This window comes from Flagellimonas spongiicola (genome assembly GCF_023502425.1).
In the GTDB taxonomy this organism is placed as follows: Bacteria; Bacteroidota; Bacteroidia; order Flavobacteriales; family Flavobacteriaceae; genus Flagellimonas; species Flagellimonas spongiicola.
This window is the reverse complement of sequence record NZ_JAMFMA010000003.1, coordinates 461,371-576,713: the sequence shown is the minus strand read 5'-3', so window position 1 is coordinate 576,713 and position 115,343 is coordinate 461,371. Positions and strand designations below refer to the sequence as shown.

The window sequence follows — 115,343 nt, the reverse complement described above, 5'->3', positions numbered from 1 at the left end:
CAAAAGAAAAAGTGAATAGGTACAGATTGGCCAATGGGGAAATACTTCCATTGGTTAGAAAGTAAATCCCCATAACCCAGAATCAATTAAAGGATTCCAATTTTTCTTTAAGCTCTAAGGCTGTGATGTTTTTGGCAATTATGGTGCCCTCCTTATCCAATAAAAAGTTAGCTGGCAAAGAAGACAGCATGTATTGCTTATAAAGGGTGTGGTCGGTATCCAAAATTTGTGGCCATTTGATTCCATCTTTTTCGATAGCTTTTTCCCACGCAGCCATGTCTTCATCAATACTGACTCCGATTATCTGAAATTCCATGTTTTCATCTTCTTCGAGGATTTGCATTAGCTTTGGATTTTCCACCCGGCAAGGTCTGCACCACGAAGCCCAAAAATCTACAAGAAGGTAAGAACCTCGGTAATCTGAGAGACTGATATCCGCATTTTGCCTGGTTTTCATTTTAAAGTCAGATAATTTACCACCCACGGCCAATTCATCGGCTTTGGTAATTTTTTTCTTTAGGGAAAGCGTCATAGCTGTATTTGGATGATTAGCCTCATATTTCCCAAGCATCTCTTTAAAAAAAGCATTGTTTTTATATAAATCGAGATAGGTCATTGCATCATAAGCCTTAGCCGTTGGACCAAGATCGCGAACCGCACCTTCCAACGCTACTATGAATTTTAATAATGCCGCATCCTTTTCTTTCTCCAATTCCGCAAGGCGTTCCATATCCTTATCTGCCATGGCTTCATCAAATTCCGCGATCATTCCTGCAAAAAATTGTTGATTCAAAACTTCGATGTCCTTACCAAAATTGAGTACTGAGGCAATCTCGGATTCCACTTTGATATCGTCATCTAGTTTCACGTTTATGATACCGGCTTGCTCTACGGCAATTTGAATTCCATTCCCGGAACCCAATTTTATGCCGTACAAACCTGGTTCCAAAAATGGCTCAGAAACTTCCCAACTTGTTTGGACCGTTAAATCGTTAGCAGTTTTCCATTCCTTCATCTTTTCTTGCTCAAAATCAAATTTTGAAATGGTAATACTTGTAATTTCCTTGGATTCAATTGAAAAATTGAACACGTTTTCCGGTTCTTGTGAAGTGTTGCAACCCATCATTAAAATACCAATGAGTGCATAAATCTTAATCGTTTTCATGATTGATGTATTTAAAGTTTGCAGTAAAACTAGGCTAGCAAATAATTCTGGTCGTCTGAAAACGCGTATCCGAACGGATTTTAATGTGGATTCTTAGGGCTTAAATTTTGATTTGAATTCTGAAGGTGTAATTCCAGTTTTCTTTTTAAAAGCAGAATTGAATGAAGATTTCGAATTGAATCCCACTTCATATAAAATCTCCAATATGGTTTCGCTGTGATCTTTTGGATTCATAAAACGATCTTTTGCCTTGTTGATTCTAAAGGTGTTTATGAAGTCAACAAAATTCTGATCATAATGATCGTTTATGAGTTCTGAGAGTTTTCGCTTGGGAATATCTATTTCATCTGCCAATGTTGCGATTGTGAGATTGAAATTCTTATATGGTTCCTCATTCTTGATATGATTTTCAAGCTTTTCAATCAGCTTTTGGTTTTCGTCAAGTGTGGTATTTATTCTTTTCCTTGAAGATAATGCAGCGCTAAAATCCAAATCATCTTGACTATATCCGAATGGTTTACGTGAAGCGGTAAATCCGTAGAAATATAGGAGGTTAATGGCAATCAGCATTAAAATGAAAACTGAATTTTCCAGTAAAAATGAATCGTAACCTATAAAAAATGTTACCAGTTGTGCTATATCCACCAAAACAATCAAACAGAATACAACAAAAACCCAATACAACCAGCCCAAATTAAGCCATTCCAAACGGGAATAATTATCCCTGACAACCCGCTTGTATCGATTCACTTCCAAGAAACATAGTAAGACATAACTTAGAATATGAAAAACATAAACCAAATAAATCTCTGATTGACATACGGATCCTTGGGTGGCAAAAATTCCAATACACATTCCCAAAAAAGGCAAAAAATGCAACAGTTGCTTGCTAGTAAACTCATAATGTCTTTGGGTGAGATGTTTTATATAAAACAACAATAAAGGGCCATATAAAAATCCATAGGCACAATTAGCGCTTTGGAAAAAATTTTGTCCAATTCCTCGATTGACAAGGAACAGTCCAAGAATTTGCAAGGCCATCGTACCAATAATCAAGGCCAAAAAATAATCTGCCTTTTTTTTCTTGGGATTTGACACTAAAATATACAATGCCAACAAAACTCCTTGAAAAATAATAATGATATGGATTACGTTGGTAAAAGTAAACATGTAGTAAAGACCTTTTCAGGTGATTGATGCTTGTTAAAGATACAAATGGGTTGTTAAACAACTGGTATTTCCTTAGCCATTGATTGATTCAACTACTATACTACGACTTAATGATCATATGTTCAAAACCATCAGTCATAAACTCTTTGGTTGCCCCGGATTCGTCTAAATAAATAATATAGGCATCCAATTCCTTATTTTGGGATAACACAGCTTTGGAGTCCTCTAAATCCATGGCCATAAAAGCGGTGGCGTAAGCATCTGCCTCTGCACAGTTATCTGCAACAACACTTGTTGCCAATACAAATGCGTTCTTCGTATACCCTGTTTTTGGATCAATGGTATGTACGTACTTTTGTCCTGTTTCAGGATCAATTCGGAATTTTCTATAATTTCCAGAAGATGCCATGGCCTTATTCTTTAGACCAACAATCAACTTTAACTGACGACCTATTTCCACCTGTGGATCATCAATACCTACAGACCAAGTCTTCGCCGTTATTACATTTGTGCCTTTTGTCACAACCTCCCCTCCTACTTCAACCAAGTAATTTTCAATACCCTTATTGTCCAACATTACGGCGAGACGATCAATGGCGTATCCTTTGGCCACCGCATTAAAATCAAATCTAATAGATGGATTTTGCTTTGAAATTGTTCCATCAGCATTTAAATTTACCTTATCCCAACCTACATAGGCAAGAAGACTGTCCACTCTTAAACTATCCAACGAAAGCTGCGCTCCAGGTCCAAATCCCCAAGCATTAGCCAAAACACCTATTGTTGGGTCAAAATAACCGTTAGAAGCTTTATAAACTTCAGAGGAGGTTTTATACACATCTTTGAACATATGATCTACGGAAATCGAAACATCACCGTTGTTAATTCTTGATATATCCGAAGTTGGTATATAGGTGGACATAGATTGATTCAAAACTTGGAACAGCGAATCAATCTCCTGTTGATAATCCAAAGTTTCATCTGCAATATAAATGATGGAATAGGTTGTTCCCAATGCATTGCCAACGGTCTGGTTTTTAATCAAAGGATTGGAACTGCAACCAACCATTAGAACCAATAATATTGCCCTTAAACTATTTTTCATTTATCTATTTCTATTAATCCTTGATAATCCACTATGTATTCTTCATTTAGATATACAGGAAGCATTTGATCTTGTGCATTGGATAGTCCAACACCGGCAAAATAAGTTTTGGCTTCAAACTTGTCCGCATGATCCTTGACCTTTTGCATTAATTCCAAATCATAATCCAATGGATTCTTTGGATAGGATACATCACGAACGACAATAAAGTGAAGGATTTTATTCTTGAGGCAAACGTATTGTGGATTTTTCATCAGCTTGCTATTGATGGCCATAAATTCAAAACCATCTGCCTCCAATTCCTTCCCCACAATATTCATTGCGAGGTTATGTAATTCCTGTTCTGTAAGTTGTCTACGTTCGCTCATAAAAAAACCGACGCTTGCACGTCGGTTAGGTTTATTTTGTACCTCTCGACCTTGCTCGAGGTTGCACTATAAATTCGATTATCCACCAAAGTCATCAAATCTGATATTCTCATCTGGAATACCAAAATCTTCACCCATTTTCTGCACTGCCTTGTTCATTAAAGGTGGTCCACAGAAATAAAGTTCAATATCTTCTGGTGCATCATGATGATTCAAATAATTGTCAATTACACAATTATGAATAAATCCAACAAATCCATCACCTGCTTCATCGTTGATATCCTTTTTCACTTTCCAATTATCTTCTTCCAATGGTTCTGAAAGTGCCATATAGAATTTGAAATTTGGGAAATTTCGTTCCAAGTCACGGAAATGCTCTAAATAAAACAACTCTCTTTTGGAACGACCTCCGTACCAGTACGTAACCTTTCTGTTGGTTTTCAATGTTTTGAACAAGTGGTACAAATGCGAACGCATTGGTGCCATACCAGCACCTCCACCAACATACAACATTTCCGCATCGGATTCATTGATGAAGAATTCCCCAAATGGACCAGAAATGGTTACTGGGTCACCAGGTTTCAATCCAAAAATATAGGAAGAGGCAACACCAGGGTTGACATCCATCCATCCATTCTTTGAGCGATCCCACGGTGGAGTAGCAATACGTACATTCAACATGATTTCCCTACCTTCTGCAGGATAGGAAGCCATGGAATAAGCACGTTCCACAGTTTCGGGATTCTTCATAACCAATGGCCATAAATTGAATTTATCCCATTCTTCTTGGAATTTATCCGGAGTTTCATGTTCCTCTGGGTGTGCGGTTATGTCAATATCAGCATATTTAACCTCACATGGGGGTATTTCAATTTGGATATAACCCCCTGCTTTGTAGTTCATTTCCTCAGGGATTTCTACCACAAACTCTTTGATAAAGGAAGCCACATTGTAATTTCTTACCACTTTGGCCGCCCATTTCTTGATACCGAAAACTTCTTCAGGAATGGAAATGTCCATATCCTGCTTTACTTTCACCTGACAAGCCAAACGGGCTCCGGCGTTCAATTCCTTCTTGGAAAAATGAGGCGTCTCTGTAGGCAATGCTTCTCCTCCACCAGCATGTACATGACATTCACATTGGATACAAGTTCCACCTCCACCACAGGCAGAAGGTAAAAACACTTTCTGATTTCCTAGAGTGGAAAGTAGTGAGCTACCAGATGGTACTTCGATTTTTTTCTCTCCATTAATGGTAATGGTAACCGGCCCTGATGGGGACAGTTTTTCTTTGGTGAACAGTAATAAGGCCACCAATAGTAACAACAAAACCAAAAACGCTACAACTGTAATTAGAATAGTACCTCCAGTACTTGTGGCTAAAATCATGCTTATTTGTTTACAACTTCGTTATAGGAAACTGCTTTCTCTTTGTCTTCAATCTCCTTATTAATTTCTTTCTCATCAATGGTTTCCACGGTTGCACTTTGTACTTCCTCTGGTGGTTCATTATCACCTGTCAACATACCCCCAAAACTTTGGAAACCAATGCCCATCAATCCCGTTATGATGAACGTAATACCCAAACCACGAAGTGGTGCAGGTACATTGGAATATCTTATTTTCTCGCGAATAGCGGCTATGGCCAAAATTGCCAAGAACCAGCCAATACCGGAACTGACCCCGTAATTGAACGCTAATCCCAAACTTGGAATCTCACGCGCTTGCATGAACAATGACCCTCCTAAAATGGCACAGTTTACCGCAATCAATGGTAAGAATATACCCAAGGAGTTATATAAGGATGGTGAGAATTTTTCAACAACAATCTCTACCAATTGTACCATGGTCGCAATAGTTGCAATAAATAGGATAAACGATAGAAAACTCAAGTTGTAATCCGCATACTCTGGGCCTAACCACACCAATGCGCCATCCCTAAGTAAATATTGATCTAACAACCAGTTTAATGGTACTGTAACCGCCAAAACGAAAATTACAGCTGCACCTAATCCTACTGCGGTTGAAACTTTTTTAGATACGGCCAAATAGGAACACATTCCCAAAAAGACCGCAAACACCATATTATCGATGAAGATGGACTTAAAAAATAATTCTAAATGCTCTAACATAATCTCCTATTTACGCTTCTTCAATTAATGCCTTGTTTCTAGAACGTTGAACCCAGATAATTATACCCACTACAATTAGCGCTGCAGGTGGAATAATCATAAATCCATTGTTCTCGTAACCCGTAGAATACAACCCAGTTTTTCTGATTGGATCACCTAAAACTGGAATTCCAAATAAGGTTCCAGAACCCAATAGCTCTCTGAAAAAGCCAACAATGATCAATATAACACCGTAACCCAAGGCGTTTCCAATACCATCCAAAAAGGATTTCCAAGGTCCGTTACCTAAAGCAAAAGCTTCAAAACGTCCCATGATAATACAGTTGGTAATAATCAAGCCTACAAAAACCGCTAGGGTTTTACTTAACTCATAAGCAAAGGCTTTTAGAACTTGATCCACTACAATAACCAGTGTGGCTACAACAATCAATTGAACTATAATCCTGATTTTGGAGGGAATTACGTTTCTCAATAATGAAATGACCACATTACCCACACCCAAAACAAATAGTACAGACAATGCCATAACCACAGAAGCCTTTAACTCGGCGGTAATTGCCAATGCGGAACAGATTCCCAAAACCTGTATGGTAATTGGGTTGTTATCCGCTAATGGGTCTAAAATTAGATTTGCATCTTTTTTTGATAATAGCGCCATATTACTTGGTTCTAATGGTTTCTAAATAAGGTTTGTATAATTTCAAGGTCTCCTTGATCATTGCGGTTACCCCGTTACCGGTAATGGTTGCTCCAGCAAGGGCATCCACTTGGTTATCTTCTTTATCGTTGTTCAAAGGATCATTGTTTCCTTTTACCACGCTAATACCAGATATTCTATTCCCATCCAAAACGGATTCACCCGTAAAATCATCCATAAAAAAGCGAAGCTTGATATTGGCTCCCAAACCTGGTGTTTCCCCTTTATGGTCAAATACCACGCCTTGTACAACCATATTCTTATCCAAGGAAATAAAACCCCAAATGGCATCCCAAAGTCCTTTACCGTACATAGGGATGATATAGAATTCCTTCCCGTCTTTTTCTCCAATGAACAAAGGAAGTTCCGCCTCATCACCATTTTTGATGATGTTCAATTGCTTCTTCATATCAATTAGATATGCTTCTTCCCTTTCTTTAGTATCAGTTCCTAGAACCACCAATTGCTTTTTGATATACTTGGCAAATTCTTCTTCAACAATATCTGTTGGAATAAAACTAACACTTCCTTCACCTTCATTCTGATTTACACCCATGGCGTAAAGAATGTTTTGTTGCTTCTCAAAACGTTCGTTCTCATCGATTCTTGGTCGTAACCCGGAAGCCAAAAAGGCCAATAGGGAACCTACAATAATCACCATCACGGCTGCAAAAATTACAGTATATGAGTTTTTCTCCGTATTAATTGCCATAACTAAACTGTTTCCGTTTTTAATGCCTCTGCCCCTTCAGATACCTTTGGGTAGATAGTGGCGTTTTTCAAGCGTTTCAATCTTCTCTTTACATTGCCTCTTACCACGTAGTGGTCAATTGTTGGAGCAAATACATTCATTAATAGAATGGCCAAGAATACACCTTCTGGATATCCTGGGTTAAAGACTCGAATCATAACGGACATGAATCCAATCAAGAAACCATAAACCCATTTACCACGATTGGTCTGCGCTCCCGTAACAGGGTCGGTAGCCATAAAGACGATACCGAAAGCAAGACCACCCACCAGTAAGTGTTGCCAGTATTCAAAACTCATTAAACTATAGAACTTGCTGTACTCCGGAATCCATTCTGCGGCAACAATTCCATTAAAGATCAATCCCATTGCCAATGAACCAATTACGGCACTCACCATGATTCTCCAAGAAGCGATTTTTGAAAAGATCAAGAACAGACCACCCAATAAAATCAATAAGGTAGATGTCTCTCCAACTGAACCCGGAATAAATCCGTAGAACATATCTGCCAAGTCATATTTATCTGCAATTCCAGAAGTATTTCCTTGTGCTAGATATCCCAAAACAGTTTCACCTGAAATTGCATCCGCGGTTCCTGATTGGGTTACTCCATCAACAGCTCCATGTACCCATACTTTGTCCCCACTCATCCAGGTTGGATACGCAAAGAACAAAAAGGCACGAATGGTCAATGCAGGGTTTAGGATGTTCATACCTGTACCTCCAAAAACCTCTTTTCCAATAACTACCCCGAATACTACGGCTACTGCCAACATCCAAAGTGGCAAATCCACAGGAACAATCAAAGGCACCAACATACCTGTAACCAAGTACCCTTCTTCAACTTCGTGTCCTTTAATAACCGCAAAAACGAATTCAACAGCCAGACCAACTCCGTAGGATACAATTACCAGAGGCAAAATGGTAATAAGTCCCATCCAGAAATTATCCCACGTCAAGAAATGGTCAAATAGCGAGAATGTCTCAGGGAAGCCATTTATAGCTCCAAAATGCTGATAACCGGTATTGAACATTCCGAATATCAAACAAGGTACCAATGCCATGATCACAGTGTTCATGGTACGCTTTAAATCGTCTGCACCCCTTACATGTGCTCCTGAATGTGTAGTCTCATTGGGGGCATACAAAAAAGTGTGTATCGCGTTGAAGGCCGGGGCCATTTTCTTGCCCTGGAACTTCAGTTTGGTTTCATGTAACTTTTCTTTCAATCCCATTTTTATCCAATTTCTTGATGTAGTAAGTCTAATCCTTCTCTAATGATCTGCTGATGTGGCTGTTTGGAGATGCAAATGAACTCTGTTAATGCAAAATCCTCAGGCGCAACCTCATATAGGCCCAATTGCTCCATTTCATCCAAATCCTTGACCATACAAGCTTTTAAAAGTTGCAACGGATAGATATCCATTGGAAAAACCTGCTCATATTGTCCTGTTACAACAAAGGCTCTATGCTCACCATTTGTATTGGTGGTTAAATCGTATTTCTTCTTTGGCTGCATCCAAGAGAAGGTCAAAGCCCTGGTTGTAGAAATTTTATTGAAAATCGGTTTGTTCCATCCGAAGAATTCATAATCGTCTCCTTCTGGAATCGCCGTAACTGTATTGTTATAGAACCCTAAATATCCTTCGGGATGTGTTCGAGAGCCTGTCAATACATCCCCATTGATCAAGCGATATTTATCTTCATTAACTCCACTAGCATATAGAAAAGTGGAAATCTCCGCACCGATCTTTGTTGTGTAATATTTTGGCGCCTTAACAATAGAACCAGCTAAGGCAACTGTTCGCTCTGCATTGAATTTACCCGTCAATAATAACTCTCCAATGATGATCAGATCTTGTGGAGCCAGCGTCCATACCACCTCACCCTTGTTAATTGGATCTATTTTATTGATCTGGGTACCAATCAAACCTGCAGGGTGTGGTCCTGAAACCGAATGCAATTGAACACCGTTTAGTTTAGACAAGACCGAGTTTCCTCCTTTACCAACAGAAACATGAATCTTTCCTGGTGTTAATTTGGATAAAGCATCAATCGCCGCCTGCAATTCAGCCTCTTTACCTTGTAGGACATAATCGGCATCTGCAGCTAAAGGAGCCGTGGTATATCCGGAAACGAAAACTGCCTTAGGCGTTTCGTCTGGATTGGCAATAATGTCGTACGGGCGTTGCTTGATAAACGGCCAAGCGCCTGATTTCAAGAAAAACTCTCGAATTGAATCGCCATCTGCAGCGGAAACATCAAGAGGCTTGTGCGCTACATATTCCTGGGTTTTGTCAGCCAAGATTTTTAGCGTCAATATTTTTCTTCTTGCACCTCTTACGATTTCAACCAATTCGCCACTAACTGGGGAAACAAACTGCATGTCTTCCCTGCTCTTGTTGTAGAAAAGTGGTTCCCCAGCCTTGACCTCAGCACCTTGCTTGACCAACATTTTTGGGGTAATTCCATGAAAATCGTCTAGGTTTAGGGCATATACGTTACTTAAAACGGCTTTGGAAGTAGTCTGTTCTGCTGCCCCGACAAGGTTGATGTCCAACCCTTTCTTAATCCGGATGTCTTTAGACATATTATTATAGACCTTATGGTTAAATAAATTCGCTGCAAATTTAAAGTTTATCACGCAATTTACCCTCGTTAAAACATGGGCTGTCTTTTATTTATAATTATTCTAAATAATGGATTAAACCCAACAATACCAACTATTCCAATTCGGAATGCTTTTTGTTTACCTTTACCCAAATTTAAGTCCCAATATGCGCTTATTGATCAAACAATTCTGTCTTTTGCTCTTCATAACTGGTGTGCATGCCCAGGTGCAGGAAGAAGTCAACCCACCAGAAAACATAAAGACAATTGTATTCCGCGGACCTACTGAAGATCAATTTCCAGTAATTCAGCTTGGTGAGACAATGACCTTGGAATTTGACGACCTAACTGCAAGCGAACAGGACTATTATTACAAAATTATTCACTGTGATTATGATTGGACACCTTCCCAATTATTGAAATCACAATACCTTATTGGAGCAGACAACCAACGCATCATTGATTACGAAAACAGTTACACCACTTTACAACCATACTCCAACTATCGCTTGACCATTCCTAACCAAAATGTGAAACTGAAAGTAAGTGGCAACTATCTCATCGAGATTTATAATATGTATGGTGAGTTGCAATTCTCACGAAGATTTGTGGTCTACAAGGACTTGGTGCGGGTTGGAGGCACCGTTAAGCGCTCCAGGGACTTTAACTATTTGAATGAAAAACAAGTAGTTCAGTTCCGAATAAATACGGCTGGATTTCCAGTTGTAAATCCTAAAAAGGAAGTAAAAGTGGCCCTAATCCAAAATCACTTTTGGCCCACCACTTTGTACAATATCCAACCACAATTCACTATTGGCACAGAACTCGTATACAAGTATGACCAAGAGACCAGTTTTTATGGGGGAAATGAGTTTCTCAACTTTGACACCAAGGATCTTCGTTCCCCTACATTCGCTATCTCCAACATTGAATTCAAAGACTTATACCATCATTACCTGTTCACCAACGATTTCAGAACCAATCAGCCCTACACCTATTTTCCAGATATCAATGGTGATTTTGTGGTTCGCACTTTGCAAGGTGAGGACGTCTCTCGTGAAGCCGAATATTCCAAGGTGCATTTTAGCCTTCCCTATACCAATGAAATTGGCCTGGACAAGGTTTACGTCGTGGGTAAGTTCAACAACTATGCACTTGAAGAAGAAAACCTCATGGAATTTAACCCTGATAATGCCAAAATGGAGCTTTCATTACCCATAAAACAAGGTTTTTACAATTACAAATATGTGGTGGAAAGAGCAGATGGAACCATTGAGCCCAATTTCGTTTCTGGAAACTATCACTTCACCGAAAACAATTACCTCATATTGGTCTACTACAGGGATTTTGGTAACATCTACGATAGCATAATAGGAATAGGTAGCGTAAATTCCAGAACAATCAGCAATTAATTATCTTAGCCTAAACCAGCTAAGGAATGGGAAATAAACCAACCATCGTTTCCAAGGGACGGTACGAACTGAAATTCAGGGGAACCGAATGCCTAAATTGTGGCCATATATTGGACATCAGTGATAAGTACTGCCCAAACTGCGGCCAAGCCAATAGCATCAAAAAATTGGTCCTAAAAGATTTTTGGGATGAATTTTTCTCCAGTCTCATCAACTACGATTCCAAGTTACTTAAAACACTCGCTGCCCTTCTATTGCGGCCTGGTTCCATCACCAAGGATTACATTCAAGGTAAGCGTGTAACATACACCAACCCCTTTCGGTTTTTATTGAGTTTGGCGTTTCTGTATTTCCTGCTCTTCGCTTACAACAACAGTTTTTCAGAATTGGATAAGGCAGCAGAGAATCTCAATGGCAATATCAATAGTTCAGTTCCAGTTTCATTTGATTTGAGTTCTGGTCAATTAACGGCAGATAGCACCTTGATAAAAGAACAAGTCACCAAAAGCCTCCAAGAAATGGATTCCATGGGGTTAAGTGATGCTCCTGCCACACAACAAATTCAGTATCTGGACTCTTTAGGTGTTTTTTCCGGTCGCTACCTCGAAAATGAAGCCAATAAGGATTCTATTATGTTGGCTGATCCCAAAAAATATTACGAAGGGATTCGTGGGAATAGTGGGTTTGGCGGATATGCCGAAAAAATGGAGTTCTTTTCCAATATGATCCGATTTGACTCCCTGACCAGTTTTGAAGAAGCAAAGACAAAATATGAAATCGGAGGTGGGCTTTCCACCAGAATGGCCTACAATTCAACCAGTAGTTTATTGCGTGTAATCAAAGAGCCTGGTACTTTTCTAAATGCCACCTTGTCCAAGTTGCCATTTGTCATTTTCTTCTTCCTTCCATTGTTCACCGTTTTCATTTGGATGGTGTACATCAGAAAAAAATACACCTACACCGATCATCTTATCTTTAGTTTCCACAACCAGTCATTATTATTTATCTTGCTCATCCTTAGCCTGATAATAGATTTGCTTTTTAGCACTTCTACCATGTGGATATTTTTGCTGATTTTCAGTGTATATCTGTACAAATCGATGCGAAATTTTTACGGTCAGGGAAGGATAAAGACAATTTTGAAATATTTCTTCCTGAATTCGATTTTTGCCTTTTTGGCATTCTTTGTGTTATTAGGTTTATTGACAGGAAGCGTTTTTACATATTAAGCTATGTTTACACAAATCACCAAAGGAATAAAAGTATCCGTTAAAACCACTTTTGAAGGTACATTTTTCAAAAACTACAAGATGCATTATGCATTTGGGTATACCATCACCATTGAGAACCAAAGCAGAGATGCCGTACAATTAGTGGCAAGACACTGGGATATTTTTGATGCGCTAAAAGAAATGGAAACCGTAGACGGTGAAGGCGTAGTTGGCAAGAAGCCAGTACTAAAACCAGGTAAGTCACATACCTACAGTTCCGGATGCCTTTTAGCTTCTCCAATTGGCGCCATGAGGGGCTATTACCATATGGTGAACTTCTCAAATACCGAAGAATTTGAAGTGGATATTCCAACCTTTAAATTCTCGGCTCCTTTTGCCATCAACTGATGCCATAATTTATTCCTAGGCTTCAAATTATTCGCATTTAAATCCTTTTTTCTTTACTACCTTTGGTGGAATTTTAAAAACATAAAATCACCACTATGGGAAAAGGTTTTTTTCAGGTTCCAACCGCTTACAACGAACCTATAAAAAGTTATGCTCCTGGCACTCCGGAGAGAGAAGAAGTGCTTCAACAGTATGATGCCTACTACAACGGAAATGTAGACGTCCCTTTGTACATTGGTTCTGAAGAAATCAGAACTGGAAACACACAGACCATGTCGCCTCCACACGAGCACGCACATGTTGTGGGCACCTACCATGTGGCTGAAAAAAAGCATGTGGAAAAAGCCATTGCCGCAGGACTTGAAGCTCGTGAAAAATGGGCAAATCTTACTTGGGAGCAACGTGCTGCAATCTTCTTGAAAGCAGCGGAATTGGTTGCAGGTCCATATCGCGCAAAAATCAATGCCGCAACGATGATGGCCCAGTCAAAAACCATACACCAAGCAGAGATAGATGCCGCCTGTGAATACATTGATTTTTTACGTTTCAATGTGGAGTACATGTCCCAGATATATGCAGAACAACCAGAATCTGCAGACGGTATTTGGAACAGAGTTGAGTATAGGCCATTGGAAGGTTTTGTTTATGCCATTACCCCATTCAACTTTACAGCCATTGCAGGAAACCTTCCCGCCAGTGCTGCTATGATGGGTAATGTTGTTTTATGGAAACCAAGTGACAGTCAAGTTTTTTCAGCAAAAGTTGTCATGGATGTATTTAAAGAAGCCGGTCTTCCTGATGGTGTCATCAACATGGTTATGGGTGACCCAATTATGGTTACGGAAACTGTACTTTCCCATCCTGATTTTTCTGGCTTGCACTTTACTGGTTCCACCTTTGTTTTCAAAGAATTATGGAAACAAATCGGAAACAATATCCACACCTATAAAACTTACCCAAGAATAGTTGGTGAAACTGGTGGAAAAGACTTTATTCTTGCCCATCCTTCAGCAAAGCCAGCACAGGTTGCTACCGCTATTACAAGAGGTGCATTCGAATTCCAAGGACAAAAATGTAGTGCCGCCTCAAGAGTCTATCTACCAAAATCCATTGCGGATGAGGTATTGGATTTGGTAAAAGCGGACATTGCTTCATTCAATAAGCCAGGTTCTCCTGCAGACATGAGCAATTTCATCACTGCTGTGATCCATGAAGGGTCCTTTGATAAATTGGCCAAGTTCATTGATCAGGCCAAAGCGGACAAAGATGCTGAAATCATAGCAGGAGGCGGGTATGACAAATCCGTGGGCTATTTTGTGGAACCAACGGTTATTTTAACCAAAGATCCAAAATATACTACGATGTGTACCGAGCTATTTGGCCCTGTTGTTACCGTTTATATCTATGAAGATGCAGATTGGGGCAAAACATTGGAGCTTGTAGACAGCACCTCCGAATATGCGCTAACAGGAGCAGTTATTTCTACAGATAGGTACGCAATAGACGAGGCTACCAAAGCACTTCAAAATTGCGCAGGTAACTTCTATATCAATGACAAACCAACTGGGGCCGTAGTAGGTCAACAGCCATTTGGCGGAGCAAGAGCTTCCGGTACAAATGATAAGGCTGGTTCTGCACAGAATTTACTTCGCTGGGTTTCTCCGCGTTTAATCAAAGAGACTTTTGTAACCCCAGAAGATTACCGTTACCCTTTCTTAGGATAACAGTCCAAAACAAATTCTCAAATAGCCGTTATTCCTTTGTATTGGAATAACGGCTATTTTTATACCTCACAATGCAATCCAACGCCATAGCATACAGAGCATTTTTTGTGGTTCCGCCAGAAGTCCAACTTCTCGACTTGGCTGGTCCAGCTCATTTATTATACGAGGCCAATCTGTACGGCGCCAACATTGAAGCCCACTACCTAAGTATGAACACTTCCAATGCTGAAGTGTCCTGCACAGGCCTTTCTTTAGGGAATTTAAGTCCCTACAATTCCTTTCAATTAAACGCCAACGACCTGCTCTTTATCCCAGGTTTAGAAGGACATCTATTTGCAGAAGTAGGATATGCGGCCAAAAACCAAGATTTCCTCAACTGGTTGAAAAATCAAAAAGAAAATGGAGCACGTATTTGTGCGGTTTGCACCGGAGCATATATTTTAGGTTTTGCAGGTTTGTTTGACGATAAAAAGTGTACAACGCATTGGAAATACATGGACGATTTCCAAAATAGATTTCCAAAATCAAAACTGTTAACTGACCGATTGATCGTAAAAGACGGTACTATTTATTCAAGCGCTGGAGTTTCTTCAGGTATTGACCTGGCCTTGTTTGTTTTGGAAGAATTATACGGACCCGTGTTTGCTACAAAGATTGCCAAAGCAGTAGTAATCTACTTTCGCAGAACGGAGAGTGATCCTCAGCTGAGTGTTTTTCTGCAATATCGGAACCATTTGGATAACCGAATCCATCAAGTTCAAGACTATCTGGCACATCATTTGGCCAAAAAAGTTAAAATGGAAACTTTGGCAGATTTGGTTCACATGAGTCCCAGGAATCTTACAAGACTGTTTAAAAAAGTTACAGGACTCACGGTAGGCGCTTACCTTGAAAAGCTACGGGTTGAGCGTGCATTACAACTTCTTTCAGATGGCTCAAAAGTGAGCGCAGCTGCTAATGCATGCGGGTTAAAAAGCAGCAATCAACTTAGGTATTTACTAAGAAAACATACAGACACGCTTCCTTCGGAGCTATAATTAAAGATGTCCTAATACTGCGTAGCATTGTCCTTTAACCCACTTAGTTAAAGTGATAAGTTTGTCTTCAATTTCAATCAGAAAAACATGAGACAGTCAATTCTAACACTTATCCTTTCCCTTATGATCTCAAGCACTATGGCGCAAACAGCACAAGTTCCAGGCTCAAAATACGTATGCCCACCTTGCAATAGTGATTGTGACGAAATTGTTCATGATTCCCCGGGAGTCTGCGAGCATTGCAACATGGCATTGGTAGAACAAGACATGACCAAAACCATTGCCTTTTACCTTCAAGACGGAGTGGAGGTCCTTGATTTTGCCGGACCGCTGGAAGTTTTCGTTTATTCCGGATATCGTGTGTTTACCGTTTCGGAAAAACAAGAGCCTATTGTATCCCAAGGCGTTTTGGACGTAGTTCCTGATTATAGCATTGACAATGCCCCTGAAGCAGATATCCTCGCCTTTTTTGGAGGAAATGCAAACGCACCAGCCCAAAACAAAAAAGTCATAGATTGGATAAAAGCGCAAGAAGATATTGAATACCATTTCTCAGTATGCACAGGCGCATTTGTTTTGGCAGAAGCTGGGATATTAGACGGAAAAACCGCAACAACATTCCATAGTGCCCTAAACAATTTTGAAAAGAATTACCCTAAAATTGATGTTAGAAAAGATGTCCGATACGTGGACAATGGCGAAGTAATCACCACTGCTGGTATTTCTGCGGGAATTGATGGCGCATTGCACTTGGTTGCTAAATTGCAAGGTTTGAACGCTGCTAAAAGAACAGCATATTACATGGAATATGATAATTGGCAAATTGGTAACGGTCTTATTCTTTCAGACGACAATCCATACCTAGCGCAAACTGCAAACAACTTTTTAGAAGAGTTTGAAGGTCAATATGAATATGAAAACAATACCCAACTGGCTATTCGATTAAACAAGAACAGGGGTTATCTGGAAGCCGTGATCAACGAGATTGCCTATCCCGTATATCATGAATCAGGAGATTTATTCTCAGATGTGGGGAATGATGCCATTCAGTTTGAAAGAAATTCAAACGGGAAAGTAACGGGGTATTATTTGGCCGACAACAAAACCAAATATTTAAAATTATAATGAAATTAAGGCTCACCATCATTCTATTTGCAGCCTTCGTTTTCTATCAATCTTGTCAGGGCCAGACAAACCAATATAGATGTCCACCGTGTGGGTTCAATTGCCATCATACCCTATATGATGCACCTGGCACTTGCCCCACCTGTCAAATGACTTTGATTCCGATCAGTGATAGTAAAATTAAAGGTTACCATAAGTCGGAAGTACAATTTAAAAATGATGACATTGTATTAAATGGTGTTTACTACACTCCATATGCAACCGAAGCCATTAAAGGTGCAGTTGTAATTGTTCATGGTTCTGCACCATCAACACACGAAGATGTTTTCTTTTACACCAAAATGGCGTCAGATTTGGGGTTTTCGGTTTTGGCATATGATAAAAGAGGTGTTGGAAAATCACAAGGCACCTATGAGTATTTCAGTGTATCAAGAAGCACTGATTGGTTCAACCTATTGGCAGACGACCTAGTTGCTGCTATCGATTGGCTGAAACGACAACCAGAATTAGTTGATTCAAAAGTCGGGTTGATTGGCGGAAGTCAAGCTGGTTGGATCATGCCGTTAGCTACGCATAAATCCAATCAAGTTGATTTTATGATCATTGGTGAAGGCGTTTCCATTTCCGCTGGAGAAGAGGCTTATTTCAGCAATTTAACTGGTGATGGGGTAACTGATGGAATTCCAATTTCAGAAGCAGACCAAAAACTTAAGGATTTTGATGGTTTCACAGGATTTGACCCTAGGAAAATACTCGAAGATCAGAAAGTTAAGACCTTATGGTTTTTCGGAACAAATGATCCCGTGATACCCGTAAATGCATCCATACAGGCATTGGAAAACTTCAATAATCCGAACCACACAATTCAAATCCTACCTCATGGTGACCATAATTTTCTAAATACCAAAACTGGAGAACGTTATGACTTGACAACGTTTATTCGGCCTTGGCTGATGAGTATTGGTGTGTACCATTAAGAACGAGCTTCCCAGACCTTCAAAACAATACGATTTTTACATGTATTATGCTTGGTATTTTGAACCGTTTAGTTGATACAACTATAGTTCAAATTGGGTGTCAAGAACAATTTATTTGTAAATTTAACGTTAATTAATTGTAAATTATTTGTAATTTACTGATGTATATTAACTCGGTTTACATGGAAATACCCATTAAATATCAAATTTTGCTGATGAAACTAAGGGTCCGTCGGGATAGATTTTGGTGTTATCTAAAGTCCTATGCTAAAAAATGCAGATTATTGTATTACGATACATTAAGCATCTAACCTTTGAACTTTTGCGGTAAGTAAACCACCTTCTTTGTTTCGAAGAAACTTTCAGTGAAATACGCTGCTAATTCATAAATCTGGACATTTGTGTAACCTTGCAATTCTTCCGTAAGATCGCCGCCTTTTAAATAGAGTATTCCATTTTTTCGGTCATGCGAGGAATCCTTTTTTATTTTTCCTTTGGTCCATCGCACAAAAGTCGGCATTGCCGCTACTGCCCTACTTACAATGAAATCATATTGCCCATCTATATCCTCAACCCGGGAATGCAAGGCATTCACATTTTCCAATTGAAGTCCTTCTACCACCTCTTGGACCACTCTTATTTTTTTTCCAATGGCATCAACTAGTGTAAATTGAACTTCAGGAAATAATATTGCCAAAGGAATCCCTGGAAATCCACCACCAGTACCGACATCCAATATTGCGGCATTGTCATTGAATTCCTGAATCTTGGCTATCCCCAAGGAATGCAGTACATGGCGCAAATACAATTCATCAATGTCCTTTCTGGAAACTACATTGATTTTCTTGTTCCAATCCTGGTAAAGTTCCTCTAATGCAGCAAAATGTTCTTTTTGCTTGTCGGTGAGTGTCGTAAAATAGTTAAAGATCAGTTCTACACCCATAAGTTATCGCTTATTTTCGGCAAAATTAATACTTTTGGGCTGCGATTTATCGTTTTAAAAAAAGACACTCCAAGGGCGCCATAATGGCTACCTTTGTAAAAAACATATTTATGGATAAAGAGACCATTCGGTTTTCAAGAAAAGATTCCGCACAATTCTTTAGGACATTGAACAAAAGGGTAAACCACTACTTCAGTGAAAACAAGATCAAGAAAACTGGTAATTGGAAGTTACATTTCAAGACCATAGTAATGTTTTCTGTCTTCTTGATGCCGTATTTCTTAATGTTAACCTTGGATTTACCATTCTGGGGCTATGTTTTGCTTTCTATTACAATGGGCGTAGGTATGGCAGGTGTTGGAATGAATGTAATGCATGATGGAAATCATGGATCATATTCCACCAAAAAATGGGTAAACAAGCTTATGGGTGGTAGTATTTACATTTTGGCTGGAAACGTTTATAACTGGCAAGTACAACATAATGTGCTGCATCACACCTTTACAAATATCCATGAACATGACGAAGATATGGAGGCTGGAAGAGTACTTCGTTTCTCGGAGCATGCTGAATGGAAGAAACATCATAAATTTCAACATTTCTACTCAATTTTCCTTTACGGATTACTAACCTTCAATTGGGCAATAACCACGGATTTTCAACAAATGTACCGCTACATGAAGCGCAAATTGTCCTATGGGAAATTACCCAATCCAGTAATTAATTGGAGCACATTGGTAATCACCAAATTGATATATGTTACCGTTTGGATCGTATTGCCTCTAATTTTTGTGGAAATTCCTTGGTGGCAGGTATTGTTGGGCTTCTTTATCATGCACTATGTTGCAGGCGTGATATTAAGCGTAGTATTCCAATTGGCGCATATTGTTGATCATGCGGAAACACCGCTACCTGATGAAAATGGAACCATGGAAAACACATGGGCGATTCACCAGCTATCCACCACAGTGAATTTTGGCACAAAAAATAGAATCGTCAACTGGTTCACTGGAGGATTGAACCACCAAGTAGAGCATCATATTTTTCCGAATATCAGTCACATTCACTACACAAAAATTTCCAAAATTGTGAAACAGACAGCTAAGGAGTTTAATTTGCCTTACCACGAATATAAAACTACCAGAAAAGCTATAATTTCGCACTTCAAACATTTGAAAGAGTTGGGAAAAAACCCAGCCTTACAGTACCAGTAAAAGAGCTATTCCAATGAGCAACCAACTTTCTGAAAGGATCAAAAACCTAGTTCCTTCAGCTACCCTTGAAATGGCTGCAAAAGCAAGGGAATTAAGAGCAGCAGGAAAAGATATTATTGGCCTAAGTTTAGGTGAACCCGACTTTAATACTCCAGATTATATTAAGGCTGCGGCTATTCAAGCTGTAAACGACGGGTACAATTCCTACACGCCAGTAGATGGATACGTAGAACTCAAGGATGCTATAATCACAAAATTCAAGAGAGATAACAATTTGGATTACGGTAGATCACAAATTGTTGTCTCCACCGGTGCAAAGCAGGCTTTGTACAATATTGCGCAGTCGTGTTTGGACGAGGGTGATGAAGTTATCCTACCCTGCCCCTACTGGGTAAGTTATAGTGATATTGTGAAATTGGCGGGTGGCGTGCCTGTTGAAGTTGCAACTTCGATAGAAAACGACTTTAAAATGACCCCAGCTCAGTTGGAGGCCGCAATTACACCCAAAACCAAAATGCTTTGGTATTCCTCTCCTTGCAACCCAAGCGGATCCATATATAGCAAAGCAGAGTTAAGAGGTTTGGCTGATGTATTGCAGAAACATCCACAGGTTATTGTGGTTAGTGATGAAATTTATGAACATATCAATTACGGGGTAACTGAACATGCGTCTATGGCGTCTTTTGACGATATGTACGACCGCACTGTCACCGTAAATGGTGTTGCCAAGGCCTTTGCTATGACCGGATGGCGAATTGGCTATATAGGAGCCCCTGAATATATTGCCAGAGCTTGTAACAAGCTTCAAGGACAGGTTACCAGTGGTGCCAACTGTATTGCACAACGTGCAGTTATCACCGCTTTGTTGGAACCGCCTTCAAGAGTGCAGTACATGGTGGATGAATTCAAAAACAGGAGAAAATTAATCTTGGAACTCTTAAACGGCATTCCTGGGTTTAAGTGTAACGAACCCCAAGGTGCCTTCTATGTATATCCAGACATTTCAGCCTATTTTGGAAAAACTTTAAACGGAAAGAAAATCAACAACGCGTCTGATTTTGCGCTGTATATTTTGGAAGAAGCAAATGTAGCAACCGTTACTGGGGATGCGTTTGGAAACGGAAATTCCATTCGTATTTCTTATGCAGCAAGTGTTGAAGAAATAAAAGAGGCCATTGCGCGAATTGCAGCGGTGGTTTAAGCAAAATAACTCTTGATTTATAAAGGGTTTATCTTAAGATAAACCCTTTTTTCATGGGATCTTTTGGATCAATGACAAAGGTATGCATACCTGTAATATGAGCTGTGCCTTCCACTTCTGGAATTACTGCCCTAAACGGACCATAATCCAATTCTTTGACCACACTGCCTTTGAATTTGGATCCGGTTATACTTTCTATGGTCATATACGCGTCAACCTTAATTTGGTTTCTTGCCCAATGAATTGCCATCCTACCAGAAACCCCTGAACCTGTAGGACAACGGTCCACCTCGCCTTCAGCAAAAATGCAGACATTTTTACTATCTACTTCCGGTGTAAGCGAATCACCAATAAAAATAGTACCATACAAAAAGCTCAAATCCTTCTCAAAGGGATGATTAATATTGGCATTTTGTTGCATCACCTCATTTTTGATTCGCATGCCTTTGGTTATTAGATCGCGATAGTTATCTGTTGTCAATTTTAGACCCAAATTGTTTTTTGCCAGATCCACATAGGCGTAAAATGCCCCGCCATAAGCTAAATCATAGGTAATAGTTCCCAATCCTTCAATTTCCACCTGCTGATCAAGACCTACCACAAAACTTGGCACACAATGAAATCGCACGCCTTTGACCGTATTATCTTCAATTTGTATAAAGGAATGTATGCGACCACAAGGCGCATCTATTTTCAACTCCACTTCACCATCTGAAGCCTCTACCCAATTCATTTCAATTGCCAGAGTAGAAATGGCAATGATCGCATGACCGCACATAGTACTATAGCCCTCATTGTGCAAAAACAAAACTCCAAAATCCCCATCATCATCGTTGGGAGGTACCAAAAGACAACCGTACATGTCTGCATGACCTCTTGGTTCAAACATTAAAGCTGTTCTTAAATCGTCATAATGCTCTTTACAATACCTACGGTACTCCAGAACATTGTCCCCTTGTAATTCTGGAAATCCACTAATTATCACACGAAGTGGTTCACCTCCAGTATGCATATCGATGGTTTTGATTTGCAACCAATCTTTTGGCACATCAAAGGATGTGTTTTGAAGTATCCTATCAAAAACTTTTCCCATTAGTTGTATTTGGAATAGTAATATTTTGCTGCTATCAAATCCTCAAGGGCATGTCCCACAGATTTGAATAGCGTGATTTCAGTACTATCAGTTCTACCTGAATGCTTGTTTGCGCATAGATCGAATAAATCCGCTTTTATGTCTTCTTTGGTAATCAATCCTTCTTGTAATGGAATCGCAATGTCACCGCTTTCTTTTAGGCCACCTTCCATAACATCCAAAAAAATGGAAGCCCGCCGCAACAAACCATCATCAGATTCCCGCATATTGGGTTTATAGGCCCCAACCAAATCTATATGCTGTCCCGGCACAACGTCAGCTCCTAAAACCAATGGCTGCTCCGAGAGTGTTGCGCAGCTTACCAAATCAACTTTAGAAATAACCTCTTTAATGGTATTTACAGGTAATGTCTTAAACTTTTCGGTTTTAAGTTGATCACAAATTATTGTTGCTTTTGCTGGATTCCGGCCCCAAACAAATACCTCTTCAATCGGTCTGACGGAAGCATGTGCTTTAATCAAATTAATTGACAATGCACCTGTCCCAATCATCAACATGGACTTGGTTTCTGGCCTGGAAAGCATAGATGAAGCAAGTGCCGAAGCAGCAGCGGTACGTTTTGCCGTTAGGTTTTTAGCTTCCATTATCGCTTTTAACACACCGGTTTTTGCATCCATATACAGATAGCTACCTTGAATAGCAGGCAATTCAAATTGATTGTTACCAGGGTTAACCGTTACTACCTTGACACCGGCTTCAAATCCTGGGTTCCAAGCTGGCATCAATAATAGTGTGGTATCCTTTGTTGTTGCCGGATTCGGAAAATCATGATGATGCCGTTGAGGCACAATAACGCTATTTGCAGCGAATGCTTCCTGCAATAGCCTTATCAACTCATTAAAATCAGTATGGTTTTCTATGAAGGTTGAATCAATTTGAACAGGTTGGTGCATACGTTCTTGGGTTGATGAAGTTTAGCAAGACATGTCCGCTACTATTTTCCATTCGCCATTGATTCTTCGAAATATGATCAGAAAAACCCCATTTGCATCTCCAACATTCCTTTTCAAGTGATATTGGCCCATAACATGGTATGCGTCATCACTAATTCTCGTGATATCATCAATGGTAAAGTTGAGCGTACCCGTTTCATTCTTTGTAGGATATCTTTTTTTGTAACCTTCCAAGGTGTTTTTCCAGCCAAGGGTAAGACCGTTTGCACCATAAAATTTCAAGGAATCACTTTCCCAATAGGTTTCCATAAACCCGACCAAATCGTGGTTAGACCAAGCTTTTTCTTGCTTCTTCAATAATTGAAGTATAGCAGCTTTGTCTTCCTTTTCAGAGGATGTGCAATTAATGAATGCTAGTGTAAAGCACAAAAGCATAGCGATTGAATACTTCATATTCGCAGCCTTTTTGATTAGGGAAGGAAAGCTACGTTTTTTTCCAGAAATATGGAGTCAATACAATAAGAACTGTAAATAATTCCAATCGCCCAAGTAACATTAGAAATCCACACCACCACTTACCAGCATTGGGTAAACTGGCATAATTACTTACAGGATTCAATTCTCCCAAAGCAGGTCCCACATTTCCCAAGGATGAGGCCGAGCCTCCAATTGCTGAAACAAAATCAAGTCCAAGAAAACCGAGTACCAAAGATCCTATAATGAACAGCAACATGTACAGCACAAAAAAGGCGATGATATTGTAAACTATATGCTCAGTTACTGTTTTTTCATTGTATCGCACAGGTATTACAGCATTGGTATGCAAGGTGCGTTTAAATTCCAAAATTCCATTCTTGATGATAAGCAAATGTCGCATCACTTTGATACCACCTGCCGTAGAACCAGCGGATCCACCCAAAAACATAAGGCCAAAGAAAAATACAGTTAAAAAAGGGGTCCAACTCGTGAAATCTGCTGTTACAAATCCCGTTGTGGTCACAATTGCCACAACTTGAAACAACGCATGTCTAAAAGCGCTTTCGGCCGCACCCCATACCATGGGATGAAAATCGGAAACAGGAACATCAACCTTGAAGTTAACTACCAAAAAAGCAGCAATAGTAAACAAGATGATGAACGAAGTGTAATATTTAAACTCTTCATCTTTGATGATACGTTGCACTTTTCCTGTAAAAGCAAAATAACTCAATACAAAATTGCTCCCTGCCAAAAACATGAATACAATGGTAATATATTGGATTATGGGTTGATGATTCCAATAGGCCAAACTGGCATTTTTCGTAGAGAAACCACCTGTGGACAAGGTTGCCAAAGAGTGATTCATAGCATCGAACAAAGACATCCCTGCCAACTTCAATAACACCGTTTCCGCTACTGTATACCCAAAATAAATCAACCATAGGCGTTTGGCCGTGTCAGTAATCCTAGGATGCAATTTATCACCTGCAGGGCCAGGAGCTTCAGCCGCAAAGAGCTGCATTCCCCCAATACCCAATAATGGTAGAATTGCAATGGCCAAAACTATGATACCCATACCACCGATCCAATGGGTAAGACTACGCCAGAACAAAATTCCTTTGGGAAGGGCTTCAATATCGTTTAGAATGGACGCGCCAGTTGTGGTATATCCTGAAATGGTCTCAAAAAACGCATCAGTTATACTTGGTATTGCACCTGAAAACAAATAGGGTAAAGTTCCAGAAATGGACATAATAATCCATCCAAAGGTGACCACAATGTATCCTTCTTTGCGCTTTACTTCCTTTTTATGGCCTCTGGTATAAAACATGGCCATTACCCCAAACAGCATGGTTACAATTGCCGCCAATGTGATATCCAAAGTGACACCGTCTTTATAAAGCCCACTGATAAAAGCCGCCACCAACATAAAGGAGCCATTGCATAAAAGCAATAGTCCCATGATATGAACAATTATTCGTGCATTCAAGCCCATTAGAGGAATAGCTTTTCAATTCGCGGGATAGCCTTTGGCAAACAGCAAACCACTACACGGTCGCCTTCCAAAATTTTGAAATCCCCAAGAGCAATGATTCCTTTACCGTCCCGAATCACTCCTCCAATACTTGCTTCACGAGGAAAATTCAATTCCCTGATTATCTCACCATTCACTAAGGAGGTGGCCTTCACTTCAAATTCAAGGATTTCAGCATTTAAATTATTGAGTCGGGTTAATGCCAATACTTCTCCCCTACGGATATATCTAAAAATATTATTGGCAGCCAATAGTTTTTTATTGATCAAAGTATCTACACCAATGGATTGAGACAATTGGAAATAATCCATATTCTCCACCATAGCGATAGTTTTCTTGATTTTTTTTGATTTCGCTACCAAACAAGACATGATATTGGTTTCCGAATTTCCGGTAACCGCGATAAACGCATCCATGGAATCTAAACTCTCTTCATCCAACAACTCTACATTTCTACCGTCTCCATTAATAACTAAAGCATGGGGTAAATCATCTGCAATATCGAAAGCCTTCTCCTTGTCCTTTTCAATCAATTTCACATTGAATTTTTTGGTACAGAGGTCACGAGCAGTCTTAAACCCTACCTTACTTCCGCCCAATATCATCACATTTTTGATTTCCTTCTTTTGCATCCCTGTCAATTTGTAGAGCTCCTCTACACCTTCACTGGTCGTAATAAAATACACTTGATCTCCTTCTTTGAAGATGGTATCACCCCTAGGGATCAATGTGAATTGCGTGCCCATACGTTGTAAAGCAATGGGCATAAAATGCAATTCTGGAAATATTTTGGCAGCCTCTTTTACCATTTTACCCACAAATGGTGCAGATTTTGGTAGGAATACACCGATCATGGTCAAGAGACCGTCCTCAAATTCATAGGTATCGTTAAATGCAGATTGATTGAGCAACAATTGAATTTCTGTTGCGGCCAATTCCTCTGGGGATATCAATTCATCGATTCCCAACTCATCAAATTTGATAAGTTCCCGATTGTCCATGAATTCTGTATTGGAAATCCGAGCAATGGTACGTTTGCATCCCAGTTGCTTGGCCAACATACAAAGTGTTAGATTCGTAGTTTCAGAGGCGGTTACCCCAATAACAAGTTCCGAACTATCCACTTTAGCATCCTTTAGGACTTCAATGGAAGTTGCATCTCCCCGTAATACACGAATATCCAAATGGTTATCCGCATAAGTAAGGCTTTCCTTATCCGTATCAATCAAAGTAATATCCTGTGCTTCATATGACAATAGTTTTGCCAAATGAAAACCTACTTCACCAGCTCCGGCAATAATGATCTTCATCGATTAAAATAAGATGTTCTTAAATAAATTCAATCTGTGCGATACAAATGGTAAAAAAAGAAAAGACCGCTTGGCCCAAAAAACGCATAGGTAACATGTTACGGAAAAGAATTCCTTAGTTGCGAGGCAAAATTACATAAATATTTTTGTACGACTTCCATAGGGCTAAGTTGTATATTTGCGGGCAAATTCAAACCATGTCCAAAAAAGTTACGCCTTACAAAGATTCGGAACTCGGAAAAAAAGAGCAAGTAACCCAGATGTTCGATACTATTTCCAAGGATTATGACGGACTTAATCGCGTAATTTCATTTGGGATTGATGTAAAATGGCGTAAAAGGGTGGTGCAAATCCTAAAAGACAAAAAGCCAAAATCCATACTGGATATTGCCACTGGAACTGGTGATTTGGCAATTGCATTGACCACAACAGGCGCTGAACGAATTGTTGGTTTGGATATTTCACCTGGTATGTTGGAAGTGGGTCGTGACAAAATCAAAGACCGAAAACTGGACCAAACCATTGACATGGTGGTTGGCGATAGTGAAAATCTTGAATTTGAAGATAACTCCTTTGATGCGGCTACTGTAGCATTTGGTGTTCGTAACTTTGAAAATCTGGAAAAAGGCTTGCAAGAAATCCATCGTGTGCTAAAACCTGGCGGTGGTTTGGTGATTTTGGAAACTTCGGTTCCAACTAAAACGCCATACAAACAAGGTTACCATCTTTATTGTAGATACCTACTGCCGACCATTGGTAAAATCTTTTCTAAAGATCGTTCCGCTTACGCCTACCTTAGCGAATCCGCATCCAAGTTTCCACACGGTCAAGCATTCAACAATATTTTGGGCAAAATTGGGTTTATAGGTATAGAGAACATGCCCCAGACATTTGGGGTGGCATCTATATATGTCGCTACAAAATAAATTGATGAAAAACCTCTTATCGTTACTTGGCCTGTTATTGGTATGCCAAGGCGCTTTGTCCCAATTCAAAAAAGACCCTGTGCTTAATCTTCAAACAGAGGATTTAAAGCTACTCAATTGGGGGTATTACCTCGGTTTAAATCAGTACGATTTCCAATTTGAATACAAGAATAATGTTGGTCAGGACATATTGGTGGATAAAAGCTATGGTTTCAATGTTGGATTGATTGGAGAACTACGTATCAATGAATTTTTAGATGCTAGATTTGAACCTGGATTACTTTACAGTCAAAGAATTCTTGGATTTCCTGGATTTACGAACGAAGCCGATGCAATTCGGGAGGTTCGCTCTACCTACATCCGATTTCCGTTGTTGATGAAAGCCAGTGCAAGACGGTTTGGCAACTGGAAACCTTTTATTACCGGAGGTGTTTACGCCTCTATGAACTTAGGTAGCAAAGAAGATAGTTTGGACGACAATAGTAGCGGTGAATTCCGGATGAAGAAAAATGTATATGGTTATGAACTTGGTTTCGGTATAGACATTTACACCGAATACTTTAAGTTTTCACCTTCAATACGGGGTGTATTTGCACTTTCGGATGAATTAGTACCGGACAACGACCCAAACAGTCCCTGGACCGGGAATATTGAAGGAATGCGTACCCGTGGATTTTTCATCAACTTCACTTTTGAGTAATATTCCACTTGAAATGTTACTTACTTTAGACTAATCCCGTCTAATTTCATTCAATAAAATTGCAGTGGCAGTGGCCACATTAAGACTTTCCGTTGATTGCGAACCAAATTGTGGAATTGCAATTTTGTTCTTAATCAATCTTGCCACAGCATCGGAAATTCCATTAGCTTCATTTCCCATCACCAAAATTCCACCTTCCGGCAAATCGGCATCATAAACTTTCCTGCCATCCATATAAGCCCCATAAACTGGAAGTTCACTTCTTCCCAAGAATTCAATCAAGTCCACGTACTTGATATGTACGCGACTAATTGAGCCCATAGTGGCTTGAAGTACTTTTGGATTATAACAATCCACCGTGTCCGAGGAGCATATTAATTGATCAATGCCAAACCAATCACATAGTCTGATGATTGTGCCAAGATTTCCAGGATCACGAACGGCATCCAAGGCGAGAATCCAATCCTTAAATATAATATCAGGGGCCATAGGAATATGAAACACACCAAGGATACCACTTGGAGTGGATTGTGTGCTCAGCTGTTTCATTTCCTGTTCTGTTACGATTTCCAAATCGACGGTTGGCAATTTTTTGGATTCTGCAGTCACAAACAGCTTAAACACCTTTAATCCGGCGTCTACCAGCTCATTTACTGTTTTTTTCCCTTCTGCCACAAAGAGTCCATGTTGACTTCGGTACTTTTTTTGATGTAAGCTAACAACTAGTTTAATTTGGTTTTTGGTAACCATCTAAATCGTGTATTTTTGGCGTCTATGAGGGGTTCTTATGGTCTATTGCGTTATTGGGCAAAAATAGGATTATTGTTGCTTATGCTGACCATGGTGGGTTGCAATACCCTAAAAAAGGTAGAAGACGACGAACTACTCCTTATAAAAAACTCCATATACGCTGATGACGAAAAGATTTCCAACGAAGATATACGAGGTTTAATTGCCCAAAAACCGAATAGCACGGTTCTCGGTTATCCACTACGTCTTAATTTATACAATCTTGCCAAGGAAAATCCAGATTCTTCATTTACGGATTGGCTTCATCGGAAAGAGAAAAGAGAACAACGTTTGAACAATTTTCTGTCCAAAAAACAAGTGGATCGTTTGAGGGAGTCATTTGTGGTCAAAGGTGCAAGTGATTTTTTCAAAAGGATAGGAGAACCACCAGCCATAATTGACACAGCACTTACGCAAAAATCCATCGAAAGATTGGAAGCCTATTACAATAGCAAAGGTTATTTCAACAATTCAGGCGCGTATACAATTGTTAACAGCAAGCGCAAAAAACGGGCAGAAATTGAGTATAACATCAATCTGGAGAAGCCTTTCCATATCGATACGATCACTACGAACATTGCTTCCAAGGACCTTGATTCCATTTACAATACCACTGTAGAAGCTTCATTTGTAAAACAAGGAGAGCAATTTGATCTTGCCAATTTCAACAATGAACGTGAACGACTAACAGCATTGTTTCGTAATTCCGGGGTTTACAATTTTCAAGAAAGCTCTATTAACTATGACATTCTGAGAGATACAACTATTGCCGCAGATGATCAACTAATGGATGTGCAATTGAACATTCAGAATCCGCGTAGCGTAAATGATAGTACCAATACTAATGATTACCGAATCCATCGATTCAAAAAAATCAATATTTACGCTGATTATCAAATAACCGCAACCGGGGATTCCTTAAAATCCATAGATTATGACAACTATACCATCTTCTATAACAACGAGTTAAAATATAGGCCAAAGGCCTTAGCCGATGCAATTTTCTTTTTGAAGGATAGTATTTATCGTGATTTGGACAGAATTCGAACCTATCGACAAATTACAAACCTAAATACCTTTAAGTACCCTAACATTGAATTTATTCCAGATAGTACGAGAACACAACTGACATCCAATATCTACCTGGCTCCTAGACCCAAATTTTCCCTGAATTTGGATTTTGATGTCACTCATTCGAACATTCAACAAGTTGGAACCGTTTTTGGAGCTACAGTAATTACACGTAATGTTTTTGGCGGAGCGGAAACACTTAATATTTCTGCTAGAGGCTCTGTCGGACTTCTGACCAATCCATCTCTTTCCAACGAAACCTTTACATCTGAACTGGGAGGCGATATCAACATTACATTTCCACGAATATGGTTTCCCTTTAATACGGAGAAAATCATACCCTATTATATGTTGCCGCAGAGTAGATTCCTTATTGGTACCAATTTTCAGCAAAATTTAGGTTTGGACAGGCAATCCTTTAATACGATTTTATCATATAACTGGAGTCCGTCTACTTCGTTAAAAAACAATATAGAATTACTCAATGTCGAGTTTGTTCGTAATGTTAACACTGACAATTTTTTCAATGTCTACCAAAATACCTACAGTACTTTGGATGGGATAGCAGATGATTTTGAAAGTGAACCAGGATTCGAAGACTTTTATGATGAAAACGTGGATCCCATGCTGGACGACAACGATGAATTGAATTTATTAATTCCCGAAGGGGCCAATTCTTTTATTGACGCCATTTTGGCTCCCGGATCATCTGCAGATTCTGAGACCGTGGCTTCAGTTCAAAGCATAGATGAACGTCAGCAACGTTTGACTGAAAACAATCTGATTTTCGCCAGTAACTACACCTTCACCAAAGACAGTAGGACAGATATTAACGATAATAATTTCTATCAACTACGGATAAAATTGGAAAGCGCGGGAAATCTGCTCTCAATATTGGACGGTATCGTACCGTACAACAAAAACGATGATGATCAGTTATTGGTTTTCAGTGTCCCCTTTTCACAATATGTAAAAACTGAATTTGACTTTATTAGGCATTGGGAGCTCTCTAGTAGCGAGGTTTTGGCATTCAGGAGTTTTCTTGGGATGGCCGTTCCTTACGGGAATTCAGAAAGCATCCCATTTGTACGAAGTTATTTTGCAGGCGGTTCCAACGACAATCGCGCATGGAATGCGTACGAACTTGGTCCAGGTAGCACTAACAACCTTAACGATTTTAATGAGGCCAATCTTAAAATCGCCCTTAACTTGGAGTATCGTTTTCCAATTGCAGGTGATGTTAAAGGTGCTTTGTTTGCCGATGCCGGAAACATATGGAACGTTTTTGACAATGAAGAAAATCCTGATGCGGTTTTCAGTGATTTAGGTTCGTTAGCGGATATTGCCCTCGGAACTGGATTGGGTCTGAGATACGATTTCACCTATTTTGTTTTCCGACTCGATATGGGCCTCAAAACTTACAATCCGGCCGAAGAAGCTTCAAGACGCTGGTTCAGTGATTACAACCTCAGAAATGCAGTATTCAATATCGGAATCAATTATCCTTTCTAGACTAAATATTTTATTACTTTTGTTCCTTGATTCAACCCATAACTAACTAAAATTATGTCCCACAATATCAAGCCCGGTGTCGCTACTGGTGATGAAGTCCAGGCTATATTCAACCACGCAAAAGAAAATGGTTACGCCCTACCAGCAGTTAACGTAATCGGTTCCAATACAATCAATTCCGTTTTGGAAACCGCTGCGGCACTGAATTCTCCGGTTATTATTCAATTTTCCAATGGAGGCGCACAATTCAATGCTGGAAAAGGATTGCCCAATGAAAATCAAAGAGCAGCTGTTTTAGGTGCTGTTGCCGGTGCCAAGCATGTTCATGAAATGGCTGAGGCCTATGGTGCCACAGTAATTCTTCACACAGACCACTGCGCTAAAAAACTATTGCCTTGGATAGACGGTATGTTGGAGGCAAGTGAAGAACATTACGCTGCTACAGGAAAATCGTTGTTTAGCTCACACATGATTGATTTATCTGAAGAGCCCATTGAAGAGAACATCGAAATCTGCAAGAAGTATCTAGAACGCATGAGCAAGATGGATATGACATTGGAAATTGAACTAGGTGTTACCGGAGGAGAAGAAGATGGTGTTGACAATACCGATGTGGACAGTTCAAAATTATACACCCAACCGGAAGAAGTGGCCTACGCCTATGAAGAACTTTCAAAAGTGAGTCCTAAATTCACGGTTGCAGCAGCATTTGGTAATGTACATGGTGTTTACAAACCTGGAAACGTCACTTTAACACCAAAAATCCTTAAAAATTCACAAGAATTCGTTTCAGAAAAGTATGGTGTTGAGCACAACCATATAGATTTTGTATTCCACGGTGGTTCTGGTTCCTCTGTGGAGGAAATCAGGGAGTCCATTGGTTATGGCGTAATTAAAATGAACATCGATACCGACCTTCAATACGCATTCCTTTCGGGAGTTCGTGATTACGTTCAGGATAAGTCTGGTTACCTTCAATCGCAAATTGGCAATCCAGATGGTGACGACCAACCAAACAAAAAGTTCTATGACCCAAGGGTATGGTTGCGTGAAGGTGAAAAGTCCTTTGTAGAGCGATTGAAAAAAGCATTTGAAGATTTGAACAACATCAACACGTTGTAGCTTACCACTAATAGCCGTTTAATTTAATATTGATTGCATGTCGTCTTGGTTTAAGAGAAAGGAAAAAGGGATTCAAACCGCTACGGAGGAAAAAAAAGACACTCCCAAAGGCCTGTGGTACAAATCACCAACAGGTAAAATAGTAGAGTCTGAAGATTTAGCTAAGAATTTTTACGTGAGTCCGGAAGATGATTATCATGTTCGGATAGGAAGTAAAGAATATTTTGAAATTCTTTTTGACAATAATGAATTCAAGGAATTGGATGAAAAACTTTCAGCCAAAGACCCCTTGAAATTCGTGGATACCAAAAAATATTCAGAGCGTTTAAAAGCTGCCCAGCAAAAGACAGGATTGAAAGATGCGGTTCGTACCGCCATTGGCAAATCCATGGGGAAAGAATTGGTGATAGCCTGTATGGATTTCAGCTTTATCGGTGGATCTATGGGTAGTGTTGTTGGGGAGAAAATAGCTCGGGCCATTGATGTTGCAAAAAAGAAAAAAGTTCCATTTTTGATGATTTCAAAATCGGGTGGTGCCCGTATGATGGAAGCTGCACTTTCTTTGATGCAATTGGCTAAAACTTCTGCGAAATTGGCACAATTGGCTGAAGCGAAAATACCATACATCTCACTTTGTACGGATCCTACCACTGGTGGAACCACTGCTTCCTATGCAATGTTAGGTGATATTAATATTGCTGAACCTGGAGCATTAATCGGGTTTGCAGGTCCAAGGGTAGTTAAAGATACCGTGGGTAAAGATTTACCAGAAGGTTTTCAAACTTCGGAATTCTTGAAAGAACATGGCTTCTTGGATTTCATTTCCCATAGAAAGGAATTGAAAAGGAAAATTAATCTTTATATCGACTTGATTTCAAATCAACCGGTACGTTCATAATAAAAGCCCCGATTATCGGGGCTTTTATTTTTTCAAACCTTATTAACGCTTCCAAAACCTTCTTAGGAAAATTTCGGTTTCAGTGCCATCTGGTTGGGTTAGAACACCTTTAGCATCACAACTACCATCCCCAAAATCAAGACTGGCGGTGTTGTCATTTCTGGATATTTCCAAAACCCCGCTAACAATAAACCTACACGACATTTCTCTCCGCAAAGGACTTATCACCTCTTTTATAAAGACATTTCCTTCTCGCCCAACATAGGTACGTTTACCAGTAATCAGAAATACATTATCGCCCCAAAATCCAGAGCCATACCCTTCAATCCATTCGCGGGTACGTGTTCCTTCAAAAGAAGCGGTATCACCTTCTGGCCATGTAGCCTTAAAGGTAGCATTGGCAGTACCTTGTGGATTGCCATTGTCATTGGAACGTACTCTTAAGATATCAGCAGAACCCTCTACTGAAACCCCATTGAAGGTAAAATTCTCCAAAGAGAGCGCAATGGTCTTCGAAGCCAACTCCATATCCTTGGCATAACTTAAATGGATGATTCCCGAAAGCAAATTGCCGTTGGGCAACTCACAGCCTTCGCCAAAATCTATGGTTTTTTCGCGGGTAGTATCCGTTACCACCGTTGTAATTGTAACGCAATCCGGCAAATGATCAGATTGATAATCAGCCTTGGAAGTCATGGAGATTTCATCCGTGGCATAAACATCTTCCGCAATGGTAGTTACTTCTTCTGAAATCATTTCTGATTCATCACTGAATTGTAGTTCCGTGGCGGAAATCACCTCGTCACCAGTATTGGTTAATTCATCTGACGCAGTTTCTTCATTTGTACAGGAAACCACCGTTAAAGCTGTTGCCAACATAAGCGACATAATTCCTTTCAAGTTCAATTGTTTGAGACTCTTTTTCATAATGATTGTATTTAATGGTTTGTTTCTTTGACCTTTCGGCGTTTAAAAGGTTTAATTCAAACATGCATTTTTCATTACAAAAAAAGGTTTATCTTTGCACGCTGATTGATAGACGATCGGGTACATAAAAATCATTTAAATAAATATTGGAATGTATTTAACTAAAGAAGTAAAAGCCGAGATTTTTAAAAAACACGGCGGCTCTGAGAGCAACACTGGTTCTACGGAAGGACAAATCGCTTTGTTCACACACCGTATCAACCATTTAACACAACACCTTAAAAAGAACCACAAGGATTACAACACCGAGCGTTCTTTGGTGAAATTGGTAGGTAAAAGACGTAGTCTTTTGGATTACCTAAAGAAAAAAGATATTGAAAAGTACCGTATCCTAATTAAGGATCTTGGTATTAGAAAATAAAAATAGTGGGAGCCTAGGTAAGCTCCCATTATTTTTATACGCTATTATTTAGCGTGTAAGTATTCACAAAAAGCTACCTATAGTTTTTCATTGGTCCGTGCTATCGAGCACACAACACAACACAACCCGACCGTCCGGATGGCGGTAGACCAAATGTTTAACGACCCACACTCCCTTAGTGTTGGGTAAGACTAATTTTATGATTCCAAAAACTTTTAAAGAGGTCATAGACCTTGGTGACGGTAGGGAAATCTCTATCGAAACCGGAAAATTGGCTAAACAGGCTCACGGTTCTGTTGTTGTCCAATCTGGCAAGTGTATGTTATTATGTACAGTTGTTTCAAATTACAAACAAAGCGATGTCGATTTTTTACCGTTAACGGTAGATTATCGCGAAAAATTTGCTGCTGCCGGACGTTACCCCGGTGGATTCTTCAAACGTGAAGCAAGACCTAGCGATGGTGAAGTATTGACCATGCGTTTGGTGGATAGGGTTTTGCGCCCATTGTTCCCAAAAGACTATCATGCCGAGACACAGGTAATGATTCAGTTGATGTCCCACGATGAAAACGTAATGCCTGATGCCATGGCCGGTTTGGCAGCTTCTGCTGCAATCCAGCTTTCAGATTTCCCATTTGAATGCGCAATTTCCGAAGTTCGTGTAGGAAGGATAAATGGTGAATTGATCATCAATCCTACTCGTGAGCAATTGAAGGATTCAGATATTGATATGGTAATCGGTGCTTCTGCTGATTCCGTAATGATGGTGGAAGGGGAAATGGATGAAATTTCCGAAGAAGAAATGGTAGAAGCCATTAAGTTTGCGCACGAAGCCATTAAAGTACAATGCGAGGCACAACTTAAATTGGCCGAAGCTTTTGGCAAAAAAGAAACTCGTGAATATGAGCCTGAACAAGAAGATGAAGAATTAGCAAAGAAAGTACATGACCTTACTTATGATAAGGTTTACGCTATTGCTAAAGCAGGTTCTGCCAAACATGAACGAAGCGAAGCATTTCAAGCTATCAAGGAAGAAGTTGAGGCCACTTTTAGCGAAGAAGAACTTGAAGAAATCGGAGGATTGGTTTCCAAATACTTCTATAAAGCAGAAAAAGCCGCGGTTAGAGACCTTACCCTAAACGAAGGTTTACGATTGGATGGACGTAAAACCGATGAAATCAGACCTATCTGGTGTGAAATCGATTACTTGCCATCTGTTCATGGTTCTTCCATCTTTACAAGAGGGGAAACCCAAGCCTTGGCAACTGTAACTCTAGGTACGTCCAGAGAAGCAAATCAAATAGACATGCCATCTTACGAAGGTGAAGAAACATTCTATTTGCATTATAACTTCCCTCCTTTCTCAACTGGTGAGGCAAGACCAATTCGTGGTACCTCACGAAGAGAAGTAGGACACGGAAATTTGGCACAACGTGCACTTAAAGGAATGATTCCGGATGATTGCCCTTACACTGTAAGAGTTGTATCTGAAGTATTGGAATCCAATGGATCTTCCTCTATGGCTACCGTTTGTTCCGGTACAATGGCGTTGATGGATGCTGGTGTACAATTGAAAAAGCCTGTTTCCGGTATAGCAATGGGATTGATATCCGATGCAGATTCAGGTAATTACGCAGTACTTTCAGATATCTTGGGTGATGAAGATCACTTAGGTGATATGGATTTTAAAGTAACTGGTACCTCAGACGGTATTACTGCCTGTCAAATGGACATTAAGGTAAAAGGACTTTCTTATGAAATCTTGGTAAAAGCCTTAATGCAAGCCAAAGATGGTAGATTGCACATTTTGGGCAAGCTTACGGATACTATTGCAGATCCAAAACCAGACGTGAAATCCTACGCACCAAAAATTGTTACCAAAATTATTCCTGGTGAATATATTGGAGCCGTAATAGGTTCTGGCGGTAAGGTGATCCAAGAACTTCAGAAAGAAACCAATACTACTATAGTTATCAACGAAGATCCAGATACTGAAGAAGGTATCGTAGAGATTTTAGGTACAGATCAAGCCGGTATTGATGCAGTTATTGCAAAAATAGATGCAGTGATGTTCAAACCAGAAGTAGGTAGCGTTTATGAGGTTAAAGTCATCAAGATGCTTGACTTTGGAGCTGTTGTGGAATACATGGAAGCCCCAGGTAATGAAGTACTATTGCACGTTTCCGAACTAGCTTGGGAACGTACCGAAAATGTATCCGATGTAGTTAACATGGGCGATGTTTTTGATGTAAAGTACTTTGGATTGGATCCAAGGACCCGTAAAGAAAAAGTTTCTAGAAAGGCACTTCTTCCCAAACCTGAAGGTTACAAGGAGCGTCCACCAAGAAATGACCGAGGCGGGGATCGAAGAGGCGGAGATCGCAGAGGTAACAATCGTGACAGAAAGCCTAGAAGGGATTAATCAATACCCTTTTTTAGCCCACAGTAAAAGCCCTGTATTTATGATACGGGGCTTTTTATTTACTAAAAAAAATCGAAATAAATTTTACCAAATTGTAACTTTTTCAAAATTCCTACGTATAACTTAATGAGCTCCGGTTCGAAAAATAAAAAAAGAAGGGAAATTTAGATGAGACAGTTAAAGATTACAAAACAGGTTACCAATAGGGAAACCGCATCGTTGGACAAGTATTTACAGGAAATCGGTAAAGTGGATTTGATCACTGCCGATGAGGAGGTGGAATTGGCACAGCGAATTAAAGCGGGAGACCAGATAGCCTTGGAAAAATTAACTAAAGCCAACCTCAGGTTCGTGGTTTCGGTTGCAAAACAGTACCAAAACCAAGGATTGACCCTTCCTGATTTGATCAATGAAGGAAATTTAGGCCTAATCAAAGCAGCACAACGTTTTGATGAAACCCGTGGATTTAAATTTATATCCTACGCCGTTTGGTGGATTCGTCAATCTATTCTTCAGGCATTGGCAGAGCAATCGCGTATTGTACGTTTACCATTGAACAAGATTGGTTCCATCAACAAAATCAACAAGACTTTTGCATTTTTGGAGCAAGCACATGAACGTATACCTTCTGCAGAGGAAATTGCCAAAGAATTGGACATGACCGTTGAGGATGTAAAGCAATCCTTGAAAAATTCAGGTCGTCACGTATCTATGGACGCACCTTTGATTGATGGTGAGGATTCTAATTTGTATGACGTTCTGCGAAGTGGTGAATCACCCAATCCTGATAAAGAATTATTGCACGAATCATTGCGTACAGAAATTGAAAGAGCATTAGAGACTTTGACACCTCGAGAAGCTGATGTTATCCGTCTTTACTTCGGTTTGGCAGGACAACACTCAATGACGCTAGAAGAAATTGGTGAAACTTTTGATTTGACCAGAGAGCGTGTACGTCAGATTAAGGAAAAAGCAATTAGAAGGTTGAAACATACCTCCAGAAGTAAAATTTTGAAGACATATTTGGGTTAATTGTAAGATTACCCACACGAATTACACGTTAAACTATCCTTAAATTTGTTTTTTGGCAGGAAAGTTGTAATTTGTAAACCTACAACAGTTTATCATGACTGTTCGTTTTTTGATTGATGAATAAACTCCGGCTGATTACCGGAGTTTTTTCATTTTAGGAAGTTCCGTAAAAGCAGGCCGATTTCCCGTCTAAATCCGTATTACTTCAACCCTTATTCACTTTGTTTTATGCATTTAACTTTGAAAAACGGTTGTCTACGGGGCTTAGGCTTTAACTAAGACCGTATTTCGTATTTTCATCATCCAAAACTATGTTTTGGGCTTTTTTTCTAAAGAAAAAGCATTACGGACATGATAGAACAAAAACAATACGCCAAATACCGAGTTTATTATCACATTCTATTTTGGTTGGCGTATATTCTTTTCTACACTGTATTCTGGGGTAGTTACAAAAACAACAACTACTGGGATGAATTTTTACAACTCTTGTTCCTTTTACCTTGGAAAATTATCCCAACCTACATCACGCTTTATTATTTAATGCCAAAGTACTTGTACTCCAAGAAATTTACGAAGTACATCATACTTTTGTTGATTTTGGGAATCTCTATGGCGTTAATTGATCGTTACTTAAACTGGCGATACCTTTACCGATGGTTTAAGTATGAAACAGGCAATTGGAAAGACCCAGTCTGGTACGCACCAAAAGTATTTAATTCGTTATTAGTAGTGTACATTCCGGTATTTGTGGCAATGGCCATCAAATTACAACGTTTCATTTTCCAAAAAGACCAAATAAACAAAGCTTTGGAAAAGGAAAAAGTAGAAACCGAGCTTAAATTTCTAAAGGCACAAATACATCCGCATTTTCTATTCAATACATTGAATAGCATTTACTCCCTATCACTAAATAAATCAGCAAAAACACCAGATGCGGTTTTGGGTTTATCGAAATTCTTGGATTACATGCTTTATGAATGCAATGACAAGTTGATCACTGTGGAAAAAGAGTGGGAACAACTCATGAATTTGGTGGCATTGGAACGCTTACGCTACGGTGAAAATCTCACAATATCAGCAAACATAAGGGATGACAATAAGGAAAGTCTAATTCCACCATTGCTTTTATTGCCATTTGTGGAAAACGCATTCAAACATGGTGCGGACAGTCTAATTGAAGACTCGTGGATCACTATTGATCTTAAGCTTCATGAGCAACAATTACAGTTTATGGTCGAAAACAGCAAGGCCCCATCTGAAATCTCGGAAAATTTGGATAGTGATAAGAACATAGGCCTTAAAAATGTTCGCAGGCGTTTAGACTTGTTCTTTCCCGACAAACATGAACTAAAAATCTTGGAAGAACCTGATAGTTTCTTGGTGAAACTTGAAATTGACCTTAGCGATATAAGTTCTTAATTTCGCACAGTTATGGCCCAAAAAATGAAATGCATAATCGTAGATGACGAACCTTTGGCGCGTGACGTTTTGGAGGGTTATGCCAAGCAAATGGACCAACTGGAAGTAATCGCGGTATGTGCCAATGCAGTAGAAGCTTTTGGCTATTTGCAAAAACATAAAATAGACCTGATGTTTTTGGATATTAAAATGCCCAAAATCAACGGTATGGAGTTGCTAGAATCCCTAAACCCTATTCCTCTAGTGGTCTTCACAACTGCCTATCGCGAATATGCCATCAAAGCTTTTGAATTGGATGCCATTGATTACCTATTGAAACCCATCTCTTTGGGAAGGTTCATGAAATCCGTAGCGAAAGCTAACAAATTTCTAAATGGCAATTTAGACCCTGATAGATTAGCGTCTCCAACAGAAACGATTAGTAAACCAACACTATCGGATGAACCTGAGTTGTTGTACATAAAATCACAACGAAAAATTGTTAAGTTGGATTTATCAGAAATCAGTTATTTGGAAAGTCTGAATGACAAAGTTATCATCCACTCTGGCACAAATAAAATCAACACCACACAACGCATAGGATACCTGGCAGAAAAACTACCTAAAAAACAATTTATACGAATCCACAGGTCTTTTATTGTTTCTGCTGACAAGGTAACTGCTTTCAACAGCATCATGGTGGAGGTAAATGGTAAAGAACTGCCGGTAGGTAGAAATTATCGTTCCCAAGCCATGGAAGTACTTCAAGACCGAGCAAAATAAAAGCGCGTTTTACTACAATAACGTTAAGCATTCCTTAAATCAGGGCTCAATACCTTTACCATCACAGTTACGACAGTGAAAAGTACGTTTTCGGCACCAAACCGACCTTAAGTGTCATCTACCTCGATTTAGCCAGCATAGCCAAACAACACTTGAAATTGGGGTATAAGCAATAGTTCTTTGATACATCATCAAAAAACTACAGTCACATGAAATCCTTTTGGCCGACTATACTATTTCTATTACCTATCCTTACATTTTCCCAATACGATGGCGGTGATACCAGGGCCAATTTCAAGTATAATATCCAAAGGGCTACTACTGAAATCACCTTGGACGCTGTCATTGGAGAAGATGAATGGACAGAATACCAACCTTTTAGTCCTTTTTACAATCATTGGCCAACCGATACCGGTTTTGCGGAAAATCAAACAGAGGTCAAGCTCACATATGACCATCAAAACCTTTATGTTATGGCCAAGTGCTACGATAAAGGAAAACGGATCGTTCAATCCCTTATGCGTGACAATCGCCAAGATTATTGGGATAGTGACAACTTTTCAATTGTTTTAGATCCTGTTAACAATAAACAAAGTGGTTTTCTTTTTGGTGTTACCGCAGGTGGTTCAGAAATAGAAGGCGATTTAACCATTAGAGGGTCACAAACAGATTTCTCGGAAAATTGGGACAATAAATGGGCTTCTAGAACAGCGCAATATGATGGATATTGGATTGTGGAAATGGCGATTCCTTTCAAAACCCTTCGTTACAATCCAAACCAAAGTAATTGGGGAATTAATTTTATTCGCGGGGACAAACAAAACAATGCGTATACCACTTGGACCCTATACCCATTGAACTTTAGCACCGCAAGCATGAATTTCATGGGCACGCTAAACTGGGACAAAAGCCCAGAAAAGGCAAAAGGAGCTTTTATTCTCAATCCGTATGTAACTTCATCAACATTAAGGGATTTTGAAGACAGCGAGCAACTTGAAGCCGATTTCAATAGTGATATTGGTGGGGAAGTGAAAATAGCGTTGACAAGTAATCTTAATTTGGATTTAACCTTGTTTCCGGACTTCTCCAATGCAGATGTGGACCAACAGGTAACTAACATTACCCGCTTTAGTATCTTTCTCCCGGAACAGCGTAATTTCTTTCTCGAAAACAGTGATATCTTTTCAAGTTTTGGAAGCTATGATGTTCGACCATTTTTCTCAAGACGTATCGGGATTATTGATGGTACACCCACACCCATAGATTTTGGTGGCCGATTGACGGGAAATGTTACCCCAAACCTTAGGATTGGCGTAATGAACTTACAAACCCAACAAACCGACGATTTAGCTGCGCAGAATTATAGTGTTGGAGCATTTCAACATAAAATTTTGAAACGCTCTGTGATCAAGGGTATTTTCATGAACAGACAGGCTACCAGCACAACACAGGATTTGGAATTTTCCAGAAATGCAGGTTTGGAATTCAGTTATGTGTCAGAAAGTGGTAAGTTAAACACCACCTTTTTATATCATACGTCCATAACACCCGAAAACTATGACAACACCCACTTTTATGGATTTGTAGGTTCATTTACTTCAAAACGTTTCCGCTCAGGTTGGACTTTTAATGTGGTTGGTGACAATTACATTACCGAGTTGGGGGTCAATCCGCGACTGGAAAACTACAATGCAATAACCGAGGAAACCACAAGGGTTGGATATACTTTGATCAATCCTTGGGTTCGTTATCTAACATTTATTGATGATGAAACCAAAAAATTAAACTCACATGGGCTACGCACATGGCACAACTTATACTTGAATCCCGATGGTTCTTTTAATGAAAGCCAAAACAACTTTGGATGGGATTTTTATTATCGAAATACGGCCAGATTAACGTTGTTATCAAGGTATCGTAAGGTAAACCTCATGTTCCCAACGGGTCTTTTGGGTGATGATTATACGCCAATCCCTGTTGGTGATTATTCGTTCCCTTGGGCTGAACTACGTTATGATTCCGATGTCAGGAAAGCTTTTGTATGGAACACACGACTTGCCTATGGGCAATTTTTCAACGGAACTAGAATGGGGGCAATGGTGCAAGGTTCATACAGACTCAGACCTTGGGGAAGCTTTGGAATCACATATGACTATAATGATATTCGATTGGCCGAAGGTTTTGGAGAAGACCAATTACACCTGATTCGGTTCAATGGGGATATTAGCTTTTCCAATAAGCTGTTCCTTAGGAACGTACTGCAATACAACACCCAAGGGGATAATTTTAGTGTGTTTTCCAGATTCCAATGGAGATACAGTCCAATGTCTGATATATTCCTAATCTTCAATGAAAATCACGACACCCAAGGATTGGGCATCAAAAACAGGTCGGTTGTTCTTAAAGTCACCTATTGGCTTTAGCAATCTCAGGGTAAGGAGCACAATGCCGGATCATTTCGTTATTTTTGTGCAAGCTATAGAATGAAATGAGTGAAAAGATAGTTGCTCCTTCCCTTTTGGCAGCAGATTTTGCCAATTTACAACGTGATATTGAAATGGTGAACCAAAGTGAAGCCGGTTGGTTTCATTTGGATGTTATGGACGGTGTATTCGTACCAAATATTTCCTTTGGAATGCCTATAATCAAGGCTATCGCCTTACATGCCCAAAAAACTTTGGATGTACACCTTATGATCGTGGATCCCGACAGGTACATTAAGACATTTGCCAATTTGGGCGCCAATAATCTTACTGTGCATTACGAAGCCTGCAACCACCTACATCGTACACTACAATCCATAAAAAGTGAAGGTATGCTTGCAGGGGTTGCACTAAATCCACATACTTCGGTAAACCTGCTTGAAGATACCATCCAAGATATTGATTTGGTTTGTTTAATGAGTGTGAATCCTGGTTTTGGAGGACAATCGTTTATTGAGAACACCTATCAAAAAGTAAGAGATTTGAAAGCGCTTATCCAAAAGAAAAATACTAAAACCTTAATCGAAATTGATGGAGGTGTTAATTCCGGGAATGCCGCTAAACTAATAGAAGCAGGGGCTGATGTATTAGTTGCCGGAAGCTTTGTCTTCAAAAGTGATGATCCAACAGCAACAATTCAAGATCTTAAGCAAAGGATAAACTAATGCAGGACAATTTTGATATTGTTATTGTTGGCGGTGGCCCTATTGGTATTGCTTGTGGATTGGAGGCCAAAAAAAATGGTCTTTCCTATGTCATTATTGAGAAAGGACCTATTGTAAATTCCCTATTCAATTATCCCATCAACATGCAGTTTTTTTCTTCCTCCGAAAAACTGGAAATTGATGACATTCCATTTATAAGCAAAGAAGCTAAACCCAAGCGAAATGAGGCATTGGAGTACTATAGAAGAATTGTGACATCCAACAACCTCAACATCAATCTCTTTGAGAAAGTGGGTACGGTAACCAAAAAAAATGATTTTTTTGAAATCGAAACGGACAAAGCCAATTACTTAGCCAAAAATGTAATTGTTGCCACCGGTTTTTATGATCTCCCCAATAAAATCAACGTTCAAGGTGAAGAGCTACCCAAAGTTTCGCATTATTACAAGGATCCACATTTTTATGCAAGCCAAAAATTGGCCATAGTAGGGGCATCCAACTCAGCAATAGATGCAGCATTGGAATGCTGGAGGAAAGGGGCTGAAGTCACCTTGATCATAAGAGGTCCAGAGGTCGGAAAGCGCGTAAAGTATTGGGTGCGTCCAGATATCATTAATCGAATTGAGGAAGGAAGTATAAAAGCCTATTACAATGCAAACGTTACTTCTATTTCTCCAACAACATTGACCATTAACACGCCAAAAGGCGCCATTGTGTTGGAAAATGATTTTGTTCTTGCATTAACTGGTTATCGGCCAAATTTCAAATTTCTGCAAGATTTGGGAATCGAACTATCCCAAGATAATAAAAAATTACCCTCTTACAATCCCGAAACCATGGAATCCAATGTAAAGGGTCTTTTTCTGGCTGGGGTTATTTGCGGTGGTATGGAAACCCATAAATGGTTTATTGAAAACTCTAGGATTCATGCCCCAATAATCATCAATAGCATCAAAGAGAAGTTAAAGCAAGTTTAATTTGCCGCTAAAAGTCATCTCTTACCCTCTGCCTTCCCTTTCCTTATAAAATTCCGTAAATTTAAGTGATGACCTATTAGAAATCACTATGGAAATGTTGCGACATATGCATTTGGCTGCCCAATATCTTGCCATGGGAGGAAAGAGCTTTTTGGAGGCCAAAGCTGATGATAGCCATACCAATCTGAGCTTTGCAAAAGACGAAAACCAACTTCAAACTAGAGAATTGGACAATTCTGGCAATAGATTATGCTTGGATTATGAACGGTATGGACTATTGTGGAGCAATTCAGAAGACTTTATAGGACTTGAAGGCAATAGCCATGCATCCATTCTGCAATGGCTTCAGGAAACCTCCAGCAAGATGGAATTAAAACCTTATTCCTATCAATTGCACTATAAATTACCTTACACAACAGACTCAGGTTTTGTTTTTGGCCCACCAGACAAGGAACAGATTAATACACTGATTGAATTTAGAAGTTTGGCCCAGGACGCCATTCAGTCTTTTTTGAACGCCCAACACTTAAAATCTGAAATTCGCGTATGGCCCCATCATTTTGACACCGGAGCATTTTCTGCTTTGAATAATGGCTCAGGGAAATCCATTGGACTTGGTATGGCAACACCAGATGCCATTGTCGATGACTTTTATTTTTATCTCAGTGGATATCGAGGTCACAACAACCTGAATACTTGGGCATTTAATAGATTATCCCATGGCAACTGGGTAAATGACAATTTTAAAGGTGCTGTTTTAGCGGCTTCGGGAGTGACTAAAAACCAAGTAACTCAATTTTTTTCAGAAGCATTGGATGGTTATATGCGCTAAAGCATAATCAGATAGTGTAACAAAGCACTACCTATAAAACCTTGTTCCACTTCTTCCCCGCTTGTTATGGCATTAAATTCCCTACCCAATCCCAATGTGAGGCCTAATTTGGTTTTACCATTTCCTAGAGGAAGAAAATAGCCACCTTCCAACCATGGTTGTACAATCAAAACATAAGTACTTCCGGTAATAGGAGCATCGGCTGGTCCAATGTCAATCCAATCTATATTCATACTCCATACATCCAAATTCAATCCTGCGATAAATTCTCCTTTACCAGATGGAAAGTGCTTTCTAATGCCCAATGAACCACCAAAACCTTCCCCTTCTTCACTAATATTTACGTCACTAAAATCCTTACGATCTGTAAAATTGGCTCCTACCCTAAGCAACATCGTGGTATTTTCATTGATTCCATGCTGTAAATTCAAAGTAGGGATAACGCCGGCAGGATAGGCTTGAAAAGAGACCCCAAATCCAGTGTTTTGTCCATTAGCGATGCTGAACGTTCCAAAAATGAATAGGTATAGCAGGTACTTTTTCACTAAATCATCTTTAATTGTGCTTCGAGGGCGCCATTGGCTTTCAACATTGCCCTACCATCACTAAAACTAAGATAGGAATGCCCTTCCCTATGATTCAGAATACTAATCTGATTAAGATAGGACCAATGCCTCGTAATTTCTTTCCAGGCAAAAAACAGGGAATGTTTAGGGTCGTAAATATGCGTTGCTTCCCCGCCTGCACCGTTAATCTCTATAACACTAAAGTTTTTACCCGCTGCCAAGTCTTCCAGCGAATGGTACAATATATCCAGACGTCCATAATGGAAACCATTCATTCTAGAACAAACGCTATTTATGGTATTCAATATCCCATCGTTCAATTTATGTGAAATGTCCACAAACTTTGCTCCACGAGTATGGCTACCAAATGGCACCAATATGAATTCTTCACCCTTGGGCAATACTTGATTCAATATTGCGCCAAATTTCTTTTGAAGGGGTTTAAGTTGAAAATGACTTCGTGGGTCTTTCTTAATCAGTTGTAAAATATTGCTGTTTCCATCTCCAATTACAGACAAAAACTCCTTTGACACAATTCCTGTGACTTTGCCCTTGGATTCGCCTGGCATTCGAACATAGAACACCCCTACCTCCTTAGTAAAGGGTATCAATTCCTGAACCAAGAAATTTTCTGGTGTTTTCTTGCAATAGGCCTGAAATTCTTGTGCATTCCAGATTTTCTCAACTCCGAATGCTTTCATTCCAATATCTGGTTTTGCAATAAATGGAAACTTGATTCCAGCTTCCAAGATTCGCTCCAACATCTGTTTTGGATTGGAATTCTTGGCAACAAAAATGGTCTCTGGAATGTGCTCATTGGGAATGAGGTTGTAAATATCCATTTTCGACTCCATGGCCATTCCACCATTCTTCATAGATGGGTTGGCAGCATTGAAAAAGAAAAATGACCTTGCCTTGATTGAAAAATACACCCAAACTGGAAATAGAGGGTAATATATGGCCCATAGCGGCCAATATTCCCAATGTGTCAATTTATGCCATTTTAAGCGCCAGTTCATAAGGCCGTTGTTAAATTTTCATTTATAAATCTAGCGTTGAATTCCTTCTGGTTGCGCAGATCAAGATGTTTCATATGTGTACCTAACTGCGAGCTTATAACTTGGGTAACACTAAAAGTTTTCAACCCGGTTTCCCGATCAATAATAAATCCGTTCTCATAATCTTGTTGGTTGGATGAATGAAAGTCTAGAATACTCTTCCCTTCCAATTCACTGCCTGAATTGATAAAAGATTGGAAAAGTGTTGCTCTTTTGGCCCTAGCCTGTTGGTCATAAAGCGTCGACGAAGACCATATGTAATCTGCATTGGCATCCAACATCTTGTGATGTTTCTCTTCTCCATCCCATCTGAACTCAAATAAGACATTACCTTGATTAACAACGATTGTAAAAGGTTCTATTTTCGTCAAATCCATCTGGAAAAGTAGCTCCTGAGGTTGCTCATGACATACTACTTCCAAAAGTAAAACACCTCTGCTCTTTTCATATGGAAGTTTTCTTTTATGGTTTTCGAAGGCGCCATTCAATAGTACAACTACCAAACCATTTTCGTTAAAAGCGAACCAGCTACCACCTGCCTGAGGATCTTTTGGAAAGATTACACGAACTCCATTGATTACCTCCTCTTTCGGTTCCAATGCTGAAGGACGTGCTATGTGTTCATCTCTATTAGAAGTAATGAATGTCTTGGAATTTCTTCTTATGTAGCTTACTGTGCACATGCTTGTCTATGTTGAAGTGTAGATGGCGCTACGCCAAATGACTCGGGAACATTTAAATCCGTGAAGTGTTGAATACCAATTTTGATCAGGGCATGATGATGTATGGTATGTTCAAGGTTGTACATGACTTCGCGGAAATAGTTGGAATCCAGGTAATTTTCAATGCCATTTAAATCGTAACTAACCGTAACAGGTTTATTTGGTTTTTCCAAGTTATCCTGTATCCAAGAAATTTGTTGGATGGCATACAATGGATCTTGCTCAATTTTCCGATTTCGTTCCCTTCGGTCATAGGAAACATCAGCACACTCATAGCCATTGAGCAAACAGAGATACAACTCGATGATATGGCGCGTATGTTGACCAATACTAGCATTGGAAAGGACTTCACATGATTTTGAATAACATGATTCTGGTAAGGCTTCAAGAATATCCTTGAATTGTTCCAACGTTCCTAATGAAGATTTGAACATGTTCTTTATGAGGTTTTTAAGTTGAGATGTCTTTTTATGAATACATACAGGAGATAGATTGCAAATCCTAAATACAATACTCCCATTAAAATACTTGTAATGAAACTGTAATCTGAGTAATTGTTGAAAATATATTTCCCAACAAAAATGAAAATAGCCAGTCCGATAAAACTTCCTATACCAATTCCCATGAGGTAAAAATTATAGAACCCTTTGCTTTTCTTTAGAATACCCTTAGCCGTTAACACCTTGCTCCAAGTTAACCAAAAAGGTATCTGTAATGGATTTAAGGCACTTAACAGTAATCCCAGAACAAAAGCCGAACTTATTTTTGGAAAAAACGCTGAATTAGAGCTTAACTCTTGCGTGTGCTGTGCAGAAAGAAAACTGGAAGTTGACAGATATAATAATAACAAAACGCCCAATGGAAGAAGGTAATTGGTCACACGTCCGCTAATATCAAGGTATTCGCTGCCATACAATGCTATTCTTACCATAATCAATTCCACCAAAATAACAGCAAAGGCAAACCACAATGCTGCGACTAACCCTTCTGATGCAGCAATATCAAATGCCGTTAGATTTAAGGTTCCTAACGGTAGAGCCCCCAAAAAGCTTACTAGCATTCCATAAAATCCAACTTTTAAAAATCTATACATCTGTGATATTAGGCTGCAACAAATTAATCAATTTACTGTCTCTAAAATAGGCATACCCTACAGTATCCAGAAATATTAAACTGTAGATTATCGACTTTAACCTAAGCTTAAGATTATCGTTCTACAATGGTTTGCCAGTTTTTATCTGCTTTGGAACGCAGTTCATCCGGTGATTCTTGGAGCCAGAGTTCCAAGGTATTGGTATTGCCGGAATTATAGAACAAATAAAGTTTGCCTTCCCTGATTTCAAAGGTTTCTGGATTTATGTTCACTTTTTTACCCGATACTGCTACTGCATATGCACAGTAACCTCCATATGCCGGTAAGAATTTAGTAGGTTCTTTTTCAAACCTTTCCTTGTTACCTAGTGTGGAAAAACGATATTCAACACCCTCATAGTTGGTTGAAAACACCTTGTTACCTTCCGCTGCATTACCATCAAAATAGGCAACAACATCATAACCTTTAGCGGCCAATCCCTTTTTTGTGTTCACATGTTTGGATTGCCCTAAGGCCGCAATTGCCGATAAAATCAGTAGGATAAAAACAATCTTTTTCATTTTAGTGACTTTCCCTCATAGGTCGCATGGATAGGTGTTCCATTACAATGAACCCCAAATCATTGCCCATAATTGCCAATTTAAAAGCCCATGAGAAGCATCTCATGGGCCTTTCTAACCAAAAAATCTATTCATCAATCATTAGGACCGACTCCTATGTTATTAGATGTCAATTTTTCTAAAAACTTGTATGGAACTGCGGGTTTAAGTGAAAATTAACATATGCGAACTAGTTAGTGAGGGGGTGGACCTTTTGGATGACCACCAGGTGGGCCTCCCCTACCTGGACCATGTCGCATTGCCCTTTGCATAATTTCTTCAAGCTGCTCCCGCTGTTCAGGATTACAAATGGAGGCAATATTCTGGAAGTGACTGTAAATCTCATTGTTTTTTGCCACAAACAACACACCCATTCTTTCTGATAAGGAATCTTTTTGAGAAGTCTTTATAGCTACGTCCTCATCAATAGTAAAAAAGGATCTTCTCAAAAATATCAACTCATCATCAAGTGCACGCATCCTACTCCGGTGCTGTCTTTCCAACCTCATAAATTCAGTAGTTTGCTCCACACTGAAATTGAGTTCTTGTGTCATAAAATCACGTGATGGCCTAGGAGGCTTTTCGTTCTGATTCAAAAGCATAAATAGCAGTACACCATTCATTACCATTAGGAAAATCAATAAAGCTGAGAAAAGTAGATTCTTCTTCATGCCAAATTAATTTAGGATTGAATTTCCGTCAGTAGGTGAAAGTTGGTAATACTCCACTAAAGTCTGAAGTTCATCAACTTGACTTTCCTTATTGTAGTAATAGAGCGCAACTAAGTTCAACAATACCATTATCAATAAAGTAGCCCATTGGTATTTGGGAACAAACCAGGGTAATAATGCACCTGTACTCCTTGTTTCACTGTCCCTGGAGAGACGCTGTAACACCTTATCCTTAAAAAAAGGTGGAGTTTTCACTGATTCAATCGTAACACCAGCGTCGAGGATCTCAGTTATTTTTTGAGATGTAGTCTTTTCCGCATCCATATCTTTTTGAGTTATCTATTTAGATGTTTTTTTGTTTTTTTTCTTGCGCTTCAATGGTCATTTTTATAATAATTTTCCAAAATTTTCTGCAGGTTCCTTCTTGCTCTAAAAAGCAATGACTCAATTGAAGAAACACTTTTCCCTGTTATCCCACTAACTTCCTTATAGCTTAAACCATCAATTTTGTTCAATGTAAAAACCACCCGTTGTGCCTCAGGTAATTTGTTGATTGCCAGGAATAGCATTTCACTGCGTTCCTTGTTTTCCAGAACAATTCCAGGATGATCAAATACCGTGAAGTAAGAAGACCTATCCATCGGAATTAAGTTCCCGGTAATCGATTGCATAAATCCAAATCGCTTTTTCGTGTTTTTTTTACGAATAAATTCCAAGCACTTATTCACCGAAATCCGATATATCCAAGTGCTCAATTTGGAATCTCCCTTAAATTTTGAAATGGAATGAAAAACTTCTACAAAAACTTCTTGGGCAATGTCCTCAGCATCTTCTTGATTGGGAACAAAAGAAAGACAGGTATTAAAGACTTTTTCCTGAAATTCTGCCATCAACCTTGCATAAGCAGCGTGTTTTTGCGCCTTTAGTTCAGTTAAAAATTCCTTGTCATCCAAGAGGTTAGTGCGTTGTTTTCCATGCAAGTTAAGAAGGTCTTTTCAAAAAAATTATCAGGCTTGCACAAGTTTTTTCATTCGTTCACATCTAAAACAACATACAAAATAGATACGAATGAATAGAAAAAGAATGAAGTCAGGTGTAACAGTTGCTACAGTATTGCTGATTGGTATCTCTACCCTTTATGCCCAAAGGCAAGACCAAAATAGAGCGCACAAAGGACCGCCAAGTTTTGAACAACTCTTGAAGGATTTAGATAGTAATGAAGATGGAAAACTATCTTCAAATGAAGTGAAGGGTCCATTAAAACGTGACTTTGATAAAGTAGACCTAAATGAAGATGGTTTCATAACTGAAGAGGAGTTCAACAAAGCCCCAAAACCCAAGAGAAGGGAAAGAAATCAGTAAACCCCATAAAAATCTTTTACATATGAAAAAGGAAAAGTTATTTAATCGGATTATGACTTCCGCTACTAGTTTTACAATTGTATTGGCTGGTTTTCTGGCCTGTAGTGCTGATACAGAAGATGATTTGTCAATTGGCGCAGATGATGATGAAATCATAAACTCAGGGGAACTTCATCCCGCGTTTCTAGAATTTGACGAAGACAATACCGATATCTACCTAGAGGGTAGTAATGTTGTTATTGAAACCAATGGCTTACCCAATCATACAACGGTGTATTGGGGCGCAGGACATGAATTGTACATTGATGAGCCCGGAGTGGAACTGACCCCAAGCAGGATACCAAATTTTAACGGAGAAGCTACTTTAAGGGTACCCCAAAATCCAGAATTAGCTTCAAGTAGCACCTCTACCAATATGGGTGCCATTGGTATTGCAGTTAGCGGTGCGGCAATTTTCAATGATCAAGAGGGAAATGGAGCGCTAAATGATGCTGCAGCTAGTTTAGATTATACTGGTGGACATATTGGTCCAGCGGAGTATCATTACCATCTGGAACCCACGGCTTGGTCAGAGGATGACGACAATCTCATTGGAATATTATCTGATGGTTTTTTTATCTACGGAAGAAAATGCCATGCTACAGGTGATTACCCTACGGACTTGGACGCGTCAGGAGGGCATTTTGGTATAACACAACATAGTTCCGAGCCTGAGTATCATTACCATATGGAGAATGAGCTTTATCTAAATCAATACTATGTGATTTTCCCAGGTGATTATCAAGGTACTCCTAATGCAATCAATTAAAATCATATACATAGGATTGTTGGCGTTTCTGGTGACGGATAACGACCCAGCGCACAACATATTGGAATCTTTTAGAATCCACGCACAAGAAGCTTATAAACACGAATTGGAGTTGCATCCATTGGAAGGTAAATGGTATTATAATGACACTCCATTTACTGGCTATGCGCTTTCTTACCATGCCAATGGCACCTTAGCAGAACAAATTGCTTTTAAAAATGGAAAAAAGCATGGCGTATTTCGTAAATGGTATCCAACCGGACAACTTAGAACGGAAGGACAATACGCGCATAACAGGCTGAATAAAGAACTTAAAAGCTGGTGGTCCAATGGCAACTTGAGCACAACTTCTTTTTATGTAATGGGTGAACGCCATGGAAAACAATGTAAATGGTACCCAAACGGACAATTAGCACGTTTAATCCATTTAAACTTTGGAAAAGAGGACGGATTGCAGCAGGCATGGTTGCAAAGCGGAAAACTATATGCCAACTACGAAGCCAAAAATGGTCGATTTTTTGGACTTAAAAGATCTAACCTTTGTTATGAACTTAAGGATGAAGTGGTACAACAATAAAGCAGGTTTTTACTTATTCGCTCTACTTACCACAGTGCTGATGGCATGTGGTGAGAAAAGAAATACCGAAAAAGAAAGTCGAGTTGCGGTTTTACCGTATTATGACGAACCCTCATTTACCCCCCTTTGGTTATCAAAGCAAAGTGATTCAATTACTGGAATCCATAGGATTCCCAATTTTACATTGATTAATCAGATGGGGGATACATTGACGGAAAAAACCTTTGAAAACAAAATTTACATCACTGATTTCTTTTTTACTTCCTGCCCAGGGATATGTCCTAAAATGACACAAAACATGACATTGTTACAAGATGCATTCCTTAACGATGCTGACATATTATTGCTATCCCATTCTGTAACTCCAGAATTGGATTCTGTGCCTATACTAAGGCATTATGCAGACGCCAAGGGTGTCGTTGACAATAAATGGCATTTGGTAACCGGGAAACGCAAAGACATTTACAACTTAGGACGTTTTGCCTATTTTATAGAAGAAGACTTAGGGTTTCAGAAAACCGAAGATGAATTTCTTCATACCGAAAACTTTGTCTTAATCGACAAAAACAGGCATATCCGCGGCATTTACAACGGATTGAACAAAACAGCCATAAATCAACTTATTGCAGACGTAAAAACCTTGCAAAAAGAGCGTTGATTTCCTCTATTACTTTGGCATCACATAGGTACCATCCTCCAATCGAAGGATATTCAATGGGTTTGCTTCTTTAAGTGCTTCTGGCAATAAGGAATCTGGAAATCCTTGATAACAAATTGGTCTCGTAAATCTTGTTATTGCAGCCGTGCCAACAGAAGTCATCCTGGCATCCGATGTTGCAGGAAAGGGGCCACCGTGTACCATGGAGTGACAAACTTCCACTCCAGTTGGAAATGCATTGATAAGAAGTCGACCTACCTTTCGTTCCAACAATTTCAATAAGTCCGCATAATCTTCCAAATCTTTAGGTGTACCGTGCACTGTTGCTGTAAGGTGCCCATTTAAGTTCCTGGCTATTTGTAGCATTTCGTCTTTATTATTGGATTTAACCAAAAGTGTAGTAGGCCCAAAAACCTCTTCTTCCATTTCCTTATCAGCTATAAAATCGGAAGCAGTGGTAGAAAGTACTTCTGCGATTCCTTGCGCGCCACCTTCTGATTGATTGCCTTTACCAACGGAGGTCACCTTGTTTTTCGATTTTAAGGATTCCAATCCAGAAGCAAAATTATTCTGAATGGCTTCGGTCAGCATAGTTGCAGATTCCGATGCGGTTATTTGCTTTTCAAGCTCTTTTTCAAACTTGTTGGCATGCTCAGAATTTTGAATTATGGTAATCCCAGGATTGGTACAAAATTGTCCCACACCTAGTTGTACAGAACCAGCAAGACCTGTTGCTAAGGTTTCGGAATTTTGTGCGATAACACCAGGCAACATAAATACCGGATTAGAGCTTCCCATTTCTGCATAAACGGGAATCGGTTCATCCCTTCGCGCCGCTTCATCAAAAAGTGCTTTTCCTCCTCGAAAAGAACCTGTGAATCCTATTGCCTTGATCAAAGGATGTCTTACAATAGCTTGACCCACTGCTATTGCCGCACCTTGCACCAAAGAAAACACACCGTTGGGCATATTACAATCTTCTGCTGCCTTGGCGATGGCCTTTCCTACCAATTCGGAAGTTCCAGGGTGTGCAGGATGCGCTTTAACCACCACAGGGCATCCAGCCGCGAGTGCCGAAGCGGTATCTCCTCCTGCTACAGAGAAGGCCAACGGAAAATTACTTGCTCCAAAGACTCCTACAGGTCCAAGAGCAATTTGCATTTGACGGGTGTCTGGTTTTGGAACCGGTGTTCTATCAGGATTTGCACGATCAATTCTGGCATCAACCCAAGAACCTTCTCGCAACAAATTGGCGAACAATCGCAATTGACCCGTGGTTCTTCCCAATTCACCCTTTAATCTACCTTCAGGAAGTCCAGTCTCTAAAGTACATCGTGCTACAAGTGTTGATTCCAATTGGGCAAGTTCCTCGGCAATCGTGTCCAAGAATTCGGCACGTTCCACACCCGATTTTTGTCGGTAAAGTTCAAAAGCAGCTTCAGCCAAAACAACCGCTTTGTCAACTTCAGCTTGTGTAGCCTCAATAAATGCGACTTCCAAAGCTTCTCCAGTTGCCGGATTGTTGGCATAAAAGGTTGTTTTGCCTTCGGCAGATTCTATGTTTCCGAGGATATTTTTCCCACTCAATTGCATAATTGTCCAGATTATAATTAGTGGCTAAAGGTAGTAGGATTCTAATAAAGGAAAAAGGAATTGATAGGGTTAAAATAAAGCATTCAAAAGTTGCAGAAAACAATCATTTAGAGGTTTACACCAAAATGTATTGGTCTTATACCAAAATGTTTAAGTGTCAAAGTAGGCGCACTTCTGAAATTTGCATCAGTTAATCATTAAAAACAGAATCAACATGAAAAAAGTTCTCGGTGTAGTAAGTATTGCAATACTCTTTGTAAGCTGCCAAAAGAATCAAAAAAACGGTGTTGAGGCAAATGCTGAATCAGTACAAAATTCAATAAACATTAAAAAAGAAAATACAATGGAAAATCTAAAATCAGGAAAAAACACAGTGACCTTTAAATCATTTGGAGTTGACTTAGTAGGAGATCTATATCTACCCGAAGGTTTTGATCCAAACAAGAAATACAAGGCAATCGTAGGTGCTAGTCCATTTCCACAAGTTAAAGAGCAAATTCCGGCTACCTATGGCCCAGAAATGGCCAATAGAGGGTTCATCTATTTGGGCTTTGACTACCTTGGTATGGGTGATTCGCCAGCATTACCAGGAGAGTTCAAACAATCTAGATATATGTTTAGGTTAATCGAAAATACGTGGGATGCTGTTTCTTATTTGGGAACCCTTCCTTTTGTTGAGGAAATTTATGGGCTTGGTGTATGTCAAGGTGGTTCCATAATTGCGTCCGCAGCCGTAACTGATCACAGAATCAAGAAAATAGCAACGGTTTCCGGAATGATGGCCGCAGATGCTTTTCAATGGACGGATAAGAACGTTGCAAATCAAACAATTGCAGCAGCAAATGCCTCCATGCAAAAACAATACGAAACCGGCGAACCTGATTATGTTGCTCCATTTGGACTTACCGATGAACAGTCGAGAGAGGAATTTGTAGGTACCGCCGCTGTCCCAGAAATGGCTGGCGAGTCCTATGATTACTATGGACGAGATGGATTTAGAGGGCCAAAAGCTGTCGAAAATTATACCAATATGCATATTGGTGATCAAGCCATGCAATCCCTAATCTCAATCGGAGAAGCTTATGCTGATAAAATAGCACAACCTACTTTAGTAGTTTACGGTAAAAATGCTCCTACGGCAATTTGCTCTACTGCATTTATTGATAAACTTACCAATGAGCATGAAGTAGTGGCGTTAGAGGAATTTAGCCATGTTGATTTCTACTATAAACCAGATGCCGTAAAGGTATCAACGGATGCTGTTGCAGACTTCTTCAATAAATAAGAAAGAAAGGTTTAGAAGAGGTTACGTTGTAACCTCTTCTCCTATTAATTGGTTTAAAACAATACTTTATTCCCATGACAACTCAAGAAATATCCAAATTGGTCAAAAAAAGTTGGGTACATCAGATAAGATGCGGAGCGCATCGCTTTATCGACATTACGATTGTAGAGGTAAAGGGTAGGTACTTTGTGCGTCAATATAAATTTGGGAAACGAAGTTGGTATGATGCTTTTCTTGAAAATCCGGATGGAGCCATAAAATTTGGCGATATCATCATCCCCATTGATGGGGTTGTTCCTACCGACTTGAACACTATTAACCCCTTGGTCAACAAGGCCTATTTTAGAAAGATGAGTATTCTTTACCCATTAATGCGTCTGACTTATGACCGTAAAAAACACGAGGCTTCGACCTTGGAGCTAATTCCGAAGATCTAGTCAAGTGAAAACCCTCAATTTTAGCCAAGTCAACAAGGACAACTACTAAGATTGAAATACAAAAATCATTGCGTTAAGATTTTGAGTGTTTAAATCGCTCAAAAACGTAACTTTAATACGAATTGATTACATGAAGATGCCAAGTTACCAGTTTAAATCCATTACGGACTTTCATAAACATTTCGATATTCCAGCGCCGGAGAATCCACTTTTTAGTATTATCCATACAGCACTGAAAGCTGATGAATTTGCAAATTGTGAAAGCGAAAATTATGACGAGCCGATACAAATTACCAGTAATTTTTACGCCATAAGCTTTAAGAAAATACTTTCGGGAGAATTGGTTTACGGTCGTACAAAATACGATTGCACCAATGGAACACTACTATTTACGGCTCCCAACCAAAGTCTATCATTTAAAGGAATGGTATACAGTTCCGAAAGCTATCATATTGCATTTCATAAAGATTATTTGAACGGAAGTCCTCTTTTTGAAAAAATAAAAAAGTACAACTACTTCAATTACCACGCCAACGAGGCATTACATCTATCTCCTAGGGAAGAAGAACTCATGAAATCCATATTCAACAGCATTAAGATTGAATACCACAACAATCAAGATGAGTTTAGTAAGGAGATTATCCTTTCCCATATGGAAACTCTACTTAAATACGCAGATCGGTTTTACAAGCGTCAATTTTTGAATAGAAAAGACATCAATCAAGAATTGTTTACGCGATTTCGGAATGTTCTCAACGTCTATTTTGAGACCCAACAACTTGAAGTGAGAGGAATTCCAACTGTGGATTGGATGGCGCAACAATTGGGTATTAGTCATCGCTATATGAGCGATACCATAAAAGCGGAAACCGGAAAAACAGCAGTTGATCAAATCAATCTTTACCTAATCGATGAGGCGAAGAACATGTTATTAAATCCTAATAATTCCATTAGCGATACAGCCTATAAATTAGGTTTTGAGTATCCGCAATACTTCTCCCGTTTATTTAAAAAGAAAGTAGGCATGAGTCCTAAGGCCTATATTGAGATGCAATTGAATTAATCCAGACGATTACTACCAAAGAAAACTTCCGGGGCTTTTGATTCATTCTTTATGTAAAATGGAATACAAAATCCGTAAAACGGCATACGTTTGTGTGAAATATCAATTGGAACTTTGTACCAAGTAAATTCAAAATAATAATCATGGCACAAATATCCAATGAACAATTAACTACGATTAAGGGTTTGGCGTATAGCTTGGTAAAAGTGGATCATCCAACCCCTTTTCTTAAAACACCCGCGGATTATAATTTACAGTACGAAGACGTGACTTTTAAATCCATGGATGGAGTTGAATTGAAAGCATGGTATATTCCATTTCAAGATTCCAACAAATTGATTATCTGTAACCATCCTATGACGTTCAATCGCTATGGATTTCCTGGGCATTTGGATCCATGGAATCAATTTCAAGATGTTGAAGTAAATTTTTTAAATATATACAAAGCCTTAAATAAAGCAGGCTATAATGTGTTTACCTATGATTTAAGAAACCACGGGGAAAGTGCTTCTGCAAACGACAATGTCTCTGGGGTAGGTTTGTTGGAATACCAAGATGTTGTTGGTGCAATGCAGTATGTTCAAAATCATGATGGATTAAAACATATGCAAGTTGGTCTATTTAATCCCTGTGCTGGAGGGAATGCCGCAATGGTCGCAAAGACAAAACATCCAGAATATTTTGAGGATGTAAAGGCATTTGTATGCCCGCAACCTGCATCCATGCATATTATGACGCAAATTACGCTCAACAATATGGGTTTAGGTGAGTACATGGAAGTTTTGGATGAGGAACAACTAAAATTGGGAGGATTTAAGAGTAGTGATATGTCTCCTCATCACTATGCGCATAATGTTAAGGTTCCAACGTTTATCATCCAAACAAAGGAAGACGCATGGACTATTCCAGACGATGTACAAAAAACCTATGATAGTCTTGGTGCAGCTAACAAAAAATTATATTGGGTTGAAGGGACCACAAAGCGTTTTGATGGATACAATTACTTTGGTGAAAATCCTGAGCAAATGATTGCCTGGTTCGATACTTATGTAAATTAATAATGGTTAACTTGATGGTACTATAACCTTAATACAATGAATAGAAAGCAAGTAGCAAGTTCATATCTAAATCATTTGGAAAAAGGGGATATTGAGAATTTATTAAGCTTGTTTACAGCAAATGCGCTTGTGGATTCTCCTTTATATGGTATGCTGCCTGCCAGTGAGTTTTACATCAAACTGAATAACGATACAGAGAATTCCGAATTGCATTTAAACGGAATTTTTCAAGATGCCAACTCCAATCAATTAGCGTTGTATTTTACCTACAAATGGTCATTAAAAAACGATATGTTCGTGGAGTTTGATGTAGTTGACATCATTGAGTTTGATGCGAAAAACAAAATAAGCAAACTCAAAATCATATATGATACCGTGGTGGCTAGAAAGCTAAAGGCAAAATTAATGGAATAGAAATCGTTCAAATCTAACCTTCCTATGAAGCATTTTAGCAGTTTATCGGAATACTTAGGGTATCTCAATTTTCCTAGGCCAGAGCATCCTTTATTAAGTGTAGTTCCCATTGATTCCACACTTATGCATGGTTTTAGGGATAGTTCCCCACCTATTACGAATGATTTTTATTCCATTTCCTTAAAGAAACTTGTTTCAGGTAATCTATCCTATGGGCGAACCAAATATGATTTTGCAAATGGAGCTATGGTATTTATGGCTCCACGCCAAATTGCACAATGGGATGATTTTATTGAAATTGAGGACCAAGGCTTTTTTATCACCTTTCATGAAGATTTTATTAGAGGGACAGGCTTATCTGATAAAATCAAGGCCTATGGTTATTTTTCATACACAATTAATGAAGCATTGCACTTATCTCCTAAGGAAGAGAATATAATGCAGTCCATTTTCGATACTATTAAATCTGAGTATCGTAACAACCAAGATGAGTTTAGCAAGGACATCATCATTTCCCAACTTGAAACGTTGCTCAAGTTTGCAGATCGCTTTTACAAACGTCAATTTATAAATCGTCAAGAATCGTCAAGTAAGCTATTAGATAAATTCAATACTGAATTGAGACGTTATTATGAAGACGACCACTTAAACGGGCTCCCCAATCTCAATACCATCGCAGAGCTATTAACGGTTTCACAACGTTATCTAAGTGATACACTAAAAACAGAAACAGGGAAGAGTGGTAAGGAACATATCAATCAGTTCATCCTTGAAAAAGCTAAGGATGAACTACTTGGAAGTTTAAAATCCATCAGTGAAATTGCCTATGAACTAGGGTTTGATTACCCTCAAAACTTTAGCAAAATGTTCAAAAGAGAAACGGGTATGAGTCCAAAATCTTTTCTTAAACAGCAATTAAATTAATCCAAAACAAAATTGAATTCTTATTCCACTTCCACTATCATCTCTATTTCTACAGCTATGTTGGTTGGTAATGATCCCATACCTACGGCAGCACGTGCGTGCTTCCCTTTTTCTCCAAATACTTCGACCATTAAATCCGAAAACCCGTTAACCACCTTTGGATGATCCGTGAACTCTGGATCGGCATTTACCATTCCCAAAACTTTTACAATTCGTTTTACCTTACTTAAATCACCCAATTCGGCTTTCAACACCGCAAGTTGATTAATCCCGGTAAGTCTAGCAGCTTTGTATCCGTCTTCAATGGTAAGGTCTTGACCAATTTTACCTGTGATGTATTCACCATTGGCCTGCTTTGGTCCTTTTCCAGCCAAGAATATTAAATTTCCGGTGCGTACCGCATTAACATAATTGGCTACTGGAGCCGAAGGTTCACTTAGCACGATACCCAATTCCTCCAATTTAGCTTCCGGATTGTAGTTAGGGTCCTTCTGCACTATTGGCGTTTCTTCAGTAGAGACTTCAGCTTTTTCAGGAGCTGTTCCACATCCTGCCAAGAAAAGCATAGCTAGCATCGTACGCAATACGGTCTTCATATCTAAAATTTATTGGTTTGGTATAAATTTAAGCGTTTTCGAGTACTTCCTTCACCCGTTGTGCCACAATTCGCTCTTGACCTGGAACCATCATCCACGTTGTAATACCGATATTGTCCTTGCCGCCTACAGTAGCAATGGACGGGTGACCTTCCTTGAGTTTTTTTCGAGCTTCATCCCCAGTAATTTTGACCACTGTATCATCCCAAGTTATTCGAAGAGATGGTACATGATTTGCATGAGGCGGCACGTGTATTTCCGTTTTAACGCCATTGACCGAGGAGGCACTGTCGCTGATCAATTGTATTTGTCGTTCCCAAAGTTGCCATTCTGCTTTGTGGTCCTTCTGTAAATAGGTTTCCAGCGCAACCAACATTCCCAGTACTTCTTCTTTGTTCACTTTCATACCGCGTCCTATAGTGGTTCCTCTAGGCGGTGTATGCAATCTGGCAGCCTTAATATATTTGCGCTTTCCAAGCAATAAACCGGCACTTTGCGGTCCTCGAATTCCTTTTCCGCCAGAAAAAGCGACTAAATCAAATCCCATTTTGGTAAACTTAAATAAGTTATCCACTGGTGGAACATCCGCAGCGCAATCGATAAAAGTGGGTATTCCATGCTTTTTACCAAGGGCTACAAACTCTTCTCTTTTAATTTCACCTTGTTCCGTATTGGCATTCAAGAACCAGAGCATAGCCGTATTTTTAGTAATGGCTTTTTCTAATTCCTTGGCGGTTTTGACCCAAACCAATTTTGCGCCAACATTGGTCAAAGCTTTAGAATAACCAATATTGTGTGATTCTTGAAGAATCACTTCATTTTTCATACCCGTTGAATCTGGTAATTGGGCCACCTTTTTTTCATCCATTCCTGCCAAGACTCCAGCTGTACCTATTGACATGGCCCCAAATGCCCCAGATGTGACCGTAGCATATTCACATTGCAATAATTCCGCAATTCGCTCTCCAACCTTGTCTTGGAGTTCGTCTAAATTCACATATTCAGTAGCCCCAAACGAAATGGCTTCCAAAACTTCATTAGACATCAAGGAGCCTGTCATTGAGGTATAGGTCCCCGCAGCATTGATAAAGGTGCGTATTCCCAATTCCTTGAAAAAATTACGCGATGCCGGTGTTTCCACGGCCGCATGCATCATTTGTGGGCTTAATAAGCCAGTTCCAACCAAACCACCTACAACAGGTAGACTGGAAAGGGTTTTCAATATTTTTCTTCTCGAAAGTTTATCCTGTGATTTTTTCATTTCATCAAATTTTAATCCACTGCTGCTATACAATCTATCTCCACCAAGGAATCCCCTGGCACTCCGCCATACACGGCCACCGTGGTTCTTACCGGTGGATTATCCCCGAATCGTCCACGATACACTTCATTCATGCCGTGATAATCGTTTAAATCATGCAAATACACATTCACCTTGAGTACCTTATCCATGGAAGAACCGTTTTTAACCAATTCCTTTTCAATTTCCTTAAGAACATGGTCGGTATGTGATTTGATATCGCCTTCAAAATGCGCGCCCTTACCGGCCACATAAAGGGTGTTTCCGTGTTTTACTGCCCCAGAAAACAATGGAACCTTTTTGTCCTGCACTATAGCCCCAACTACTTCTTTTTTAGGGTTGGGAGATTTCCCCATTGCTTTAACGGACCCTGCACCCAAAAGGGCTGCAACTCCCATTCCTAATTTTTTAAATGCTGATCTTCTATCTGTTCTTTCCATTATTATATTGTTTTGTTTGTTGTTCTGATTCTTACCACATTCGTTTTTTCAATAGCTCCCGTACTTGTTCCTTTGGAACAGGCAGCTCATCGATATGACTTCGTAGCCAGTCTGAGAAATCCTTTTCAATTTCCTCGGTCCATTTATTATCGATTTGTCCAGGTGTGTATTTTCCTTCCTTTAATCGCGTTATTGCAAAAAGGTCTCTTAATCTTACTACTTCTGATGTAACAACTACCTTTTCAGCCAGATGTGCTGGAATAAACATGATACCTTCGCGTTTTGCCAAAACGATATCCCCTGGAAGCACAGTGGCAGCTCCAATCCGAATTGGCGAATTGATGCTAAGTAACATCACCTCAGTTAAAAACGATGGATCCCAACCACGTACAAAAGCATTGAATCCTTGTATTTCAGAAAGCCCTTCCATATCCCTGCTAGATGCATTGAACACTACACCATTCTTAGATTTGGCGTAGATGGAATTCCCGAGGTTATCACCAATTAGTGTTCCGTTTACGATTTTACCAAAGGCATCTGCAACATAGACATCGCCTTCAACCAGCATATCTATAGGCCATGAATTGGTGTTTCCAATCCTCCCATCTGATTTGCCCTTGCTTTTAATCTGATCTGACACATCTGGTCGATTGGGCATGTATTGTACGGTCAGTGCTCTTCCAACAATGGGAACATCATCATGCAATGGCTGCCAACCACTTTCAAATTGATTGTGATAACCTTCATTTCGGAGTACACCCCAGGCTTCCTCGATGGTAACTTGTTTCATGCGTTCTAAAACATCATCCGCTACTTTAGGACGACCATCCTCAAAACGTTCTCCTGTCCATTGTGGCGTCAAGAATAGCATTTGCTCCTTGGTCATTGTTTGGGCGAGCCCGATATTCAACAGGAACAAAAACAGTCCTGTAAAAAGAACTCTTCCTCGCCAAATCATCATTGAATATGTTTGTTTTTTCATTTGAATTATGTTTTATCAGTATTTTCCACTTCCTTGTTCGGGTCTCGATCTCGCCACCAGGTTGCTAATGATGAACCAGAAATATTCATCCATGGCCCAAACACAGCTGGTGCAAGGCCAATGGTGGCCACTTTACCCATTTCCAATGCAATACCTGATGCCAATCCGCCATTTTGCATACCCACCTCTAGCGCAATGGTCCTACAATCCTGTTCTTTCATTTTAAGAGCCCTACAAGACCAATAGCCAAGGAAATAACCCGCTATATTATGAATGATAGCCGCTAAAATCAGAAAGAGTCCAATGGTCAAAAGACTGTCCCTACCAGCTGCAGTTATGATAGCAATGATCAACGCGATACCAGCCATGGAAACTATTGGCATAGCCTTATCCAACCATTTTGCTTTACCATGGAAAAAGTAATTGAACAACAAACCTGCTATAATGGGTAAAATCACAATCTTAACGATGCTGAGCATCATTCCTACGAAATCAATCGGTACAAATTGTCCTGCAAAAGACTCCATAAGAAGGGGCGTCATCAAAGGCGCCAAAACCGTGGAGACAGCGGTTAATGTAACCGACAATGCAAGATTCGCTTTTGCCAAATAGGCCATTACATTTGAGGCCAAACCGCTTGGTGAAGAACCAACTAGCACTACTCCGGCTGCAATCTCGGCTGGGAAACCAAATAAGGTAGCAATAGCAAAACCCAAAACAGGCATTATAGTAAACTGACATAGCAATCCTACCAAAACACCCTTTGGCATACGAACTACTCCTGCAAAGTCCTTGATGCTCATTGCCGTACCCATACCGAACATAATCAACTGCAAAAGGGGCACTATCAGTGATTTCAATTGAAAACTGCCAATACTGGTAAAATATGCCGGATAAAACATGGAAACGCTAACGGCAGCAAATACCAACACCGTAAAGGAGAATCCTTTGAATTTTTTATGCCCTCGTATGGCCAAAGCCAATAACAAGAAAAAGAACACTATAGCAGGTCCACTTTGCGCACCATAACCCAAAATGAGCATTACAATAGCTGCTATTAGAAATACCAGAGCGGCAATTAAAAGTAGTTTGTATGGTTTTTTCATTAGTTGGTCAATTGATTTTACGTTAGTTTTTGTTCCAAGGGTTACTTGCAATACCGTTAAGGTCCCAAACTACCTCACCTTCTCGCAAGGTAAGTTCACATTCCAGTTTTTTATCCCCGTTGATCTTTTTTCTTCTGACATCAATAAAGCCAAATTCTCCCATTCTGAGATTCAAGATTGCTACATCTGCCACAGCGCCTTCAGATAAATGTCCCAAATCTTCCCGTTGAATGATTTTGGCGGGTTCCCAAGTGGATGCTGCAATAACTTCGGTCAAAGGCATATTCATATTGAGAAACTTTGACATGACGTTGATTTGACTTTTCATGCCCCCATTCATACTACCTGTATGCAAATCCGTGCTGATTGAGTTGGGTTTTAATCCCTGCTGCATGGCTGGGACCGCTTGTTCAAACAAAAAACTACCTCCACCATGACCTACGTCAAAAATAATCCCGCGTTGTTGGGCTTTAAAAACATAATCCCGAACTTTTCCATTTTCATCAACAATTGGGGTTCTGCCGTTTACATGTGCATAAGCATGGGTAAAAATATCCCCAGGTCTCAATTTTTCCAAAAACAAGGTTTCAATGGGAAGTTCAGGTTCACTGCCGCCAAAATCTATCATTACCGGAATATTGGCCATTTCACCAGCTTCTACAGCACGTTCTGTTGGCGTCCAATTGTATCCACTGTAATGTGCCAGTTTTATCCCTATAACAATATCCGGGAATTGTTTGGCAATCATTGCGGTTAACTTTGGATCCATATCCAAAACATCTTGTTCAATGGCTCCACCTTTCATTCCCAATCCCACAATATTTAGAAAGGCCAACACCCTAGTTTTTGAGCGATCTACCACCTGTTCTTTGAATTTCCTAAAATCCTTCCATCCAGAACTACCAGCATCTGCCACAGTAGTCACACCACTTCTAAAAGTAAATCCATCTGGTGGTAATGCCGCAAAACTATTGTTCAGGTAACCAAATGGAACCGTTCCATGGAAGTTATGGGTATGGATGTCCAACAAGCCTGGCACAACATAAAAACCTTTAGCTTCTATTGTCTTTTTTGCTTGATTAGAAGGTATCCTATTGGAAACTTTAGCGATTTTTCCATCCAAAATGGCCACATCCATTTCTTGGTCTATCCCATTTTTGACATCTATAACATGCCCGTCATTAATCAATAGATCATACTCCTGGGCAATCATTGCATTCACCGTAATCAATGCGAGTAGAATACATCCCAAATTTCTAATATGTGTTCTCATTTTTCAGTAATTGTAGTCCTATTTGCAGGCCATCGACCCCAATTGCAGTATAACCTAAAGGTTATCCCTAATTGATTTTACCTCATCTGTGCTTATGGCACTGGCTTTATTCCCAAAATTCGTGCGGATGTATGTCAGTACCTCAGCAATGTCTTTATCGGATAAAAAACTATGCTGTGGCATAACTCCATTATAGGTTTCCCCATGCACTTGGATACTGCCTTCCATGCCTTCCAGCATAATTTTAATGAGTCGTTCTTTATCACCATTTACCCAATCTGTATTGGCTATTGGTGGAAATCTTCCCGTTGCTCCGCCACCATCATTTTGATGACATGCACTGCAATAGGTATAGTAGGTTTTCTCTCCACCGGATACATTTTCACGCATCAGATTATCCGCTATCCTATCTGGTGTTCTTATGTGGGATAACTCTTTGCGAAGTTCCATTTGCGCCAATTGCTCCGACCCAAAATTTTCTCTATCCCCTGTAAACGTGATTTTCCAAATTTTGCCTTTTACAGAATCTGAAACATACATCCCGCCATCCGGACCAAATGCAATACCCATAGGACGATAAACCGCGTCATTGACACTTTCCAAAGGGTCAACCCCTGCAAAACCATCAATAAAAACCTCATACCCACCGGAGGGCTTTCCATTTTCAAAGGGAACGAAGCCTACAAAATATCCTGATTGGGGATAAGGAGCTCTATTGGTTGAACCATGAAATGCGATGAAGGCCCCATTTTTATAGCGTTCTGGAAAGGTATCCCCTTGATAAAACACCAAATCATTAGGTGCCCAATGACCCGGGAACCCAATAATAGGATCATCATATTGATCGCAACGCCCTATTATTAGTCCATCACCACCATACTCTGGCGCCAAAACTTTCTTTTCTTGAATTTGGTCATAGTAACAATAAGGCCATCCAAAATCCGAACCTTCTGTAACTCTTATGAATTCTTCCGAAGGCAATAATGCACTTTGCCACGGGTCGTATTTATCCGGGAAAAGTCGCAATAAATCATCCCGACCATGAACCACCACATAAAGATTCTTATCGGCAGGATTCCAATCCATGGCTACAACACTGCGAATTCCAGAAGCATACTTAACACCGTCCTTTTGGGTCTGGTTCAATTTATTGGCATCAAATCGCCAAATACCTGCATGATCTTCCAACTGTGGACAGGGATCCAACCCTGGTGCACCAGGTGTTCTCTTTGGGCTTTGACATGCATTTGAAGGTGCTCCAAATGGAATATACATATGGCCTTCATCATCAAAAGCCAAAGGTTTACCAATATGTTCATGCTTACCATGTGGATGGTCATCTGTAAAGACGATTTCCATATCGCCTTCGGGAACCAAAGTACCAGGCTTTAACTTATAGCGATAAACAACCAATTCTGAACTAAAATAGAGGTACCCATTGTACACATGCATTCCTGTGGCATAACTCCATTTTTGACTTGTGCGATAGGACCCAAAACTTTCTATAGTATTGGCTTCTCCATCACCGTCTGTATCCTCAAATACGGTAATTGAACCTTTTGCACTGGAATTTCGGAGTTTGGCATAAAGAAAACCATCCTCTGTAACGGCCATATGCCGAACCTTCCCTTCCGTGCTGTCGACAACCGTAACGACTTCAAATCCATCAGGCACAAACAAGCCAGCATTCTTGGGTCCATTTTCTTTTTTTGTGCATTGAACAAGAAGGATTGGTGTAGCAAGAAGAACCAAAAGTAATTTGATACAAATGGTGTGTTTTTTGGTTGATGGTTGATTGTTCATAAGGTGTTGCTCAAGGTCAGTTATAATACTATTAATATGACATCAAAGGATACGAAATGACATCATATTGAAGCATTATAATCTATAAGACCATGGATACTCCCTTTAAAACTACTTTCTTAACTTACTTAAAACAAAAGATTTAGACCAAACTACAATCAAAACAAGGCGTTCAACACGTTTTCAACCATGACCGTCAAATTATGGGTTATTCCCTGTTAAAAAATGAAGATAAGTCGACTGAATCAACTGTTGTTTTCCTAGAAAAACCAAAAGACGAACAACTACTCAAACACTAATTCCCCAAAATACTCGGGCCTATGAAAATCTGGTTTTTTGGTTTGAATTGGATTCCAACTCAAATAGTGCTTTTTGGAGGTGCCATCTGCACATTTGTAAAAATTAGCGCGAGATTTTAAGCCTTTCAATTGAATATCCGGGTTTTGGGTCAAAGTTTCTGCTGGTATAACAATTGTAATCTCCCAGGAATGTCCTCCGTCCTTCTCACTAAAAGGCTGAGTACCCAAGGAAGAAGCACGTTTCAAAGTGTTTTGAATCACATCATCAGAAGCATATTGCCTTGGCCTTCGTCCCGGCCCATGCGCAAGTAGCGTTGTTCCAATACAATTGATTTCAAAGTTGTAATAGTTACCATCCGAAAGCGGGTCAAAGAAAAATTCTACGCAACTATCTCGGAAAACAAAACTATTGGGCTCGGTTTTTTCACCAAGGATGTATTCTTCTTCCACTTCGTACTTTAGCCAAATCTGATTATTACTATGGGCAATTTTAAAGCCTACCTTTGGTTGATATGGAAAAGCTTCCCAATTTACTTCATTTAGATAATGTGTTTGAGAATGCTCGTCCAACAACCTTGCAACCGTATCTAAAGTAATGGCACCTTCAAATGCTATTTCCTGTACAATCATTTTTTTAACCTCCTTTGGATTAGTATCATCGCAGGCCCAAAATAACATGAAAAGAACAAAACAAAGAAACGGCTTGATCCGCATTTATGAGGTTTGACTTATGATTTTCAACAGCAAAAGATAGAGCTTTTACATAAAACTTAGGTTTATATTGTTGAAAACGAGGCCACAACATCTTTCCTGCGCTTAAGAAAGATGGATGGAAAATATGGACTTCGATGGAATATTTAAGCTCCTTTTTCTACCCTAGCCGGTAGCGTTCCTTTAATTTTTCTGACAACTTCTCACAAATTTCCTCCACCATATCCGGACCAAATGGTACTTTAACGCGTGACGCTGCAATTTTCCTGGATTTACGTATTCCAACCGATAGCAAGAAGCAGCGTTCTTGATAAAGTGTTTGTATATAGTAATGATGTTCTCCCTTTACTCTAGGGCTAAAAAACTTTCGCAAAGCCTCAAGGACTTCCTTTTCTACTCCATTTATTGTCATATCCATGTCCTTAACCTCCTTGGACAAATATTTTACAAGATTCGGTGTCGTCGCCATACTTCAATTACATTTATCTATTGTTGAGTTGAATTGGGTTAATCCCTTGTCTATTCAAGGAAACCCAATGTTCTTACTGGCTTAATTTTTTTTTAGGAGGTTGAAAAATCGCCAATATGGGTACTATTATTTCATTTTTAATTTAATTTCATTTTGTAATGCTAGGACTGATATGGATTCATGTGTACCCTATTTAATATGAGCCAGTTGACCATATACCATCATAAACAAAAAGCTAGGGGTTAACCTAGCTCATTGCCGACAGGATTAACTCCGGTCCTTTGTACCTATTGGGGGCAATATACAAAACATGAAACGCACAAGTGGTTGATTTTAAAGTGAATGTATTACTGAAAACACTTAAAATTTTTAAGGATTTCGTGTAATCTGGTTTTAAATTTATTCCCTATTTTTCCGACGTATTATATAGAAATATATTATACTATAATTCAGGAACAATTCAATCTCCAACAATCTATTCCTGCTCAGATAGCGTAAAGGAAAAACCGAAATCTATTTCCTGTTGGTTCCCGAGCACAGGTTCAATAATTATTATTTGCCAATCGGGGTTTTATCATGTGGGATTTTGCAAGAACCGTTTTCCCTATCATTTTTGATTGATAAAAAGTGTGTACAAGGCTCCGATGGCTGTATTAAACTTTTTATTATGAAAAATGTAATTAAAACTTTGACTTTGGTATTTGGTATCGCAATCATGTCGATATCCTGTGAAAAATCTTCAATCTCAGAACAAGAACAAGTATACAATGAGATTAATGACAAAACTTTTTTCGAAACTATCAAACCAACGGGTGAAGTTACACCCAAAAATATCAGAAGACCCGGAAACAATAGTAACTAGGGCTTTTGGAACATTTCTAGTTCTACTCTCAGGTATTTTAATATACACTGATAAGTTTGTAGAGTATTTTGACATCCAAGTTGCGTATCAATTTGAATATTATACCAGCTTGGATGTTTTTTTATGGACCATTTGCCAAACATTAACGATTTTGATTTTGGCAACGGCCTTTTTCTTCAATCCGTATAAATGGTCCCTTTCAGTTCCCATTATAATATTCTCGCTTCAATTGTCATACGTGTTTCGGGACGAGAAATGGATTCAAGAGCAATACTATCTACTCTACTCTTTGATTTTTGTTGCAACCATATTTGGCTTCATCTACTTTTCCAAGTATGTGAATTCGATAATGGCCAAATTCTTGAACATTAAGCAAAAGGAAGTGGATACCTTGGTAAATTTTGTGGTTGAAGTACGCAATGAACACTACGCGAAAATTTTGGCAAGTGCAGATTTATTGGATGTCTTGGATGAATTTGAATACGATGAAACCGAGAAGCAACTTTTAAAACACTTTTTAAAAAAAGATAGAAACAAGCTCACCCGTAATTTTGAGATTCGTATTGTACAAACCTTGAAGGATGTTGACTGATTGTCCTGACAAAGTTTCGCTGTGAAAACAGTCCAAAAAAAAACGCTCAAGTAAACTTGAAGTTGAATTTAGGGTTAGGAGGGATTCCTCCCTTTTCTCGGCATCCCTTAAAAGCTCCGCTTTGAAAATAAAAAAGCCCCACTTACAAATTCAAGTAAACTTGATTTGACGTGAAGCTTTTTTATTTATTCGTGACCACGGAGGGATTCAAACCCCCGACCGCTGGAGCCGAAATCCAGTGCTCTATTCAGCTGAGCTACGTGGCCATTTAATTAAGAGCTTAATTTCTCTTTTACAATTGTTGAAATGGTTTTGCCATCTGCTTGACCGGCCAATTCCTTGGACACGATTCCCATGACCTTACCCATATCTTTCATTCCTTCTGCGCCTACTGCATCTATGGTTTGCACCACGACTTTCTCAATTTCCTCTGCCGTCAATTGCTCCGGTAAGAACTTTTCGATTATTGCTGCTTGAGCTAACTCAGGTTCAGCCAAATCCGCTCTTCCTTGTTCTTGAAAGATGGTTGCACTATCTTTTCGTTGCTTTACCAACTTCTGCACCAATTTAATCTCATCTGCCTCAGACAATTCACCAGCAGCTCCCTTCTCAGTTCCTGCTAGCAATAGGGCCGATTTAATAGCTCGCAATGCCTCCAAAGCCAAAGTATCCTTCGCTTTCATTGCGGCCTTCATCTCTGTCATAACCTGTGCTTGCAAACTCATAATCCAATTTATTTTGGGCTGCGAAGATAAAAAATAAACCCGAAAGTCTCTTAACCATCGGGCTTATCATTTCCATTTAAAATGGATACAATTTAAACACTACTAATCAACATTATCGTGCAGGAACGAGTTGTTGGACCGCAATTGCATTTCGTCATTGCTGTCTTCACTCAAAGTGGTGCGTGACACTTTTTGTTCCTTTGGTGTTTCAGAAAGATCTACACCTTGTCTTTTATAAGCTGGTTGCTTCTCAATTTCATCAATACTGTTCCTGTTGTTCTGAAACTTATAATTGAAATTCTTAAGCTTTTTTCTACGTTCATCGGCCCTGTCCTTAAGCATATCACTTATGGAACTATTCATAGGATCCATGTCCCCTGATGGTTTGCCCTCGCCTTGTGAGGCTTCTGGTGTAATGGTCTTCTTCTCAAATACCAACTCGTTTTCCACTAGTTTGGGTTCATGGGTCTCAGCCACTGATCTAGCTCCGGTTAACTGGGTTTCCAGTTCCATGTATTCTTCCAGATTGTAGCGGGTCTCACTTTCTTTGTTGTATTCCAATACTGGCTTTACCTCTACGTATTCCTTTACATCTATATCCTTGATTGTGTCGTTGTCTAAATCAAAGGTGATGGTATGCTGTTCTTCATCCTCTTCTTGTTCAACGGCATTTAAAGGCATATCGAAAGTCAATGCAAATTGATCCTCTTCGGCCTTTGGAGCTACAACCTCTGGCTCAACAACATCAATGTTATTTAAAATGCTCTTGGCTTCTACGATAACAAAATCATCTTCCACATTTTCAGGAACTACTTCTTCGTAGAAAACATTGAAGTTTCGGATATAATTTGTGGTTGGAATCAAATCAGACTCCAATTCTTTTTTTGGCGGTTCAGGCGTAATGGTTTCTTCCTCCATTTCCAAGGTGTGCTTTACAACCTTGGGTTCCTCTATTACCGGCGTTTTTTCAACCTTGATTTCTTGGACGGATGTTGCCTCAGGTGTTAGATCCTGTTCTGCGGTTTGTTCATCTTCCAAAGTGTAGAATACTTTCTTGCTCTCAGTGTTTACAATATGATCTTGCTGATCAACATTGAAACCCGTAGCGATAACAGTAACAGCGATAGCATCACCGAGGTTTTCATCTTCCCCAACACCCATGATGATATTTGCGCCATGACCAGCTTCAATTTGAATGAAATCATTGATTTCCCCTATTTCATCAATTGTAATTTCCTGTGTTCCTGAAACGATGAGCAACAATACGTTTTTGGCACCATTGATTTTGTTGTCATTCAACAATGGCGAATCCAGCGCTTTCATGATTGCTTCGCTAGCTCTAGCGGAACCAGAAGCTGTGGAAGACCCCATAATGGCGGTTCCACTTTTGGACAATACGGTCTTAGCGTCCCTAAGGTCAATATTCTGTGTGTAGTGGTGCGTAATTACCTCTGCTATCCCCCTAGCAGCAGTAGCTAATACTTCGTCCGCTTTTGAAAAACCTGCTTTGAACCCCAAATTACCATATACCTCACGTAACTTGTTATTATTGATAACAATCAGTGAATCCACATTAGCTCGCAGTTTCTCAATCCCGGTTTGGGCCTGTTTGTTACGCATTGCTCCTTCAAATTGAAAAGGAATGGTCACAATTCCGACGGTAAGCACATCCATCTCTCTGGCGACCTTTGCAATGATTGGGGCAGCACCTGTTCCAGTTCCCCCACCCATACCGGCTGTAATAAATGCCATTTTGGTATTACCTTCCAGCATGGCCTTAACTTCCTCCATACTTTCTAAAGCTGCTTGCTCACCAACCTCCGGATTGGCGCCAGCTCCTAATCCTTCTGTAAGCGATACGCCCAGTTGGATTTTATTTGGAATCGGACTGTTTTGAAGCGCTTGGGCGTCTGTATTACAGATGACGAAGTCCACTCCGTTTATTCCGGCTTGGAACATGTGATTGATGGCATTGCCACCACCACCTCCGACGCCGATTACTTTAATCACGTTGCTTTTGTTTTTGGGGAGATCAAAAGCGATATTGTCAAATTCGGTGCTCTTACTCATGACAGTTTTGTTTCGTTTAATGGGGTTATTATTCTGCGTTATCCAAAAAGTCTTTTAATTTTTCAGACCATTTGTCAAATATCGATTTACGTTCTTTACTAGATGGGCTTCCAACATGCTCTTGCCCTACCAATACCTTCTCCTCTTCCAATACCGCCTCTTCCTCAGTGGCATTTTGATTGGCTGTGGTTTCCAAAGCATTCATTAGCAACCCAACGGCCGTTGCATATAATGGACTGGCTATTTCCTCATCGGAATCCCCAGCCAAATGTTCGTTAGGATAACCAATACGGGTATCCATCCCAGTGATATATTCTACCAATTGCTTCAAATGATTCAATTGGCTTCCTCCACCGGTAAGTACGATACCGGCAATTAGTTTCTTTTTTTGCTCTTCGTGGCCGTAGTTTTTAATTTCCACATACACTTGTTCCACAATCTCCACAACCCTAGCATGAATAATCTTGGACAAGTTTTTCAACGTGATTTCCTTGGGTTCGCGACCACGTAATCCAGGAATTGAAACAATTTCATTATCCTTGTTTTCACCAGGCCATGCGGAACCAAATTTCATTTTTAGGAGTTCTGCTTGTTTTTCAATAATTGAACAGCCCTCCTTAATGTCTTCTGTAATTACATTTCCGCCAAAAGGTATTACGGAAGTATGGCGGATAATACCATCTTTAAAAATTGCCAAGTCCGTGGTACCACCTCCTATATCAATCAATGCGACTCCTGCTTCTTTTTCCTCTTGACTTAACACTGCCTCTGCAGATGCCAGTGGTTCCAAAGTAATGTTACCTAAATCCAGTCCGGCGCTTTTTATACAGCGACCTATGTTCTTTATTGATGAAACCTGACCTACAACAACGTGGAAGTTGGCTTCCAATCGACCGCCATACATTCCTTTAGGCTCCTTTATTTCAGATTGCCCATCTACCTTGTACTCTTGCGGCAATACATGGATGATTTCTTCGCCTGGAAGCATTACCAGCTTGTACACTTGATTACAAAGCTTTTCCAGGTCGTCATCATTGATTACTTCTTCCGAATTGGGTCTTGTGATGTAATCGCTGTGCTGGAGACTGCGAATATGCTGTCCTGCAATACCTACTACCACAGAACCAATCTTCAATCCTGAATTCAATTCGGCTTGTTCCACCGCTTGTTGAATTGATGAGATGGTTTGGGTGATATTGTTCACAACGCCTCGATGCACGCCCAAACTTTTAGATCTTCCTGTTCCCAGGATCTCAATCTTACCGTATTCGTTTTCCCTTCCAATAATCGCTACGATCTTGGTAGTTCCAATGTCCAAGCCAACTGAATATTTACCCTGTTCCATACTTTAAATTTTGGTACAAACCACTTGATTGCTGAATTCTAAACTTACTATTGCATATTTCTCCAAGGATTTATCCTTGGCAGCTTTAGCATAAAAGGCCATAAAATTTTTGAACTTTTCATTAAGGTTGTCCACACCGCCCAAATTCACGACAAAATTTTCCAGTCGGAATTTTAGTTGGTACTTTCCTTCTTCCTCAATATGTATTCCGATGACATTTTTCCTTAGAAAATCGTCTTCGTTGATATAATTCAAAATAACATAGGCATCCTCCAGGGATTTACCTGTAATCTTACCTGTGATTATAGGTACCCGAGCGGAATGATTCTGGGACATGGGCATACGTTTACCCATATCATCCAAATAAAATTTGGAGACTCCCTCTACCCTTCCAATTGGCTTTCTCTGAACAATCTTGGATATAAGTTCTCCGTTTACAGTAAGATAGACTTGGGCGTTTTTAACCATATCGTTGGACAGTAATACCTCCTCTATGGTATTCAAAACTAATTCTTCTTTGGGCCTATTTTTTACCGTGCCGTAATTTTGTATTAACAATTTATTAACTGAGGCTTCCGTGAGATATAAGTCGTTGTCTCCCAAAAATTTAACAACAATATCATCCACATTTTTCTGACTACTCCGGTAATCCGCAAAACTGTATAATGCAATAACCGTTAGAAACAGAAAAACAAGCTTTAAGTGGTTCCAATTAACTTGCATACGCCAATTCTTTTTTGATTTTTGGCACCTCAAGACCAATATCACCGGCCCCCATGGTCACCAAAACTCCTGTTTCATTTTTCTTTAACTCATCAATCAAATTTGATTTATCGACCAGTTGCTTTCTTGGATTGTCTATTTTCTCCAAAAGCCAACTGGAAGTAACTCCTGTTATAGGTTTTTCCCTTGCAGGATATATCTCTAAAAGCAATACTTCATCAAACTGGGAAAGACTTTGTGCAAAATCATCCACAAAATCCTGCGTCCTTGAGTATAAATGGGGTTGAAAAACTGCAGTGATCAATTGATCTGGATGCATTTCCCGGATCGCATCGTGTACTGCATTTATTTCTGTGGGATGATGCGCATAGTCATCAATAAAAACAAAATCCTTTTCCTTTATTTGATATGAAAACCGCCTTTGCACCCCCTTAAATGTTCCCAATGCTTCAGCTAGGCGGTACGGAGGGGAACCAGCCTGTACCGCCATTGCAAAAGCCGCTAATCCATTAAGCAGATTATGTCTGCCTGGTTTGTTGAACTTGACTTGACCCAAAACCGCTTTCGGTGTTATCAAATCAAATATGTAGGTACCCTGTTCAATGGTTATGTTCCTAATACTGTAATCAGAATCATCTTCTATTCCAAAAGTGATTCCTTCCAATGGTAGTCCATTGCGGACCAATAGTTTTCCATTGGGCTTAATTCGCTTTACGAATTCCCGAAAGGAGTATTCCAATTCGGACGAATTTCCGTAAATATCCAAATGGTCTGCATCCATTGAGGTAACGCATGCGACATTAGGTGAAAGTTGTAAAAACGAACGATCGAATTCATCAGCTTCCACCACAGAATTTTCAATCCCCTCCAATACGAAGTTGCTGTTAAAATCTTCCGAGATACCTCCAAGAAATGCGGTAAATGGAGTTTGTGTCTCCTTAAGTAAATGCGCCAAAATACAAGAGGTAGTAGTTTTACCATGCGTTCCTGCAACGGCAAAGCAAAACGTATCCCTTGTTATCATCCCCAATACCTCAGAACGTTTTTTCACCTCAAATCCCAAATCTTGAAAATGCAATAGTTGGGTATGTGTTTGAGGGACCGCCGGCGTGTAGACGACCAAAGTGTCATTTATATTCTTATAATTCTCCGGGATCAGTGCTACCGCATCTTCAAAATGCACATCAATCCCTGATAGATTTAAATCTTTGGTGATTGGGGAAGGTGTTTTGTCATAACCCATCACTTCTTTGCCCAAATGCTTAAAATACCGTGCCAAGGCCGACATCCCTATGCCGCCTATACCGATAAAAAAGACCCTATGTATGTCTTTCAAATTCATTTGAGTAGTTTTTCTATTTCATCCACAATGTGCTGGGTAGCCTTGGGCAATGCCAGCTTCTTTATGTTTTGGGATAATTCGTCTTGTGTGTTTTCAGAGGTCAATAATTCCGCAAAAACCGATTGGAATTTTGCATCCAACTCTGTTTCCTTCAGTAAGAGGGCCGCTCCTTTGGAAGATAATGCCAAAGCATTCTTTGTTTGATGGTCTTCTGCCACATTAGGTGATGGAATAAATAGCACAGGTTTGCCAACTAAACACAATTCCGAAACTGAACTTGCACCGGACCGTGAAATAATGAAATCGGCCGCGGCATATGCTTGCGCCATATCATTTAGGAACGCATGGACTTTTACCGTCTTGGATTCGTACTGCTTATAGTCTTCATAATATAGCTTACCACATTGCCATAAAAGCTGAATCCCTTTAGCTTTAAAAAACTCCAACTCTTTTTCAATCAATTGATTGATTCGTCTCGCACCTAAACTTCCACCAAGAACAAGTACAGTTTTATTTTTAGGGACTAACCCAAAGTGCGCTGAAGCTTCATCCTTACCCACCTCTAAATCCACCAAATCCTGACGTACTGGATTCCCTGTTTTCACAATTTTGTTAGCTGGAAAAAATCGTTCCATGTCATCGTAAGCAACACAAATACTTTTGGCTTTGGACGCTAATAACTTATTGGTAATGCCTGCGTAGGAATTTTGTTCTTGAAGGACACATGGCACCTTGGCACCTGCCGCCATACGCAGTAATGGCCCACTGGCAAATCCTCCAGTACCTATAGCTACATTTGGTCTAAAGCTTCTTACTATGTTGCGTGCTCTCAACAAACTACTTATCAGTTTAAATGGAAACATGAGATTCTTGAATGTCAGTTTCCTTTGTATTCCACTAATCCACAGACCTTCTATTTGATATCCTGCCTGTGGCACCTTTTCCATTTCCATTTTATCCTTGGCTCCAACAAATAAAAATTCAGCCGTTGGATACCTCTTTTTTAGCTCATTTGCTATGGCAATGGCCGGATAAATATGACCACCTGTTCCCCCACCAGAAAGTATGAACCTATAATTGCCCACTCAATACTTCTAAAGGGTTTGTTTCATCTATTTCTAAGGATTCCTCCTCTAAATTTTCCTTCTTGTTACTAGCACTTAAGACAATCCCAATTGCCATGCATGTCATCCAAATGGATGTTCCCCCCATACTAATCAATGGCAAGGGCTGACCGGTTACTGGAAATAACTGCACCACTACCGCCATATTGATAAACGCCTGGAAAACTATGGGTAGACCAACACCAATAACCAATAATTTTGAAAATATGGTTTTGGATGAATTTGCCACTACCACAATTCTGAACAACAGCAACAAATAGAAAAACAACAAGGCTCCTCCCCCTAGAAGACCATATTCTTCAATTATTATGGCAAAAATGAAATCCGAAGTACTTTGGGACAACATATTCTTTATCACACTTTTTCCTGCTCCCTTACCTACTACACCGCCTTCTGCTATTGCGATTTTTGCCAACGTTAATTGATGCAAATCATCTTTGTCCGCTTTTTCTGGGCTCCAAAATGTCTCAATTCTTGATTTCCAAGTTGTAGCACGTTGTCCTGGAATCACTTCTGGTGTCTTAAATACTACAAACAAAAACATTGCTCCAAGAACAAGACCAGCACCAACAATACTGAACAAATATTTTAAGGGATAACCTCCTAGAAAACACAACACCAAAACCATAAATGATATAATGGCGGCCGTTGAAAAGTTCTCTGGAAGTATTAGTAAAACCACTAGGACTGTAGGCAGCCACAAGGGCAGTATACTTTCCTTGAATGTAATTACTGTATCCTTTATTTTAGTGAGATAGCGTGCAATCCAAATCATCAATACCACCGAAGCCAATGTAGAAGTCTGAAAATTGACCCCTACAAATGGAATTTTAATCCATCTATTAGCTGTAACTCCACCTATACGCGTTTCCACAGTCAAGGTATACGCCAACAAAATCAAAACAATAGGCAACGCAATTATGGAAAGACCCTTGAAATAGTGGGTTGGTATTCTGTGGACTGCGTAAATTATCCCAAATCCGAGAAAAAGAAGTACGGCATGCTTCACCAAGTGACCAACAGTGGTTCCATCGTCATTAACGTAAACCAGATTGGTACTCGCGCTGTAAACTGGCAAAAATGAGAAAAGGGCCAATAGGGCCACGAGTCCCCATATAGCTTTATCCCCTTTCAAATTTCTTAGTACCGAAAGCATGTTTTACAAATTTTTTACGGCTGATTTAAATTGATTACCCCGATCTTCATAGTTTTCGAACAAATCAAAACTTGCGCAAGCTGGAGATAACAAAACAGCATCACCGCGTTCGGATATTTTATAGGCCACTTTTACCGCTTCCTCCATGGAATAGGTCTCGACCATTAAATCAATCACATTCCCAAAAGCTTCTTTAAGTTTTGAATTGTCCATTCCAAGACAAATTATTGCCTTTACCTTTTCACGAACCAATGGCATCAATTCGGAATAATCATTCCCCTTATCCACACCACCTACAATCCAAACCAATGGCTTTTTAATACCATCCAAAGCATAATAGGTTGCATTCACATTTGTTGCCTTAGAATCGTTTACGTACTCTACATGATTGATTTTCAAAACTTTTTCCAATCGATGAGGCACCCCTTGAAACGACTGGATACTTTGACGGATAGTCTCCTTTCTTACGTTCACCAATAATGCCGCTAAACTTGCAGCCATGGTGTTCTTTACGTTGTGCTGACCTTCAAGGGCCAAAATATCTGTACTCATTTCCAAGGTTTTATGTTCTACATTCATTCTAATCGTATTGTTATCAAGCCAAGCTCCAATTTGTTGCTTCTCCTTTAAGGAAAAGGGTATTAATTTGGATTGAACTGGGTTTTTATTCAGCCAACTACTTATAATCGGATCATCTGCATCGTATATCAAGTAATCCGATGCTTCTTGATTCATTGCTATCCTAAATTTGGATGCGATATAATTTTCAAATTTGTACTCATACCGATCCAAATGGTCTGGGGTGATATTGGTCAAAATCGCGATATGCGGTTTAAAATCAACTATTCCATCCAACTGAAAACTGCTGATTTCCAACACATAATGGTCATAATTCTGCTCGGCCACCATTTTAGCATAGCTATCACCAATATTACCTGCCATACCAGCATTTAACGCTCCTCCTAACAGCAGATGATGCGTAAGCATTGTAGTGGTGGTCTTTCCATTGCTTCCTGTGATTCCAATCAAGTTGGCATCAGTATATTTTGAGGCAAACTCAATCTCAGAAATCACTGGAACGCCATTTTCAACCAGTTTTTGTACCAACGGCACCTTATCAGGAATACCAGGGCTTTTCATCACCAAATCAGCATTTAGAATCTTTGTTTCTGTATGCTGTCCAGATTCCCATTCAATCTCAAAATGTTCAAGAACTTTGCTGTATTTATCTTTTATTTCGCCTTTGTCCGAGACAAAAACTTCAAATCCCACTTTTTGTCCTAAAATGGCGGTACCAACTCCGCTTTCTCCACCACCAAGCACCACTAATAAAGCCATCTACCTAATTTTTAGGGTGACGATACTTATTACTGCTAGCAAAATCCCGATAATCCAGAATCGTGTGACTATTTTGCTTTCGTGATATAATTTCTTTTGATAGTGGTGATGCAAGGGTGCCATAAGGAAAAGTCGCTTTCCTTCACCGTATTTCTTTTTTGTTCGTTTGAAGTAGCTTACCTGCAACATTACTGACAGCGTCTCGGCGAAAAATATGCCACACAAGATTGGTATCAACAATTCCTTACGAACAATAATTGCAATTACGGCTATAACCCCGCCAATGGTCAAACTTCCTGTATCCCCCATAAAAACTTGAGCTGGATACGCATTGTACCACAAGAATCCAATCAATGCCCCAACAAATGCTGCAATGAAAATCAACAATTCCCCTACTCGTGGTATGTAAAAAATATCTAGATAATCTGAAAACTGGATGTTCCCGGAGACCCATGCAAAAATTCCCAGGGTCAAAACCATGATTGCCGACGATCCAGCAGCCAAACCATCTATTCCATCTGTTAGATTAGCGCCATTGGATACAGCGGTTACAATGATGATCACAACTGGGATAAAAATTAGCCAGGCATAACTTTCCATACCCTCACCCATCCAAGAAATCCAATCGGCATAGTTAAGTTCATTATCCTTGAAAAAAGGAACATTGGTCATTACACCCTTGGTTTCTTGACCAAATACTTTTTCAACAGCAAAGCTTTCCGTGATTCGCGTACCATCCTTTTCTTTAATAGTGACTTCCGGATGAAAGTACATGACGGAACCTACGATCAAACCAAGCACCACTTGGCCCATTACCTTGAAGCGACCTTTAAGTCCTTTCTTGTCTTTTTTGAAAATTTTGATGTAATCGTCGATAAAGCCTATAATCCCCATCCAAATTGTGGTGACGATAAGCAGGATCACATAGATGTTTTTCAAGTCTGCGAAAAGTAGAACCGGAATCAACGTGGACATGATAATAATGATTCCACCCATGGTAGGAGTTCCCGCTTTTTGCTTTTGTCCTTCAAGTCCCAAATCACGAATACTCTCACCAATTTGTTGTTTTTGCAAAAAGAGGATAATACGTTTACCGTAAACCATTGCAATCAACAAGGATAACAACACGGACATTGCCGCCCTAAAGGTCAAGAACCCAAAAAGTCCCGCTCCAGGCAACTGGTATTGTTTTTCCAAGTATTCAAACAAATAATACAACATAGGTCCTCGTTTCGCTATTTATTGAGGCTCTCCAAAGCCTCTTTAACTTCCTTGAAATCATCAAAATCCACTCGCACCCCATTGGTTTCCTGATAGGTTTCATGCCCTTTTCCCGTAACCAAAATGATATCATTGGCCAAAGCCAGTTTACAAGCCGTTTTAATGGCTTGTTTGCGGTTCTCAATAGACAACACCTTCCTTGTATTTTGAGGTTCAACACCCGCTTCCATTTCCTCGATAATGGTTTCAGGGTCTTCAGTTCTAGGGTTATCCGATGTGAAAATTGCTTGATTGCTCATTTCTGAGGCGATATGACCCATAACCGGACGCTTAGACTTGTCACGATCACCACCACACCCCACTACGGTGATGACGTTTTCATTTCCAGTCCTCAATGCATTGATGGTAACCAATACATTTTTTAGTGCATCCGGCGTATGGGCATAATCAACAATAGCCGTAATTCTCTCTTTCGATATAAAATATTGGAACCTACCGTCAACTGTTTCCAGCTCACTGATAAGTTTTAATGTTTCCATTTTTTCAAGACCCAGTAGGTCTGCAGTTGCATAAATTGCCAATAGGTTATATGCATTGAAATCACCTATCAACCTTGTCCAAATCTCGTTCTCATCAATTTTCAGCAATTGACCGTTGAACTGCCTTTCCAAAATTTGGGCTCGGAAATCCGCATAAGACTTCAAGGCATAGGTTTGCTTTTTTGCCTTGGTATTCTGCAACATGATTTTACCATTCTTATCATCAATATTGGTTAAGGCAAAAGCTGATTTAGGAAGGTTATCAAACAACCTTTTTTTGGTATCACGATACTCCGCAAAAGTTTTATGGTAATCCAAATGATCATGTGACAGATTGGTGAAAATTGCACCTGTAAAATGTAAGCCCTCTGTCCGTTTCTGATGGATGCCGTGTGAACTGACTTCCATAAAACAATACTCTATACCTTCATCATTCATCTCCGATAGATGTTGGTTGATGGTCAATACATCTGGCGTAGTATGACTTGTCTTATATGTTTTATCATCCACCATGACCTTGATGGTTGAAATTAGCCCGACTTTGTAACCCGCTTTTTTGAAAAGATTGTACAAAAGGGTACTTACCGTAGTTTTCCCATTGGTCCCGGTAATACCCACCAGCTTTAAATTCTTGGATGGATTATCAAAATAGTTTGAAGCCAAGATGGCCAATGCACTATTGCTATCAGCAACCTTGATGTAGGTCACACCGTTCACCATCAACTCTGGCAATTCTTCACAAACAATAGCCCGCGCTCCAGATTCAACTGCCTTTTGAATGTATTGATGCCCATCAGTTATCGTACCTCTAACCGCTACGAACAAATCATCCATTTCAACTTTTCTGGAATCAAAATGGATTTGATTTACCATAACGTTGGTATCCCCACTCACCGCAGATAAGCGCACTCCAAATAGTATGTCCTTTAACAATTTCACGAAAGTTCCAGTACAATTTTTGTTACCTGGTTAATAGCTGTTCCTTGATTGACTGATTGTTTTTTCACCTTTCCATTTCCAATCACCTCCACTTGCATCCCAAGGTTTTCCAATATGGCAACTGCATCCATACCACACATACCTTTTACGTTAGGTACCTGGCTGTACTTTTTCTGCACTTGCGCATAATACGATTGATATTCTGCATCCAATTCATCCTCTACAAATGCCTTTCCCTTTACCTCATCTATGATCGGGGATGTAGCATATATTTTCTGAGCCATGGATTTGAACACAGGTCCTGAAACATCAGCGCCATAATAACCTACACTCTTATCTGGCTCATGAATTACCACAATGCAGGAGTATTTTGGGTTATCAGCAGGAAAGTATCCCGCAAAAGACGAGATATATGCCAATCTATCTGGATCCTTGGCCACATAGTTCTTTTGTGTGGTTCCTGTCTTCCCAGCCATGGAAAAACTTTTGGAATACAATCGATGTCCTGTTCCATAATCCTTCTCAACCACGTCTTTCATTAGTTGCTTTACCTTGGACACTGTCTCATTAGAACAAATTGACGGTATCAATACGTCTTTATCAAAGTACTCGATAACCTTGCTACCATCCTTTACAGCCTTTATCAATCGTGGCTTTACCAGCTCCCCGTCATTTGCGATAGCATTATAAAATGCCAATGTTTGGATTGGCGTTAAGGATACTTCATAGCCATGGGACATCCACCCTAATGAAATACCGGACCAACCCGGGTCACCAGGATATCGAATCACAGGTTTACCTTCTCCAATGATTGGCAGTTCCAATTTTTTATGAAGCCCCATATTCATTAAGCGGTTGACAAATTTGCCTGGAGTTTCTTTATAATTTTCATGGATTATTTTGGCAAATGCGGTGTTTGACGAAACCGCAAAAGCTTCAGATACCGGGATTTTGCCATACCCACCCCATTTGGAATCCTTGACAACCCGATCATATATGCGGTAGCGTCCTTTTTCGGTATCGATGACGGTGCTGGTATCAATAACCTTGTCTTCCAAAGCCGCCACCAAGGACATTAACTTAAATGTAGATCCTGGCTCATGGGATTCTCCAATAGCATAGTTTAGCTTCTCATAATATTTCCCTTCAGAAGTCCGCCCAAGGTTGGAAATAGCCTTTACTTCGCCTGTATTTGTTTCCATCACAACCACACATCCATGATCGGCCTGATATTTTTCAAGTTGCGCCAATAGTTCGTGATGTGCTATGTCTTGTATATTGATGTCTATTGTGGAAATTACATCCAACCCATCCCGTGGCTCTACGATATTATCCAATCCCACGGGTTTCCATTGCCCTTTTGCTATCTTCTGCTTGAGTCGCTTTCCTTCCTTGCCACGCAAGTATTGTTCACCAAAAGCGCCATCCAATCCAACTCTAGTATAGTAGCCGTTTTCATCTACGCGTTCATAACCTATGCTCCTCGCAGCCATTTTCCCCAATGGATATTCCCGAACCACCCGATGGGTTTCAATAAAGCCCCCTTTGTATGGCCCCTTATTGAACAATGGGAACTGCTTGATTCGCACATAATCCAAATAGTCTACATTTCGTGCTACCAATTTATACCTGTTGCCATTGGCCCTTGCTTTTCTAAATAGCTGTCGATAGTATGATGAAGGGCGATTGAACAGCACACCCAACGAATCAGATAGCGCACCTACATTTTCTTGAAAATTCTCCTCTGATACTGTCTTTGCGTCAAATCGGATTTCATATTTCGGCACGGACGCCGCCAAAAGACTCCCATCATCCGAATACAAATTCCCTCGATTTGGCTCAATGGTGAACATTTTTTCGGTCTTACTCAAAGCCAATTCCTTATAATCGTCACCTTTCACCATTTGGATATCCACCAAACGCGCTACAACAGCAATGGCAAAAACCAAGAGACAGCCTGCCACCAGATACAAGCGATTCATGATATTTTTTTCGGTGATAGCCATTAATCTTCGGACTTTACTTTGATTTTCTGAGGTGGATTACTTGAAGGTGCTAGACCCGCATCGGCAACTGTTTCCCGAAGGGTAGATTCCAACTTTAATTGTTGTACGGTGGAACGGTACTCAAAAAATTCACTTTTGAGTTTTCTGACCTCCTCATTCAAGGCAGCGATCTCATGTACTTTTTTATCCGCATTATGACTGCTGGAAATCATCATAGCAGCCAAAAAGGAAGCAAACAGCAAAAACATCCAATTCTTGGGAGCGTCTCCGCTTACCAAAAATTTTCCTTTTAGTATGTCCAGTAGTCCTTTTTTCATTACGTGTTCTTAAATACGTTCCGCTATGCGGAGTTTCGCACTTCGTGCCCTATTGTTCAATGCTATTTCTTCTTTTGATGGAACTATTAGTCCTCCTACCTTTTTAAAGGGAACATCTATGTTTCCATAAAAATCCTTTTCTGGCTCTCCTTCAAATTTGCCCGCGCGGATAAAGCGTTTTACCAATCTATCTTCCAATGAGTGATAACTGATCAAACTCAATCTCCCTCCTTTATCCAATAACTCTGGTGTCTGCAGTAAAAATGCTTTTAAAACTGCTATCTCTTGGTTTACCTCAATCCTAATCGCCTGATAGATTTGCGCCAAAATCTTGTTCTCTTTCATTTTGGGCAAATGCTTGGATAAAACCGATTTTAAATCATCCGTGGTTTTAATTTGACCCTCAGCTCTTGCCTCAACGATTGTTTTAGCTAGGGCTCTTGCGTTTCTAAGCTCGCCATATTGATAAAGCACAGACCCCAAATCTTCTTGGGAATAGGTGTTTACCACATCAAAGGCAGATAAACTCCCACTCCTATCCATGCGCATGTCCAATGCCGCATTAAAGCGAATTGAAAACCCCCGTTCACCCTCATCAAACTGATGTGAGGAAACTCCAAAATCCGCTAGGATTCCATCAACTTTCCGAATGCCATAGAACTTCAAATATTGTTTTAGGAATTGAAAGTTTTGGTTGATCAATTGAAATCGTTCATCTTCGATAGCATTTGCCAGCGCATCTTCATCTTGATCAAAGGCAAACAACTTACCTTCCGACCCCAACCTTTTCAATATTTCCTTGGAATGTCCTCCGCCACCAAAAGTGACATCCACATACACTCCATTTTCTTTTATATCAAGCCCGCTTACCGTTTCATGCAGTAAAACAGGATTGTGATATGCACTATTCATCGTCTGCAAAAATCTCCTCCGCCAAATCCGCGTAGTCCTTTTCACCTTCTGCCAAGACTTTCTCGTACATTTCTTTGTTCCAGATTTCTATCTTGTCAAAAACCGCATTGAGCACTACTTCCTTACCTATTTCGGCATAACCCACCAAGTTTTTGGGTATTTGGAGTCTTCCCGTATCACCATCAATGGCAACTTCCTTCATCCCGGCCACAAAATTCCTTACGAATGCATCATACTTGCGATTGATCTTACTTTTCTTAAGCACTTTTTGCATTAGAAGATCAAATTCATGTTTTGGATACAACTCTAAGCATTGCTGGAAAACCGAGCGTTTTATTACGAACCCATCCTTTAAAACAGGCAACAACTGATTCTTCAGGGAAATGGGTAAGATTACCCTCCCTTTGGCATCAGCTTTACAGTCATGTTGTCCTATGATGTGGGTCACGAATGTTCAATTGGTTATTAACTATAACTCAAATATATAGATTTTATTTCCACATTTCTCCACTTAAAAACACATTTGTTAATAAAAACTCCACTTTTTAGTTGAAATACATGAAATTCACCACAAAATTGTTCGCAAGTTGTTTTTTGAGGTTTTTGGACATCAATTCCATTGATGGAATTGACCGCAATTTTGATCTGTCAAAACTCAATTTTTGTGTAGTTTGAATTGTCTATATTTGCCTACCAAGACCAACGTGCTATAGATGGAAGACCAAATCATAGAGGAAGGTAAATTCAGATACATAGAAATAGGTGAAGGAACGCCAATGATCATTCTACATGGATTAATGGGCGGTTTGAGCAACTTCCAAGGCGTTACTGAGTATTTTCCAGCCAAAGGTTATCAAGTACTTATTCCAGAGCTTCCCATCTATGACATGCCGATGTTAAAGACAACGGTTAAAAACTTTGCCAAATTCTTAAAAGAGTTTATAGAATTCAAAGGATTGAACGATGTTATCCTTTTGGGAAATTCCTTGGGCGGCCATATTGGTTTGTTGCACACCAAAATGTATCCTGAAATAGTTAAGGCATTGGTAATCACTGGCAGTTCTGGACTGTATGAGAGTGCCATGGGTGATGGATATCCTAAACGCGGGGATTACGAATTCATAAAAAAGAAAGCTCAAGATGTTTTTTATGACCCTGCTGTTGCCACAAAAGAAATAGTGGACGAAGTTTTTGCCACTGTGAACGACCGCATGAAATTGGTAAAGACCTTGGCGATAGCTAAAAGTGCCATTAGACATAATATGTCCAAGGACTTACCACATATGAATACGCCTACCTGCATTATTTGGGGAGAAAATGATTCTGTAACTCCACCCAATGTTGCCACGGAATTTCACGAACTACTACCTGATTCTGATTTATTCTGGATAGAGAAATGTGGTCATGCCCCAATGATGGAGCATCCTGATGAATTCAACAAGATATTGGAAGCTTGGTTGGTCCAAAGAAATTTCTAAACTAACCTGACTCATTTGCACACAGCAATGGAAGATGCAACTTGTATGTATCTTTGTTTCTGATTATTAAATCCCATTTGCGTGAAGATTACCTCGGCTGAATTTGTAATGAGCAATTCCAATGTGGCTAAATGCCCTAACGAACCGTTACCGGAATATGCCTTCATTGGACGATCCAATGTTGGAAAGTCCTCATTGATCAACATGCTAATGGAACGCAAGCATTTGGCCAAGACCTCTGGCAGACCAGGGAAAACCCAGCTTATCAATCATTTCAAAATCAATAAGAATTGGTTCCTGGTGGATTTACCTGGCTATGGCTATGCACGTGTTTCCAAAAAAGACAAAAAAGTATTTCAGAAGTATATCACGGAGTATTTTGTTAAGCGTAAGCAATTGGTTTGCGCATTTGTTTTGGTAGATATAAGACATGAACCCCAACCTATAGATGTGGAATTCATGGAATGGTTAGGTACCAATGGGATTCCTTTTGCAATTATATTCACAAAGGCAGATAAATTAAAGCCAGGTGCCATAGTCAATCATGTGAACACCTATTTAAGGATACTATTAGAAGGTGCTTGGGCAGAAGCACCTCCACACTTTGTGACCTCATCTTCCAAACACATGGGCAGAGATGCGTTGTTAAGTTATATTGGAGAAATCAATAACGGATTCTACACCAACTGATTCGAAATTTTTTCCATTATCAAATCTATCAGTTGACTTGGATTACTCAAATACGCCAATTCCTCTGAAGATATGAGTTCTTGCAATCCGTTCTTATCAGCGCGAATAATAGCTGGATAGCCAAAATTATGACCATACTTCATAAAGAATTCATCTTTATGAAGAAATTCCATTTGAATGCCACTGGTTTTCCTAAAATTTTTCCATTCTTTTTTCTCAGTCATCAACCCATATGTAATGTCACATAACCTGCATTGGTATGTAGACGGACTAAAAACCTTATGCACAGTATCCAACAGTGCATTTCTTTTGCCAGAGTTGGCATTATAAACAAACAACAATTTGAATTCTTCCAATTTTCTTTTTTCCTTTTTTAGTTAAACCAAATGAAGATGTAAACAAAGATTTGCTTCTTAATGGTCTACAATTACGGTAGTAACTAACACGTTATCCAAATCCCAACCTAAAAGTATAAATTCTCCAAACATCAATTTATTGGATTAGGTATTACTCAAGCGAAATACTATCTTGACCCTATGCAGTTTGCGGTGATTTTAATAGCACATTGGATTGGGGATTATGTCTTACAAAGCTCAAAAATGGCTTTGAACAAAGGAGTCAGTATTAAATGGTTAGGAATCCATGTAGCTACGTACAGTCTTATACTGGGTATTTTTGCATTTTTCATATTTGCAATCAATGAAGCCATTTTATTCGTTGTGATCAATGGCTTGCTGCACCTAATCACCGACTTTTTTACAAGTAAACTTGCATTGAAATACCAGGACAATGCAAGATTATTTTATCCTGTATTAGGTTTTGATCAATTGGTCCACGGACTCTGTCTATACCTAACATATTTAAACATCGACAACTTAATCTGAACAAATGCAGAACCAAACCGCACTTACTCCACGCCATTTTATAAAAACCATAACCATTATACATTTAGGCTTGTTATCAGCACCAACGCTTTTTGGTTTTGTTGCATATGCTCAGGCGAAAGATACTTTTCTGGACTACTCCAATACCGATGATACTTTTATGCTGGTAGTTCCTATAATTGCGCTCTCGGGAATATTCATGGGAAACTTATTATTCAAACAAAGCTTGATTGCAGCAAGGAAAGCTGATTCGCTTCAAAACAAATTGGCCAAGTTTCAAACCGCTTCCCTTATAAAATATGCCTTGATTGAAGGTCCGGCTTTTCTTGCAGCCGTTGCCTTTTTTCAAACCAACAATCTTACCTATTTATATATAGCAGCTATACTGATACTTTATCTGTATATACTAAGGCCCACTAAGGATAAGATTGAAAAGGGATTACAATTACGTGGGGATGATCGGGATAAATTCAATCGTTTAGACCATCCTATAGCGTAATCACTTCTTTTGGATTTCCAGCTTTTCAGCAAAATATTCGCAAAAATCCCGCATGGTAGCGGTCATTTTTTCATCTTGGGTAGCTTTCATAAATGTATCTGCCATGGTCACCAAAGTTTGATGGAAAAACACTTTCATTTCATCCACAGGCATATCCTTGGTCCATAAATCAATTTTTAAGGACTCTTGATTTTTACTATCCCAAACAGAAAGCATCATAGCTTTTGCTTCTTCATTTACCACTCCCCCATCTTGTGCTGACCAATTGAGTTTTTCAGGGATACGATTTTCATCAAGTCCAACGGTCAACTTTATCTCTGATGTATGTGCTACTGCCATTTATTTTCTTGGTTTGTAATTCGATTTTCTAAAAATTTCATCTCCTGATACGGACAGCATCTGCTGTAGGCTCAAATCATTGTTCTTCATAAATGCCCGTACTATTTGCCATCCCATATACCTACCTAAGCGTCCAGGGGATTCATTATCCAGTTCCAATTGGAATTTTGAAAAAGGAGCTGGATCAAGGAATCTTCGGTCCAATTTGGAATCCGTGCTATATAATAGTTCTCTTTCCACAAAATGACGCCAGATTTGTTCTTCATTTGCCAACGCCCATTCCATTTCTTCGTCGGTATAACCAATTTTATCCGCATCCTTGGCTTCTGGTAACAAGCGGTCTTTCAAATACAATTCTTTCCCGTAATGCACCATCCGAGCAAGAAAGGTTCTATTTCGTGGGTAACGTATCACTTTTTTGGCAAAAGCACTTGCAACATCTGAATCGATGTATCTTTTATCCAACCCCGTGGCCACATATCTCTGGATACTTTGATAAAAACGGTGATCTTGCCCTAAATAACAATCAAGTCCCAATAACAACAAGGTATCGGTCAAAATTACCCTGTCATTGTAGCGTACGTCCGAAGTTATGGTGACAACTTCTGGCACCGAGGTTTGTGGAAAATAATACTTGATATGTTTGAAAAGTTGGGTCAATGCATCGGCTTCAGCTTTAAAATCGCCAAATTCCATTTCAACTTCTTCCGATAATTCTATTTGAATCGTATCTGATAGTTTTGCCAACCAGATGCTGTCCGGGAATTGTGCAGGAAATAGATAAGGATACTGTTGCTTTAATTCTCCCAAGTTTTCTGCTGAAGCCTGTGAAAATTCCCTGTCAAACCTAGAGATATTAAGATTTACAGGAATTTTTTCAATTTCCAATTTGGTTTTATCCTCTTGCTTACATGAAAATCCCAAGAATAGACAACCGACTAAAAACCGTAATCCAAAGTATTTTGTTAAGCTCTTTACTTTTAGCACCGCAGCATTTAAATTTACAGGGCACAAAGGTAATTTATTGAATCTAAAAAGAAAGAAATGCAAACTGAAAAGGTGATTGATCATATTGTGAATTGGTTAAAGGACTACGCAACCAATGCAAATTGCAAAGGTTTTGTGATTGGTGTTTCCGGGGGAATCGACTCAGCGGTAACCTCAACCCTATGCGCAAAAACGGGACTAGAATTACTTTGCGTGGAAATGCCAATTCATCAAGGTGCCAATCAGGTGACCCGTGCCGATAAACATATCAATTGGCTCATGGAGCATTTCCCAAATGTAAATAGGCAGCCGGTAAACCTTACTCCAGTATTTGATAATCTTGTGGCTGCATTGCCTTCAGTTGATAACGAAGAAGAGCGTTTTATGTCTTTGGCAAATTCCAGAGCGCGCCTGCGCATGACTACCTTATACTATTTTGCAGCTTTGGAGGGCTATTTGGTCGCGGGAACAGGCAACAAAGTGGAAGACTTTGGAATTGGATTTTACACCAAATATGGGGATGGCGGGGTAGATTTAAGCCCCATTGCGGATTTAATGAAAACCGAAGTCTATGCCATTGGCGATAGCTTAGGGGTAAATCAAGATATTATGGAAGCTGCGCCAACAGATGGTCTATGGGGAGACAGTAGAACCGATGAAGACCAGATTGGTGCCTCATACCCAGAATTGGAGTGGGCTATGGAAATGGACGATCAAGGAAAGACTTCTGACGATTTTTCTGACAGACAAAAAGAAGTTTTCTTAATTTACAAAAAGTTTAATACTGCGAATAGGCATAAGATGATTCCGATACCAATTTGTGAAATTCCTGCTAGCCTAAAGTAGCATTTTGACCGAAAAAACCCAGCTTAAGACGAAAAAAACCCCAGAAATTCTAAGGTTTTAAGAAAAAAATTACAGTTTTACGTTCCCAATTTGTTAACTTGCCTGCTACGCCACGTAAGTAATTAAGTACTAAACAAAGTAAAACTCAAACCAAATGATTAAAGTATTAATAGCTGACAACCATCCCATTGTTCGCTTGGGCCTAAAGCAGGTCCTCGAGCATAGTTCAGATATTGAGGTCATTGCTGATGTTTCCACTACCACAGATTTATTTGAAACATTGGACAAAATTTCCCCCGACGTAGTTATGTTGGAAATGGACATTCCTGAAATCAATGGAATTGCCACCTTAAGAAAACTGAAACAAGAGTATCCTTCCGTTAAAACCCTAATGTATAGTGGACAATCCGAAGATGTTTATGCCTTAAGTACCATTCGCGCCGGTGCCTTTGGTTATCTTTCAAAAAGTGCAGACTTGGATTACATTGTAACCGCTGTACGAAAAGTTAGCCAAGGAAACATGTTCATCACAAATGAACTTGCGCAAAGATTGGCATTTGATGAAGGAACCCAAAAACCACGTAGATTCTTTAGAAAACTATCCTCTAGAGAAGTGGAAGTTCTTAAATTATTGGCAAGCGGAAAACGAAACAAAGAAGTTGCCGAAGGACTCAATTTAAACGAAAAAACGGTAAGCACCTACAAAGCTCGTTTAATGAAGAAGCTAAACGTAGATAACTTAGTGGACCTGTTACAGCAGGCCAAAGCATTGGAACTTTACTAAACCAATATTTAATACGTACTATTTAATTGAATCCCGTGCTTAAAGTGCGGGATTTTTTGTTAAGAGAGCACTCGATTCAGTTTTGCATTGAGGAGCTTGTTCAGTTGAAGGTAATTTACAATCTCTTCGAGCACTTCAGAATTATCACCGTTGTTCCCCTCTGTATTTTTTTGGAGTTGTTTGATTCTGTTTTTAATCAAATTACATCGTAACGTAAGTATGGTTTCACCAACTAATTGGGCAATCCCAAGTCCCTTATCCTTTGGATAGATGTCTTTACGCTCCCAATCGTGCAATACATAGCGTTCTTCTTCCATCAAAATGGAAGATACCTCACTAACCATTTCCTGGTCCAAGTTAGAAAGAAAGCTGTTCACGGTAAATTCTTCTTTCTCATTTAAATCTTCGATCAATTTATAGTAGATAGATCTAAACTGATCGTTGGTCAACTCTATTTCGTCCTCCTGTAAATCCAGGTATACCTTTTCATAGACTTTGGCTTCCACAATTTCTGGCTCAAGTACCAAATCCCCTTCTTCGTTCTCCTTTAATACCAAGTCTTCAAACTCTTGCTTTTGACTACCGTAAAGTAATAACAGTTCAATAATCTGTTTCTCCAGCTCGTATTGCACATCTACTTTCTCAGTTGGCTTTTCAGATTTAACAACTTCAAAAGGTTTTTGCTCTTGTTTTGCTTTTTTGGTAGCATCAGCAATATCCTTCTTTGTGATTTGTGCGAGCGTGTTGTAGAGGACTTCTTCAGAAATGCTCATGAGTTTGGCACATTCCTGAATATAGATTTCCCTTTTAATTTGATCGGGTATCTTACTGATGCTATTGACAATATCCCTTACTGTATCCGCACGTCTAATGGGATCGTTGGCAGCTTCTTGGACCAACAGTGATGTCTTGAACTGGATAAAGTCCTTGGCATTTTCTTCCAGGTACAACACCATATCTTCATAGGTATTGTTTTTGGCAAAACTATCAGGGTCTTCCCCTTCTGGGAATGTACAGACCTTGACATTCATTCCTTGCTCCAAAATCAAATCAATACCGCGCAGAGACGCACGTAAACCAGCAGCATCACCATCAAATAACACCGTAATGTTCTTGGTAAGTCGATTGATGAGTCGGATTTGTTCCGGAGTCAATGCAGTACCACTTGAAGAAACAACATTATGCACCCCCTTTTGGTACATTTGGATGACATCCGTATAACCTTCTACCAAATAGCAATTGTCTTCTTTCGCTATGGATTGCTTTGCATAGTATATGCCGTAAAGCACTTTGCTTTTATGGTAGATATCACTTTCCGGTGAGTTAAGATATTTGGCGGCTTTTTTGTCATTTGTAAGTATCCGACCTCCAAAGCCCAAAACACGCCCACTCATGGAGTGAATAGGAAACATGACCCTCCCTTTGAAACGATCAAACTTTTTGGATTCACCTGAAGCTTGTTCCTTAACTATCGTAAGGCCGGTTTTCTCTAAAAACTCCAGCTGGTAACCTTGTTCTATGGCCGAATTGGTAAATGCCTCCCATTCATCAAGGCTATAGCCCAATCCAAACTTTTTAATGGTTTCATCAGTAAAGCCCCGTTCTTTAAAATAGGTCAACCCTATGGCCTTGCCTGGTTCCGATTCCCAAAGTGTTTCCTCAAAGTACTTTTGTGCATGTTCAGACACCAAATACAAACTTTCCCTTTCATTGGCTTGCTCCTTTTGTTCATCGGTTTGCTCGGTTTCCTCAATTTCTATATTGTATTTCTTGGCCAAGTATTTTATGGCCTCTGGATACGAAAAGTGTTCGTGTTCCATTAAAAAGGCCACAACGTTACCACCTTTCCCACTACTAAAATCCTTCCATATCTGTTTTACCGGAGATACCATGAAACTCGGAGTACGCTCATCGGTAAAAGGGCTTAGTCCCTTAAAATTGGACCCGGATTTCTTCAATTGCACATAATCCCCGATCACCTCTTCTACGCGAGCGGTTTCATAAACTTGATCTATGGTTGTTTTGGAAATCAATATCTGGAATTATTGAGCCTCTAAAGGTAATTAAAAAACGGATTTCCAAAATTAGATATCATTCGTCAGATCATAGCGGTCATTGATCAATTTATCCTCCACATTTTTCAAAAACAATTCCACCTTTCTGCACTAAACCAATCTTCTACAACTATGAAGCCAAGGACATTAAAGTTTTGGTCAGGAAGCGTAAAAGAGCATTCCAAATCAGCAATTACATTGAATTCAAAGGGTGTTTTATGTCCAATCTGCAGTTCAAGATTTTCTAATTTCATGAATTTCGGTAAGCCCAAGCGTTTAAATGCAAGATGCAAAAATTGCGGATCTCTTGAGCGGCATCGTCTATTGCATTTGTTTTTCCAAAACGAATTAGGAAGTTTTACGGACAATGCATCTAATTACAAAATATTGCACTTTGCACCTGAGAAGTTTTTTTACAATTACTTTTCTTCAATAAAAGGGATAAACTATAAGCCATGTGATTTAACACCCAACAAATACAAATGGAAAGGTCCCGTGAACGTGTCAAAAGTAGATATTACAAACATTCCGTTTGAATCTGGGTACTTTGATTTTATCCTCTGTAATCACGTATTAGAACATGTCCTGGATGATGCTCTGGCGATGAAAGAACTGCATCGCGTATTGAACAAAAAAGGTTTCGCAATTATTCAGGTACCAATCCACCCCACTTTAGAAAACACGTATGAGGACCGGAGAATCACCAAACCGAGTGAAAGGAAAATAGCATTTGGACAAAAAGACCATGTGCGGTGGTATGGGAAGGATTTTAAATGGCGTCTAGAACATGTAGGTTTTCAGGTAGATGTGATTGATTATTCATCTCAATTTACTCCAGAAGAAAAATACAAATATGGATTATTGGATTCAGAGTCAATTTACTTATGCAAAAAAAGCAGTTAACCTTTAGCTCATAAAATGGCCAACAAATTCCGAGGGTAACCTATTCAAGATTATTCTTTTTTAGGTTAACATGACTTCAAAATACCCTATCCATCAACTCAAATTGGTCATTCGTCAAATCACTTCAATTTTTTTTGCACAACTACATTACTTTCTAAAATAAATCTGGAGACCAGAAACCACAAACGGGGCGGAACCGAAAAGCCATACGAGTAGGATAACCAACTAGTTTAATTATGAAATGGTATTTAAAAGTACTGAAACAGTACGCAGATTTTAATGGAAGAGCAAGACGAAAGGAATATTGGATGTTCTTGTTATTTAATATGCTTTTCGCAGGAATTGCCATGACCTTGGATATTGTAACCGGCCTTGCAGATAGCGGAATGGGTATTCTTTATCCGCTTTACGCCCTCGGCACATTGGTTCCCGGGGTAGCTGTCTGCGTCCGAAGATTGCATGATATTGGAAAAAACTGGACCTGGATATTCATTGGACTAGTGCCTGTTATAGGTGGTATTTGGTTGCTTATACTAATGATCAAGGATAGTGATCCAATTGACAATGAGTTTGGTCCCAACCCTAAGGCCGCAACAACTTAATCCAATGCATATCAACCTCATATTTGTACCTTAAAAATTTAAGATTTAATACATGCTCTGAGTTCCTAGTATTTTTTGAATATCGTAATTTCATTCTAAAAAAGAATGATTTTCTTCTTCGGAACAAGAACTGGGAAAAAAGTGACGAAACAATTGGTAGGTGTAAATTGCCCACATTGCCATCAAACAGGGTCATTAACGGCAATTTCACAAACAAATTTCATCCATTTATTTTGGATACCCATCATCCCAATTGGCACGTCCCAATTTGCGGAATGTGGTCATTGTAAAAGGGGGTTTTACAAAGAGGAGTTTTCCCAAGAAATGAAAAAGGCCCTACAGGACTATAAGAGCGCAGCTAGTTGAATTGATAAACACAGTCCATACCAGCTACGCTTTTCTTACGTAATGGTTATAAATCGAACCGAAGGCCTAAAGAAATATTGTTTTGATTGGGTTGATCAAAGCTTTCAAAAAACAAATCGTTAATCTCGTACTTAAAATATAACGTCATTTCACCTACACCGGCATAAGCTGAGATTCCTCCTATATCTCCAGTATCTACAGAGTTGGACAATGGATACAACGATTGCAAATACTCGAAATCTTCAACTACCGCATCTCCTTCTTTAATTTTTTGGATGGTTTTGTAATTGTATCCATAGAATACTCCTAAACCAATTTTGAATTGATCCCTTGTAGAGTAACGAAAATAGTTTCCATGATCTTTCCTAACTGATGGGCCAAATTCAAGGAATAAAGGTATGATGAAACTGTCTTTCCTAAGTTTCACTTTTTTAAAACTACCGGAAGAGGTGAAACTTCTTACATCAGTTAACACCACTGATGAGCTATTCAATATATCGGGATTTTGTACTACCGAAAAGACTTGATTATTCGTTTTTAGTCCATTGAATTGAAATGAAATACCATATCTGAACCTAAGCCAATTAGTGTTTTTAAACACTCTAGTAGTCCAAGAATATCCAATTTCAAAAAATTTACTCCCAAACAAAGTATATGGACTATCATTAAACGACTCCCCTTCTATAATTGCATTATTTAAACCAAAAGCAACAACTAAATCAGAATGTGTTCGCCTATCATATTTAACTTCCCGTTCCCATCGCCTATGGTTTCCAATAAATATGGGCTCCCCATCAATACGTATTGAAAATCCATCTTCTTCAAAAAACTGGGTATCACCATCCAAGATACTTATACCTCGTCCTTTGTTCCTTTCCAAAATTGCTATTTGATTGTCAATAATTGCAACACGGTTCTCAATATTCAAAGCACGTTTTTTGGCTACTTCTGCTTTGAGTAATTTGGCCTCATCCTCGCTTAAATCGCCGTTGTCCATGCGATCATTGATATCGCGGACTTCTTCCTTTAAGGCTTCCTTTTCTTCGTGGGCTATTTGTTCCTTTTTATCTTTTAATTTTTCAATTTGACGTTTATAATCCTCTTGACCGGTCATTTGTTGCGTAATAAGCAGTAGTAAAAATGCCGATAAATAAATGGTAATAATTCTCATGTTTGATTAAGATTAACCCTCCTTGAGTCCCCTCAAAACGAAAGTTCCGAGGGGGAAGCAAAAAGGTATGATTGATTGATGAATAAATTCTAATTGTTCCGGTCAGCAACTGCAGTTCGCAGTTTGAAATAACCATCTTTCAACGTATCGAATAGTTGATCACGTAGCGAAGCATCCAATTCGTCTTCTACCTCTGTTAATAGGGCCATGGCATCTATACTCCCGTTGTCTTGAAATACTTTTTCCTTAATGATTTCCGCTTGAGCAGCTCGCAAAAGGGAATCTACTTCTGCATCACTGACATTTTCATTGATTTGCTCCAACAATGCCACTTGAGCGAAAACTTCATTTATTTTTTCCGAAATCAACGGGTTCGCATCATCCAGGGTCAATTGATCCACTTCCTGTTTGGAGGCAATTTCATTGGCATTTAAAACTTTTGGTGCAATATTGATTGGTTGTTTTGAAGTCGATTCTTTTGGCTCATCTTCAACGACTTCCACAATAGCTTCCGTAGTAATTTCTTTAGCTAGATCCACATTTTTCTTGTCAGTGGATAAAACCGGAACCTCTTCATTATTTTCCTCTACCAATTGAATTGGTTCTTTTTCTGATTGCGTGTTCAAGAAAAATAGTGATGCAATCAACAGTCCTATAAAACCTGCAGCTACCGCATATTTATATGAAAACCCAGCACCTTTCTTATGTGCTGGTTCCAACTGATGGGAAATTTTTTCCCATGCATCCTTGCTGGGTGTTATTTCCCTTGTTTCCAATTCCTTTTTTATGTGTTTTTCCAATTTCTCCATGACTCCTCTATTTTTTCAGGGATTTCTTTGAACCCGTAACCCCTTGTAACTTTAAATTCTCTTGCAACATTTTCCTAGCCTTGAATAGCTGTGATTTTGATGTGCCCTCGGATATTTTCAACATTTCAGCTATTTCATTATGCTTATAGCCCTCTATCGCATAGAGTAAGAACACCATTTTATATCCTTCAGGAAGCTTATCAATCAATTTTTGAACATACTCAGCATCTAATAACGAGTGGCTATCCGTGCTACTGGCATTTCCAGTTTCAACTACTTCATCATCATATACCACAAACTGTTTCTTTCGTACATAAGAAATGCTTTCCCTAACCATTATTTTCCGAATCCAGCCTTCAAAACTTCCTTTAAATTGAAAGGATTCCAGATTTTGAAACACCTTCACAAATCCATTCACCATTACATCCTCTGCAAACTGAACATCTCGAATGTATTGCCGGCAGACACCAAGCATTTTTGGTGCAAATCGGTCATAAAGCAATTTCTGATAATTGCGGTCACCAGAAATTGCCTTTCTGATCAGCTGCTTCTCATTGGTATATAATGGAACAATTCTCAACAGTGGTTCTCGTTTGGATTGTTATAAAGATAGACGCGCCCGCTTTCAAAACCGTTGCCTGGGAATCGAAATTTTTTAAAAAAAGATGTAGGACAGACTTATTTTTTACGGTCAACTACATAATTGACCATCAAGGTAAGCGCACTTTTGTATTCAGAATCGGGATATTTATCTAAAAGCGATAGGGCTTCGTCTTTAAATTCGAGCATTTTTGAAACCGCATATTCCAATCCGCCTTTTTCCTTAACATAGCCGATTACTTCTTTTACGCGTTTTCTATTTTTATTGTGCTTTTTTATGGAATTGATAAGCCAACGCCGTTGCTCCTTATCACTTTGATTTAAGGCGTAGATCAAAGGCAAGGTCATTTTTTGCTCCTTGATGTCAATACCTGTTGGCTTCCCGATTTTCTCTTCTCCGTAATCAAAGAGATCATCCTTAATTTGAAATGCCATACCACAAAGCTCCCCAAATCTTCGGAAAATTTCCACTTCTTCTGAATCAGGCCTTACAGAACATGCGCCCATGCTACAACATGCAGCAATAAGTGTAGCTGTCTTTTGTCTTATGATGTCGTAATAAACCTCCTCTGTAATATCAAGTAATCTTGCCTTTTCAATTTGGAGCAATTCCCCTTCACTCATATCCCTAACTGCATTGGAGATGATGTGCAACAAGTCATAGTTCTTGTTTTCCAACGCAACCAGCACGCCTTTGGAGAACAGAAAGTCCCCAACCAGAACTGCGATTTTGTTTTTCCATAATGCATTAATAGAGAAGAAGCCTCTTCGCTTGTGGCTATCATCCACCACATCATCATGGACCAAACTGGCCGTATGGATCAATTCAATAATGGAGGCTCCGGTATAGGTTCGCTCGTTTACTTGACCGTTATTGATCATCTTAGCGGTGAGAAAAACAAACATAGGGCGCATTTGCTTGCCCTTACGATTCACAATATAAAAGGTGATTCTATTGAACAAAGCCACCTTAGAGGACATCGATTTTAGAAACTTCTCCTCAAAAAGTTGCATTTCCCGTTCAATGGGTTCCTTGATCTGCGAAACTACCTTCAATGCAATGCCTTTAGTTAATTGCGTTTTGGAGGCTAAAAGTAGGGAAAAAGCGAGAGTTCAGCACAGGATAACCAAAGATTTAAGCCAGTAGGTTCAAAGCATCGGTAAACTGTTGATGACATTGGATAAATTGAAAGGTATGGTATTGACTTATTGTTTGTTCGCCAATTGTCCGCAAGCCGCATCTATATCCTTGCCCCTAGAGCGTCTTACCGTCACCGTGATGCCATTTTTTTCCAAAGTTCGTGTATACATACTGACCGCAGCTTCGGACGCTTGCTGAAACGCACCGTCATCAATGGGGTTGTATTCAATAAGATTGACTTTACTAGGTGCAAATTTGCAGAATTTCACCAAAGCATCCACCGCCTCCTGGGTGTCATTTATTCCCTTCCAAACCACATATTCGTATGTAATTCTGTTTTTGGTTTTGGCATACCAATATTGAAGGGCTTCTCTGAGGTCTTTTAATGGAAACGTGGCATTAAAAGGCATAATATTGGTACGAACCTCATCAATTGCTGAATGCAAGGATACAGCCAGACCAAATTTCACCTCCTCATCCGCCATTTTCCTTATCATCTTGGGCACTCCCGATGTGGACACCACAATACGTTTAGGTGACATCCCCAATCCTTCAGGGGACGTTATTTTCTCAATCGCTTTGAGTACATTATTATAGTTCATGAGCGGCTCTCCCATTCCCATGAATACAATATTGCTCAACGGACGGTCAAAATACAATCTACTTTCATTGTCAATGGCAACTACCTGATCATAAATTTCATCAGGATTGAGGTTACGCATCCGTTTTAACCTTGCTGTAGCACAAAATTTACAGTCCAAACTACACCCAACTTGGCTGGATACGCAAGCGGTAGTTCTTGTATCGGTTGGAATTAGAACAGATTCAACTACCAAACCATCATGAAGTCGTACTGCATTTTTGATTGTCCCGTCAGCGCTTCGTTGCATCTGGTCTACCCGTATGTGATTGATTACGAAGTTTTCTTCCAACATCTTTCGGGTAGCTTTGGAAATATTGGACATCGCATCAAAGGAGTGAGCGGATTTTTGCCACAGCCATTCATAGACTTGGTTTCCTCGGAACGGCTTGTCGCCTTGGGAAACAAAAAAATCCCGAAGTTGTTCCTTGGTCAATGCCCTTATATCCTTTTTTTTGACTTCCATTCCTTAAATATAGTCAAGAAAAATCCCGAAAAGCTTAGCCAATCGGGATAGAATCTTTCAATTTATCTTAACAATCAGTACCTATAGTACAAGCATTGCATCTCCATAGGAGTAGAATTTGTATTGTTCCAAGATTGCTTGTTTGTACGCTTTTTTCATTAAATCATGACCAATAAATGCAGAAACCATCATTAACAATGTAGATTTTGGCAAGTGGAAATTGGTAATCATACAATTGGCAATACTGAAATCATAGGGTGGAAAAATAAACTTGTTGGTCCATCCTTCAAATGTGTTAAGAGTATGTTCCGAAGAAACCGCACTTTCCAATCCTCGCATTACCGTTGTTCCTACTGCACAAACTTTCCTTTTACTACTTTTCGCATTATTTACAATATCAGTGGCTTTTTCATCGATTACCAATTCCTCACTGTCCATTTTATGTTTTGACAAATCCTCAACCTCAACTGGGTTAAAGGTTCCCAAACCAACATGAAGTGTTACTTCGGCAAAATCAATCCCTTTGATCTCCAATCTTTTTAAAAGGTGCTTGGAAAAATGTAATCCAGCTGTTGGTGCAGCTACTGCTCCTTCATATTTTGCATAAATAGTTTGGTAGCGGTTCTCATCCTCTGGCTCAACATCTCTTTTAATGTACTTGGGAAGTGGGGTCTGGCCCAATTCTCTCAATTTTCTTCTAAAATCAGTGTAAGATCCATCATAAAGGAAACGTAAAGTTCTTCCTCTTGAAGTGGTATTATCAATAACTTCAGCCACTAAACTCTCGTCTTCTCCAAAATACAATTTGTTCCCTATTCTGATTTTCCGTGCCGGATCAACCAAAACATCCCACAGACGTTGCTCTTGGTTCAATTCACGTAGTAAGAACACTTCAATCCTAGCTCCGGTTTTCTCCTTGTTCCCATATAGTCTGGCTGGAAATACCTTGGTATTGTTCAACACCATCACATCTCCTTCATCAAAATAATCGATTAGGTCTTTGAACATTTTATGCTCAATTTTTCCCGTTTCCCTGTGAATTACCATCAATTTTGCCTCGTCCCTGTTTTCCGCAGGATATTCTGCTAATAGATCATTTGGTAATTCAAAGTTGAAGTTTGATAATTTCATGTAGACTTGTTTTGGTAAATTTTAAAGAGCGCAAATATACAATCTCGACATAGGGGATGTCAAGTAAATTGATGATTAAATGCGAATTACAGCTTTTCTACTTGAAAACCTAGGATTTCCAGGTCCTTCCAATAGTCCGGATAGGATTTAGAAACTACGCCCGCATCATTGACCTTAAGGGTGGTTTTAAGTGCAAGTGGGCCAAATGCCATCGCCATTCGGTGATCGTGATACGTATCAATGCTTGCCCCTGAAACAATTCGTGTGGATGGTTTAAGTGTCAGGCTTTCATGATTAATTTCCACAGTGGCCCCTACTTTTTCCAATTCTGTTTTCATGGCACCTAAACGGTCGGTTTCCTTGATGGGTAACGTATGCAAACCGGTTAGATGACAGCCCATTCCCAAACCAAAACAGGTAACTGAAATGGTCTGTGCAATATCTGGTGCATTGGCCAAATCATATGCAACAGTTTTAAGTTCACATTCTCTCGCTTTTTTAAGAAGTATTTTATTGTCCTCAAATGTAGTTTCAACACCAAAATCCCTATAAATGGTGGAAAGAACACTGTCTCCTTGAAGGGAATTTTCTTTATAGGCTGATAATTCTATTTGGGACCCAACTTCACTAAGTGCTGCAATGCTGTAAAAGTAACTTGCTGAACTCCAATCAGATTCCACGACCAATGTACTTTCTTCCACTGCTGGCTTTGGTAAAACGGTAATCATATTGCCATCAAAATGCGATTCAACTCCTATTTGACGCAATAAACCCAAAGTCATTTTGATATATGGAACTGATGTTATTTTGCCCACCAAGTCCAATTTTAAACCATTGGGCAAACTTGGTGCGATCATCAATAAGGCAGAAATATACTGACTACTAATATTGGCAGGTAATCTGACTTCACTTTTGTCCAATGCCCTACCCTTGATTTGTATAGGGGGATAACCCTCATTTTTTATGTAGGTAATGTCAGCCCCCATACTTTGAAGCGCTTCAACAAGCACTTTGATAGGCCTTTCTTGCATTCTTTGAGAGCCGGTCAAGGTAACCTCTTTTCCTGCTTGGGAAGCAAAATAGGCGGTCAAGAAACGCATAGCCGTTCCTGCGTGGTGAATATCCACAATACCCTTACTGATTGACAAGCCTTTTTGCATGACCTCACCATCATCAGAGTTTGAAAGGTTTTCAATCTTGATGTTTGGATAAAGGGCCCGCAAAAGCAAGGACCGATTTGTCTCACTTTTGGAACCAGTTATGGCCACGGATTTCGTGATTTTCTTATCGCTGGGAAAGGACAATTTCAGTTTCAAAGCGTTGGTATTTGGTTGAAAAGCCAAAGCTAGAAAAAACCCGTTTATTGTTCTTGTGCTGGACTAACTTTATTTAAGCTTTTTGTTATTCTGATGACGATCATGGTCCCGTTTTGCCTTAAGGTCCAATTTTTTATCAAAAGCGTCCTGCAAATCCACTCCTGTTTGGTTCGCCAAACAAAGCACAACGAACATAACATCGGCCAATTCTTCTCCCAAATCCTTATCCTTATCGGATTCCTTTTCGCTTTGTTCTCCATAGCGCCGAGCTATGATACGTGCAACCTCACCTACTTCCTCGGTTAATTGAGCCATGTTGGTAAGCTCATTGAAATAGCGTACCCCATGGTTTTGAATCCACTCATCAACTGCTTTTTGGGCATTTTGGATATTCATGTCCTAGATTTTGGACAAAACTACCTTTTCTGAGTGTTTTTGCACCAAATTCTTGTAGTATTCTTTCAATGCATCATAATATTCAGTTGGGAAAAAGGCTGTATTTAATTCAGTTGTTGCATTAACGTTGATTTGATTTCCTTTAGTGACAATTCGATACGAAAATTTACCAGCATTCCCTGGCAATTGCACTACGGTATTTTCCGGAATAGATTCGATTTGATACCCTTCTGGAACCGTTATGCTTACCATATATTTCTTTTGTCTTGGAAAACTGAAATCAACGGGGTACTCCCTTTTGTCCATTTTAAATGGATTGTGTTTTTGTCCTAGGAATAACATTGGCGATATATACATCTTATTTCCAATAATCTCGCCTTGATTCTCTTTAGAAAAGGTACATGTTTCAACTACTGGTTTGGTTGGCGTCTTTTTATTTTTCAATTCATAATTATCCACTTCCATTTCGCCTAACTGATTTTCCATCTCATCCAGATAGGATTCTTCATCCGTGTCGTCCATATGATCTCTAAACGAAAGCGCAAATTGTTTGGTGTATTGGTTTCTAGTCTTACCTTCCACGGTGCCATCAGCTAAAATAGTGGCGTTTACATAATGTAGTTCTTTAGAAAGTTCTTTTGGTATCAATTGCGCCTGGGTAGAAGAACCATCCTCGCGAATCAATCTACCCATCCAATTCAAGGCACGTTCGGGTAATATTCCTGGATATGCATTTTTTTCTGTTGCATCCAATAGAATTACATCATTCAATACTTCTACTCCAGCTATCACATAATTGAATCCATCAGAAGTTGGATACAAAGGAATACCGTTTGATTTTGTACTAACCAATATAGGATTAGCCTTTATCCCGGCATACCTGAGCATACTAGTTAACATCAAATTTATGGCACCAACGTTTCCAGAACCTTCCTTATAAGCTTTCTTTACACCATCGCTTGCGCCGACACCATAAAAATTATTCCAGTTCATTTTAAACTGAACGAAAGCGAATATTCTTTGGATCTTTTCTTCCTTCTCTGTAACGCCTGATAACAGTTGATCAATATCGTCTTTATAATAATTGGTTTTCCTCAACTCATTACCAAAACTATCATACTGATAAATTGATTTGGCAACATCTTCCCAACTTAAGCTGTAATTCTTATAAGGTCGATTTGGAAATTGGGTGGATGCTAGTTCAAATTTGATTGCCGCTCTGTAATTATCTATATTGTTGGTATACTCCTCTTCAACTAAAGAGGGTAAATCCGTAGCATTTACCTCATAAACATTTTCGTAAAAATCCAGAGTACCCGTATGCCTTGAATACGCTACAGATCTCGTATCATCTTGAGCTCTATATGAAATATTTATTTGTCTATTCTCCCTTGTCTGGTTCAATTGAATTGGGTAAAAACCTTTTGTATATCTTTTAAATACAAAGTATTGTGGAATGTCCAATCTTAAATGGACTTTATTTACAGGAATGGCGTATTGAAACCAAAAATCATCCATATGCCAAAACAATGGCGATTTAACCGTATAGGTCAAGTCAATTACACTACCTACTTTTACCTCTGGCAAGGTAAATGATGCCTTCCTTCTATATTTATTGACTTCTTCGATAAAAATACCATCCTTTTTAAGCTTTTCTTCTGTTACCTTGCCATCAACCAAGTTGAATGTATAGCCTTTAACACCGGATACGGTTTCTTCATCGCCATTGGAAATGTATAATGGCGCGGAAATGGTTGCCCAATCCAAACCCTCTTTTTTATAAATCTTAACCCTTAAATGGACTTCTTTTAACATAGCCCAACCTTCATCGGCCCCGTAATTATAGGTCACCCTTTCTTTTTTATACAAAATCGCAGCACTTGCATCCGCCTCCTTTGAGTGTTGGGTTTCTTCTAATTCCGCCTTGGAAACCTTACCAAATTTTATATCGTTGGAATATGTAATTTGAAATCCAATTAAAAAGATGATCAATAATTTTGTCTTCATGGTTTAGTTTTGGTTAGTATTATTCTGGAATTGTCGTGACGTGCTATTTGCCTCCTAAAATCCCGGAAAGCCTTATAATCTTCTTTAGAATAACGACCCGACTTAATTAGCAACTTTCTCTTATACAGTAAAATTCCCGTTTGTTTTTCTGAAAGTTCGATTTCATACAACCCAAATTTTGTATCCAATTTTGTTGTGCCCAGCAGTGATTCTGGCTCATAACCATCGGGGAGGTGAATCAAAAATTCATCTTCATCCAAATAACCTCTGGAAATAAGTAAGTCTCGTTTACGACTCCTTATTTTTTCTGGTACATGTAGATTTCTATTTCCAATATTTGGTGCAAACATTAATTTCCCATCTACAGAAGATAAGTAGGCATCAGCGCTAAATTCCACAATCTCCTTAAACTCAATGGTTCTTTTATCATTGGTAAAATCTATTTTTCCAAGACTCAGGTTATTGATGTATCCCCAATAATCCTTATAGAATTTTTCACGTTCCAATTCCGTCTTTTGTAGATTTCGGAATTTTTGGTTGTATTGTGTTCCGGTTGATAGTATTTCCACCTTACCTTCAATTAGGCCGTCTGCTTTTGCAAAGTATTCGGCTTTCGTCAATTGGTAATTCTCCTCATCCGAATATGCTTTGGTTCTTACAAGTTCACCTCCTGTTGGGGTAACCTTCAACACGTTTCTATTATCCGTGAATATGCCCAAATGATTAACTGGGGTTACTTGACTTGTGCACTCCAACCAAACTTCATCATCTCCAATAGGCACATTCAAAAAGGCATGATTCCCTTGCATCAACGTGAAGCCTTCGTCAAAATCCCTTTTCTGTCGCCCAGCATAAACCACAGTATAATAGGATTCGACACCTACGGCATTAAGCAAAGCCATCATATAATTCGTAAGGCCTTTACAATCCCCATATTTTACACGGTCCACTTCAGAAGCACTTATGGGCATCCAACCTCCAATACCTAATTGAACACTAATATATCTTGTGTTGCTTTGTACAAAATCATAAATCTTACGGACCTTCTCTAATGGATCGTTGGTATTTGCCACTAAATCTTTGGCTTTTTGGATCGTTTGCGCATCCAACTCTCCCTGGCCGGTCAATAGTTCGTTATAAATCCATCGTCCAAGGTCTTCCCAATTTTCACCTGATCCATCTACTCCTTCTAAATGAAATTGATTCAAAGCAATCTGAATTCTGGGTGTAAACTCTCGCAAGGATGGAGAGTAGGCTTCTCGTTTTATTGCATTTATATTATTACCCGAATAACTTACTCTATTCCCTTGATCAACAAATTCAATTCCATAGTCATCGAGATTTAACTCTTTATGTCGAAAGGTAATACCACAATCTATTTGGAAGGTGTATAGACTCTTTTCTGTACTCACTCGATACCCATCCACGAAAAACCAAGGTGGCACAAATGCAGTATTAATAGTATTGTATGACCTAGTGAATTCTACGGTATATGGATAATCTGTTGGAGTATAACGCATAAACAATACCCTGGAATCTGAATAGAGTGTCCCCCCGGACACGGCACTTTGGTCTTGAAAATCCTTTTGTTTTATCTTTTTAATTTCCTTTCCCTGAGCATTGTATATTTTGGCTTCAATTTCGGTAATCCTTGTACTTTTATCATAAAATCCCCAAGCATGAACAAAGTCATCCCCACTTTCATTGAGCACGGTGACAATACGTTTGGAAGTGACCAACATCTCATCTCGTTCCTTCACTAAAACGTTCATCTGATCCAAACGAACCACAACATCCGCATTCTTCAACAATGCTTCTGAAATGTTGCTTACTGCGTATTCTTGGGAAAATGAAATGAAAAAACTAAAAAAGGCGAGAAACAGGGTAGGAATTCGCATTGATGGTGAGTAGGTTGATAATTGCAGTACGAATATGTCAATTTTCCTACAAAAAGAAAAGTTTTAATCGACGAATGGACGTTATTCCTTGTTCTTTGTATCGATTATTATGGTAACGGGGCCATCATTGAGCAAGTCAACTTTCATGTCCGCCCCAAAAATTCCTGTTCCTACCTTTTTACCTAAATCCTGCTCCATTCTTTGAACAAACTTTTCGTAAAGTGGTATGGCAACATCTGGCTTGGAAGCTTTTATGTAGGAAGGTCGATTGCCTTTTTTTGTTGCTGCGTGCAACGTAAACTGGCTGACTACAATGGCGTCGCCATTAACATCCTGTACGGAATGATTCATCACGTTATTCGCATCATTGAATATGCGCAAATTTGCAATTTTATTGGACAACCAATTGATATCCATTTCATTGTCTTCATCCTCAATTCCAAGCAAAACCAATAATCCAAGACCTATTTCAGAAACTTTCTTTTCATCTACGGTGACACTTGCTTTGGAAACTCTTTGAACTACCGCCCTCATTTAACGTTCTTTATGGATATCCACTCTATAATTCTCCTCTTCACCCATCACCATTTGCACATAACTACGGTACCTATTCCATGCTATCTTATCTTCATCCAAGGCCGCTTTTACGGCACATTTTGGCTCATCCAAATGCAGACAATTGTTAAATCTACATTGGGATTTCAATTCAAAGAACTCAGGAAAATAATCGCCAATCTCATCTTTTTCCATATCAACAATACCAAAACCCTTGATTCCCGGCGTGTCTATTATCCGAGCGCCAAACAACAAATCGTACATTTCTGCGAAGGTGGTCGTGTGCTGACCTTGTAGGTGTTGTTCAGAGATTTTTGCCGTTTTTAACTGCAATCCAGGCTCCAAAGCATTAACCAATGTGGATTTACCTACCCCTGAATGTCCGGCGAACATACTTGTTTTATCAAGCATTAGGGATTTCACTTTATCGACATTTTCCCCGGTTTTTGCTGCAATTTCAATACAGTTATAGCCAATGGAGCGGTACAATTGAATCAAATAGTTGACTTCCACCATTTCGTCCTCGTCATACCCATCCATTTTATTGAACAGCAAGACAACAGGAATATCATAAGCTTCCGCAGTCACCAAAAATCGATCAATAAAACTTGTAAACGTTGGTGGATTATTTAAAGTGACCAATAAAAATACCTGATCAAGGTTGGCAGCGATTATGTGCGTTTGTTTGGACAGTTTAACCGATTTACGAATGATGTAGTTTTTTCGGTCCTTAATGGCTGTGATTACCGCAACGGTTTCACCGCCAACCTCGGTCAATTCAAATTCCACAATGTCTCCAACGGCCACCGGGTTGGTACTCTTTATGCCTTTAATGCGGAACTTGCCCTTTATCCTACACTCATAAAATTCGGAATTCTCCGCCTTTACGGTGTACCAGCTACCAGTGGATTTATAAACAGTTCCTTGCACTATTTGTTCATATTTTCAGTACAAAGAAACAATAATCCTCCTATAACGGCGTATATCTTTGTGTACAGATACAATCAACTTCAATCATTAATTATGAAAAAAATCCTTTTTATCGCTTTTGTGGCATTGGCCGCAACCTTCGAAATGAATGCACAACAGTACAAAGTGATCACCAGTGTGGAATCCATTGTACCTAACGGACTTGGACGTTCCAGGATCGTAAACGCCTTGGAAGACAAGGATTACCGTGAATACACAAGTGTTCAGACCGAAGAAGACAATACCCGTAACAAATCCAAAAGAGGGGATATTCGAGTAAAAAACTTTGAGGAAACCAAACTTTTGAACTTCTACAACCTGGGTGGTATTCGTTTCCAAAACATTGCAGCTAACGATGCTTTGATCACTTCCATGATCAATGATATGATAGCCAATGGTTGGGAACTTGCATTTGTAAACAGTGCCGTGGAAAGTGAAGGTGGAAAAGGAGACGGACAAGGTATTTTCATTACCCGTTACATTTTTAGAAAGTAAGGTAGACTACCAATATTTTATAGCTCCTTGTTAACGCAAGGAGCTTTTTTTTGGTCTTATGCAACCCTTTGACTTTGTTTCTTGTCTTTAGAAAAGAACTAAAATTACATTATGAAGAAAGTATTTATTTTGATGGGCTTGGCCCTAGGTATGACATTCGGCATTAACGCCCAAGAATATAAGGTAATCACCAGTGTAGAATCCATTGTTCCCAATGGCCTTGGGCGATCTCGTATCGTCAATGCTCTGGAAGACAAGGATTATAGGGAATTTACAAGCGTACAAACCGAAGAGGACAATACTCGGAACAAATCCAAAAGGGGCGAAATCCGTGTAAAGAATTTTGAAGAGACCAAACTTTTGAACTTTTACAATTTAGGTGGTATTCGCTTTCAGAACATTGCAGCGAACGATGCATTGATCACTTCAATGATCAATGATATGATTGCCAATGGCTGGGAGTTAGCCTTTGTTAACAGTGCTGTTGAAAGTGAAGGTGGAAAAGGTGATGGTCAAGGCATATTCATTACCCGGTATATTTTCAAAAGATAGTCATTAAAAAAGCCCTCTTTAAGAGGGCTTTTTACTTTATTGAATTTACGAACTAGTCGACTACGTGAATTCTTCCACCGGCAAATGTACTCTTGTACACCTTCTTGGGTTTACCATATACATTTACATCCCCGCCAGCTCGTACATTGATGTCAACAACCTCCGAAGCAAAAACATCTGCTTCACCTCCAGCAGAAATCTTGATATCCGTACTTGCCGTACGTAAGTCCCTGCCGTCAAAAATACCTCCGGTATTTAATACTATGGATTGATTACTTGCCAATCCAGAAGCCTCAACAATACCTCCTGTTACTGCACGAATATCCACATGATCAACTTCCATCCCAATTCTTATGCGTGCTCCTTCTTGTGCCCGAAGCTCCAAATTGTTCTTTTTCACCAATTCGTTGCAGGTAATTTGCGCCCCTTCATTTCCATCAATAACATCCAGGTCCGTATAATAGACTTCAATGAAGGTATCCTCACCTGTGAACTTCATGTCCAACTGCATTCGAAGTTTTAATACGCCATTTTTATTGGCCCATTTAATATCGTCCACATTTCTTCCTTTGATCACAATGCGATTTTCGTCAGATTGGATAAGGTTGACTTCAATCAAATCAAAAACTTTGATTTCATTGAATTCCCCAACTTCAGTATCTATAGTTCTTTGTGCTGCTAAAGTTGTTACAAACAACAATAATGTTAGTGTTATCGTATTTTTCATGGTCTTGATTGAATTAACTGATATAAAGAGACCTAATAAAGGTGACTGTTACGGTTGAAGCAAAAAAAAATGCCATTTGATAATGGGTGCTCCCATTCAAATGGCATTTTTAGTTCTTGAGAAGCGACTTATGCGTTGATAATCTTCTCTTGGTGATTAATGGACTCTTGGTGGATTGCCTTGAACATACGCAAAACAAACTCTTCACTAAGCCCTTGTGATTCGCCCTCCAATATCATCTTACCTAATATGGCATTCCAACGGTTGGTCTGAAGTACGGCAACATTCTTTTGCTTTTTCAATTCGCCAATCCCATCGGATACTTTCATGCGTTTACCTAACATATCGATCAATTGATTGTCAATTACGTCTATTTGCGCACGTAGATTGCTCAGTTTGCTATTGTACTCGGCTTCCACATCAGTTTCTTTACGTATTCTCAAGTCCTTCATGATTTGAACCAACGTATCTGGAGTTACCTGCTGCGCGGCATCTGACCATGCATTATCTGGATCATGGTGTGTTTCAATCATCAAACCATCAAAATTTAGATCCAATGCAGTCTGGGATACATCAAATATCATGTCTCGTTTACCCGTTATATGACTTGGGTCATTGATAATTGGCAAATCAGGAAATTTGGATTGTAACTCAATAGCCATTTGCCATTCTGGAATATTTCGGTATTTGGTCTTTTCATAAGTAGAGAAACCTCTATGGATAACCCCTAGTTTTTTGATATCCGCGGAATACAAGCGCTCTACAGCACCTAACCAAAGTGATAAATCTGGATTCACCGGGTTTTTGATCAAGACAATTTTATCCGTTCCTTCAAGTGCATCTGCTATTTCCTGAACAATAAATGGACTTACTGTGGATCTAGCGCCAATCCATAAAAGATCAACATCATGTTCCAACGCCAAATCTACATGGGCTCTATTGGCAACCTCCGTAGCGGTCTTCAAGCCTGTTTCTTCCTTCACTTTTTGCAACCACTTTAAGCCAATGGCACCTACCCCTTCAAAATTACCTGGTCGTGTTCTAGGCTTCCAGATTCCTGCGCGGTAGTAGTTTACATCGGTGTCTTTTAGTTCATGGGCAATTTTCAACACCTGCTCTTCCGTTTCAGCACTGCAGGGTCCGGCTATCACCAATGGATGAGGTAATCCCATATCATCCAACCACTTTCTCATTTCCTTTTTGTTTTCCATAATTGATTCTAACTTTTTGTTAGGGGTATTCCTTTTAATATTTGTTTTATTCTGTTGGTGTTATTCATTTCTTGATGAACATTTTCATAGGCATTATCCAATAGCAATTGCTTGAAAGTTTCTAGATTCTGGATGTACTCTTCCAAGGACTCAACCACATTCTCCTTGTTCTGTTCAAAAATGGGTGTCCACATATCCGGTGAGCTCTTTGCCAATCGGACCGTACTTTCAAATCCACTGCCAGCGAGGTCAAAAATATCACGCTCATTCTTTTCTTTTTCTATAACTGTCTTTCCCAACATAAATGAGCTGATATGTGATAAATGGGAGACATAGGCGATATGTTTGTCATGTGCCGAAGGATTCATGTAGCGGATACGCATGTTCATGCCTTGGAACAGCTCCAACGCCCGCTCTTGAAGCTTGAACGCAGTCTTTTCAACCTCACATATAATGTTGGTCTTTCCATGGTACAATCCATTGATCGCCGCACTGGGGCCCGAAAACTCAGTACCTGCAATAGGGTGGCATGCTAGGTAATTTCTTCTGTTTGGATGGTTTTCAACGGCTGCACAAATTAATTCTTTGGTTGAGCCGGTATCAATCACCACCGTATCATCCCCAACTGAATCCAGTATCTTGGGTAACTCCTTGACCAGTGCATTTACTGGAATACTCACAAACACCATATCGGCTGTGGCCAAAGAAGTATAATCCCCTTTTTGATCTATGAGACCCAATTGCAAAGCTTCTTCCAAATGCTCCTCGCTTTTGTCAATTCCGGTAATTTGGGTGTCAGGATGAATTTTTTTCACATCCTTCGCAAAAGAACCGCCAATAAGCCCTATTCCTATTACAATTAAATTCATTTTAAAATCTTTCTATGGCTTCCTTGATTTTTTCTTCTTTGACACAAAGGGAAAAACGAATATACCCTTCGCCATTACTTCCAAATATGGTGCCTGGAGCAATGAAAATATGCTTGTCTTCCAATACCTTATCAATAAATTTTTCCGAACCTACTGATCCCTTAGGTAGTTTGCACCAAACAAACATGCCAACCGCATTTCGATCATAGCTGCAACCCAATTTATCTGCAAGTTGAAACATGAGCTCCCTTCTTTTGGTATAGACTTCATCTAAAGCGTTGAACCACTCCTTTCCACTTTTCAATGCAGCAATTGCACCCTTTTGGATTCCATAGAACATTCCTGAATCCATATTACTTTTCACCTTAAGAATTGCATTTATATGATCCTTATTCCCTAGAACCATACCCACACGCCAGCCGGCCATGTTGAAGGTTTTGCTCAAACTATTCAGCTCCAAGGCACAATCTTTTGCACCTGAAATGGATAAGATACTGGTTGGGTTTTGAGACAGAACAAAGCTGTATGGATTGTCATTTACCAATAGAATCCCATGTTTTCTGGCAAAATCCACCAATTGTGTCAATTTTTCTTTACTGGCCGTTGCTCCTGTAGGCATGTGTGGATAGCTTACCCACATCACCTTAACTTTTGATAAGTCCGTTTGCTCCAATTCCTGCAAATCCGGAAACCATCCATTCTCTTCCTTCAGTTCATAAGTGCGAGGTATTGCTCCAATCAATTTACTAACCGAAGTATAGGTTGGGTATCCAGGATTTGGCAACAACACCTCATCGCCTTCATTTAGAAAAGCCATCCCAATATGCATGATACCCTCTTTGGAACCCATTAGTGGTAAAATCTCCGAACTGGCATCGGTTTCCACCGCAAATTTGTCCTTGTAAAACTGAGAAATAGCAGCGCGCAACTCTGGAAGTCCTTGATAACTCTGGTATTGATGCGCACCAATGTCAGTAATGGCGTCTTTCAAGGTTTCCAAAACCTCTGGTGATGGCGCCAAATCTGGACTACCAATCCCCATGTTGATTATGGGTTTACCTTCATTGATCAATCCTCTTACCTCTCTCAGTTTTCTAGAGAAGTAGTATTCTTGAACGGTTTTTAATCTATCTGCTGTGATCATGGCAACAGGGCATTTTTGTATTCGCCAAGTAACCTAAAGTCCTCGGACATTATTTCCAATAAAGATTTGGCCTTTTCAAAGTTTTGGTATTCATCAAAAGTCACATCAACAAAAAATGCATACTTCCAAGGCGTTTCTATAACAGGTAGAGATTGAAT

General features: G+C 39.4%; 118 protein-coding genes and 1 tRNA gene (2 of these 119 only partly in view). 46 read left to right on the top strand and 73 right to left on the bottom strand.

What is annotated here, in order from left to right:
* Window positions 1–65 carry the 3' portion of a class I SAM-dependent methyltransferase gene (locus tag M3P19_RS14190; protein ID WP_249658352.1) on the top strand. 700 nt of this gene lie to the left of the window's left edge, so the window shows 65 of its 765 coding nt (coding positions 701–765); its start codon lies beyond the left edge, outside the window; its stop codon occupies window positions 63–65.
* A 17-nt stretch (window positions 66–82) separates the two neighbouring features.
* Here M3P19_RS14190 and M3P19_RS14185 read toward each other — a convergent pair whose 3' ends face one another.
* From M3P19_RS14185 to M3P19_RS14140, 10 genes are all read right to left on the bottom strand, one after another.
* Complete coding sequence (locus tag M3P19_RS14185) at window positions 83–1,165, bottom strand: TlpA family protein disulfide reductase (protein WP_249658351.1); 1,083 nt, start codon at window positions 1,163–1,165, stop codon at window positions 83–85.
* 93 nt (window positions 1,166–1,258) lie between these two features.
* Window positions 1,259–2,335: a helix-turn-helix domain-containing protein gene (locus tag M3P19_RS14180; RefSeq protein WP_249658350.1), complete on the bottom strand. Its 1,077-nt coding sequence runs from the start codon at window positions 2,333–2,335 to the stop codon at window positions 1,259–1,261.
* Between the two features lie 100 nt (window positions 2,336–2,435).
* Window positions 2,436–3,440, bottom strand: coding sequence for an FAD:protein FMN transferase (locus M3P19_RS14175; RefSeq protein ID WP_249658349.1), 1,005 nt, complete (start codon window positions 3,438–3,440; stop codon window positions 2,436–2,438).
* Window positions 3,437–3,808: a Na(+)-translocating NADH-quinone reductase subunit F gene (locus M3P19_RS14170; protein WP_249658348.1), complete on the bottom strand. Its 372-nt coding sequence runs from the start codon at window positions 3,806–3,808 to the stop codon at window positions 3,437–3,439. The genes M3P19_RS14175 and M3P19_RS14170 overlap by 4 nt, the downstream gene beginning before the upstream one ends.
* A 78-nt stretch (window positions 3,809–3,886) precedes the next feature.
* Window positions 3,887–5,197, bottom strand: coding sequence for an NADH:ubiquinone reductase (Na(+)-transporting) subunit F (nqrF, locus tag M3P19_RS14165; RefSeq protein WP_249658347.1), 1,311 nt, complete (start codon window positions 5,195–5,197; stop codon window positions 3,887–3,889).
* A gap of 2 nt (window positions 5,198–5,199) precedes the next feature.
* On the bottom strand, window positions 5,200–5,940 hold the full coding sequence (nqrE, locus tag M3P19_RS14160; RefSeq protein ID WP_249658346.1) for an NADH:ubiquinone reductase (Na(+)-transporting) subunit E: 741 nt from the start codon (window positions 5,938–5,940) through the stop codon (window positions 5,200–5,202).
* 10 nt (window positions 5,941–5,950) lie between these two features.
* Complete coding sequence (locus M3P19_RS14155; RefSeq protein WP_249658345.1) at window positions 5,951–6,598, bottom strand: NADH:ubiquinone reductase (Na(+)-transporting) subunit D; 648 nt, start codon at window positions 6,596–6,598, stop codon at window positions 5,951–5,953.
* 1 nt (window position 6,599) lies between these two features.
* Complete coding sequence (locus M3P19_RS14150) at window positions 6,600–7,349, bottom strand: Na(+)-translocating NADH-quinone reductase subunit C (RefSeq protein WP_249658344.1); 750 nt, start codon at window positions 7,347–7,349, stop codon at window positions 6,600–6,602.
* 2 nt (window positions 7,350–7,351) lie between these two features.
* Window positions 7,352–8,623: an NADH:ubiquinone reductase (Na(+)-transporting) subunit B gene (locus tag M3P19_RS14145; RefSeq protein WP_249658343.1), complete on the bottom strand. Its 1,272-nt coding sequence runs from the start codon at window positions 8,621–8,623 to the stop codon at window positions 7,352–7,354.
* A gap of 2 nt (window positions 8,624–8,625) precedes the next feature.
* The gene (locus tag M3P19_RS14140; protein WP_249658342.1) at window positions 8,626–9,978 is read right to left on the bottom strand and encodes a Na(+)-translocating NADH-quinone reductase subunit A; all 1,353 of its coding nucleotides are present in this window, start codon (window positions 9,976–9,978) and stop codon (window positions 8,626–8,628) included.
* Window positions 9,979–10,165: 187 nt separating this feature from the next.
* On the opposite strand from M3P19_RS14140, the gene M3P19_RS14135 reads away from it, so the two are divergent.
* The 7 genes from M3P19_RS14135 to M3P19_RS14105 all read left to right on the top strand — a co-directional run bounded on the left by M3P19_RS14135 (window position 10,166) and on the right by M3P19_RS14105 (window position 17,892).
* Window positions 10,166–11,410 (top strand): type IX secretion system plug protein, encoded by a 1,245-nt coding sequence (locus M3P19_RS14135; RefSeq protein ID WP_249658341.1) that lies wholly within the window; start codon window positions 10,166–10,168, stop codon window positions 11,408–11,410.
* Between the two features lie 26 nt (window positions 11,411–11,436).
* On the top strand, window positions 11,437–12,639 hold the full coding sequence (locus tag M3P19_RS14130; RefSeq protein WP_249658340.1) for a DUF3667 domain-containing protein: 1,203 nt from the start codon (window positions 11,437–11,439) through the stop codon (window positions 12,637–12,639).
* Between the two features lie 3 nt (window positions 12,640–12,642).
* Window positions 12,643–13,029: a Co2+/Mg2+ efflux protein ApaG gene (gene apaG, locus M3P19_RS14125; protein ID WP_249658339.1), complete on the top strand. Its 387-nt coding sequence runs from the start codon at window positions 12,643–12,645 to the stop codon at window positions 13,027–13,029.
* A gap of 95 nt (window positions 13,030–13,124) precedes the next feature.
* Complete coding sequence (gene pruA / locus M3P19_RS14120) at window positions 13,125–14,753, top strand: L-glutamate gamma-semialdehyde dehydrogenase (protein ID WP_249658338.1); 1,629 nt, start codon at window positions 13,125–13,127, stop codon at window positions 14,751–14,753.
* A 71-nt stretch (window positions 14,754–14,824) separates the two neighbouring features.
* Window positions 14,825–15,790 (top strand): GlxA family transcriptional regulator, encoded by a 966-nt coding sequence (locus tag M3P19_RS14115; protein WP_249658337.1) that lies wholly within the window; start codon window positions 14,825–14,827, stop codon window positions 15,788–15,790.
* 87 nt (window positions 15,791–15,877) lie between these two features.
* The gene (locus M3P19_RS14110) at window positions 15,878–16,915 is read left to right on the top strand and encodes a DJ-1/PfpI family protein (RefSeq protein WP_249658336.1); all 1,038 of its coding nucleotides are present in this window, start codon (window positions 15,878–15,880) and stop codon (window positions 16,913–16,915) included.
* Window positions 16,915–17,892: a serine aminopeptidase domain-containing protein gene (locus M3P19_RS14105; RefSeq protein WP_249658335.1), complete on the top strand. Its 978-nt coding sequence runs from the start codon at window positions 16,915–16,917 to the stop codon at window positions 17,890–17,892. The genes M3P19_RS14110 and M3P19_RS14105 overlap by 1 nt, the downstream gene beginning before the upstream one ends.
* Before the next feature lie 307 nt (window positions 17,893–18,199).
* Here M3P19_RS14105 and rsmG read toward each other — a convergent pair whose 3' ends face one another.
* Entirely contained in the window at window positions 18,200–18,835 is a 636-nt protein-coding gene (rsmG, locus tag M3P19_RS14100; protein WP_249658334.1) for a 16S rRNA (guanine(527)-N(7))-methyltransferase RsmG, read from the bottom strand.
* Between the two features lie 110 nt (window positions 18,836–18,945).
* Between rsmG and M3P19_RS14095 the strand changes: the two genes are divergently transcribed.
* Both M3P19_RS14095 and M3P19_RS14090 read left to right on the top strand, forming a co-directional pair.
* Window positions 18,946–20,049 (top strand): fatty acid desaturase family protein, encoded by a 1,104-nt coding sequence (locus M3P19_RS14095; RefSeq protein ID WP_249658333.1) that lies wholly within the window; start codon window positions 18,946–18,948, stop codon window positions 20,047–20,049.
* 13 nt (window positions 20,050–20,062) lie between these two features.
* Window positions 20,063–21,250 carry a pyridoxal phosphate-dependent aminotransferase gene (locus M3P19_RS14090; protein ID WP_249658332.1) on the top strand — a complete coding sequence of 396 codons (1,188 nt, stop codon included), beginning with the start codon at window positions 20,063–20,065 and terminating at the stop codon, window positions 21,248–21,250.
* A gap of 28 nt (window positions 21,251–21,278) precedes the next feature.
* On the opposite strand, the gene M3P19_RS14085 is transcribed toward M3P19_RS14090, so the two are convergent.
* Genes M3P19_RS14085 through trkA form a run of 5 tightly spaced genes read right to left on the bottom strand, consistent with a single transcriptional unit; the run spans window position 21,279 to window position 26,620 of the window.
* Window positions 21,279–22,343, bottom strand: a complete 1,065-nt coding sequence (locus tag M3P19_RS14085) for a proline racemase family protein (RefSeq protein ID WP_249658331.1) — start codon at window positions 22,341–22,343, stop codon at window positions 21,279–21,281.
* On the bottom strand, window positions 22,343–23,296 hold the full coding sequence (gene lhpI, locus M3P19_RS14080; protein WP_249658330.1) for a bifunctional Delta(1)-pyrroline-2-carboxylate/Delta(1)-piperideine-2-carboxylate reductase: 954 nt from the start codon (window positions 23,294–23,296) through the stop codon (window positions 22,343–22,345). The genes M3P19_RS14085 and lhpI overlap by 1 nt, the downstream gene beginning before the upstream one ends.
* A gap of 21 nt (window positions 23,297–23,317) precedes the next feature.
* Window positions 23,318–23,749 (bottom strand): YybH family protein, encoded by a 432-nt coding sequence (locus M3P19_RS14075; RefSeq protein ID WP_249658329.1) that lies wholly within the window; start codon window positions 23,747–23,749, stop codon window positions 23,318–23,320.
* A 31-nt stretch (window positions 23,750–23,780) separates the two neighbouring features.
* Window positions 23,781–25,271, bottom strand: a complete 1,491-nt coding sequence (locus M3P19_RS14070; protein ID WP_249658328.1) for a TrkH family potassium uptake protein — start codon at window positions 25,269–25,271, stop codon at window positions 23,781–23,783.
* Window positions 25,271–26,620 carry a Trk system potassium transporter TrkA gene (gene trkA / locus M3P19_RS14065; protein WP_249658327.1) on the bottom strand — a complete coding sequence of 450 codons (1,350 nt, stop codon included), beginning with the start codon at window positions 26,618–26,620 and terminating at the stop codon, window positions 25,271–25,273. The genes M3P19_RS14070 and trkA overlap by 1 nt, the downstream gene beginning before the upstream one ends.
* Before the next feature lie 197 nt (window positions 26,621–26,817).
* Between trkA and ubiE the strand changes: the two genes are divergently transcribed.
* Window positions 26,818–27,546 carry a bifunctional demethylmenaquinone methyltransferase/2-methoxy-6-polyprenyl-1,4-benzoquinol methylase UbiE gene (gene ubiE, locus M3P19_RS14060; RefSeq protein ID WP_249658326.1) on the top strand — a complete coding sequence of 243 codons (729 nt, stop codon included), beginning with the start codon at window positions 26,818–26,820 and terminating at the stop codon, window positions 27,544–27,546.
* A gap of 4 nt (window positions 27,547–27,550) precedes the next feature.
* Complete coding sequence (porT, locus tag M3P19_RS14055; RefSeq protein ID WP_249658325.1) at window positions 27,551–28,246, top strand: type IX secretion/gliding motility protein PorT/SprT; 696 nt, start codon at window positions 27,551–27,553, stop codon at window positions 28,244–28,246.
* 30 nt (window positions 28,247–28,276) lie between these two features.
* Here porT and M3P19_RS14050 read toward each other — a convergent pair whose 3' ends face one another.
* The gene (locus M3P19_RS14050; protein ID WP_249658324.1) at window positions 28,277–28,996 is read right to left on the bottom strand and encodes a TrmH family RNA methyltransferase; all 720 of its coding nucleotides are present in this window, start codon (window positions 28,994–28,996) and stop codon (window positions 28,277–28,279) included.
* 24 nt (window positions 28,997–29,020) lie between these two features.
* Between M3P19_RS14050 and tamL the strand changes: the two genes are divergently transcribed.
* The 3 genes from tamL to accD are packed head-to-tail and all read left to right on the top strand — an operon-like array spanning window position 29,021 to window position 33,638.
* Entirely contained in the window at window positions 29,021–31,618 is a 2,598-nt protein-coding gene (tamL, locus tag M3P19_RS14045) for a translocation and assembly module lipoprotein TamL (protein ID WP_249658472.1), read from the top strand.
* A 54-nt stretch (window positions 31,619–31,672) separates the two neighbouring features.
* Window positions 31,673–32,740, top strand: coding sequence for a class II fructose-bisphosphate aldolase (fbaA, locus tag M3P19_RS14040; RefSeq protein WP_249658323.1), 1,068 nt, complete (start codon window positions 31,673–31,675; stop codon window positions 32,738–32,740).
* 37 nt (window positions 32,741–32,777) lie between these two features.
* Window positions 32,778–33,638 (top strand): acetyl-CoA carboxylase, carboxyltransferase subunit beta, encoded by an 861-nt coding sequence (gene accD / locus M3P19_RS14035; protein ID WP_249658322.1) that lies wholly within the window; start codon window positions 32,778–32,780, stop codon window positions 33,636–33,638.
* 42 nt (window positions 33,639–33,680) lie between these two features.
* Here accD and M3P19_RS14030 read toward each other — a convergent pair whose 3' ends face one another.
* Window positions 33,681–34,565: a hypothetical protein gene (locus M3P19_RS14030; RefSeq protein WP_249658321.1), complete on the bottom strand. Its 885-nt coding sequence runs from the start codon at window positions 34,563–34,565 to the stop codon at window positions 33,681–33,683.
* A 151-nt stretch (window positions 34,566–34,716) separates the two neighbouring features.
* Here M3P19_RS14030 and rpsO point away from each other — a divergent pair, with 151 nt between their 5' ends.
* The 9 genes from rpsO to M3P19_RS13985 all read left to right on the top strand — a co-directional run bounded on the left by rpsO (window position 34,717) and on the right by M3P19_RS13985 (window position 45,578).
* A complete protein-coding gene (gene rpsO, locus M3P19_RS14025) occupies window positions 34,717–34,986 on the top strand; it encodes a 30S ribosomal protein S15 (protein WP_249658320.1) in 270 nt (89 codons plus the stop codon).
* Window positions 34,987–35,185: 199 nt separating this feature from the next.
* Complete coding sequence (locus M3P19_RS14020) at window positions 35,186–37,408, top strand: polyribonucleotide nucleotidyltransferase (RefSeq protein WP_249658319.1); 2,223 nt, start codon at window positions 35,186–35,188, stop codon at window positions 37,406–37,408.
* 168 nt (window positions 37,409–37,576) lie between these two features.
* A complete protein-coding gene (locus M3P19_RS14015; RefSeq protein ID WP_094997794.1) occupies window positions 37,577–38,440 on the top strand; it encodes a sigma-70 family RNA polymerase sigma factor in 864 nt (287 codons plus the stop codon).
* A 351-nt stretch (window positions 38,441–38,791) separates the two neighbouring features.
* A complete protein-coding gene (locus M3P19_RS14010) occupies window positions 38,792–39,859 on the top strand; it encodes a sensor histidine kinase (RefSeq protein WP_249658318.1) in 1,068 nt (355 codons plus the stop codon).
* 24 nt (window positions 39,860–39,883) lie between these two features.
* The gene (locus M3P19_RS14005) at window positions 39,884–40,621 is read left to right on the top strand and encodes a LytR/AlgR family response regulator transcription factor (protein ID WP_249658317.1); all 738 of its coding nucleotides are present in this window, start codon (window positions 39,884–39,886) and stop codon (window positions 40,619–40,621) included.
* A gap of 209 nt (window positions 40,622–40,830) precedes the next feature.
* Window positions 40,831–43,044, top strand: a complete 2,214-nt coding sequence (locus tag M3P19_RS14000) for a DUF5916 domain-containing protein (RefSeq protein ID WP_249658316.1) — start codon at window positions 40,831–40,833, stop codon at window positions 43,042–43,044.
* A gap of 65 nt (window positions 43,045–43,109) precedes the next feature.
* Window positions 43,110–43,769: a ribulose-phosphate 3-epimerase gene (gene rpe, locus M3P19_RS13995; RefSeq protein ID WP_249658315.1), complete on the top strand. Its 660-nt coding sequence runs from the start codon at window positions 43,110–43,112 to the stop codon at window positions 43,767–43,769.
* Entirely contained in the window at window positions 43,769–44,746 is a 978-nt protein-coding gene (locus M3P19_RS13990) for a YpdA family putative bacillithiol disulfide reductase (RefSeq protein WP_249658314.1), read from the top strand. The genes rpe and M3P19_RS13990 overlap by 1 nt, the downstream gene beginning before the upstream one ends.
* 94 nt (window positions 44,747–44,840) lie before the next feature.
* Window positions 44,841–45,578: a hypothetical protein gene (locus M3P19_RS13985; RefSeq protein ID WP_249658313.1), complete on the top strand. Its 738-nt coding sequence runs from the start codon at window positions 44,841–44,843 to the stop codon at window positions 45,576–45,578.
* On the opposite strand, the gene M3P19_RS13980 is transcribed toward M3P19_RS13985, so the two are convergent.
* The 9 genes from M3P19_RS13980 to M3P19_RS13940 form a co-directional block, all read right to left on the bottom strand.
* Window positions 45,575–46,123, bottom strand: a complete 549-nt coding sequence (locus M3P19_RS13980; protein WP_249658312.1) for a hypothetical protein — start codon at window positions 46,121–46,123, stop codon at window positions 45,575–45,577. The two genes, M3P19_RS13985 and M3P19_RS13980, sit on opposite strands and share 4 nt — an antisense overlap.
* The gene (locus tag M3P19_RS13975; RefSeq protein ID WP_249658311.1) at window positions 46,123–47,163 is read right to left on the bottom strand and encodes an ATP-grasp domain-containing protein; all 1,041 of its coding nucleotides are present in this window, start codon (window positions 47,161–47,163) and stop codon (window positions 46,123–46,125) included. Before M3P19_RS13975 ends, M3P19_RS13980 begins: the two co-directional genes overlap by 1 nt.
* A complete protein-coding gene (locus M3P19_RS13970) occupies window positions 47,160–47,885 on the bottom strand; it encodes an NRDE family protein (RefSeq protein WP_249658310.1) in 726 nt (241 codons plus the stop codon). The genes M3P19_RS13975 and M3P19_RS13970 overlap by 4 nt, the downstream gene beginning before the upstream one ends.
* The gene (locus M3P19_RS13965; RefSeq protein ID WP_249658309.1) at window positions 47,873–48,358 is read right to left on the bottom strand and encodes a DinB family protein; all 486 of its coding nucleotides are present in this window, start codon (window positions 48,356–48,358) and stop codon (window positions 47,873–47,875) included. Before M3P19_RS13965 ends, M3P19_RS13970 begins: the two co-directional genes overlap by 13 nt.
* A 5-nt stretch (window positions 48,359–48,363) precedes the next feature.
* Window positions 48,364–49,017 carry a LysE family transporter gene (locus M3P19_RS13960; protein WP_249658308.1) on the bottom strand — a complete coding sequence of 218 codons (654 nt, stop codon included), beginning with the start codon at window positions 49,015–49,017 and terminating at the stop codon, window positions 48,364–48,366.
* 113 nt (window positions 49,018–49,130) lie between these two features.
* Entirely contained in the window at window positions 49,131–49,577 is a 447-nt protein-coding gene (locus M3P19_RS13955) for a YHS domain-containing (seleno)protein (protein WP_249658307.1), read from the bottom strand.
* A 233-nt stretch (window positions 49,578–49,810) separates the two neighbouring features.
* Window positions 49,811–50,287 (bottom strand): Spy/CpxP family protein refolding chaperone, encoded by a 477-nt coding sequence (locus M3P19_RS13950; protein ID WP_249658306.1) that lies wholly within the window; start codon window positions 50,285–50,287, stop codon window positions 49,811–49,813.
* A 6-nt stretch (window positions 50,288–50,293) separates the two neighbouring features.
* Complete coding sequence (locus M3P19_RS13945; RefSeq protein WP_249658305.1) at window positions 50,294–50,611, bottom strand: hypothetical protein; 318 nt, start codon at window positions 50,609–50,611, stop codon at window positions 50,294–50,296.
* 50 nt (window positions 50,612–50,661) lie between these two features.
* Window positions 50,662–51,267, bottom strand: a complete 606-nt coding sequence (locus M3P19_RS13940; RefSeq protein ID WP_249658304.1) for an RNA polymerase sigma factor — start codon at window positions 51,265–51,267, stop codon at window positions 50,662–50,664.
* A gap of 88 nt (window positions 51,268–51,355) precedes the next feature.
* Between M3P19_RS13940 and M3P19_RS13935 the strand changes: the two genes are divergently transcribed.
* The 4 genes from M3P19_RS13935 to M3P19_RS13920 are packed head-to-tail and all read left to right on the top strand — an operon-like array spanning window position 51,356 to window position 53,692.
* Window positions 51,356–51,649 (top strand): EF-hand domain-containing protein, encoded by a 294-nt coding sequence (locus M3P19_RS13935; protein WP_249658303.1) that lies wholly within the window; start codon window positions 51,356–51,358, stop codon window positions 51,647–51,649.
* A gap of 22 nt (window positions 51,650–51,671) precedes the next feature.
* On the top strand, window positions 51,672–52,457 hold the full coding sequence (locus M3P19_RS13930; protein WP_249658302.1) for a YHYH protein: 786 nt from the start codon (window positions 51,672–51,674) through the stop codon (window positions 52,455–52,457).
* The gene (locus M3P19_RS13925; protein ID WP_249658301.1) at window positions 52,444–53,034 is read left to right on the top strand and encodes a toxin-antitoxin system YwqK family antitoxin; all 591 of its coding nucleotides are present in this window, start codon (window positions 52,444–52,446) and stop codon (window positions 53,032–53,034) included. Before M3P19_RS13930 ends, M3P19_RS13925 begins: the two co-directional genes overlap by 14 nt.
* The gene (locus M3P19_RS13920) at window positions 53,003–53,692 is read left to right on the top strand and encodes an SCO family protein (RefSeq protein WP_249658300.1); all 690 of its coding nucleotides are present in this window, start codon (window positions 53,003–53,005) and stop codon (window positions 53,690–53,692) included. Before M3P19_RS13925 ends, M3P19_RS13920 begins: the two co-directional genes overlap by 32 nt.
* Before the next feature lie 9 nt (window positions 53,693–53,701).
* Here M3P19_RS13920 and M3P19_RS13915 read toward each other — a convergent pair whose 3' ends face one another.
* Window positions 53,702–55,285, bottom strand: coding sequence for an aldehyde dehydrogenase (NADP(+)) (locus M3P19_RS13915; RefSeq protein WP_249658299.1), 1,584 nt, complete (start codon window positions 55,283–55,285; stop codon window positions 53,702–53,704).
* A gap of 214 nt (window positions 55,286–55,499) precedes the next feature.
* On the opposite strand from M3P19_RS13915, the gene M3P19_RS13910 reads away from it, so the two are divergent.
* The 6 genes from M3P19_RS13910 to M3P19_RS13885 all read left to right on the top strand — a co-directional run bounded on the left by M3P19_RS13910 (window position 55,500) and on the right by M3P19_RS13885 (window position 60,466).
* Window positions 55,500–56,570 (top strand): alpha/beta hydrolase, encoded by a 1,071-nt coding sequence (locus M3P19_RS13910; RefSeq protein WP_249658298.1) that lies wholly within the window; start codon window positions 55,500–55,502, stop codon window positions 56,568–56,570.
* 74 nt (window positions 56,571–56,644) lie between these two features.
* Window positions 56,645–57,007, top strand: coding sequence for a hypothetical protein (locus M3P19_RS13905; protein ID WP_249658297.1), 363 nt, complete (start codon window positions 56,645–56,647; stop codon window positions 57,005–57,007).
* A gap of 130 nt (window positions 57,008–57,137) precedes the next feature.
* The gene (locus tag M3P19_RS13900; RefSeq protein ID WP_249658296.1) at window positions 57,138–58,070 is read left to right on the top strand and encodes a helix-turn-helix domain-containing protein; all 933 of its coding nucleotides are present in this window, start codon (window positions 57,138–57,140) and stop codon (window positions 58,068–58,070) included.
* A 143-nt stretch (window positions 58,071–58,213) separates the two neighbouring features.
* The gene (locus M3P19_RS13895) at window positions 58,214–59,128 is read left to right on the top strand and encodes an alpha/beta hydrolase family protein (protein ID WP_249658295.1); all 915 of its coding nucleotides are present in this window, start codon (window positions 58,214–58,216) and stop codon (window positions 59,126–59,128) included.
* A 36-nt stretch (window positions 59,129–59,164) separates the two neighbouring features.
* Window positions 59,165–59,542 carry a nuclear transport factor 2 family protein gene (locus tag M3P19_RS13890; RefSeq protein ID WP_249658294.1) on the top strand — a complete coding sequence of 126 codons (378 nt, stop codon included), beginning with the start codon at window positions 59,165–59,167 and terminating at the stop codon, window positions 59,540–59,542.
* Between the two features lie 24 nt (window positions 59,543–59,566).
* Entirely contained in the window at window positions 59,567–60,466 is a 900-nt protein-coding gene (locus tag M3P19_RS13885) for a helix-turn-helix domain-containing protein (RefSeq protein WP_249658293.1), read from the top strand.
* A gap of 20 nt (window positions 60,467–60,486) precedes the next feature.
* Here the strand turns inward: M3P19_RS13885 and M3P19_RS13880 are convergent, their stop codons facing one another.
* The 9 genes from M3P19_RS13880 to M3P19_RS13840 all read right to left on the bottom strand — a co-directional run bounded on the left by M3P19_RS13880 (window position 60,487) and on the right by M3P19_RS13840 (window position 69,445).
* Window positions 60,487–61,062, bottom strand: coding sequence for a RidA family protein (locus tag M3P19_RS13880; protein ID WP_249658292.1), 576 nt, complete (start codon window positions 61,060–61,062; stop codon window positions 60,487–60,489).
* Between the two features lie 28 nt (window positions 61,063–61,090).
* On the bottom strand, window positions 61,091–62,323 hold the full coding sequence (locus tag M3P19_RS13875; protein ID WP_249658291.1) for an aminotransferase class V-fold PLP-dependent enzyme: 1,233 nt from the start codon (window positions 62,321–62,323) through the stop codon (window positions 61,091–61,093).
* 11 nt (window positions 62,324–62,334) lie between these two features.
* Window positions 62,335–62,802: a RidA family protein gene (locus tag M3P19_RS13870; protein ID WP_249658290.1), complete on the bottom strand. Its 468-nt coding sequence runs from the start codon at window positions 62,800–62,802 to the stop codon at window positions 62,335–62,337.
* A 31-nt stretch (window positions 62,803–62,833) separates the two neighbouring features.
* Window positions 62,834–63,784, bottom strand: a complete 951-nt coding sequence (locus M3P19_RS13865; RefSeq protein WP_249658289.1) for an RraA family protein — start codon at window positions 63,782–63,784, stop codon at window positions 62,834–62,836.
* 5 nt (window positions 63,785–63,789) lie between these two features.
* On the bottom strand, window positions 63,790–64,890 hold the full coding sequence (locus M3P19_RS13860; protein WP_249658288.1) for a bile acid:sodium symporter family protein: 1,101 nt from the start codon (window positions 64,888–64,890) through the stop codon (window positions 63,790–63,792).
* Window positions 64,891–64,912: 22 nt separating this feature from the next.
* Entirely contained in the window at window positions 64,913–66,163 is a 1,251-nt protein-coding gene (locus M3P19_RS13855) for an amidohydrolase/deacetylase family metallohydrolase (RefSeq protein WP_249658287.1), read from the bottom strand.
* 54 nt (window positions 66,164–66,217) lie between these two features.
* Window positions 66,218–67,966 (bottom strand): PQQ-dependent sugar dehydrogenase, encoded by a 1,749-nt coding sequence (locus tag M3P19_RS13850; protein WP_249658286.1) that lies wholly within the window; start codon window positions 67,964–67,966, stop codon window positions 66,218–66,220.
* A gap of 284 nt (window positions 67,967–68,250) precedes the next feature.
* On the bottom strand, window positions 68,251–68,979 hold the full coding sequence (locus M3P19_RS13845) for a carbohydrate-binding family 9-like protein (protein ID WP_249658285.1): 729 nt from the start codon (window positions 68,977–68,979) through the stop codon (window positions 68,251–68,253).
* Between the two features lie 157 nt (window positions 68,980–69,136).
* Complete coding sequence (locus M3P19_RS13840; RefSeq protein ID WP_249658284.1) at window positions 69,137–69,445, bottom strand: hypothetical protein; 309 nt, start codon at window positions 69,443–69,445, stop codon at window positions 69,137–69,139.
* A gap of 812 nt (window positions 69,446–70,257) precedes the next feature.
* Here M3P19_RS13840 and M3P19_RS13835 point away from each other — a divergent pair.
* Window positions 70,258–70,899 carry a hypothetical protein gene (locus M3P19_RS13835; protein ID WP_249658283.1) on the top strand — a complete coding sequence of 214 codons (642 nt, stop codon included), beginning with the start codon at window positions 70,258–70,260 and terminating at the stop codon, window positions 70,897–70,899.
* Between the two features lie 192 nt (window positions 70,900–71,091).
* Here M3P19_RS13835 and M3P19_RS13830 read toward each other — a convergent pair.
* The 15 genes from M3P19_RS13830 to M3P19_RS13760 form a co-directional block, all read right to left on the bottom strand.
* Window positions 71,092–71,165, bottom strand: a tRNA-Arg gene (locus M3P19_RS13830).
* A 6-nt stretch (window positions 71,166–71,171) separates the two neighbouring features.
* Window positions 71,172–71,624, bottom strand: a complete 453-nt coding sequence (locus tag M3P19_RS13825; RefSeq protein WP_249658282.1) for a GatB/YqeY domain-containing protein — start codon at window positions 71,622–71,624, stop codon at window positions 71,172–71,174.
* Window positions 71,625–71,726: 102 nt separating this feature from the next.
* The gene (gene ftsZ, locus M3P19_RS13820) at window positions 71,727–73,694 is read right to left on the bottom strand and encodes a cell division protein FtsZ (protein WP_249658281.1); all 1,968 of its coding nucleotides are present in this window, start codon (window positions 73,692–73,694) and stop codon (window positions 71,727–71,729) included.
* Window positions 73,695–73,722: 28 nt separating this feature from the next.
* Window positions 73,723–75,039, bottom strand: coding sequence for a cell division protein FtsA (ftsA, locus tag M3P19_RS13815; RefSeq protein WP_249658280.1), 1,317 nt, complete (start codon window positions 75,037–75,039; stop codon window positions 73,723–73,725).
* Between the two features lie 3 nt (window positions 75,040–75,042).
* Window positions 75,043–75,762 carry a cell division protein FtsQ/DivIB gene (locus tag M3P19_RS13810; RefSeq protein WP_249658279.1) on the bottom strand — a complete coding sequence of 240 codons (720 nt, stop codon included), beginning with the start codon at window positions 75,760–75,762 and terminating at the stop codon, window positions 75,043–75,045.
* Window positions 75,752–77,104, bottom strand: a complete 1,353-nt coding sequence (murC, locus tag M3P19_RS13805) for a UDP-N-acetylmuramate--L-alanine ligase (RefSeq protein WP_249658278.1) — start codon at window positions 77,102–77,104, stop codon at window positions 75,752–75,754. The genes M3P19_RS13810 and murC overlap by 11 nt, the downstream gene beginning before the upstream one ends.
* Window positions 77,101–78,189 (bottom strand): undecaprenyldiphospho-muramoylpentapeptide beta-N-acetylglucosaminyltransferase, encoded by a 1,089-nt coding sequence (murG, locus tag M3P19_RS13800; RefSeq protein WP_249658277.1) that lies wholly within the window; start codon window positions 78,187–78,189, stop codon window positions 77,101–77,103. Before murG ends, murC begins: the two co-directional genes overlap by 4 nt.
* On the bottom strand, window positions 78,176–79,384 hold the full coding sequence (locus M3P19_RS13795; RefSeq protein WP_249658276.1) for an FtsW/RodA/SpoVE family cell cycle protein: 1,209 nt from the start codon (window positions 79,382–79,384) through the stop codon (window positions 78,176–78,178). The genes murG and M3P19_RS13795 overlap by 14 nt, the downstream gene beginning before the upstream one ends.
* Window positions 79,385–79,387: 3 nt before the next feature.
* Entirely contained in the window at window positions 79,388–80,722 is a 1,335-nt protein-coding gene (gene murD / locus M3P19_RS13790) for a UDP-N-acetylmuramoyl-L-alanine--D-glutamate ligase (RefSeq protein WP_249658275.1), read from the bottom strand.
* Window positions 80,723–81,943, bottom strand: coding sequence for a phospho-N-acetylmuramoyl-pentapeptide-transferase (gene mraY / locus M3P19_RS13785; protein ID WP_249658274.1), 1,221 nt, complete (start codon window positions 81,941–81,943; stop codon window positions 80,723–80,725).
* Between the two features lie 14 nt (window positions 81,944–81,957).
* The gene (locus M3P19_RS13780; RefSeq protein ID WP_249658273.1) at window positions 81,958–83,421 is read right to left on the bottom strand and encodes a UDP-N-acetylmuramoyl-L-alanyl-D-glutamate--2,6-diaminopimelate ligase; all 1,464 of its coding nucleotides are present in this window, start codon (window positions 83,419–83,421) and stop codon (window positions 81,958–81,960) included.
* Window positions 83,418–85,427, bottom strand: a complete 2,010-nt coding sequence (locus M3P19_RS13775; RefSeq protein WP_249658272.1) for a penicillin-binding protein — start codon at window positions 85,425–85,427, stop codon at window positions 83,418–83,420. Before M3P19_RS13775 ends, M3P19_RS13780 begins: the two co-directional genes overlap by 4 nt.
* Entirely contained in the window at window positions 85,427–85,744 is a 318-nt protein-coding gene (locus M3P19_RS13770; RefSeq protein WP_249658271.1) for an FtsL-like putative cell division protein, read from the bottom strand. The genes M3P19_RS13775 and M3P19_RS13770 overlap by 1 nt, the downstream gene beginning before the upstream one ends.
* A gap of 9 nt (window positions 85,745–85,753) precedes the next feature.
* Entirely contained in the window at window positions 85,754–86,656 is a 903-nt protein-coding gene (gene rsmH / locus M3P19_RS13765; RefSeq protein WP_249658270.1) for a 16S rRNA (cytosine(1402)-N(4))-methyltransferase RsmH, read from the bottom strand.
* A complete protein-coding gene (locus M3P19_RS13760; protein WP_249658269.1) occupies window positions 86,649–87,104 on the bottom strand; it encodes a division/cell wall cluster transcriptional repressor MraZ in 456 nt (151 codons plus the stop codon). Before M3P19_RS13760 ends, rsmH begins: the two co-directional genes overlap by 8 nt.
* A gap of 265 nt (window positions 87,105–87,369) precedes the next feature.
* Between M3P19_RS13760 and M3P19_RS13755 the strand changes: the two genes are divergently transcribed.
* Both M3P19_RS13755 and yihA read left to right on the top strand, forming a co-directional pair.
* Window positions 87,370–88,134, top strand: a complete 765-nt coding sequence (locus tag M3P19_RS13755) for an alpha/beta fold hydrolase (RefSeq protein WP_249658268.1) — start codon at window positions 87,370–87,372, stop codon at window positions 88,132–88,134.
* A gap of 81 nt (window positions 88,135–88,215) precedes the next feature.
* Window positions 88,216–88,824, top strand: coding sequence for a ribosome biogenesis GTP-binding protein YihA/YsxC (yihA, locus tag M3P19_RS13750; protein ID WP_249658267.1), 609 nt, complete (start codon window positions 88,216–88,218; stop codon window positions 88,822–88,824).
* Here yihA and M3P19_RS13745 read toward each other — a convergent pair.
* Window positions 88,812–89,180: a GTPase gene (locus M3P19_RS13745; RefSeq protein WP_249658266.1), complete on the bottom strand. Its 369-nt coding sequence runs from the start codon at window positions 89,178–89,180 to the stop codon at window positions 88,812–88,814. The genes yihA and M3P19_RS13745 overlap by 13 nt on opposite strands.
* A 180-nt stretch (window positions 89,181–89,360) precedes the next feature.
* Here M3P19_RS13745 and M3P19_RS13740 point away from each other — a divergent pair, with 180 nt between their 5' ends.
* Window positions 89,361–89,708 carry a DUF3307 domain-containing protein gene (locus M3P19_RS13740; protein WP_249658265.1) on the top strand — a complete coding sequence of 116 codons (348 nt, stop codon included), beginning with the start codon at window positions 89,361–89,363 and terminating at the stop codon, window positions 89,706–89,708.
* A gap of 4 nt (window positions 89,709–89,712) precedes the next feature.
* A complete protein-coding gene (locus M3P19_RS13735; RefSeq protein ID WP_249658264.1) occupies window positions 89,713–90,207 on the top strand; it encodes a hypothetical protein in 495 nt (164 codons plus the stop codon).
* On the opposite strand, the gene gldC is transcribed toward M3P19_RS13735, so the two are convergent.
* Window positions 90,208–90,546, bottom strand: a complete 339-nt coding sequence (gene gldC / locus M3P19_RS13730) for a gliding motility protein GldC (protein ID WP_249658263.1) — start codon at window positions 90,544–90,546, stop codon at window positions 90,208–90,210.
* Complete coding sequence (gldB, locus tag M3P19_RS13725; RefSeq protein WP_249658262.1) at window positions 90,547–91,617, bottom strand: gliding motility lipoprotein GldB; 1,071 nt, start codon at window positions 91,615–91,617, stop codon at window positions 90,547–90,549. It abuts the gene before it with no gap.
* Between gldB and nadE the strand changes: the two genes are divergently transcribed.
* Window positions 91,591–92,379, top strand: coding sequence for an NAD(+) synthase (nadE, locus tag M3P19_RS13720; RefSeq protein WP_249658261.1), 789 nt, complete (start codon window positions 91,591–91,593; stop codon window positions 92,377–92,379). The genes gldB and nadE overlap by 27 nt on opposite strands.
* A gap of 154 nt (window positions 92,380–92,533) precedes the next feature.
* The gene (locus M3P19_RS13715) at window positions 92,534–93,163 is read left to right on the top strand and encodes a response regulator (RefSeq protein ID WP_249658260.1); all 630 of its coding nucleotides are present in this window, start codon (window positions 92,534–92,536) and stop codon (window positions 93,161–93,163) included.
* 59 nt (window positions 93,164–93,222) lie between these two features.
* Here the strand turns inward: M3P19_RS13715 and dnaG are convergent, their stop codons facing one another.
* A complete protein-coding gene (dnaG, locus tag M3P19_RS13710; RefSeq protein ID WP_249658259.1) occupies window positions 93,223–95,196 on the bottom strand; it encodes a DNA primase in 1,974 nt (657 codons plus the stop codon).
* A 153-nt stretch (window positions 95,197–95,349) separates the two neighbouring features.
* Here dnaG and M3P19_RS13705 point away from each other — a divergent pair, with 153 nt between their 5' ends.
* The 3 genes from M3P19_RS13705 (at window position 95,350) to M3P19_RS13695 (ending at window position 97,088) form a co-directional block, all read left to right on the top strand.
* Window positions 95,350–96,120, top strand: a complete 771-nt coding sequence (locus M3P19_RS13705; RefSeq protein ID WP_249658258.1) for a class I SAM-dependent methyltransferase — start codon at window positions 95,350–95,352, stop codon at window positions 96,118–96,120.
* 236 nt (window positions 96,121–96,356) lie between these two features.
* Window positions 96,357–96,722, top strand: coding sequence for a DUF805 domain-containing protein (locus tag M3P19_RS13700; protein WP_249658257.1), 366 nt, complete (start codon window positions 96,357–96,359; stop codon window positions 96,720–96,722).
* Between the two features lie 105 nt (window positions 96,723–96,827).
* Window positions 96,828–97,088: a zinc-ribbon domain-containing protein gene (locus M3P19_RS13695; RefSeq protein ID WP_249658256.1), complete on the top strand. Its 261-nt coding sequence runs from the start codon at window positions 96,828–96,830 to the stop codon at window positions 97,086–97,088.
* 46 nt (window positions 97,089–97,134) lie between these two features.
* Here the strand turns inward: M3P19_RS13695 and M3P19_RS13690 are convergent, their stop codons facing one another.
* From M3P19_RS13690 to rsgA, 12 genes are all read right to left on the bottom strand, one after another.
* Entirely contained in the window at window positions 97,135–98,259 is a 1,125-nt protein-coding gene (locus M3P19_RS13690; RefSeq protein WP_249658255.1) for a hypothetical protein, read from the bottom strand.
* 89 nt (window positions 98,260–98,348) lie between these two features.
* Window positions 98,349–99,068, bottom strand: a complete 720-nt coding sequence (locus M3P19_RS13685) for a hypothetical protein (RefSeq protein WP_249658254.1) — start codon at window positions 99,066–99,068, stop codon at window positions 98,349–98,351.
* A 7-nt stretch (window positions 99,069–99,075) separates the two neighbouring features.
* Window positions 99,076–99,648 carry an RNA polymerase sigma factor gene (locus M3P19_RS13680; protein ID WP_249658253.1) on the bottom strand — a complete coding sequence of 191 codons (573 nt, stop codon included), beginning with the start codon at window positions 99,646–99,648 and terminating at the stop codon, window positions 99,076–99,078.
* Between the two features lie 98 nt (window positions 99,649–99,746).
* Window positions 99,747–100,724, bottom strand: a complete 978-nt coding sequence (locus tag M3P19_RS13675; RefSeq protein WP_249658252.1) for a polyprenyl synthetase family protein — start codon at window positions 100,722–100,724, stop codon at window positions 99,747–99,749.
* A gap of 150 nt (window positions 100,725–100,874) precedes the next feature.
* A complete protein-coding gene (gene rlmN, locus M3P19_RS13670) occupies window positions 100,875–101,915 on the bottom strand; it encodes a dual-specificity RNA methyltransferase RlmN (RefSeq protein WP_249658251.1) in 1,041 nt (346 codons plus the stop codon).
* 81 nt (window positions 101,916–101,996) lie between these two features.
* On the bottom strand, window positions 101,997–103,046 hold the full coding sequence (gene queA / locus M3P19_RS13665; RefSeq protein WP_249658250.1) for a tRNA preQ1(34) S-adenosylmethionine ribosyltransferase-isomerase QueA: 1,050 nt from the start codon (window positions 103,044–103,046) through the stop codon (window positions 101,997–101,999).
* Between the two features lie 86 nt (window positions 103,047–103,132).
* The gene (locus M3P19_RS13660; RefSeq protein ID WP_249658249.1) at window positions 103,133–104,362 is read right to left on the bottom strand and encodes a 3-phosphoshikimate 1-carboxyvinyltransferase; all 1,230 of its coding nucleotides are present in this window, start codon (window positions 104,360–104,362) and stop codon (window positions 103,133–103,135) included.
* A gap of 69 nt (window positions 104,363–104,431) precedes the next feature.
* On the bottom strand, window positions 104,432–104,758 hold the full coding sequence (locus M3P19_RS13655) for a nucleotide pyrophosphohydrolase (protein ID WP_249658248.1): 327 nt from the start codon (window positions 104,756–104,758) through the stop codon (window positions 104,432–104,434).
* A gap of 3 nt (window positions 104,759–104,761) precedes the next feature.
* Window positions 104,762–106,765 (bottom strand): DUF3857 domain-containing protein, encoded by a 2,004-nt coding sequence (locus M3P19_RS13650; RefSeq protein WP_249658247.1) that lies wholly within the window; start codon window positions 106,763–106,765, stop codon window positions 104,762–104,764.
* The gene (locus M3P19_RS13645) at window positions 106,762–108,663 is read right to left on the bottom strand and encodes a DUF3857 domain-containing transglutaminase family protein (RefSeq protein WP_249658246.1); all 1,902 of its coding nucleotides are present in this window, start codon (window positions 108,661–108,663) and stop codon (window positions 106,762–106,764) included. Before M3P19_RS13645 ends, M3P19_RS13650 begins: the two co-directional genes overlap by 4 nt.
* Before the next feature lie 81 nt (window positions 108,664–108,744).
* Entirely contained in the window at window positions 108,745–109,197 is a 453-nt protein-coding gene (gene dtd, locus M3P19_RS13640; RefSeq protein WP_249658245.1) for a D-aminoacyl-tRNA deacylase, read from the bottom strand.
* Window positions 109,198–110,148, bottom strand: coding sequence for a ribosome small subunit-dependent GTPase A (gene rsgA, locus M3P19_RS13635; protein ID WP_249658244.1), 951 nt, complete (start codon window positions 110,146–110,148; stop codon window positions 109,198–109,200).
* Between the two features lie 93 nt (window positions 110,149–110,241).
* On the opposite strand from rsgA, the gene M3P19_RS13630 reads away from it, so the two are divergent.
* Together M3P19_RS13630 and M3P19_RS13625 are read left to right on the top strand one after the other, a co-directional pair.
* Window positions 110,242–110,682, top strand: a complete 441-nt coding sequence (locus tag M3P19_RS13630) for a hypothetical protein (protein WP_249658243.1) — start codon at window positions 110,242–110,244, stop codon at window positions 110,680–110,682.
* Between the two features lie 111 nt (window positions 110,683–110,793).
* Complete coding sequence (locus M3P19_RS13625) at window positions 110,794–111,234, top strand: hypothetical protein (protein ID WP_249658242.1); 441 nt, start codon at window positions 110,794–110,796, stop codon at window positions 111,232–111,234.
* 52 nt (window positions 111,235–111,286) lie between these two features.
* Here M3P19_RS13625 and M3P19_RS13620 read toward each other — a convergent pair whose 3' ends face one another.
* The 5 genes from M3P19_RS13620 to M3P19_RS13600 all read right to left on the bottom strand — a co-directional run.
* Window positions 111,287–111,961: a head GIN domain-containing protein gene (locus tag M3P19_RS13620; protein ID WP_249658241.1), complete on the bottom strand. Its 675-nt coding sequence runs from the start codon at window positions 111,959–111,961 to the stop codon at window positions 111,287–111,289.
* Window positions 111,962–112,089: 128 nt separating this feature from the next.
* Window positions 112,090–113,172: a bifunctional 3-deoxy-7-phosphoheptulonate synthase/chorismate mutase type II gene (locus tag M3P19_RS13615; RefSeq protein WP_249658240.1), complete on the bottom strand. Its 1,083-nt coding sequence runs from the start codon at window positions 113,170–113,172 to the stop codon at window positions 112,090–112,092.
* An 8-nt stretch (window positions 113,173–113,180) separates the two neighbouring features.
* Window positions 113,181–114,041, bottom strand: coding sequence for a prephenate dehydrogenase (locus M3P19_RS13610; RefSeq protein WP_249658239.1), 861 nt, complete (start codon window positions 114,039–114,041; stop codon window positions 113,181–113,183).
* Between the two features lies 1 nt (window position 114,042).
* Window positions 114,043–115,185: a pyridoxal phosphate-dependent aminotransferase gene (locus tag M3P19_RS13605; protein WP_249658238.1), complete on the bottom strand. Its 1,143-nt coding sequence runs from the start codon at window positions 115,183–115,185 to the stop codon at window positions 114,043–114,045.
* Window positions 115,182–115,343 carry the final stretch of a prephenate dehydratase gene (locus M3P19_RS13600; protein WP_249658237.1) on the bottom strand. Its footprint extends 669 nt past the window's final position, so 162 of the gene's 831 nt are visible here — the last part of the coding sequence; the start codon falls outside the window, past its right edge; it ends in the stop codon at window positions 115,182–115,184. The genes M3P19_RS13605 and M3P19_RS13600 overlap by 4 nt, the downstream gene beginning before the upstream one ends.

Excerpts from the sequence above, each read along its gene's own strand:
- M3P19_RS13880 (WP_249658292.1), bottom strand. The coding sequence starts at position 61,062 with ATGAAGACCGTATTGCGTACGATGCTAGCTATGCTTTTCTTGGCAGGA.
- M3P19_RS14015 (WP_094997794.1), top strand. The coding sequence starts at position 37,577 with ATGAGACAGTTAAAGATTACAAAACAGGTTACCAATAGGGAAACCGCA.
- M3P19_RS13630 (WP_249658243.1), top strand. The coding sequence starts at position 110,242 with ATGAAAAAAATCCTTTTTATCGCTTTTGTGGCATTGGCCGCAACCTTC.
- M3P19_RS13715 (WP_249658260.1), top strand. The coding sequence starts at position 92,534 with ATGATTAAAGTATTAATAGCTGACAACCATCCCATTGTTCGCTTGGGC.
- ubiE (WP_249658326.1), top strand. The coding sequence starts at position 26,818 with ATGTCCAAAAAAGTTACGCCTTACAAAGATTCGGAACTCGGAAAAAAA.
- M3P19_RS14070 (WP_249658328.1), bottom strand. The coding sequence starts at position 25,271 with ATGGGCTTGAATGCACGAATAATTGTTCATATCATGGGACTATTGCTT.
- M3P19_RS13615 (WP_249658240.1), bottom strand. The coding sequence starts at position 113,172 with ATGGAAAACAAAAAGGAAATGAGAAAGTGGTTGGATGATATGGGATTA.
- M3P19_RS14145 (WP_249658343.1), bottom strand. The coding sequence starts at position 8,623 with ATGGGATTGAAAGAAAAGTTACATGAAACCAAACTGAAGTTCCAGGGC.
- M3P19_RS13930 (WP_249658302.1), top strand. The coding sequence starts at position 51,672 with ATGAAAAAGGAAAAGTTATTTAATCGGATTATGACTTCCGCTACTAGT.
- M3P19_RS14050 (WP_249658324.1), bottom strand. The coding sequence starts at position 28,996 with ATGGTTACCAAAAACCAAATTAAACTAGTTGTTAGCTTACATCAAAAA.
- M3P19_RS13705 (WP_249658258.1), top strand. The coding sequence starts at position 95,350 with ATGAAGCCAAGGACATTAAAGTTTTGGTCAGGAAGCGTAAAAGAGCAT.
- M3P19_RS13700 (WP_249658257.1), top strand. The coding sequence starts at position 96,357 with ATGAAATGGTATTTAAAAGTACTGAAACAGTACGCAGATTTTAATGGA.
- M3P19_RS13690 (WP_249658255.1), bottom strand. The coding sequence starts at position 98,259 with ATGAGAATTATTACCATTTATTTATCGGCATTTTTACTACTGCTTATT.
- M3P19_RS13625 (WP_249658242.1), top strand. The coding sequence starts at position 110,794 with ATGAAGAAAGTATTTATTTTGATGGGCTTGGCCCTAGGTATGACATTC.
- pruA (WP_249658338.1), top strand. The coding sequence starts at position 13,125 with ATGGGAAAAGGTTTTTTTCAGGTTCCAACCGCTTACAACGAACCTATA.
- M3P19_RS13795 (WP_249658276.1), bottom strand. The coding sequence starts at position 79,384 with ATGCTTTCGGTACTAAGAAATTTGAAAGGGGATAAAGCTATATGGGGA.
- nadE (WP_249658261.1), top strand. The coding sequence starts at position 91,591 with ATGCAAACTGAAAAGGTGATTGATCATATTGTGAATTGGTTAAAGGAC.
- tamL (WP_249658472.1), top strand. The coding sequence starts at position 29,021 with ATGAGGGGTTCTTATGGTCTATTGCGTTATTGGGCAAAAATAGGATTA.
- mraY (WP_249658274.1), bottom strand. The coding sequence starts at position 81,943 with ATGTTGTATTATTTGTTTGAATACTTGGAAAAACAATACCAGTTGCCT.
- lhpI (WP_249658330.1), bottom strand. The coding sequence starts at position 23,296 with ATGCACCAACCTGTTCAAATTGATTCAACCTTCATAGAAAACCATACT.
- M3P19_RS13950 (WP_249658306.1), bottom strand. The coding sequence starts at position 50,287 with ATGAAGAAGAATCTACTTTTCTCAGCTTTATTGATTTTCCTAATGGTA.
- M3P19_RS13845 (WP_249658285.1), bottom strand. The coding sequence starts at position 68,979 with ATGCGGATCAAGCCGTTTCTTTGTTTTGTTCTTTTCATGTTATTTTGG.
- M3P19_RS14170 (WP_249658348.1), bottom strand. The coding sequence starts at position 3,808 with ATGAGCGAACGTAGACAACTTACAGAACAGGAATTACATAACCTCGCA.
- gldC (WP_249658263.1), bottom strand. The coding sequence starts at position 90,546 with ATGGCAGTAGCACATACATCAGAGATAAAGTTGACCGTTGGACTTGAT.
- M3P19_RS13870 (WP_249658290.1), bottom strand. The coding sequence starts at position 62,802 with ATGGAAAGAACAGATAGAAGATCAGCATTTAAAAAATTAGGAATGGGA.
- M3P19_RS13985 (WP_249658313.1), top strand. The coding sequence starts at position 44,841 with ATGTTGCGACATATGCATTTGGCTGCCCAATATCTTGCCATGGGAGGA.
- M3P19_RS14075 (WP_249658329.1), bottom strand. The coding sequence starts at position 23,749 with ATGAAGTATTCAATCGCTATGCTTTTGTGCTTTACACTAGCATTCATT.
- M3P19_RS13685 (WP_249658254.1), bottom strand. The coding sequence starts at position 99,068 with ATGGAGAAATTGGAAAAACACATAAAAAAGGAATTGGAAACAAGGGAA.
- M3P19_RS14005 (WP_249658317.1), top strand. The coding sequence starts at position 39,884 with ATGAAATGCATAATCGTAGATGACGAACCTTTGGCGCGTGACGTTTTG.
- M3P19_RS13695 (WP_249658256.1), top strand. The coding sequence starts at position 96,828 with ATGATTTTCTTCTTCGGAACAAGAACTGGGAAAAAAGTGACGAAACAA.
- M3P19_RS14180 (WP_249658350.1), bottom strand. The coding sequence starts at position 2,335 with ATGTTTACTTTTACCAACGTAATCCATATCATTATTATTTTTCAAGGA.
- apaG (WP_249658339.1), top strand. The coding sequence starts at position 12,643 with ATGTTTACACAAATCACCAAAGGAATAAAAGTATCCGTTAAAACCACT.
- M3P19_RS14085 (WP_249658331.1), bottom strand. The coding sequence starts at position 22,343 with ATGGGAAAAGTTTTTGATAGGATACTTCAAAACACATCCTTTGATGTG.
- nqrE (WP_249658346.1), bottom strand. The coding sequence starts at position 5,940 with ATGTTAGAGCATTTAGAATTATTTTTTAAGTCCATCTTCATCGATAAT.
- M3P19_RS13970 (WP_249658310.1), bottom strand. The coding sequence starts at position 47,885 with ATGTGCACAGTAAGCTACATAAGAAGAAATTCCAAGACATTCATTACT.
- M3P19_RS13860 (WP_249658288.1), bottom strand. The coding sequence starts at position 64,890 with ATGAAAAAACCATACAAACTACTTTTAATTGCCGCTCTGGTATTTCTA.
- gldB (WP_249658262.1), bottom strand. The coding sequence starts at position 91,617 with ATGATCAATCACCTTTTCAGTTTGCATTTCTTTCTTTTTAGATTCAAT.
- accD (WP_249658322.1), top strand. The coding sequence starts at position 32,778 with ATGTCGTCTTGGTTTAAGAGAAAGGAAAAAGGGATTCAAACCGCTACG.
- nqrF (WP_249658347.1), bottom strand. The coding sequence starts at position 5,197 with ATGATTTTAGCCACAAGTACTGGAGGTACTATTCTAATTACAGTTGTA.
- M3P19_RS13890 (WP_249658294.1), top strand. The coding sequence starts at position 59,165 with ATGAATAGAAAGCAAGTAGCAAGTTCATATCTAAATCATTTGGAAAAA.
- M3P19_RS13855 (WP_249658287.1), bottom strand. The coding sequence starts at position 66,163 with ATGAGAACACATATTAGAAATTTGGGATGTATTCTACTCGCATTGATT.
- M3P19_RS13650 (WP_249658247.1), bottom strand. The coding sequence starts at position 106,765 with ATGAAGACAAAATTATTGATCATCTTTTTAATTGGATTTCAAATTACA.
- M3P19_RS13975 (WP_249658311.1), bottom strand. The coding sequence starts at position 47,163 with ATGAACTGGCGCTTAAAATGGCATAAATTGACACATTGGGAATATTGG.
- rsmH (WP_249658270.1), bottom strand. The coding sequence starts at position 86,656 with ATGAATAGTGCATATCACAATCCTGTTTTACTGCATGAAACGGTAAGC.
- M3P19_RS13990 (WP_249658314.1), top strand. The coding sequence starts at position 43,769 with ATGCAGGACAATTTTGATATTGTTATTGTTGGCGGTGGCCCTATTGGT.
- M3P19_RS13945 (WP_249658305.1), bottom strand. The coding sequence starts at position 50,611 with ATGGATGCGGAAAAGACTACATCTCAAAAAATAACTGAGATCCTCGAC.
- M3P19_RS13740 (WP_249658265.1), top strand. The coding sequence starts at position 89,361 with ATGCAGTTTGCGGTGATTTTAATAGCACATTGGATTGGGGATTATGTC.
- trkA (WP_249658327.1), bottom strand. The coding sequence starts at position 26,620 with ATGAAGATCATTATTGCCGGAGCTGGTGAAGTAGGTTTTCATTTGGCA.
- M3P19_RS13850 (WP_249658286.1), bottom strand. The coding sequence starts at position 67,966 with ATGAACAATCAACCATCAACCAAAAAACACACCATTTGTATCAAATTA.
- M3P19_RS14090 (WP_249658332.1), top strand. The coding sequence starts at position 20,063 with ATGAGCAACCAACTTTCTGAAAGGATCAAAAACCTAGTTCCTTCAGCT.
- M3P19_RS13935 (WP_249658303.1), top strand. The coding sequence starts at position 51,356 with ATGAATAGAAAAAGAATGAAGTCAGGTGTAACAGTTGCTACAGTATTG.
- M3P19_RS14010 (WP_249658318.1), top strand. The coding sequence starts at position 38,792 with ATGATAGAACAAAAACAATACGCCAAATACCGAGTTTATTATCACATT.
- M3P19_RS14140 (WP_249658342.1), bottom strand. The coding sequence starts at position 9,978 with ATGTCTAAAGACATCCGGATTAAGAAAGGGTTGGACATCAACCTTGTC.
- M3P19_RS13655 (WP_249658248.1), bottom strand. The coding sequence starts at position 104,758 with ATGAATATCCAAAATGCCCAAAAAGCAGTTGATGAGTGGATTCAAAAC.
- M3P19_RS13960 (WP_249658308.1), bottom strand. The coding sequence starts at position 49,017 with ATGTATAGATTTTTAAAAGTTGGATTTTATGGAATGCTAGTAAGCTTT.
- M3P19_RS13620 (WP_249658241.1), bottom strand. The coding sequence starts at position 111,961 with ATGAAAAATACGATAACACTAACATTATTGTTGTTTGTAACAACTTTA.
- rpsO (WP_249658320.1), top strand. The coding sequence starts at position 34,717 with ATGTATTTAACTAAAGAAGTAAAAGCCGAGATTTTTAAAAAACACGGC.
- rsmG (WP_249658334.1), bottom strand. The coding sequence starts at position 18,835 with ATGGGTGTAGAACTGATCTTTAACTATTTTACGACACTCACCGACAAG.
- murD (WP_249658275.1), bottom strand. The coding sequence starts at position 80,722 with ATGGCTTTATTAGTGGTGCTTGGTGGTGGAGAAAGCGGAGTTGGTACC.
- M3P19_RS13735 (WP_249658264.1), top strand. The coding sequence starts at position 89,713 with ATGCAGAACCAAACCGCACTTACTCCACGCCATTTTATAAAAACCATA.
- M3P19_RS13755 (WP_249658268.1), top strand. The coding sequence starts at position 87,370 with ATGGAAGACCAAATCATAGAGGAAGGTAAATTCAGATACATAGAAATA.
- murC (WP_249658278.1), bottom strand. The coding sequence starts at position 77,104 with ATGAATTTGAAAGACATACATAGGGTCTTTTTTATCGGTATAGGCGGC.
- M3P19_RS13770 (WP_249658271.1), bottom strand. The coding sequence starts at position 85,744 with ATGAAAAAAGGACTACTGGACATACTAAAAGGAAAATTTTTGGTAAGC.
- ftsZ (WP_249658281.1), bottom strand. The coding sequence starts at position 73,694 with ATGAGTAAGAGCACCGAATTTGACAATATCGCTTTTGATCTCCCCAAA.
- queA (WP_249658250.1), bottom strand. The coding sequence starts at position 103,046 with ATGAAATTATCAAACTTCAACTTTGAATTACCAAATGATCTATTAGCA.
- M3P19_RS14185 (WP_249658351.1), bottom strand. The coding sequence starts at position 1,165 with ATGAAAACGATTAAGATTTATGCACTCATTGGTATTTTAATGATGGGT.
- M3P19_RS13955 (WP_249658307.1), bottom strand. The coding sequence starts at position 49,577 with ATGAAAAAGATTGTTTTTATCCTACTGATTTTATCGGCAATTGCGGCC.
- M3P19_RS14110 (WP_249658336.1), top strand. The coding sequence starts at position 15,878 with ATGAGACAGTCAATTCTAACACTTATCCTTTCCCTTATGATCTCAAGC.
- M3P19_RS13825 (WP_249658282.1), bottom strand. The coding sequence starts at position 71,624 with ATGAGTTTGCAAGCACAGGTTATGACAGAGATGAAGGCCGCAATGAAA.
- M3P19_RS13895 (WP_249658295.1), top strand. The coding sequence starts at position 58,214 with ATGGCACAAATATCCAATGAACAATTAACTACGATTAAGGGTTTGGCG.
- M3P19_RS14000 (WP_249658316.1), top strand. The coding sequence starts at position 40,831 with ATGAAATCCTTTTGGCCGACTATACTATTTCTATTACCTATCCTTACA.
- M3P19_RS14030 (WP_249658321.1), bottom strand. The coding sequence starts at position 34,565 with ATGAAAAAGAGTCTCAAACAATTGAACTTGAAAGGAATTATGTCGCTT.
- M3P19_RS14105 (WP_249658335.1), top strand. The coding sequence starts at position 16,915 with ATGAAATTAAGGCTCACCATCATTCTATTTGCAGCCTTCGTTTTCTAT.
- M3P19_RS13905 (WP_249658297.1), top strand. The coding sequence starts at position 56,645 with ATGACAACTCAAGAAATATCCAAATTGGTCAAAAAAAGTTGGGTACAT.
- M3P19_RS14020 (WP_249658319.1), top strand. The coding sequence starts at position 35,186 with ATGATTCCAAAAACTTTTAAAGAGGTCATAGACCTTGGTGACGGTAGG.
- M3P19_RS13775 (WP_249658272.1), bottom strand. The coding sequence starts at position 85,427 with ATGGCTATCACCGAAAAAAATATCATGAATCGCTTGTATCTGGTGGCA.
- rpe (WP_249658315.1), top strand. The coding sequence starts at position 43,110 with ATGAGTGAAAAGATAGTTGCTCCTTCCCTTTTGGCAGCAGATTTTGCC.
- M3P19_RS14175 (WP_249658349.1), bottom strand. The coding sequence starts at position 3,440 with ATGAAAAATAGTTTAAGGGCAATATTATTGGTTCTAATGGTTGGTTGC.
- rlmN (WP_249658251.1), bottom strand. The coding sequence starts at position 101,915 with ATGGAAGTCAAAAAAAAGGATATAAGGGCATTGACCAAGGAACAACTT.
- M3P19_RS13645 (WP_249658246.1), bottom strand. The coding sequence starts at position 108,663 with ATGCGAATTCCTACCCTGTTTCTCGCCTTTTTTAGTTTTTTCATTTCA.
- M3P19_RS13965 (WP_249658309.1), bottom strand. The coding sequence starts at position 48,358 with ATGTTCAAATCTTCATTAGGAACGTTGGAACAATTCAAGGATATTCTT.
- M3P19_RS14135 (WP_249658341.1), top strand. The coding sequence starts at position 10,166 with ATGCGCTTATTGATCAAACAATTCTGTCTTTTGCTCTTCATAACTGGT.
- dtd (WP_249658245.1), bottom strand. The coding sequence starts at position 109,197 with ATGAGGGCGGTAGTTCAAAGAGTTTCCAAAGCAAGTGTCACCGTAGAT.
- M3P19_RS13605 (WP_249658238.1), bottom strand. The coding sequence starts at position 115,185 with ATGATCACAGCAGATAGATTAAAAACCGTTCAAGAATACTACTTCTCT.
- M3P19_RS14095 (WP_249658333.1), top strand. The coding sequence starts at position 18,946 with ATGGATAAAGAGACCATTCGGTTTTCAAGAAAAGATTCCGCACAATTC.
- M3P19_RS13885 (WP_249658293.1), top strand. The coding sequence starts at position 59,567 with ATGAAGCATTTTAGCAGTTTATCGGAATACTTAGGGTATCTCAATTTT.
- M3P19_RS13865 (WP_249658289.1), bottom strand. The coding sequence starts at position 63,784 with ATGAAAAAACAAACATATTCAATGATGATTTGGCGAGGAAGAGTTCTT.
- M3P19_RS14155 (WP_249658345.1), bottom strand. The coding sequence starts at position 6,598 with ATGGCGCTATTATCAAAAAAAGATGCAAATCTAATTTTAGACCCATTA.
- M3P19_RS14115 (WP_249658337.1), top strand. The coding sequence starts at position 14,825 with ATGCAATCCAACGCCATAGCATACAGAGCATTTTTTGTGGTTCCGCCA.
- M3P19_RS14130 (WP_249658340.1), top strand. The coding sequence starts at position 11,437 with ATGGGAAATAAACCAACCATCGTTTCCAAGGGACGGTACGAACTGAAA.
- fbaA (WP_249658323.1), top strand. The coding sequence starts at position 31,673 with ATGTCCCACAATATCAAGCCCGGTGTCGCTACTGGTGATGAAGTCCAG.
- M3P19_RS13610 (WP_249658239.1), bottom strand. The coding sequence starts at position 114,041 with ATGAATTTAATTGTAATAGGAATAGGGCTTATTGGCGGTTCTTTTGCG.
- M3P19_RS13910 (WP_249658298.1), top strand. The coding sequence starts at position 55,500 with ATGAAAAAAGTTCTCGGTGTAGTAAGTATTGCAATACTCTTTGTAAGC.
- ftsA (WP_249658280.1), bottom strand. The coding sequence starts at position 75,039 with ATGGAACAGGGTAAATATTCAGTTGGCTTGGACATTGGAACTACCAAG.
- M3P19_RS13840 (WP_249658284.1), bottom strand. The coding sequence starts at position 69,445 with ATGGCGACGACACCGAATCTTGTAAAATATTTGTCCAAGGAGGTTAAG.
- M3P19_RS13925 (WP_249658301.1), top strand. The coding sequence starts at position 52,444 with ATGCAATCAATTAAAATCATATACATAGGATTGTTGGCGTTTCTGGTG.
- M3P19_RS13915 (WP_249658299.1), bottom strand. The coding sequence starts at position 55,285 with ATGCAATTGAGTGGGAAAAATATCCTCGGAAACATAGAATCTGCCGAA.
- M3P19_RS13920 (WP_249658300.1), top strand. The coding sequence starts at position 53,003 with ATGAACTTAAGGATGAAGTGGTACAACAATAAAGCAGGTTTTTACTTA.
- M3P19_RS14150 (WP_249658344.1), bottom strand. The coding sequence starts at position 7,349 with ATGGCAATTAATACGGAGAAAAACTCATATACTGTAATTTTTGCAGCC.
- M3P19_RS13900 (WP_249658296.1), top strand. The coding sequence starts at position 57,138 with ATGAAGATGCCAAGTTACCAGTTTAAATCCATTACGGACTTTCATAAA.
- M3P19_RS13810 (WP_249658279.1), bottom strand. The coding sequence starts at position 75,762 with ATGCAAGTTAATTGGAACCACTTAAAGCTTGTTTTTCTGTTTCTAACG.
- porT (WP_249658325.1), top strand. The coding sequence starts at position 27,551 with ATGAAAAACCTCTTATCGTTACTTGGCCTGTTATTGGTATGCCAAGGC.
- M3P19_RS13875 (WP_249658291.1), bottom strand. The coding sequence starts at position 62,323 with ATGAAAAAATCACAGGATAAACTTTCGAGAAGAAAAATATTGAAAACC.